Raw genomic sequence first — 115,343 nt, forward strand, 5'->3', positions numbered from 1 at the left:
GATCGCTGTGGCGCCGGTTCTGATTTATCTGCTGGGACGGGATCACGGCTGGTTTGCCGCCGCTTTTGGCACATTTGCGCTGGTGTCGATGTTCCGCCGCCCGTTGTTGCACGTGCTGTCGCGCCTGCGCCGAGCCCCGGCGCCGGAGGTGAAGGAATGACGCTGTCGCTCATCCTTGCCTGTCTTTGGGTGGTGGCGGCCAATGTGTTGGCGATGGTGCCCAGCCGCGACAATCACTGGTCGCGCGCCTATCTGCTGATCGCGGCAGGTATCCCGCTCGTCGGCTATGTGACTTATGAAAACGGCCCCTGGTGGGGGCTGGGTGTGCTGTTTGCAGGCATGTCGATGCTGCGTTGGCCGGTGATCTATCTGGGCCGCTGGCTGCGCAGTCGGCTGAGCCGCGGCTGAAGCCCGCCGATTCTTTCGCTCTTGCAATCTTCCTTTGGCACCTGGCATCGGGTTGGGCCATTGTGTGCCCGACCCAAACCAGAGTAAACGCAGGTCTGATCCGGCGTGCATGAGTCTTTTTCTGCGTCCGGGTGGCCATAATGGCGCCAGTGCGTATTGGTGCGACAGGCAGGGGCAGGGCATATGAATATCGACGGGCTGCGTGGCAAGCTTCATCCCAATCGCGATCTATCCGGGTTGACCTGGCTGCAGGTTGGCGGCCCGGCGGATTATCTGTTTCAGCCTGCCGATATCGAGGATCTGAGCCATATGCTGCGCAGTCTCGACCCAGAGGTGTCGGTGTTTCCGATGGGGGTCGGCTCAAACCTGATCGTGCGGGACGGTGGTATGCGGGCGCTGGTGATCCGGTTGGGGCGCGGGTTCAATTCGATTGAGATTGAGGGCGACACGGTTGTGGCGGGGGCTGCCGCGCTGGATGGTCATGTGGCGCGCAAGGCGGCAGACGCGGGCATTGATCTGACATTTCTGCGCACCATCCCCGGCTCCATTGGCGGCGCTGTGCGGATGAATGCGGGCTGTTATGGCAGCTATGTCGCGGATGTGTTCCAGTCGGCCACCGTGGTGCTGCGCAGTGGTGATGTGGTGACGTTGAGCGGGGAAGACCTGAATTTCGCCTACCGCCAGAGCGATCTGCCTGAGGGGGCGGTGTTGGTATCGGCGACCCTGCGCGGTGGCAAGGGTGAGCCGGATGCGCTGCATGCGCGCATGGAGGAACAGCTGGCCAAGCGCGATGCGACACAGCCAACCAAGGACCGGTCTGCGGGATCCACCTTTCGCAATCCGGCGGGGTTTTCCTCCACCGGCCAGGCGGATGACGTTCATGATCTGAAGGCCTGGAAGGTCATTGATGATGCCGGAATGCGCGGCGCGCGGCGCGGGGCTGCGCAGATGAGCGAGAAGCATTCCAATTTCTTGATTAACACGGGTGGCGCATCTGCCGCAGATCTTGAGGGATTGGGGGAAGATGTCAGAAAAAAGGTTTACGCCAATTCTGGCATAACGCTAGAGTGGGAAATCATGCGGGTGGGGGATCCGCTTTCCAAATAGCCGACAAAGGCCATGTTTTTCAGGATGTTACTCCTGATCAGCAGGGCGCCGCTTTGGGAATCGCAGCGGCAGGCAAACTGGAAAAGCGCGATCTTGGTAAAGGCACTGTTAACGGGCCGGTAACGTTTATGACGTTAATGTGGTGACAGCGAACCACAAGGGTGCGCGCAGTGCGGGGAACACGCCTCGCAATATCAAAAAGGCAGGTCTTGACCTGCCGCATTTGCGGTCAATTTGGGATCGCACAACAAGGGGCGAAAAGCCCCGGAACATTTGAGGCGCTTGTCGTGAGTAAGTCGAGCAGGACACTCCCGAAAGTGGCGGTATTGATGGGTGGCCCCTCGGCTGAGCGCGAGGTGTCTTTGTCCACTGGGCGTGAATGCGCCACCGCACTGCGGGACGAGGGATATCAGGTTACGGAACTGGACGCGGGTCCGGATCTTGCCGCGCGTTTGCAGGCGGATCGCCCCGATGTGGTCTTCAATGCGCTGCATGGCCGCTGGGGCGAGGATGGCTGCGTTCAGGGTCTGCTGGAATGGCTTGGCATCCCCTACACCCATTCCGGAGTGTTGGCTTCGGCGTTGGCGATGGACAAGCAGCGCGCCAAATCAATCTACCGCGCCGCTGGCCTGCCGGTTGTTGAGAGCGGGATCTATTCCAAAGCCGAGGTGATGGCGGGGCATGTGATGGCGTCGCCCTATGTGGTGAAGCCCAACAACGAAGGCTCCAGCGTCGGTGTCTATCTGGTGAATGAGGTGGCCAATGGCCCGCCGCAGCTGTCGCAGGATATGCCGGACGAGGTGATGGTCGAGAGCTTTGCCCCCGGGCGTGAGCTGACCACCACGGTGCTGGGTGACCGGCCATTGACGGTAACGGATATCCTGACCGACGGCTGGTATGACTACGACGCGAAATACAAACCCGGCGGTTCGCGGCATGTGTTGCCGGCAGATGTTCCCGAAGAGATTTTTGCGCTTTGCCTTGACTACGCGGTGAAGGCCCATGATGCGCTGGGGTGCCGGGGCATCAGCCGGACCGATTTCCGCTGGGACGAGTCGCGCGGAGCCGAGGGGTTGATCCTGCTGGAAACCAACACCCAGCCCGGCATGACCCCGACCTCTCTGACACCGGAGCAGGCGGAGCATAGCGGTATGACCTTCGGGCAGCTTTGTTCCTGGCTGGTTGAGGATGCGACATGTCCTCGTTGATCGACCGTTTCCGCAAACCCCGCGAGGGGCGCCCTGATCCGGCTCCATCGCGGCTGACCTATCGCATCCAGCGCTGGATGCTGACGCCGGGCATCCGCTTTGGTGTGCGGTTTGGCATTCCCTTCTGTCTGGTTTTTGTCGCTGGGGCCGCCTTTATGGCGGATGACGCGCGGCGCGACCGGTTGCAGGTGATGATCAGCGACCTGCAGGCGTCGATCGAGGAGCGGCCTGAATTCATGGTCAATGTGATGGCCATTGATGGGGCCGGGCGCAGCGTTGCCGAAGATATCCGCGAAGTGGTGCCGATTGATTTCCCCATCAGTTCCTTCGATCTGGATCTGACGCAGATCCGCGATGAGATCACCGGGCTGGACCCGGTGCAGACGGCGGATGTGCGGATCCGCCCCGGTGGTGTGCTTCAGGTCACGGTGGAAGAACGCCAGCCCGCTGTTGTCTGGCGCAGTCGCGAAGGGTTGGCGCTGCTGGATGCAAATGGGGTGCATGTGGCTGAGCTGGGCGCACGCAATATGCACCCGGACCTGCCGCTGGTGGCCGGGCGCAGTGCGGATGATGCCATTGTGGAAGCGCTACGGCTGTTTGCCGTGGCCAAGCCGTTGGGGCCGCGGATGCGCGGGTTGGTGCGCATTGGCGAGCGGCGCTGGGATCTGGTGCTGGACCGTGGTCAGCGGATCATGTTGCCGGCCGAAAACCCTGTACCCGCACTGGAGCGGGTGATTGCCGTCAGCGAAGTGCGTGACCTTCTGGAGCGCGACGTGGCGGCGGTGGACATGCGCCTGGCGGCGCGTCCGACCGTAAGAATGACCGAAAACGCCGTCGAGGACTGGTGGCGGATCCGACAGTTGAACGCAGGCGGGCTATGACATGACCGATCTTTACCAATCCCAGCGCGCCATGCGGCAGATGCGACGTCAGGCGATGCAGCGCGGTGTTGTGGCCATTCTGGATGTGGGCAGCTCCAAGATCGCCTGTCTGGTGCTGCGCTTTGACGGCACCGGGCGGCTGAGCGAGGACAATTCCATCGGCTCGCTGGCGGGGCAGTCGGGATTTCGGGTGATCGGCGCGGCCACCACCCGCTCCCGCGGGGTGCAGTTTGGCGAGATCACCGCCATGCAGGAAACCGAGCGCGCCATCCGCACCGCTGTTCAGGCGGCGCAGAAAATGGCTGAGGTGCGGGTGGATCACGTGATCGCCTGTTTCTCCGGGGCCAACCCGCGCTCCTACGGGTTGGATGCACAGGTCGATCTGGAAGGCCAGGTGGTGACCGAGAATGAAATCGCCCGCGTGCTGGCCGCCTGCGAGGTGCCGGAATATGGCGCCGGGCGCGAGGTGCTGCATGCCCAACCGGTGAACTTTGCGCTGGATAACCGCTCCGGTCTGAACGATCCGCGCGGTCAGATGGGGCAGACGCTGGCGGCGGATATGCACATGCTGACGGTGGATGCGCTGACGGTGCAGAACCTCGTGCGCTGTATCCAGCGCTGTGATCTGGAACTGGCGGGAATTGCCTCCTCTGCCTATGCCTCCGGCTTTGCCGCGCTGGTTGAGGATGAGCAGGAACTGGGGGCGGCCTGCATCGATATGGGCGGCGGCTCGACCTCGATTTCGGTCTTCATGAAGAAACATATGATTTATGCCGATGCGGTGCGTATGGGTGGCGATCACATCACCAGCGATATCTCCATGGGTCTGGGGGTTCCGACCGCCAATGCGGAGCGGATCAAGACCTTCCATGGCGGGGTGCATGCCACCGGCGCGGATGACCGCGAGATGATCGACATCCATGCCGACACCGGCGATTGGGAGCATGATCGCCGCACAGTCAGCCGGGCCGAGTTGATCGGCATCATGCGCCCGCGTGTTGAGGAGATCCTTGAAGAGGTACGAGCCCGACTGGATGCGGCTGGGTTTGACAGTCTGCCCAGCCAGCAGATCGTGCTGACCGGTGGGTCCAGCCAGATCATGGGTCTGGACGGGTTGGCGAGCCGCGTTCTGGGCCAGCAGGTGCGGCTTGGCCGGCCTTTGCGCGTCCACGGCCTGCCGCAATCGGCGACCGGTCCCGGCTTTGCCTCCGCTGTTGGTCTCAGCCTGTTTGCCGCCCATCCGCAGGATGAGTGGTGGGATTTTGAAATGCCGGTGGATCGCAACGCCAGCGGCACGTTGAAGCGGGCGGTGAAATGGTTCCGCGACAACTGGTGAGCGGTGGTGTCCGGCAGGGCTGACAAGGGCCTGTCGTCACCTCGGGACCTGTGGTTGCAGGGCTTTCATTAATCAAATGTTAACGAAAAACTTCGCTGGCAAGGTGGTTTCGCAGGTGACAGCGAAATCCCGCCGCGTTAATATTCCGATAACGACCGCATCATGCGGCGCATGTAGGCCGAGCAGTGGCCACCAGTATCAGTGACGAGATGTGCTTTCGAGGGCTTTGGTTTTCGGGGGCTGACGTCATGTTGTGGTGTGTTGCGTGGCTTTCCACAGCATTTGCCAGAATCGGCGAAATGTCGCGAAATTAGACAATACTATGTCTATATTTTGTGGAAAATAGCGCTTTTTTGGATGACGCGACTCGTGCTGCGCGGTAGGATTGTCGCAAAGATGGACAGGAATAGGCCCTTGCGGGAGGGCTGATAAACACAGGCGGAACGAGCATGACCTTGAACCTTTCGATGCCCGGCCAGGAAGAGCTGAAGCCCCGGATTACCGTGTTTGGCGTCGGCGGGGCAGGCGGCAATGCCGTCAACAACATGATCGACAAACAGCTGGATGGCGTGGACTTTGTCGTCGCCAACACCGACGCGCAGGCGCTGCAGCAAAGCGCCTCCAAGAGCCGCGTCCAGCTGGGCATCAAGGTGACCGAAGGTCTGGGTGCGGGTGCGCGCCCCTCGGTTGGGTCTGCTGCCGCTGAAGAAAGCATCGAACAGATCGTGGATCACCTCGCGGGGGCGCATATGTGCTTCATCACCGCAGGTATGGGTGGCGGCACCGGCACCGGTGCGGCGCCGATCATCGCGCAGGCCGCCCGTGAACTGGGTGTGCTGACCGTGGGTGTTGTCACTAAGCCGTTCCAGTTCGAAGGCAACAAGCGGATGCGTCAGGCCGAGGAGGGCGTCGAAGCCCTGCAAAAGGTCGTCGACACACTGATCATCATTCCGAACCAGAACCTGTTCCGTCTGGCCAATGAAAAAACCACCTTCACCGAGGCGTTCTCCATGGCGGATGACGTTCTTTATCAGGGTGTTAAGGGTGTGACTGACCTGATGGTCCGCCCCGGCCTTATCAACCTCGACTTTGCGGATGTGCGTGCCGTAATGGACGAGATGGGCAAGGCAATGATGGGCACCGGCGAGGCCGAGGGCGAAGATCGCGCGGTGCAGGCTGCCGAGAAAGCCATTGCCAACCCGCTTCTCGATGAAATCAGCCTCAAAGGTGCGAAGGGTGTTCTGATCAACATCACGGGCGCCCATGACCTGACCCTGTTTGAACTGGACGAAGCGGCCAACCGCATTCGCGAAGAGGTCGACCCGAACGCAAACATCATCGTTGGCTCCACCCTCGACACTGAGATGGAAGGCAAGATGCGCGTCTCCGTGGTTGCCACCGGTATTGATGCGGTTGACGTCCACTCCGACATTCCGGTGCCGCGGCGTCCGATGTCTGCACCGCTGAAACAGACCGTAAGCGTTGAAGAAACCCGCAGCGCCGCGCCGCTGGAGCTGAATACCCCGGTCGAGCAGCCCATCGCCGCCACCGCTGAGCCGGTTGCCGCTGCGCAGGAAGAGCCGTCGCTGTTCTCGGAATTCGATGACGGTCAGGCCGCTGCAGAGGGCCACTACGAAGAGGTTCTGGAAGACGCAGGCGAACAGCTGGGCGCCGATGGTCTGCCTGCGCCGGCCTATCAGGGCACGCCTGCGCCGGAATTCCAGCCACAAGCGGATGTGGCCAGCACTCAGGCCGAAAGCTTTGTCGCGCCGAAGGCACCTGCGCCCGGCACCCCGTCGCCTGAGGCGATCGTGCGTCTTCAGGCCGCCGCACAGCGTGCGCAGCCTCAGCAGCCGATGCAACAGCAGGTCCAGCAGCCGCATATGCAGCAGCGCCCCTCGATTGATGCGGTTCAGCCGCGTGCGCCGCAGCCTCAGCAGGTGCAGCAGCACCAGCCTCAGCAGCAGCCCGCTGCAGCAGGTCAGGAACAGCGCCGGTTTGGCCTCAACTCCCTGATCCACCGCATGACTGGCAGCGCCGCTGAAGGCCAGCCTGCCAAGCCGCAGCAGCCGACGCGCCAGCAGCCGCCGGTGCAGCAGTCCCCGGTTCAACAGGCGCCGATGCATCAGCCCCAAGTTGCGCATCAGGGCCAGCAGGCCGCCCCGGCTGCCCAGCCGCAGCGTCAGGCCAACCCGGAGCAGGAGCGGATCGAAATTCCGGCATTCCTGCGCCGTCAAGCCAACTGAACTGATCACATATAAGATGAGAAGGTCGCCATCTGGCGGCCTTTTTTCATTTTGTATCAGAGGTTTATTGCCGGTTGGGCAGTGTTTTGCCTATCTGTTACAGGGATGTTTCATTCCGTTACAAAGATTGAGTTGAGCCTGACGGAGTGACACCTTACCTCTGTTCCGCAACAAGGGCCAAGACTGCGGCCCTCCCATACGGAATGAGGCCAACGTGCAGAATACGCTTAAAGCATCAGTGACATTTGACGGGGTGGGCCTCCACTCCGGCAAACCTGTTCGCATGATCCTGAAGCCTGCTGCGGCAGGGCACGGCATCTGCTTCCGGCGCACTGACATTGCCTTGGGCAACACTCTGGTCCCCGCGCTTTGGGACCGGGTCGAGCGGACGCCGCTCTGCACACGTTTGGTTAATGCCTCCGGCGTTGCGGTTTCCACGGTAGAGCACATCATGGCCGCGCTGGCGGGCTGTGGCATCCACAATGCGATGATTGACATCGACGGTCCCGAAGTGCCGATCATGGATGGGTCTTCGGCCTATTTTGTTCGCGGCATCATGCAGACCGGCATTCAGCGTCTCGCTGCACCTGTCACCGCCTATCAGATCCTGAAGCAAGTGAGTGTCAGCCACGACGGCGCAACAGCGACCCTGTTGCCGAGCAATCGTCTGACCATCGAATTCCACATCGATTTTGCTGAGGCGGCGATTGGCCGTCAAAGCAAAACACTGGATCTGCGCAATGGCGCCTTCGCGCGTGAGCTTTGTGACAGCCGCACCTTCTGCCGTCGTGTTGACGTTGAAAGCATGCAGGCCAATGGTCTGGCGCTGGGGGGTGTTCCTGGCGAAAACGCGGTGGTGTTTGACGGTCCCGAAGTCCAAAGCGGTCTGGGCCTGCGCCACGCGGATGAACCGGTGCGCCACAAGATGCTGGATGCGCTTGGTGATCTGTCGCTGGCCGGTGGTCCTGTGTTTGGCCATTACATTGGCGACCGTGCCGGTCATTCACTGACCAACACGTTGCTGCGGGCCGTGTTTGCAACGCCCGGCGCCGTGCGTCAGGTGACCTGCGATACCGCGATGACAGCGCGCCTGCCCGGGCAGGGGCTGGTCTGGGCGGAGATCCCGACCGACGCGCGCCGCGTTGCGTAACTGAATTGAGGCTATCGGGCGGGAACGTCGGCTGGGGGGCCTGACGTTCAATCTGGGTTCCCCCGGCAAACGGGGCGCACCCGGCGCCAACCGGACCGCGCGCTGCAACGACAGCACTTCGGTCATTTTCGGACAGGGCGAAGCAGCAGGCGTGCCGGGCACAGGCTGCACCTCAGTCCGCTTTTATACAGGCCCATGCGTTGGCGCAGCCCGACCGGAGCAGCTTGCGCCGGGGGCACCGGGGGGAGATCTTCGAGCCGTTCTTAGGCACAGACCCTTGAGGGGCGGGGCGGTTCGAAGATCACACCGGCACACGCGGCCGATGGCGGGCATGACATGCGGCTGTGCCGGGTCCGTTTCACCTGATTTTGACCGAGTAACAGGCCTTTGTTTTGCCGTGTCTTACTGCGACAGGGCAGGGGTCGGAGTGCTTCATACCCTTGACCCCGCCGCGCTTTCTCTGCCAAGTGGGCTGGAAATCGGTTAAAGACGTTTTGTGCGTCAATTGAATGTGCTAGACCGGGCAGAACCGGGGTTCACACCCGTAAGTAAATGACGGTGAGGTTAGGCGGACATGATCGGCATGGGGGCGGCAGCCAAAACCATCGGCGCGGTTCTACTCGTAGCTGCGCTTTCGGGATGCGGCGGAGATGGGGGCGCGGCCAAGAGTTCGCAACCGCTTGAAGGCTTTACGCCGGAGCAGATCTACGAACGTGGTGAGTTCGAGATGGAGCGCAACCGGACCGAGGATGCGGCCTTCTATTTCTCCGAGATTGAACGTCTCTACCCCTATTCGTCCTGGGCCAAACAGGCCCTGATCATGCAGGCCTACGCCTACCATCTGGGCCGGGACTATGAGGACAGCCGCGCCGCTGCGCAGCGCTATATCGACTTCTACCCGACCGAAGAAGACGCCGCTTATGCGCAGTATCTGCTGGCGCTGAGCTACTATGACCAGATCGACGAAGTGGGCCGCGATCAGGGGCTGACCTTTCAGGCGCTGCAATCGCTGCGCACTGTGATCGAAGTCTATCCCGACAGTGAATATGCAAGTTCAGCGATCCTGAAATTCGACCTCGCCTTTGACCATCTGGCGGGCAAAGAGATGGAGATCGGTCGCTACTACCTGCGCAAGGGGCATTACACCTCGGCGGTGAACCGGTTCCGCGTCGTGGTCGAGGATTTCCAGACCACCACCCATACCGCAGAGGCGCTGCACCGCTTGGTTGAGGCCTATCTGTCGCTGGGGCTGGTAAATGAGGCGCAGACCGCCGGTGCCATCCTGGGCCATAACTATCAATCGACCGAATGGTATGAGGACAGCTTCAAGCTGTTGACAGACAACGGGCTGAAAATGCGCGATGTCGGCAACAACTGGTTGAGCCAGATCTACCGTCAGTCCATCAAGGGGCAGTGGCTGTAATCGCCACGTCCGCAATGGGGCCGGGCCATGCTGCGCGCGCTTGATATCCGCGATATTCTGATTATCGACCATCTTGAGCTGAATTTTCAGCCGGGATTGAACGTGCTGACCGGGGAAACCGGCGCCGGTAAGTCCATCCTGCTGGATTCGCTTGGGTTTGTTCTGGGCTGGCGCGGGCGGGCCGAACTGGTGCGGCAGGGCGCCAAACAGGGCGAGGTTCTGGCAGAGTTCGACCTGACCCCGGACCATCCTGCCCATGCGGTGCTGGCGGAGGCCGGGTTGCCCGGTGGCGACACGCTGTTGTTGCGCCGGGTGAACACCGCTGAGGGGCGCAAGACCGCCTGGGTCAACGACCGGCGCTGTTCCGGTGAGGTGCTCAGGGCACTGTCCGACACATTGCTGGAGCTGCATGGCCAACATGACGACCGGGGGTTGCTGAACCCGCGCGGCCATCGCGCCATGCTGGATGAATTTGCGGGGCTGGGCGACATGTTGGCCACCGTGCGCGATCGCTGGGCAACGGCCAGCCGGGCACGAAAGGCTGTCGAGGAAACCCGTGTCGCGCTGGAGGCCATCCGCGCTGAGGAAGATTTTCTGCGTCATGCAGTGGCGGAGCTGGATGCGCTCGACCCGCAACCCGGCGAGGACGCAGCACTGGATCAGCGCCGCCGTGAGATGCAGTCTGCCGAACGTATTCGCGGTGATATCCAGCGCGCACAGGGCATTCTGGCAGATGGCGCCGAGGCGGCACTGGGCGATGCGCAGCGGTGGCTGGAAGGGGTCTCGGATCAGGCGAAAAATGCGCTGGATGCGCCAATTGCCGCGTTGCTCAGGGCGATGATTGAACTGGGCGAGGCGCAGGACGGTGTTGCCCGGGTGCTGGACGGGCTGGATTTCAACCCCGGTGAGCTGGAGGAGAGCGAAGAGCGCCTCTTTGCGATCCGGGCGCTGGCGCGCAAGCATGATGTGCTGCCGGATGATCTGGGTGGCTATGCCGAGACGCTGCGCCGGAAACTGGCGGCGGTTGACGCCGGTGATCAGGATCTGGCCAATCAGGAAGCCGCATTGGCCGAGGCTGAGGCCGCCTATGCAGGCGCTGCTGCGCAACTGTCAGCCGCGCGCCGCGAGACAGCTGCTGCGCTGGATACCGCAGTGATGGCGGAGCTGGCGCCGCTGAAGATGGAGCGGGCAGTGTTTGAAACACGGCTCATCGATGCGGAGCCGGGGCCGGAGGGCAAGGACGCCGTTGCCTTTACCGTGGCGACCAATCCGGGCGCGCCTGCGGGGCCACTGAACAAGATCGCCTCGGGCGGTGAGTTGAGCCGCTTCCTGTTGGCCCTGAAGGTGTGTCTGCGTGGTGAGACTGGCAATCAGACGATGATATTCGATGAGATCGACCGCGGTGTTGGCGGTGCCACCGCTGATGCTGTAGGGCGGCGGCTGAAATCGCTGGCTGAGGGCAGTCAGGTTCTGGTGGTGACCCATTCGCCGCAGGTCGCAGCGCAAGGTGCGCATCACTGGCGCGTGCAGAAACAGGTGATTGACGGGCAGACCCTGTCGCAGGTGGTGCCTCTGGATGAGGGCGAGCGCGTCGATGAGCTGGCGCGGATGGTTTCTGGTGATACAATCACCCCAGAGGCCCGCGCCGCTGCCAAGGCGCTGCTGGCGGGCTGATGTAAAACTGTCGCTCTGGCGGCCGTAAGCGGTTGAGTTTTCACGATGGTTTAACCACCCTGTCGATAGTCTGCCGCGAAAGAGACAAGAACGACACCGGGACAATCGGGTTCATGCCACAGACCATTCGCTCCGTTATTTCTGCCCAGTTCACTCAGGGCGTTGCCGGAGCGCGGGATGTCTGGCGGGTGTTGCGTCACCGGGGGCCAAGTCAGATTCAGTTCTGGTTCATTGCTCTGCTGATCGGGATTGCCGCTGGATTTGCCGCGCTGTTCTTCCGCAAGGGGATCACGGCATTTCAGGCCTGGGTCTACGGCACCGAGGACGTGAATTTTCTGCATAGTTTCGCTCAGGGCATGCCATGGTACTGGCTGGTGGCGATTCCGACGGTGGGCGGTCTGGTGGTGGGGGTGATCCTGCACCGGTTCACCCCTGACGCCCGCGTCCGCTCCGTTGCGGATGTGATCGAGGGGGCCGCACTGGGGGATGGCCGGGTTGAAATGCGCGCCGGGCTGGCGTCGGCCTGTGCGTCTTTCATCACGCTGAGCACGGGCGGGTCTACAGGGCGAGAAGGACCGGTGGTGCATATGGCCGGGGTGATCTCGACCTGGGTCAGCAACCGCATTCAGGCTGATGGGATCACCGGGCGGGATCTTCTGGGCTGCGCGGTGGCGGCGGCGGTCTCAGCCAGTTTCAACGCGCCCATCGCCGGAGCGCTGTTTGCGCTGGAGGTGGTGTTGAGGCATTTCGCGGTGCATGCCTTTGCGCCGATTGTGATTGCTTCGGTCGCCGGGACAGTGATCAACCGACTGGAATACGGTGATGTGACCGAATTCGATCTGATCACGCCGGGGGCGCTGCAGTTCTATGTCGAATTGCCGGCGTTTCTGATGCTTGGGCTGATCTGCGGGCTGGTGGCGGTGGTGCTGATGCGGTCGATCTTCTTTGCGGAGCAGATCGGCAATGCGCTGCAGGACCGGCTACAGCTGCCACGCTGGCTGCGCCCGGCGGCCTCTGGTCTACTGCTGGGGGTGATTGCGGTCTGGTTTCCCCATATTATCGGTGTCGGCTATGAGACCACGGTGCTGGCGCTGACAGGCGCGTTGGTGCTGCATCAGACAATCCTCTTTGCGATGGTCAAAACCGCGGCTGTGGCGATCACCATGGGCGGGCGCATGGGGGGTGGGGTGTTTTCTCCCTCGCTGATGGTCGGTGCGCTGACCGGATTGGCCTTTGGGCTGATTGCAACGGCGGTGCTGCCGGATGTCTCGGGGACACATACGCTTTATGCCTTTGCCGGAATGGGGGCCGTGGCCGCTGCTGTTCTGGGGGCACCGATTTCAACCACGCTGATCGTGTTTGAGCTGACCGGCGACTGGCAGATCGGGTTGGCGGTAATGGTTGCGGTGTCGATGTCCACGGCGCTGGCTTCGCGCATTGTGGATCGGTCGTTCTTTCTCACACAGCTGGAGCGGCGCAATATCCACTGTGCGGCAGGCCCGCAGGCCTATCTGCTGTCGATGCTGCGTGCGGGCGCGGTGATGCGGCCGATGGGAGATCCTCGCTGTGCCAGCGCCGAAGATTGCGCGGCGCTGATTGAACAGGGGTTGTCGATCCGTGCTTCTGCTTCGCTGGAGGCGGCGATGCCGATCTTTGATCGGGCGGAGCTGGCGTATCTCCCGGTTCTGGCGGAAGCGGAGGGTGGCGATAATCCGCCGAATCTCATCGGGGCCCTTTACCACATTGATTCGCTCAAGGCTTACAACCGCGCATTGGCCGCAGCGGCTGCCGAAGAGCATAGCTGACGGCTGAAGACTGCGGCAACTCAGCGCCGGTTTGCGACATTTCCGACAATGGAGTCGCTCAAAGACATGTTTACCCGCAAAAGACGATCTCGAATATGTGATATTTCTGAAACGGGTGTTCGCTTTTTTCCTTAAGTAATTTTAACCTTTGTCGGCGGAGCCACTTAATTATGGTTAACATAACGATAATGGTGATCATTCTTCGGAAGTGAAAACATGCAACACAATAAAATCAGCCCGACAGAGGCTGAACACGTGGCGAAGGCAGTAGAGCAGGAAAACGAGCGCGCTTCTTATGAGGCGTTGATCGACTATGTTGTTCAAAGCGCACGGGATGCGCAGATGTTCTGCACAGGTGAATCTGTAGAGGCGGCGCGCGAGCATCTGTGCCAAACGATCCTCAGCTGACCGTCACGGTGTTTCAGTCGGCCTATATTGGTGTGTTAATTGGTATTGTTTCTATTTCTCCAGATCCGCTTCAAAGGATCTCATAAATGGCCTTGGTAATGCGCAGTATATAACGATCAAATTGATCGTTATACGTGCGCTTTGCTTTGGAGGGCTTTGTAGATGTGTTTGGCCCGTGCCTGCACTGCCTGTGGTTCTGGGTCGTTTTTCGACCAAACTTGCGCTGTGCCGTCCTGAGGTTCCCTGATCTGTCATGGTCTGACAAAGACCCGGAGTCCCCTGGTGTGTGAGGCTCCTGACCGCCCGTAGATCTGGGCGAAAGCTTGCTTATCCATAAATAAGGCGCCCCGATATGGGACGCCTCGGAAGTGTAGCCAGCGTATTCTTGCCGATGAGTTTCTGACCTCAGATCTGTTCGACCTTTACCGACTCGCCGGTGACAAAGGCGAGGTGGTCCTTGATCTCGGCGACGGCGTCGAGCGGAGCTTCATAGCTCCAGACGGCGTTTTCGGTCACCGAGGATTTGTTCACGATGGAATAGTAGCTGGCGTCGCCCTTGCCTGCGCAATGGCTGGTCTTGTCACTGCGGTCCAGGAAGGCGGTTGCGATGTCGCCGCGAGGAAAATAGATGACGGGCGCCAGATCGCCCTCGCTCAGCTCAAGCGCGTTGCTGCTCTCGCCAAGCACTGCGCCACCGGAGCGCACCACCCAGGTGCCTGCTGCCTTGCGAATTTGGATCTTTGTCATGGTCTTTTCCTTCACGTCGTTCGTCACGGATCAATATCGTCTTTGGTTGTAACACTGCGGTATCACAGCGGTGCCGTAGCGGCATCCAGCCAGCGTCGCGCCTCGGCTGTTACGTTGGGTCCAATCTTGTCGGCCACAGCCGCATGATAGGTGTTCAACCAGTCCCGCTCTGCCGTTGTGAGCATGTCTGCGACGATCAGTCGCCGGTCCAGCGGGGCGTAGGTCAGGGTGCGCCAGCTCAGCATCTCACGGTCTGCGTCAGCACTGTCCAGCTCAGGCGCTGGTTCTACCACCAACAGGTTTTCAATGCGAATACCAAAAGCGCCTTCGCGGTAATATCCCGGCTCATTTGAGAGGATCATGCCGGGGTCCAAGGGAACGGTGCCAGCGCGGCTGAGCCGCTGGGGGCCTTCGTGGACACTGAGGAAGGCACCGACCCCATGGCCAAGCCCGTGGTTGAAGTCCTGCCCGGCGAGCCAGAGCGGCATTCGGCCCACCGCCTCGATGTCACGACCGGCAAGCCCTTTGGGCCAGCGCAGCCGGGACATGGCAATCATGCCCTGAAGGACGCGGGTATAGGCATCCCGGGCGTCCTGCGGTGGGGTGCCGATGGCGAGGGTGCGGGTGATGTCGGTGGTGCCGTCCAGATATTGCCCGCCGCTGTCCAGCACCAGAAGGTGGCCGTCGTTCAGCGTGGCATTGCTGTCCTCGCTGACGCGGTAGTGAATGATTGCGCCGTTGGGGCCGGTGCCGGATATGGTCTCAAAGCTGATGTCGCGCAGTTTGGGGTCCTTGCGGCGCTCCGCTTCGAGGTGTTTGACCACGTCGATTTCGGTGACCGTACCGGCGGGCTGCGCATCGAGCCAGGCGAGGGTTTCGACCACCGCCGCCCCATCGCGCAGATGAGCGGCGGCGCTGCCCTCGACCTCGGCGGCGCATTTGCGGGCCTTGGGCAAGGCGCAGGGATCACCGGCTGCGACCAGCGCATCGCCGAGCTGATCGGCGACGATCTGGGGCAGGGTGGTCAGGTCAGCGGCGACGGCGGCATTCCGGGCCTGAGCCAGATCCGCCACCGCCGGGAGGAAGGCCTCGGGCGCCTGCACGGACACATCCGGGCCGAGATGTGCGGTGACGTCAGTCAGTTTCTCCGCGGCCATGAACAGATCCACACGCGCGTCGGCGTGCAGAATGGCAAAGCCGTGGGCAACCGGGTTGTGGGCGATATCGCTGCCACGGATGTTCAACAGCCACATGATGCTGTCAGGCAGGGTGATCACCGCCGCGCTCTGACCCGCGTTGCGCAACCCCTCGGCCAGAGAGCTGATCTTGGCGGCGGCGGTTGTGCCTGCGTAGTCAACAGGATGGGCGATGACGGGTTGCATGGGCGGGGCGGGCTGATCGGGCCAGATGCGGTCCACCAGATTGTCGCATTGGACGAAGTCAAAACCATGGTCGCCCAGTGAGGCTGTCAGCGCCTGGATCTGGCTCGCGGAATGCAGCCAGGCGTCATAGCCGATGCGTCCGCCCTCTGGCAGCTGTTCTTTCAGCCAGTCGGCGAGCTGCACCTCCGGCCAATGGACCGGGGTGTAGACCTCTGCCACCTGCTGTTTCACCTGCGTGCGATAACGCCCGTCGATGAAGACGCCTGCGATGTCGCGCAACACGGCGCAGAAACCGGCCGAACCGGTGAAGCCAGTGAGCCAGGCCAGCCGCTCATCGCCGGGGGCAACATACTCGCCCTGATGGGCATCGGCGCGGGGCACCAGAAAGCCGTCCAGCGCCTCCTTTTGCATCTCCGCGCGCAGCGCGTTGAGCCGGGGCGGGCCTTGGTCCGGGCGGGTCGCTACGTCAAAGGTCTGGAACATCGGCTCCCTCCATCTGTTTCGGGTGGTCCGCGACGGTCGGTCAGAGCGCAGCGACCGGCCCTTCTGGGAGGGTGTTGCGCGACGTCGGCAGGAACAAGGAAATGACGCGGCAGTCATGGCGCGCTCTGTCGCGAACACTTGTTCCAAATCCGGCGGCTTCCCGCAACCCCTGTAACACAAAGCCCCGCACCGAAGCGGCGCGAGGCTTTGACCAGAGCAGTGCGGCTGAGGTGCTCAGCTGGCGCGTTTGATGCCCATGACGCGGGCACGGGCGCGCGGATCACTGTCAAACAGCGCGGCGAGCTGTTCTGTCATGGCACCTGCCAGCTGTTCAACATCGGTGATGGTGACGGCGCGGTCATAGTAGCGGGTCACGTCATGGCCGATGCCGATGGCCAGCAGTTCGACCTGTTTGCGCCGCTCCACCATGGCGATTACATCGCGCAGGTGTTTTTCCAAGTAGTTGGCCGGGTTCACCGACAGGGTGCTGTCATCCACCGGTGCGCCATCGGAAATCACCATCAGGATTTTGCGCGCCTCTTGCCGCGCGATCATACGGCGGTGCGCCCATTCCAGTGCCTCACCGTCGATGTTTTCCTTCAGGAGGCCCTCTTTCATCATCAGGCCGAGGTTGTCACGGGTCCGGCGCATCGGCGCATCGGCGCCTTTGTAGATGATGTGGCGTAGGTCGTTGAGGCGGCCGGGCAATTGCGGACGACCCTCATTGAGCCAGGCCTCGCGGGCCAGGCCACCTTTCCAGGCGCGGGTGGTAAAGCCGAGGATTTCGACCTTCACGTTGCAGCGTTCCAGGGTGCGGGCCAGAACATCGGCGCAGATCGCGGCGATGGAGATCGGGCGCCCCCGCATGGAGCCGGAGTTATCGAGGAGCAATGTCACCACGGTGTCGCGGAATTCGGTGTCTTTCTCGCGTTTGAACGACAAGGGCGTGGTGGGGTTGGCGACCACACGGGCCAGACGACCGGCATCCAGAATGCCCTCTTCCAGATCAAACTCCCAGGAGCGGTTCTGCTGCGCCTGAAGGCGGCGCTGCAATTTATTGGCCAGCCGTGACACAGCGCCTTTCAGCGGTTCCAGCTGTTGGTCGAGATAGGCACGAAGACGTTCCAGCTCGGCAGGTTCGGCGAGGTCCTCGGCGGCGATTTCCTCGTCATGGGCATCGTTGAACACCTTATAGTCGGGATCCGCCTCCGACACAGCTGGCGGCGGGGGTGGGTCCAGCGGTGCCTCACCATCGGGCATTTCGGTGTCTTCGGCGAATTCATCATCCGCCATTTCATCCATGGAGACCTGCGCCTGACTCTCGTCCTGCTGCTGTTCCTGAGCCTGCTCGGGATTGGCGTCGGCTTCTTCTTCGTCGGAATCGTCCTGACCGTTGCTGTCGGGGTCCTGCTGCTCCTCAGCGTCCTCTTCAGCGTCGTTTTCCTGCTCATCGTCGAGCTGGTCCGGATCCTCACCCAGCTGATCGCCATAGCCCAGATCGGTGATCACCTGCCGCGCGAATTTGGCAAAGGTCGCCTGATCCTCGATAGTGTCGTCAAGGTTCGCCAGTGTTTCACCGGCCTGTTGTTCAATGAACCCGCGCCAGAGTTCCATGACATTGGCAGCAGCTTCGGGCATGGGGCGGCCAGTGGCCAGATGGCGGATCAGATAGCCGGCCGAGACCGCCAACGGCGCCTCGGTTGCGGATTTGATCTGGTCATAGCCCTTGCGCAGGGCCTCGTTCTGGATCTTCACATCAATATTGGAGGCGGTGCCGGGCATGTGCCGCGCGCCCATCGCCTCGCAGCGGGCGGACTCCAGCGCCTCATAGAGGTCCCGCGCCATATCGCCGGGTGGGGCGTAGCGGGCATGGGTGGCGGCGTCGTGGAATTTGTGGCGCAGCGCCAGCGCATCGGCGGTGCCACGGGCCAGCAGCACTTCCTCCCGGCTCATCCGGCGGGAGACCTGCGGCAGCCGCATGCTGTCCCCGGACATTCCAGCCGGGTCAACGGAATAGGACACGCTCAATTCCGGGTCGTCGGCCATCACCTTGGTGGCTTCGGCCAGCGCCTTCTTGAACGGATCGGCGGGGTTATCGTTGGGCTTTTTCATGCTTCAAGCTTTCTTAAGCTTCCAGAATAGTAGTCCCACCCTTCAGTTTGCAGCTTGCCGTTGCAATGTTCGAGTGAGGCCTTCGCGTCGGCCTGTCGTTTGTTGAATTCGACCCAGCCCCAAGCTGAAAAGCCTGCTTGAAATAGTCCAAGAGCTATTAGCAACGCAGGCCGTTCAAAGCCAACTAGCACGGCGACGCTTACCAAACCAATGAAAGCCGCAAACAAACACAAGTGGGCGACTTCTTGTCTGCCTAAAAAAAATCCACCCATCTGGCGTTCGATCATAAACATCTGGTACGCTTTCTTCCGCACCTCCAACGGGATGTTGTCATCGAGCAACCATTCTGGAATGGTCTTTGTAGGCATGGTTTACCCCAAGCTCACGCTGGCGGCGCTTTCGGGCAGCTCTTCGTCAAAGCAGCGCTGGTAGAACTCGGCGACGGTCTGGCGTTCCAGCTCGTCGCATTTGTTGAGGAACGACAGGCGGAAGGCATAGCCCACATCGCGGAAAATCTCGACGTTCTGTGCCCAGTTGATGACGGTCCGGGGCGACATAACTGTGGAGAGGTCGCCGTTCATAAAGGCGGTCCGGGTGAGGTCGGCGACAGTCACCATCTGGGAGATGGTCTTGCGACCCTCGGCGGTGTTGTAATGCGGCGCCTTGGACAGCACGATGGCCGCTTCGGCATCATGGCTGAGGTAGTTCAGTGTCGCCACCAGCGACCAGCGGTCCATCTGGGCCTGGTTGATCTGCTGGGTGCCGTGGTAGAGTCCGGTGGTGTCCCCAAGGCCCACGGTGTTGGCGGTGGCAAACAGGCGGAAGTAGGGGTTCGGGGTGATGATCTCGTTCTGGTCCAGCAGCGTCAGCTTGCCGTCATGCTCCAGCACCCGCTGGATCACGAACATCACGTCAGCGCGGCCGGCATCATATTCGTCAAACACGATGGCAACCGGATTGCGCAGCGCCCAGGGCAGGATGCCTTCGTGGAATTCGGTGACCTGCTTGCCGTCGCGCAGCTTGATCGCGTCCTTACCAATGAGGTCGATCCGGGAGATGTGACTGTCGAGGTTCACCCGCACAGAGGGCCAGTTCAGCCGGGCGGCGACCTGTTCAATGTGGGTCGATTTGCCGGTGCCGTGGTAGCCTTGGATCATCACACGGCGGTTGTGGCTGAACCCTGCAAGAATGGCCAGTGTGGTTTCGGGATCGAATTTATAGGTGGGGTCCAGAGCCGGAACCCGGTCAGAGCCTTCGGCGAAGCCCTTGACGGTCATATCCGTATCAATTCCGAACACATCGCGCACCGAAAAGGTCTCGGTGGGTTTCGCGTTCATATCCAGCAAACCGTCGGTCATCGCAGTCGATCCTTATCCTCATCCGCGCAGCGTCCGTTGGCTGCGGGCAATCCGCTGGATTGGTGCCTGATCTTGTCTGCAATCGCAAGGGGCCATGGCCGGGTTTGACCAGCTGTCGTGACGTTTGGATCAAAACTGGCCTTATGGGGGCTGTCCCCGCTACCGGATGCGCTATGTTCTCTCCGCCTAACGCGTGTTGTGCCGGGAGGTCGGCGACGCGGGGGGATGTCGCAGCAAACGCATAGCGGGGTTGCGTCTGCGGGCGGTCTGCGGCGCCCTGATGGGCAAATGAACCCTGTACAACAGGGGGCAAAGCCGATATCAGCGCGCACTTGGATGATGCCATCCGCGTTCCTGCGCAGTCGGGGACATTCCCGATATCGGCGTGCCCTCTGGCGGCGCGCCCCGCAGCAAGCGAAATGAAATCTTGAAAACAGCACTCGAACAAGCGCTTCAGGCGCGCGGCTACGAGCATTTGACACCCGTGCAAGAGGCCGTCACCGCAGCCGAGCTGGATCAGTCCGACCTTCTGGTGTCGGCACAGACCGGATCCGGCAAAACCGTAGGCTTTGGCCTGGCGATGGCCCCCACATTGTTGGGCGACGCCGAGAAACTGGACCGTGCCGATCTGCCGTTGGCGCTGGTCATTGCGCCGACCCGCGAACTGGCGTTGCAGGTCAAACGCGAACTTGGCTGGCTTTATGCCGAAGCGGGCGCGCATGTCGTCTCCACCGTTGGCGGTATGGATATGCGCGATGAGCGGCGCGCGCTGGAACGTGGCGCCCATATTGTCGTGGCAACGCCCGGGCGTCTGCGCGACCACATTATGCGCGGCTCCATCAACCTGTCGCAGGTCCGCGCCGTGGTGCTGGACGAAGCCGATGAGATGCTCGATCTGGGCTTCCGCGAGGATCTGGAGTTCATTCTGGGCGAGTCCCCGGAAGAGCGCCGGACCCTGATGTTCTCGGCCACCGTGCCTGCGGGCATTGCGCGGCTGGCGGAGACCTATCTGAAGGATCACCAGCGCATCAAAACCGTGGCGGAAGCCTCGCAGCATGCTGACATTGAATATCAGATGCTGGCCGTGGCGCAGCGGGATGTCGAAAACGCCGTTATCAACGTGCTTCGCTTCCACGAGTCGCCCAATGCCATCGTGTTCTGCAACACCCGCGCGGTGGTGAATCGGATGACCACACGGCTGAGCAATCGCGGATTTTCCGTGGTTGCCCTATCCGGTGAGCTGTCCCAGGCGGAGCGGTCCAACGCTCTGCAGTCCCTGCGGGACGGGCGCGCGCGGGTCTGCGTGGCAACGGATGTGGCGGCGCGCGGGATCGACCTGCCGAAGCTGGATCTGGTCATTCACGCGGATCTGCCATCCAGCCATGAGACGCTGTTGCACCGGTCGGGCCGTACTGGCCGTGCCGGGCGTCAGGGCGTGTCCGCGCTGATCGTGCCACCAAAGGCAAAGGGCAAGGCCCTGCGCCTGCTGCGGTCGGCCAAGATCACGGCAGAGACCAGCCCGGCCCCCAGTGCCGATGATGTCCGCACCCGCGACTTTGAACGCCTTCTGGGCGACAAGGCCTGGAGCGAACCGGTCAGCGAAAACGAGACCGCCCCTGTGGCGGAGTTGGTTGAGCGGTTCTCGCCCGAGCAGCTGGCCGCCGCCTATTTGCGTCTGTTCCACGATCGCCACAGCGCGCCTGAGGAGCTGAGCGATCCGCAGCACGACAAACGTGAGCGCCAAGAGCGCGCGCCCTTTGGTCCGTCCGTGTGGTTTGCCGTCAGCGGTGGTCGCAAGGCTGGTGCCGAGCCACGCCGACTGCTGCCTGCGCTGTGCAATGCCGGTGGGTTGACCAAGGATGATATCGGCGCGATCCGGGTTCAGTTTGATCAAAGCTACGTGGAAGTGCGCGAAGCCAGCGCCGAAAGCTTCTGGGGCGCAGTGAAACATGACGGTCTGGAAGAGGGGGCAAATGTCACCCGTCTGGACAAGGCGCCGGATCTGCCCAAATCTCCACGCCCGCAGGGGCGTGAAGGCGGTGGTTTCCGCGATGACAAGCGCGGCCATCGTGGGCAGGATCGCGGTGGCGAACGGGGGGAGCGTAAGCCCTATGGCGACAAGCCCCGCTATGACAAACCGCGCGGCGACAAGCCTGCTTATGGTGACAAGCCACGTGGTGACAAGCCACGTGGTGAAAAACCATATGGTGACAAGCCTCGTGCCAGCAAACCCTATGGCGATAAACCGCGCGGTGACAAACCGGCCTATGGCGACAAACCCCGTTTCGATAAGCCCAAGCGCACAGGTGAGGGCGGCAAAGCCACGGTGACCGCACGCGGGTCGTCGGACCGGGGGGCAACGCCGTCGGCGCCTGCCAAACCTGCGGTTCCGGGCAAGCCCAAGGGCGATTGGTCCAATCCGGGGAAATCCGGTCGCAAGGGGCCGCCACCGCCGAAGGGCAAGCCCAACAGCAAGAAGAACAAGGCGCGTGCAGCCGTTTCCGGAAAGCCCGGCGGCAACGCGCGACCGCAGCGCAAGGGCAGCTGAGCCGCCTAGCAGCGTAAAATGAAGAAGCCACGGTGCCAATGTGCCGTGGCTTTTTTGTATTGTTGTGTCTGCAAATCGTATTGGGAAATCTATCGACTGGTCTTTGGATTTCCCGATTTGGCCAAGATCGCTCCAAAAACCAGCGGAGCGGCTCTCGCAAGCACACGATATTCGGACATTCCTCGACCGGTTCAATGACCTGACCCTGACCCTGGCGCCGGTCGAAGACGCCAGAAGTGAGCGCGACCCCGCTGCGGTTTTCAACGAGAGCCCGGCGGATCGGCGAAAAGCTGGGAGAGGCGACGCATTGGGCAAATAAAAAGCGCCGCTTGCGCGCCGCTTTCTGGTGTTTTCAAAACGGCAAAGACACCGTTGAGACGAACCTGCTTTAGGTGCTGCGGTTCACTTGAAGCTGCGGCTGTCCTTGATCTGGTCCCAGGCCCAGACCACCTCTTGCAGCTGTTCTTCCTGGCTGCGGTCGCCCCCATTCATATCGGGGTGCAGCACTTTGATCAGCTTTTTGTAGGCCTTGCGGATGTCGGCCTTGCTCCAGTCATCCTTGGCCTCCAGCACCTCAAGCGCGCGGCGTTCGGTCGGCGGCAGACGGCGCCCGGCAGGGGCGGAGCGTCCGGGATTGCGGGTGGCGTTCTGACCCAGTACCTGATGCGGATCCTCAATACCAAGCCGCGCCCAGGCCCGTGCCTCCGGGTCGCCCATGGGTTTGGTCTGGCGTTCCCAGACCTTGTCCTTGGACTGCTGGGCGTTCATCTCAGCCTCAGTGGTGCCTTCAAAGAAGTTCCACTTGTTGTTGTATTCGCGCACGTGCTCCTGGCAGAACCAGTAGAAATCATCCAGCACATCTGGCGCCTTGGGCGCGCGGAATTTGCCGGGTTCATTGCAACCGTCCTTGTCGCAGACGCGTTGGGAGGTCTCGGACGCGCCGGTGGCGGCCCGCCGCCCGCGGGGGTTCTTTTTCTTCGCTGACCGGATGGACATATCGAAACCAAAGGGATCTGACTTGGTCATGGGGCGCACCTTCTAGACGCAACTGTTCGACTCGGAGGCAGCAGTTTAGTCTAAGGGGCGGCAGATTGAAGGGGGCTGGGAAAATTAATACGGGGATTTTTATGCAGGACACGGCAGAATGAGCATTCGTGATGAGATTGAGGCGCGCCTGCGCGCAGAATTTGCGCCAAGCGTGCTGCGGGTCGAGGATGAGAGCGATCAACACATCGGCCATGCAGGCCACGACGGGCGCGGCGAGAGCCATTTCAACGTGCATATCCGGGCCGCGGCCTTTGCGGATATGAGCCGCGTCGCGCAGCATCGTGCGGTGCATAAGGCGTTGGGCGACATTGTGCCGCGCATCCACGCGCTGGCGCTGGATATTGGCGCCTAGCGCGGCAAGTCAGGCAAAGCCCCGCCTATGTGACCATGCGGCAACGTCGGCGGGGAATTCGGGTAAGGGGCTGGTCAACTCCCTGCCGGATCTTTGGAGGGGTCTTGCGCCTTTGTCAGCTTTGGCTCGGCCTTTGCGGCAGGTTTGGCTGCGGCGCCTTTCGGCGTTGCGGCGAGGGTGGCGCGGGCCTTCAGTGCGGCGGTTACGCCGGACACGGGGCTGAGTTCCTCCACGCCATCATCAGCCATCATCGCACGTGCACCCCGACCGGGGACGGCGATGGCGCCCGCCGGGGCCTCCGGATCACCGGCAATGGCGGTGGGCGGCACGATGGCGGTGGTGGTCGCCGGACCAAGGGTCGGCACAGTGGTGGTTTCCGGGCGGCTGGTGGCCGCGGGCTCCGCGGTGGCGGCTGCGGCGTCTTTGGTGTCCGGATCTGCCGACTCGCTGATGGCCGGACCCGTGGTCTGAGTGGCGATCTGGGCGCTGAGCTGTGCGGCCAGCTGGGCGATGGCCGTGGACTGCGAGTCCTCAGCCGCTGCTGGTAGGGCGCGGCGGAAAATCAGCACATTGCGCCAATTGGTGGTCGAGCCGGTCAGCCCGCTGCGTTCTTCTGAGGGCAGAAGCTCCGCGCGCTGATACTCCCAGCCCTCTGCTGCCATCTCATTAAGCAGAATATCGATGGAATTGGCGAACCGGGCTTCGGCTGTTTTGACCCCCTTGGCCTTGGTGCCCTTGGCGGGGGCGGGAACAACCTTGTACTCAAAAGCTTGCATAAACGTCTCCTGTGTCGGCGGCAGGTTTAGCGCAAGCGTGCGGGGGGTCAAGCGTCCGCGTTCCCCATGGGCGGGGACCTGTCGATGGGCAAGTCGATCTGCAGTATAACCAAATTCCGCGGCGGAATTCCAGTTTGATGACGGGGGCTTGCGCTGTGATGTCAGCACAAAAAGGACACAAGCGGGTGAGTTGCAGCCTGCGCAGGTACCAAAAAGGGCGCCACCGGGGCGCCCTTGATCAATCTGCAATTGGGTCTGATCTGCGATCGGCGGGTTGCGCTCACTCGCCCAGTTTCTTGGCCACCAGCTCATTCACTGCCTTGGGGTTGGCCTTGCCGCCGGTGGCTTTCATCACCTGGCCGACGAACCAGCCTGCGAGCTTGGGGTTCACCTTGGCCTTCTCCACCTGTGCGGGGTTGGCTGCGATGATCTCGTCCAGCGCGGCCTCGATGGCGCCGGTATCTGTCACCTGCTTCATGCCGCGCTCTTCGACGATCTGCGCCGGGTCGCCACCTTCGGTATAGACGATCTCGAACAGGTCCTTGGCGATTTTGCCGGAAATCGCATCGGAAGAAATCAGGTCAATGATGCCGCCGAGCTGCGCCGGGGAGACCGGGCTGTCGGTGATCTGTTTGTCCTCGTCCTTCTTCAGGCGGCCGAACAGCTCGTTGATCACCCAGTTGGCGGCCAGTTTGCCGCTGCGGCCCTTAGCGGTTTCCTCAAAGAAGGTGGCCGATTCCACGTCGGCGGTCAGCACCGATGCGTCATAGTCGGACAGACCGAAATCCTTGATGAAACGTGCCTTTTTCTCGTCCGGCAGTTCCGGCAGGTTGGCGGCGATATCATCGACCCAAGCCTGTTCGATTTCCAGCGGCAGCAGATCCGGGTCGGGGAAATAGCGGTAGTCATGCGCTTCTTCCTTGGAGCGCATGGAACGGGTTTCGCCCTTGTCCGGATCGTACAGGCGGGTTTCCTGGTCGATGGTGCCGCCCGCCTCGATGATGGCGATCTGGCGGCGGGCCTCGACGTCGATGGCCTGCTGGATGAAGCGCATGGAGTTCATGTTCTTGATCTCGCAGCGGGTGCCGAGGTGGGAGAAGTCCTGGGTTTCCTGATACTTCTCATACTGGCCCGGACGGCAGACAGAGACGTTCACGTCGGCGCGCAGGTTGCCGTTTTGCATATTGCCGTCGCAGGTGCCCAGATACTGCATGATCTGGCGCAGCTTGGCGATATAGGCGGCCGCTTCCTCGGGCCCGCGGATGTCGGGGCGGGAGACGATCTCCATCAGGCAGACGCCGGTGCGGTTGAGGTCGACGAAGGACATGTTGGGGTCCATGTCGTGGATCGACTTGCCCGCGTCCTGTTCCATATGGATCCGCTCAACCCGTACCATGCGCGCGGTGCCGTCGCCCAGTTCCACCAGCACTTCGCCCTCGCCCACGATGGGGTGATAGAGCTGCGAAATCTGGTAGCCCTGCGGCAGGTCGGGGTAGAAATAATTCTTGCGGTCAAAGGCGGACCACAGGTTGATATCGGCCTTCAGCCCCAGCCCGGTGCGCACCGCCTGTTCAACGCAGTAGTCGTTGATCACCGGCAGCATGCCGGGCATGGCGGCATCAACAAATGCCACGTTGGAGTTTGGCTCGGCCCCGAACTTGGTGGAGGCGCCGGAGAACAGCTTGGCATTGGAGCTGACCTGGGCATGCACCTCCATGCCGATGACCAGTTCCCAGTCATGCTTGGCGCCCGCGATCACTTTGGGCTTGGGGAGTTCATATGTCAGGTCGAGCATGGTTTTCCGCCGTATCCGAATGTCTATAGTTGGCAAGCGTTCTAGGCCTCTGCGCGGGCAGGGGCAAGAGGGCAATGGCGGCGCGGGATTGCCGGGGGGGTATTTGCCCTCTTGGCGGGGTCAGGGCGTGCAGATAGAACTGGCAGCCCGAGCAGTTCAACAGGAGGCCGCCTTGGACACACCCGCCCGCATCAGCCAGACCATTGCCACGGAAATCGGCGCTGCCGCGAAACAGGTGAGCGCCGCTGTCGCGCTGCTGGACGAAGGCGCCACCGTGCCCTTTGTCGCGCGCTACCGGAAAGAGGCGACCGGGGGTCTGGACGACACCCAGCTGCGCCGGCTGGCGGAACGGCTGGAGTATCTGCGTGAGCTGGAAAAGCGGCGGGCGGCGATCCTTGAGTCGGTGAAATCGCAGGACAAACTGACCGATGCGCTGGCATCCTCAATCGCTAGGGCTGAGACCAAGGCGCAGCTGGAAGATATCTACCTGCCCTATAAGCCAAAGCGGCGCACCAAGGCGATGATTGCCCGCGAAAACGGGTTGGACCCACTGGCAGAGGCCATTCTGGCCGACCGCCGCATAGACCCGGAAAAGCTGGCGGAAGGGTACATTACCGAGGCGGTGGAAACGGTGAAGGATGCGCTGAACGGCGCGCGCGATATCCTGACCGAGCGGTTGACGGAAAATGCAGCCCTATTGGGGCGGTTGCGGGGGTTCCTGCAAAAGGAAGCGGTGGTTACCGCCAAGGTGATCGAGGGCAAGGAGCAGGAGGGCGCCAAGTTCTCGGACTATTTCGCGCATTCCGAGCGTTGGGCCGATGTGCCCTCGCACCGGGCGCTGGCGATGCTGCGTGGGTCAAACGAGGGTGTGCTGACGCTGGACGTGGGGCCGGAGCCGGAAGAAGGTGCCGCGCGGGCCGAAGGCATGGTTGCGGCGGAGCTGGGCGCGGGCGGCAACGGGCCGGGGGATATCTGGCTGCGCAAGGTCGCGGGCTGGGCCTGGCGGGTGAAGCTGTCGCTGTCGATGATGCTGGAGCTGATGGGAGACCTGCGCGGCCGCGCGCAGGAAGACGCCATCCAGGTTTTTGCCCGCAACTTGAAAGACCTGCTGTTTGCAGCGCCAGCCGGTGCGCGGCCGACCCTCGGGCTGGACCCGGGCATTCGCACCGGCGTCAAGGCGGCGGTGGTTGACGCCACCGGGAAACTGGTGGCCACCGAAACGCTGTATCCCTTCCAGCCGAAGAACGATCTGCGCGGGGCGCAGGTGTCGATTGTGAAACTGATCGCCGAGCATGGCGTCGAGTTGATTGCCATCGGCAATGGCACCGCCAGCCGCGAGACTGAGCGGATGGTGGCGGAGGTGCTGAAGCACCTGCCTGCCAAGGTGAAGGCGCCGACCAAGGTGGTGGTGTCCGAGGCCGGCGCCTCGGTCTATTCCGCATCCGAACTGGCGGCGCGGGAATTCCCGGATCTGGATGTGTCCCTGCGTGGGGCGGTGTCGATCGCCCGCCGCCTGCAGGACCCGCTGGCGGAGCTGGTGAAGATCGAACCCAAGAGCATCGGTGTTGGCCAGTATCAGCACGATGTAGACCAGCACAAACTATCAAAATCGCTGGAGGCGGTGATCGAGGATGTGGTGAACGCGGTGGGTGTGGATCTCAACATGGCATCGGCGCCGCTCTTGAGCCATGTCTCGGGGCTTGGCCCCGGTCTGGCAGAGGCGATTGTCGCCCATCGCGATGTGAACGGGGCGTTTGCCTCGCGCCGCGAGCTGCTGAAGGTGGCGCGGCTTGGCCCCAAAGCCTATGAACAATGCGCGGGGTTTCTGCGCATCCGGGATGGCAAGGAGCCGCTGGATGCGTCCTCGGTTCACCCCGAAAGCTATGCTGTGGCGCGCAAGATTGTGGCTGCCTGCGGGCGCGATATTCGTCAGATCATGGGCGACGGGGCAGCGCTGAAGTCTCTGCGGGCGGAGGAGTTTGTTGGCGGCGAGGTCGGACTGCCGACTGTGCGCGACATTTTCGAGGAATTGGAAAAGCCGGGCCGCGATCCGCGTCCGTCCTTTGTGACGGCCTCGTTCAAGGATGGGGTTGAGACGATTACCGATCTTAAGCCCGGTATGGTGCTGGAGGGCACGGTGACCAATGTTGCCGCCTTTGGCGCCTTTGTGGACATTGGCGTGCATCAGGACGGGCTGGTGCATGTCAGCCAGCTGGCGGACCGGTTTGTGAAAGACCCCCATGAGGTGGTGAAGACTGGCCAGGTGGTCAAGGTCACCGTCACGGAGGTGGATGTGCCGCGCAAGCGGATCGCGCTGACCATGAAGAAAGACGGCGGAGCCTCTGCCAAAGAGGAGCGTAACGCACGCGGACCGGCCAAGGGGGCAGGCCCGCGACAGGGCGGCAAGCCTGCGTCAGCTCATGGCAGGCATAAGGGTCCGGGGCAGAAGCAGGGCAAAACTCAAAGCGGGCGTCAAAACTCCGGTCAGAAGACTGATCAGAATACCGGCGCGTTGGGGGCCGCTCTGATGGATGCCTTCAAGAAGCGATAGCAGGACACCGGATGGAGCGTGAAAGTGGCGCAGGCGTGCGAGGCGCCTGTGCTAGATTGAGGTAACCCGCAGGCCGCTGGCGGAGAATTCCACCCTCTGGCCTGCCTCGATCTCATTGCGGAACAGTTTCGCGATAAATGCCAGTGCATCCTTGCGTCCGTGATCGGCAAAGCGGCGCGGCGAGGCGATGCGCAGGTTGTTGTCAAACCGCTGGGCTGCATGGGCCCAGATCAGGGGGTGAATTTCGCGCAGGTGATCGCGGATCAGCCATTCTGCGGCCTCCACGATTTCGGCGCGCTGCGGGGGGCCTTTGGTGGCGGCTTCCTCGCCGTAGCGCAGGGCCACAGCGCAATAGGAGGCGAGAAGGTTGATCATTTCCTGATCAGGGCGACGGGCCACGATATCGCGCAGACCGTCCATGAAGAAGTCGATATCGACGCGGGCGCAGGCCTCCGGGTCCAGTGCAATGGCGTCGAAATAAACCCAGGCATAGGCGCCGTGGCCCCAAGTGGCCTCGGTGCGGGCGGCGGTGCGGCGGGCCTCCAGTTCGAGCGCGGTATAGTCGCCGAACCAGCGCGGCAGCATATGGGTGCCCAGACTGCGCATGTGGCGGTGGTTGTCGGGATCAAGATCAATGAGTGCTGCAAAGTCATCGGCGACCTGCGTGGTGCTGGCAGAGCGTTGCCCGGCCAGAAGAGCGGTTTTGGCGGCGGCTATGAAGGGGCTGTCGAGCGCAATGCCATCCAGCGGGTGCAACAGCGCGGCGGCCCTGTCGAAATGGGCTGCACAACGCTGACCGTTGGCGACGGTGATCGACAAGACGTCGGAATACCCCCGCCAGATCCACGCCACATCAATATGGGCCAGGGCGACCAAGGTGCGCAGATAGGGATCGTCGCGATGTTCGACGCACATGGCCTCCAGCCCCATGACACCTTCGATCATCTTGCGCCGGTCTGCGGCGTGGCCGAGGCTCAGCGCGTGTTCGACGGCATTGACCACATCGCCGCGGGCACCATGGGCCAGCAGTTCGGCGACGGGAAGGCCATGCGGCGTGTTGCGTCGCGCCCTATCAGCCTCTGCGATCCGGGCGGAGAGGTCAGCCCAGCGATCCTGACGGGCGAGGAACTGCCCCTGATCCTGCAGCGCCGCGCAGTCACTGCCTGAGTGCGCAGGATCGCAGATTGGCACGATCAGTTGCTCGGTTGATTGAGTTATGGCGCTGCTGTGGCTGCGCGGCTCGGAGGTGCTGTCCTGAACCGTTGTTGGTTTTGGCAAGCGGACGGGGTGACCATCGGCGGTCTGGACAGTCGGTGCGCGCCCGTCGCCGGGCAGAAATGTCGCAAAAACCTGTTTGAAAAGATCGCGCGCTGGGGTGTTTTTGTTGAGCATATCGATGTCCGCGTGCTGGCAGCTTAAATCACTGAAAACAAACTGACCCGGCTTTGGGGCGCAATCATGGCGCGCGCGCGCCATTGCAGAGGACGATTGGGATATTCCAGTGGCAGGTTAACGGGCGTTAAGAGTAGGGTTTGCGGCGGAGGCGCCGCTCAGACCGCTAGAAGATCTGAAAATGATGTCGCTCAACCCGCAGATTGGCGGCAATCAGTGCCTGCTCAAAGCGCTGATGCGGCGGCAGGCAATCCGGCGGGATAAGCAGGCGGTTGCCGCTGTCTGTGAAAACGGTGGCGCGATGTGAGAAATCCCAGCGCCTGTCGAGCCGGATGTGGCTGATCCGATCCAGGGGGATATCTGTGCTGCCGGAGGCCGCGTTGCACCAGCTAAGGCCCTTGCTGTCCACCGCCAGCATTGCAGTAGGGTTGCGCCATAGCTCCCACAGGCCGGGGAGCAGGGGCAGCGCCAGCACCACAGCAATCCAGACGGTTGCAGAGAAATAAAGCGATATGATCAGAATGCCGACCGCCCAGAGGCCGAGCGCCACGGTGAGGCGCGGTGTGCGGGCGGTCCGGCTGTAGCGATACGCCGTGGAGGAGACACCGCCGTCAGACACCCGTCAGACCTACGGCACGGTGGGTGTCACCGAGATCCGGCTGACGGCAAAGCTGCACCGTTTCCAGATCTACAGAGGGGAACGGGCAGTCAGGCTGCCCGCTCTTTCTGCGTGTGGTGGGCATCACCCCTGCAGGATCCGGCTGACCATCTCATGGGTGTCACGGCTGAGACCCTCTGTGGCGAGGATGCGTTCCAGCTCAACCCGGATCAGGGTCTGTCGCGCACTGTCGTAGCGTTTCCAGGTCTGGAAGGCCGCACACATCCGCGCGGTGGTCTGGGGGTTCAGACTGTCCAGCGCGATCAGGTTCTTCGCCAGCAGCTGATAGCCCGCGCCACTGACATGGTGGAAGCCCGCGTGATTGCCCGCCAGCGCGCCCATCACGGCGCGGAAGCGGTTGGGGTTCTTCATGTCAAAGAGCGCGTGACCGGTGAGGTCAGACGCAACCCCGGCTGCCGCATCGGGGGCGGCACAGGCCACCTGCAGGGCGAACCATTTGTCCATCACCAGACGGTCATCCCGCCACTGGTCGAAGAACGCCTGACTTTGGCTCTCGCCATTTTCCGCCTTCATCAGTGATGCCAGCGCCGCATATTGCTGGGTCATATTGTCAGCGGCCTGATACTGGCGTGCCGCCTGTTCGCCGCCATCCAGCCGGGTCAGCAGGGACAGGATACGACCGTTCAGCGCCCGCAGACCGGCACCATGGGCATCGGGCTGATAGGGGCCATCTACAGTAGTCGCGGCATAGAGCCGGGGCAGGCTGGTCTCCAGCTGTTGCGCCAGCGTCTGAGCGAAGGTCTCCGCCGCATCGTAGATCTTCTGCGGATCGGGGGTGACACCTCGGTTGTGCAGAGATTGGGCAATCTCGGACTGGCTGGGCGGCGACAACACCAGCGCGCGGAAGGCTGGATCAAGCGTGTCATCGCGCACCAGTTTCTCCAGCGCATCCAGATAGGCCCCGTCGGGCGCGGCGCCCTCGCTCACCATGCTGACGCGGGTTTCGGTGGCCAGAGCGTTGCCCGCCTCCCAGCGGTTGAAGGGATCAGTGTCATGGGCCAGCAGGAAGGCGCGTTCTGCGTTTGTGGTTTCGCGCTCCAGGATCACCGGGGCTGAAAACTCGCGCAGGATGGAGGGCACGGGTTTCGCAGCGAGGCCATCAAAGGTGAAGCTCTGCTTGGCTTCGGTCAGCTCCAGCACCTCCGTTGCCCGCACTTCATCGCCGTTAGGAGAGAGAAGTCCCACCGCGACTGGAATAACGCGAGGGGCCTTGTCGGGCTGGCCGGGGGTGGGTGGTGTCGATTGCTCGAACGTGAGGGTATAGCGACCGTCGGCATAGTCCTCAGAGACCTGCACCCGTGGGGTGCCCGCCTGACTGTACCAGAGTTTGAATTGGCTGAGGTCACGCCCGGTGGCATCCTCAAACACCTTCAACCAGTCTTCGATCGTACAGGCCTGGCCGTCGTGCCGGTCAAAATAGAGATCCAGCGCCGCTGCGTAATTCTCATCGCCCACAAGGCGCTTCAGCATTCCAATGACCTCAGCGCCTTTTTCATAGACGGTGGCGGTGTAGAAGTTGTTGATCTCTTGGAATTGTTCCGGGCGCGGCGGATGGGCGAGGGGGCCGTTGTCCTCCGGGAACTGGCGCGAGCGGAGCGCAATCACATCCTCAATCCGCTTCACCGGCTCTGACCGCATATCAGCGGTGAACTGGGCGTCGCGGAAGACGGTCAGGCCTTCCTTCAGGCAAAGCTGGAACCAGTCGCGGCAGGTGATGCGATTGCCGGTCCAGTTGTGGAAATACTCATGGGCGATGATCGCCTCAATCCGTTCGAAATTGGCATCCGTTGAGGTCTCGGGCGAGGCGAGAACGCAGGAGGAGTTGAAGATGTTCAGCCCCTTATTCTCCATCGCGCCCATGTTGAAATCATCTACTGCCACGATGTTGAAGATATCCAGATCGTATTCGCGGCCGTAGACATCCTCGTCCCATTTCATCGACTTCTTCAGCGCTTCCATGCCAAAGGCGCATTTGCCCTCGTCTCCCGGACGGACCCAGATGTTGAGTTCGACATCCTTGCCGGACCGGGTGGTGAAGCTGTCGGGATGGTTCACCAAATCACCGGCCACAAGCGCAAAGAGATAGGCCGGTTTCGGCCATGGGTCGTGCCACTCCGCCCAACCGTCGCCTGACCCGGTGGGATTGCCATTGGATAGAAGGACCTTTTCATTCCCTTCGATACGGACCGAGAAGGTCGACATCACGTCAGGGCGGTCAGGGTAATAGGTGATTTTGCGAAACCCCTCGGCCTCACATTGGGTGCAATACATGCCGCTGGACATATAAAGCCCCTCCAGCGCGGTGTTGGCGGCGGGGTCGATTTCCACCTCCGCTTCCCAGGTGAAGGGGGTGTCAGGTGTGTCGCAGATGAGGCCACCCGCGATCAGCTCGGGCGTCACAGACTTGCCGTCGATCTTGGCGGAGATGAGTTTCAGCGCTTCCCCGTGCAGGAAAAACCGCGGATCGGCGGCGTTTTCCTTGGGGGCAAAGCGGATCTTGCTCAGCACGCGGGTCGAATTCGGCGCCAGTTTGAATGTCAGCTCTACCGCCTCCACCTCAAATCCGAAAGGTTTGTAATCCTTCAGATAAAATGTCTCCGGTGCGGTGGTGGGCGCAGCATCTTTCATGGTTTTTTCCTGTTCCGTGGAACCCGGGCGGGTCGGTCAGCGTATCTATTACAAGCCTGTGTACCAGCGGCTGCGGCCCCGCGCCAGCAACCGCGCAAACTTGTAGACAAAGGAGCGGCCCATGTCGGCACCTGACACCAATGTTGAACGCGAAGAGAAGCTGCACAAACCGGCCCTGCTGGGGATCCGGGGCGTCGTGGTGGCTGTGCTGCTGATGTTTGCCGTCTTCCTGCTTTGGGTTTTCAACAAAGGCGGCGAGCAAGACGTCGTCGAAACACCGCAGACGGCTGCCGAAGTTCAAGCGACCATCGCGGACAACTGACCCAATCCTCCGACGACTTGAAATTCCTCCCCGACTGGACCCGGCATCGCTCTGCCGGGTTTTTTCGTGCCGGGATGGTGGAGCGGAGCATAGGTGATGGGCGACATCTATAGAGAATATTTGAAGCTGCTTCGCGATAATTGGTAAACTAATATTACCACCAACGTTGCTGATAGGAAACTTTTGATGTATCCGGGTCGGTAATACGCGCATTTTATAGGAGGATCACCCCATGAGCGGGATGCAGGAACGTCATGATATGCAGGTGGCTGACACGCTGGTGTCCTTCATCGAAGACAAGGCTTTGCCCGGCACTGGTGTGACAGCGGATGCGTTCTGGGCCGGTCTGTCCGGGCTGGTCAACGGGATGGGCGATGAGAACCGCGCCCTTCTGGCCAAACGTGCGGATCTGCAGGGGCAGATTGACGCCTGGCATATCGAACGAAAAGGGCAGGCCCATGACGCCGCCGCCTATGAGGCGTTTCTGCGCGATATCGGCTATCTGCTGCCTGAGGGCGACGATTTCGAGATCGAGACGCAGAACGTCGACGATGAAATCGCCAATGTTCCGGGGCCGCAGCTGGTGGTGCCGATCACCAATGCGCGCTTTGCTCTGAATGCGGCCAATGCGCGTTGGGGCAGCCTCTATGATGCGCTCTATGGCACTGATGCCATGGGTGATCTGCCTGAGGGCAAAGGCTATGATGCCGGGCGCGGTGCGCGGGTGATCGCCTGGGGTCGCGGGTTCCTTGATCAGACCTTCCCGCTGGCTGAGGGGTCGTGGAACGACTGCACCGGTTTGTCTGTGGAAGGCGGCGCGCTGGTGCCAACGCTCAAGGATGCCGCGCAGTTTGCAGGTTATGCAGGCGATGCGGCCACGCCGGACAAAATCCTGTTGAAGAACAATGGCCTGCACGCAGTGATCGTGGTGGATGCCAACGGGAACATCGGCACGGGCGATCAGGCCGGGATCAATGATATTGTCCTGGAGTCGGCGCTCTCTACCATTATGGACTGCGAAGATTCCGTGGCCTGCGTCGATGGTGAGGACAAGGTCACGGCCTATTCGAACTGGCTTGGGCTGATGAAGCGCGACCTGGCTGAAGAGGTGACGAAGGGTGGTGAAACCTTCACCCGTGTGCTGAACGACGACCAGACGTTCACCGCACCGGATGGCTCGGATCTGGTGCTGAAAGGGCGCTCACTCCTGTTGGTTCGCAACGTCGGCCATCTGATGACCAACCCTGCCGTCCGTGACAGCGCTGGGCGCGAGGCAGGCGAGGGCTTCATTGATGCGATGACCACCGTCCTATGTGCGATGCATGATCTTCAGGCGGAGGGCGGCAACTCGCTGCATGGGTCCGTCTACGTGGTGAAGCCGAAGATGCACGGGCCGGAGGAGGTTGCTTTCACCGACCGGATTTTCACCCATGTCGAAGACGCGCTGGGCTTGCCGCGTCACACCGTCAAGATCGGCATCATGGATGAAGAGCGTCGCACCTCGGTGAACCTCAAATCCTGTATCCGGGCCGCAAAACATCGGGTTGCCTTCATCAACACAGGCTTCCTTGATCGGACCGGTGACGAGATCCACACCTCGATGGATGCGGGGCCAATGATGCGCAAGGGCGAGATGAAAGCGACGCCCTGGATTGCCTCCTATGAGGATCGCAACGTCGATATCGGTCTGGCCTGCGGCCTGAAAGGGCGGGCCCAGATCGGCAAGGGTATGTGGGCCATGCCGGATCGCATGGGCGAGATGCTGGAGGCCAAGATCGGTCATCCGAAGTCCGGCGCGACCTGCGCTTGGGTGCCGTCGCCAACCGCCGCGACGTTGCATGCCACGCATTACCACCGCGTGAACGTTCATCAGGTGCAGGACCAGCTGAAAGCGGGCGGCGCGCGGGGCACGTTGGATGATCTGCTGACCATCCCAGTGATGCAGGGCGAAAACCTGTCAGAGGCCGAAATCGCGCAGGAGATCGAAAACAACGCGCAGGGTATTCTGGGCTATGTGGTGCGCTGGGTCGATCAGGGCGTGGGGTGCTCCAAGGTGCCCGACATTCACAATGTGGGCCTGATGGAAGACCGTGCAACCTGCCGGATTTCCAGCCAGGCACTGGCCAACTGGCTCCATCACGGCATTGTGGATGAGGCGCAGGTCATGGCCGCGATGCAGAAAATGGCCGCAGTCGTGGACGGACAGAACGCGGGCGACGCCAGCTACACGCCTATGGCACCGGGATTTGATGGAATTGCCTTTCAGGCGGCCTGCGATCTGGTGTTCCGTGGGCGGATTCAGCCCTCCGGCTATACCGAGCCGGTGCTGCATGCGCGTCGCCTTGAGCTGAAGGCGCAGGGCTAAGAGAACAGATGGGGTCGGGCGCGGTGCCCGGCCTCTTTTTTTGCGAACATACCAGAGCATATCAAGGACACCGAAATGACCCTTACATTGGATCAGGCCCGCAGCATCATTGACCATACTCGGGCGAAGGGGCGCGAGATGGCGCTCAAGCCGCTATCAGTCGTCGTACTGGACGCGGGCGGTCACGTTCTGGCGTTTGAACGTGAAGATGGTGCCGCTCCGGGGCGTTTTGCCATCGCGCATGGCAAGGCATACGGCGCGGTGATGTTGGGCATGGCGGGCACAGCCCAGATGGTGCGGGCTGAGCAACAGGCCTATTTCATGGCGGCCGTGAACGGTGTCTATGGTGGGCAGGTTGTGCCTGTTCCGGGCGGCGTTCTGCTACGCAGTGAGGCGGGGGTCGTGATCGGTGCGGTTGGGGTCACTGGGGATACCTCCGACAATGACGCGGAGGCCGCGATGGCGGGCATTCGGGCCACCGGTCTGAACGGCGAGGCGTGATTGGTTTGCCCGACATCATGCGAGGTCGGGCAGGCAAACAGGCCGCAGACGACATGACCAATGTGAAAGCTGCGGCGCATATGCAGCTTTTTACGGGCTGACGGCGGGTCCCGCCCTTAAGGGGAATTGCCACTCGCCGCAGCGTGGCTGTAGGATTGTCCTGATCCGGTCGTGCCGCCCGTAAGGGCGCATGACCGATGCCCAAACCGCTGAGGACAGAATGACACGCCCCAAAGTCGGCATTATTGGCAACTCCTATCTGATCAACGATGAATACCCGGCCCATGCCGGGGGGACCATGAACTCCGAGGCGGTGGCCGAGGTGGCGGGCTGCATGCCGCTGCTGATCCCCTCCGATCCCCGGTTCCTCTCGGTTGAGGAGCTGCTGGAGAGTTTCGACGGTTTCCTGCTGACCGGCGGGCGGCCGAACGTGCATCCAAATGAATATGGTGAGGCGGAAACCGATGCGCATGGCGCCTTTGACCGGGCGCGCGATGCCATCGCGTTGCCGCTGGTGCGGGCCTGTGTGGAGCGGGGGCAGCCGTTCCTTGGCATTTGCCGGGGGTTTCAGGAGGTGAATGTGGCCATGGGTGGCACGCTATACCCGGAGATCCGTGACCTGCCGGGGCGCATGAACCATCGGATGCCGCCCGATGGTACGCTGGAAGAGAAATTCGCCATGCGCCATATCGTGGAGCTGAGCGAGGGCGGTGTGTTCCACCGATTGTTCGGTGCGCCTGAGGTGATGACCAATTCGCTGCATGGGCAGGGGATCAAGGCACCGGGCAACCGGATTGTGGTTGACGGAACTGCGCCTGATGGCACGCCTGAGGCCATTTATGTGAAAGACGCGCCCGGCTTTACCCTTGCGGTGCAATGGCACCCGGAATGGGACGCCGCCAATGATCCGGTGTCGCGGCCATTGTTCACCGCTTTCGGCGACGCGGTGCGGGATTGGGCGGATGGGACAGGAGCGCGGGGCCATCGTCAAAGCGCCTGATGCGAGGCATCTGACGGCGCTGTTTCGACTTGCGTTTGTATCAACAGGCACCGCGATGACGGTGCCTGTTGTCGTGTCAGGGAAGCCTTCTCAGACCAGAAGGTCAAACTCATGCATCAGCGGCAATTGCCGTGCGCGCTTGCCCGTGAGGTCAAAGAGAGCATTCGCCAGCGCAGGCGCGGCAGGCGGGGTGCCCGGTTCACCGGCTCCGCCCATTCGGGGCTGATTTTCCAGCAGGGTCACCTCAACCCGGGGCATCGTGTGCATGCGCAGCGCGTCATAGTCGGGGAAGTTCTCCTGCTCGACCGCGCCGCCATCAATGGTGATCTCCCCAAAACAGGCGGCTGACAAGCCGTAGACCATGCCGCCAAACATTTGCGCCCGGGTGTTCTTCGGGTCGATGACACGCCCCAGATCGGCAGCAATCCAGGCGTTGGTCATGCGAATCTGGCCCTCCTCATCGGCCACTTCGATCACCTGAGCGACCGGGGTGCCAAAGCTGTAGGCCATGGCGACCCCGCGGCCGATGCCGTCGGGTGTCTTGCCGGTCCAGCCGGACATGTCACGGACGGTCTCCAGCACCTTGGCGGCGGGGTCCCATTCGGCGCGGGCCAATTCCAGCCGGAACTCCAGCGGATCGCGGCCCGCCGCATGGGCCATTTCGTCAATAATACTGTCGGAGAAGAACCCGTTGAACGACGCCCCGACCGAGCGCCAGAAACCAACCGGGAGCATGGGCGTGGCCAGATAGCCCTCAACCCGGAAGTTTGGGATGGCCAGCGGCTGGTTGAAGGCCGCGTCGACATGCCCCTTGTCCGGGCCGCTCATCGGCAGGCCCAGCATCCGGCCTGCGCCCTCAACCGTGGCGGATTGGGCGGCGATCTTGCCATGGACCATCACGGCCTTGCCATCTTTCACCGCCGCGCGGTAGCGGGCAACGGCACCGGGGCGGTAGACGTCGTGCGTCATGTCCTCCTCGCGGCTCCATGTCAGCTGCACCGGGGTATCGGGCATTTGCAGGGCGATCTGCACTGCACGGTCCGTGTAGTCGGTTTCGATACGCCGCCCGAAGCCGCCCCCTAGATAGGTGGTATTCACCTTCACCGCGTCGGTGTCGAGCCCTGCCAAGGCTGCGGCGTTTTTCTGCACAATGGTTGGACCCTGATTGGGGGCCCAGATCTGCAAGCTGTCTCCGGAATAGAGCGCGGTGGCATTCATCGGCTCCATCGTGGCGTGGGCGAGGTAAGGCAACCGGTATTCAGCCTCGATCACGGTCGCGCCCTCTGGCAGAGCGTCCACATCGCCGTCATCACGCATGGTGGAATTTGGCGCGGCGTCAAAGCTGCGGTTGATTTCGTCAAAAATCGCCTCAGTCGTCTCTGGGTAGGGGGCTTTTTCCCAGGTGACATCAATCGCGTCCACGGCCTGCTGGGCAAGCCATGTATTGCTGGCCACGACTGCAACCGCATCGCCAAGGTCGAGGATCTTATCGACACCGGCCATCCCCTCGGCAGCGCTGGCGTCAAAGGCGGTTTTGCCGACGCCGAAATGCGGGCTTTGCCGGATGGCCGCAAATTTCATGCCGGGCAGGCGGACGTCGACGCCAAACTCTGCAGTACCGGTGGATTTGGCGACCATGTCGATGCGCGGCACGTCTTTGCCGATCAGACGCCATTCAGACGCCGGGCGCAGATCTGCTTCGATCGGCGCAAGGGAGGCAGCGGCATCTGCAAGCGCGCTATAGGGCAGGCGGGCGCCGTCGGGAGCAATAACATGGCCGTCCTCGGTCGTGAGCTGATCGCGGGTGATACTCAGTTGATCGGCGGCGGCCTGTTTCAGGGTTTCGCGGGCGCTTGCGCCAGCATGGCGCATCCGTTCAAACCCGTCCCGCATGGAGGAGGAGCCGCCGGTGACCTGCAGATCAAGAAACTTCGACATGTGGCCGACGATTTCGCCCAGAGAGTGCTGGAAATCGGAGGCATCATAACCGCGACCGGGCAGCGCCTCGGACATCATGGCGCTGTTGTAATAGGCCTTGGCGGCCGGGCCATGCAGTACGGTGACTTTGGCGGGATCGACGTCCAACTCCTCGGCAATCAGGCTGGCCCATGCGGATTTCACACCCTGTCCCATTTCGGCCCGAGGCGCGATCAGCGTGACGCCGGACTGATCGACAAAGACAAAGGGGTTGAGCACCGCGCGCCCGTCCTCCTGTGCCAGCGGGTTGGGGGCGGGCTGGTGGTATTTATAGGTGCCGAAGGCCACACCGCCGACGATCGCGGCAGAGCCGATGAGAAAGCTGCGGCGGGCGATTTTCTTGAGGCTGGCCATGACTCAGGCCTCCTTCATCATGCTGGCGGCGTCGTGAATGGCGGCGCGTATGCGCGGGTAGGTGCCGCAGCGGCAGAGGTTGCCCTGCATGGCCTCGTCGATTTCGGCGTCACTGGGGGAGGGGTTTTCCGCCAACAGACTGGCGGCCTGCATGATCTGGCCGGACTGGCAGTAGCCACATTGGGCCACCTGATTGGCGACCCATGCCTTTTGCACAACGGCCATTGTGTCGGGTGTTCCGACCCCTTCGATTGTGGTGACATCACCCCAGACGTCGGAGAGCGCCACCTGACAGGAGCGCACGGCCTCGCCATCGATATGCACCGTGCAGGCGCCGCAGGCCGCGACGCCGCAGCCGAATTTTGTGCCGGTAAGGCCAATCTCATCCCGCAGCACCCACAGCAGGGGCACGTCGTCCGGCAGATCGACCTGATGAGAGGTTCCATTGATGCGAAGGGTGGTGGACATGGCGGGCTCTTTCTCGATTGGCTGACGTGGTGACATAATTGGCTTATTTTGTCAGGATGTCAATTGACATAATTGAGGCGAAGTGTCAGAAGCGATTTCATGATCAAATCTTCCAGCGATCCGAAACAACGCGCCATTCTTGAAGCGGCCTGGGGGGGATTTGCGACCTACGGGTATCGCAAAACCTCAATGGACGACATTGCCAGGCGGGCGGGCATGTCGCGACCCGCGGTCTATCTGCACTTCAGAAACAAGGAAGCGATCCTGGAGGCGTTGATTGATGCGCATTATGCGGAGACTGCTGACCGGCTCCGTGCGGCGCTGACGTCGCAAGGCACAGCAGCGGCGCAACTGCTTGCGGCCTTTGAGGCGCAGGGCGGTGAGGCGATGGAAGCGATGTTGAACACGCCCCATGGGATGGAAGTGCTGGAAGCCAGCATGAGCAGCGCGGGGGATCGTATTGATGCAGGCGAGGCGCTCTTGCGGGATGTTTACGCGGCATGGCTGGCTGAGATGGCTGCGACGGGCACCATTCGTTTGACAGGCACGACCGAAGAGGTCGCACGGACATTTTGCAGCGCGATGAAGGGCGTGAAACACACCTCTGCGGATTACGCCAGCTATCGCGCAGGTGTGCGTCAGCTGGCGCAGCTGTTTGCGGCGGGGCTGTCCCCGCGGTGAGGCAGACTTAGCAGGCCTGCCTCAGGGAGTGGCGCGTCAGAGCACGGTGCGCAGGTGCCAGAGTTCCGGGAACAGTTCCACCTCCAGCATCCGTTTCAGGTAGCTGACACCACCAGTGCCGCCGGTGCCACGCTTGAAACCGATGACGCGCTCGACCGTGGTCACGTGATTGAAGCGCCAGCGGCGGAAGTAATCCTCAAAATCCACCAGCTTTTCTGCCAGCTCATAGAGGTCCCAATGCGCCTCAGTGTTGCGGTAGACCTCGCACCAGGCAGCCTCGACCGCGGGATGGGGCGTGTAGGCCTCTGACAGGTCGCGCTTCAGCACCTCATCCGGCAGGTCGAAGCGCTGGCCAAGCGTCCGTAGCGCCACATCATAGAGCGAGGGCTGGCTCAGCTCTTCCTCCAGCAAGGCCAGAATGTCGGGCCGGTGGGCGTGGGGGCGCAGCATCGCCTTGTTGCGATTGCCGAGCATGAATTCGATCTGACGGTACTGGTGCGACTGAAAGCCCGAGCTTTGCCCCAGCTCATCACGAAAGGCGGTGTAATCGGAGGGTGTCATGGTGCGCAGCACATCCCAGGCGGAATTCAGTTGTTCAAAGATGCGGGCGACACGGGCAAGCATCTTGAAGGCCTCATGCGGCTTGTCATCCAGCAAGCGCGCGCGGGCGGCGGTCAGCTCGTGGATGGCGAGGCGCATCCACAGTTCCGAGGTCTGATGCTGGATGATGAACAGCATCTCGTCATGGGTGTTGGTCCAGGTCTTCTGCGCGGTCAGCAGCGTGTCGAGCGACAGGTAGTCGCCATAGGACATACGTCCGTCAAACGACATCTGCGCGCCTTCTTTGGCGGGGTCATAGGGGGTGGACATGGAAAGGCTCCTTGGTGTTCCGGAAGTGTATCAGATTGCGGAAACAGGAGCCTTTCTCGAATTGAGCGTGCCGCATTGGGCCAGCCGCCGCCACAGGGCGACCCAGCCAGCCGGACGGCACAGTGGCACGCGATATGCGGGCAGAGCCATCATCAGGTGACGGCGTTGCGGGTCTTGTATTCGGCACTGTCCCACAGCGCGTTGGTCATCACATCCTCGATGATATCGACGGCGGCCCGCACATCGCCCTCGTCAATGTAGAGCGGAGTAAAGCCGAAGCGCATGATATCAGGCGCGCGGAAGTCACCGACCACGCCACGGGCAATGAGCGCCTGCATGGCGGCGTAACCCTCATGGAAGCGGAACGAGACCTGACTGCCACGGCCAGCGCCATCGCGAGGGGAGGCAAGGGTGAGATCGGGGCAGCGGGCTTCGACCTCAGCGATGAACAGATCGCAAAGTTCAATCGACTTGGCGCGCACATCCGCCATATCGGCCATGTCCCAGATGTCCATCGACGCCTCAAGCGCGGCGAGTTGCAACACAGGGGGCGTGCCGACCCGCATCCGTTCGATGCCGTTGCCGGGTTTGTAGTTCAGGTCAAAATCAAACGGCGCGGCGTGCCCCAGCCAGCCGGACAGGGCCGGGCGGGCGGCATCTGCGTGGCGGGGGGCGACGTAGATGAAAGCGGGACCACCGGGGCCGCTGTTGAGGTATTTATAGGTGCAGCCGACCGCGAAATCCGCCTTGCAGCCAGCCAGATCCACCGGCAGCGCGCCTGCGGAATGGGCCAGATCCCAGACCGTTACAACCCCAGCGGCATGGGCCTGTTCTGTCAGCGCCTTCATGTCGTGTTTGCGCCCTGTGCGATAGTCCACTTCGGTCAGCATCAGCACCGCAATGTCATCGGTGATATGGGCGCTGACCTCTTCCGGCGCGACAACGCGCAGGGCATAGTCCGGGCCCAGCGATTTCACCAGCCCCTCAACCATATAGAGGTCGGAAGGGAAGTTGCCGCTATCGGACAGTACCACCTTGCGGGTTGGGTTCAGCTCCAATGCCGAAGCGACGGCCTGATAGACCTTGATCGACAGGGTGTCTCCCATCACCACGTGGCCCGGTTCGGCGCCGATCAAACGCGCAATCCGGTCGCCGATGGCGGTGGGTTTCTGCATCCAACCGGCCTTGTTCCAGCCGGTGATAAGCATCTCGCCCCATTCGTCCTCAATCGTGCTGCGCACCCGTTCTGCGGTGGCGCGGGGCATTGGCCCGAGAGAGTTGCCATCGAGGTAGATCATCCCTTCCGGCAGGGAGAACATGGCCTTGGTCGCGGCAAAATCGGTCATCTGAACCTCGTGAGCATGGGTGATCTGGCGGTCAACATATTTTATTTTATGCTTAAAGTTTCTGGAGTGCTATCGCATCGTGCCGCCCCTGTCCAGAGATTAGGATCCAGGATCCCCGCTCTGGGCGCCACCCGGCTGCGGCTCGGGGATGCCCAGCTCGGTGCGTTTGCGCTTGGACAGGCCTGCGGTGACGAGACGATAGGACAGGCTGATCTGCTCTTTCAGTTCCGTGTCGCTCAGGCCGGGGTCCTTGAAATGCTGCAGCCATTTCATCCCGCGCGACGCCAGATAGGGCGCCGGGCGGACGCCCGGACGCTCTTGCAGGACCTCAAAGGCGATATCGCCGGTCTTGAAGGTAAAGGCGTCCTTGCCATCAGCCCAGCCGCAGATGGCAAAAACCTTGCCCCCTGCCTTCCACACGTCGGCATTGCCCCATTGGACCACATGGGACGTGGCGGCAAAGCTGGCGCAGAACGCGTTGAACTCTTCCCGTGTCATCAGGTTTGCCCGCCGGCAATCTCAATTGTCTGCCCGTTGATCGACTGCGAGCCGGGACCGCAAAGCCACAGCAGCGCTGCGGCCACCTCATCGGGCAGAATCAGGCGTTTGTGACGATTGGCGGAGACCATGATCTTCAGTGCGTCTTCCTCACTGACGCCCGCGCGCTGAGAGATCGAGGTCACGTTCCGGTCGATGATCGGGGTATCGACGTAGCCGGGGCAGAGGGCGTTGAAGGTATAAGGCGTGCCCAGATAATCCTCGCTCAGCGAGCGTGTCAGGCCGATAAGCCCATGTTTGCTGGCCGAATAGCAGGGCGCGCCTTGCAGGCCACGCAGGCCCGCGATGGAGGAGACGGTGACGACGCGGCCCCAGTCGGTCTGGCGCATGGATTTCATGGATTCGCGGATCGTCAAAAAGGCGCCGTCCAGATTTGTGGCCATCATATTGCGCCAGAACTCCATCGACATCTTGTGCAGGGCCTTGCCCTCAGCGATGCCAGCGTTGGGCACGCAGATCTGTATCGGCCCGCGGGCGGCAGTGGCGGTGTCGATCTTGGCGATGACATCAGCTTCGTCACGCACATCCATCGCCAACGGGTGAAGCACGTCGGTTGCGACCTCCTCCAGAACCTCTTGGCGACGGCCGGTGATGGTGACCTCTGCACCTTCTGCGGCCAGCGCCTGTGCCATTGCCAGGCCAATGCCGGTACCGCCGCCGGTGATCAACGCGTGTTTTCCCTTGAGTGTCATGGCCTTGCTCCGCTGTTGGGTGTTGGTGTTCTTTGCCGGGATATCTCCCGGTTGTGAGAAGAGCCTAACCGCCGCGCGAAGGCAGGCAAGATCTCCGTTCCGTCACTTTGTCGGGCATTTCAGGGGTAGGGGAATTTTGCCGTCTTGGATCACCTCCGAGAGGTTGTTTACATAAATATTCCAATGTATGAATGTCATTCCAAAGGTGGCGACAGGCCCCCGTTGCAGATGGAGGATGACATGAAAACTCTCGCCTTTGGCCTGGTGGTCACGCTGATATCGCCCGCAGCTGCGCTGGCGAGCGAAGATATCGCCGACCAATACCCCCAGTCCGAGCTCTACGCCAAACCCGTTGAAGTGATTCCGCAGGTGTTTTCCGCTATCGGGGCGACCGCACCGCCAACCTATGAAAACGCAGGTCACAACAATAATCTCAGTTTTGTCGTGACGGATCAGGGCGTTGTCGTCATCAATGCGGGCGCGTCGGACGCGCTGGCGGCTGCGCTGCATGCGGAGATCAAAGCGCTGACCGATCAGCCGGTGGTGCTGGTGATCAATGAAAATGGTCAGGGCCATGCGATGCTGGGCAATGGCTATTGGCGCGATCAGGGCGTGGATGTTCTGGCCCATATGGAGGCCACGGCAGAGGTCAAAGAGAGCGGCCATTTCATCCTGCAAGGCATGCAGAGCTACAATAAGGACCGCGCGGGCGCGACACGGATTGAGCCTGCCAACCTCAGCTTTGAGGATCGCTATGATCTGTCGCTGGGGGGCGTCGATTTTCAGATCCTGCATCTGGGCCCGGCCCATGATCCTGGCGATACTCAGGTCTGGATTCCGCAGTGGGGAATGTTGATCGCCGGGGATATCGCGTTTCACGAGCGGATGCTGCCGATTTTTGAACATACCTGCACCAGCTGCTGGATTGAGACCTGGCAGGAAAAGTTGGAACCGCTCGATCCAACCTATGTGATCCCCGGTCACGGCCATCCGACCAATTTCGATCAGGTGCGGCGCTACACGCTGGACTACCTCGTGGATCTGCGCAGCAAGATTGGTGCCCATATCGAAGAGGGCGGGGATCTGGCGTCGGCTTATTACGTGGATCAGGCCCGCTGGCAGCAGCTCGATACCTTTGAGGAATTGGCGACCAAGAATGCCGGTCGCGTCTATGAGGAAATGGAGTGGGAATAGCCGCAGGAGGGCTGTCGCTTTGGCCATTAACGCTCTTGTGACCGGTGATTGGCGCCGTCTGCGCTGATCACCCGTTTGGGCATGCCAAAGTATACGTGGCTATCCACAACAATTTGTGCAGGATCATGCCGCAAATGGAACGGATTCGCCGTTTCACGACCATTCAGGGCAATTTGTCCTTATCCTTCGGAGGAGCGCTCCGAAGGGTGGACCTTCTGGCCTCATGAGGGAAAACTGCCGCTGATGCGCATCAAATCGGACAAGGATCACCCGGAGTGTCGCCTGCAATGAAATGGATCGACGTGCCTCCGGTGTGGCTGTTGGGCTTTGCGGTGCTGGCCTGGTGCCAGGCCCGATTTCTGCCGTTGGGGCTTGAATTCTCGGGGGGCGCAATCGGCGCGTTTGTGGGGTTTCTCAGCGGTGTGCTGATCGGCGGAGGGATCGTTTTGATGCTGCTGGCCGTGACGGAATTGCGGCGCCAGAAGACAACGCTTCACCCGCATGGGCAGCCCAGCCAGCTGGTGCAATCCGGCATTTTCAAACGCAGTCGCAATCCGATTTATCTCGGTGATTGCCTGTTGCTGCTGGGGCTGATCCTGCGGTTCGATGCGGTGCTGTCGCTGGCGCTGCTGCCAATTTTTGTTTGGGTGCTGGAGCGGCGGTTCATTCTGCCGGAAGAAAACCGGTTGCGCAGGCAGTTCCGCGCGGACTGGGCGCGGTATGAACAGAAGACACGGCGATGGCTGTGATGGATTTGCGGCACCGCGGCAATCCGTTGCGGCGACGCAGCGAAACTGTTGCGCAAAAATGTTGCGCAATGTAGTCAAAATATTTGCGATACGTGCTCAGTAAGTCTGGCGCGGGGACAATGAGGGGGACCGACAAGGTGAAAATAGGCACGCCAAAAGAAGTATTTGACGGCGAGGCGCGGGTTGCGATGACCCCGGACTCTGCGGTTCAACTGCAAAAGCTGGGCTATACCTGTGCGATCGAGACCGGCGCAGGTGCTGCGGCTGGGTTTGCAGATGCCACATATGAGGCTGTTGGCGTTGAGATCGTCAAAACACCGGCCGCCCTGTGGAAAGCGGCAGATATCGTGGCCAAGGTGCGCCAGCCGACTGAAACGGAACTGAAGCGGATGACAGCGGGCAAGACGCTGATTTCCTTCTTCAATCCGGGCGGCAATGAGGCCGGTATGGAGCTTGCACGCTCCAAGGGCGCCAATGTGATCGCGATGGAAATGGTGCCGCGGATTTCCCGCGCGCAGAAGATGGACGCATTGTCCTCCATGGCCAATATCGCGGGCTATCGCGCGGTGATCGAGGCGGGCAACAATTTCGGCCGGTTCTTCACCGGTCAGATCACGGCGGCAGGCAAGGTGCCGCCCGCCAAGGTTCTGGTGGTGGGCGCCGGTGTTGCCGGTCTGGCGGCCATCGGGGCATCCACCAGCCTTGGCGCGATCACCTATGCCTTTGACGTGCGCCCTGAAGTGGCCGAGCAGGTCGAAAGCATGGGCGCAGAGTTCGTTTACCTTGATTTTGAGGAAAGCCAGCAGGACGGTGCGGCAACCGGCGGTTACGCAGCTGTCTCCAGCCCCGAATTCCGTGAGGCCCAACTGGCCAAGTTCCGCGAATTGGCCCCTGATGTTGATATCGTCATCACCACCGCGCTGATCCCCAACCGCGAAGCCCCCAAGCTGTGGCTTGAGGATATGGTCGCGGCGATGAAACCGGGTTCTGTCATCATTGACCTTGCAGCTGAAAAAGGCGGCAATGTCGAAGGAACGGTGATGGACGAGAAGGTCGTCACCGAAAACGGCGTAACCATCGTCGGCTATACCGATTTCCCCAGCCGCATGGCGGCGCAGGCTTCGACGCTTTATGCCACCAACATTCGTCACATGATGACTGACCTGACGCCCGAGAAAGACGGTCAGATCAATCACAACATGGAAGATGATGTGATCCGTGGCGCGACGGTGACCTTCGAGAAAGAAATCACCTTCCCGCCGCCACCGCCCAAGGTGCAGGCCATCGCGGCCCAGCCGAAGAAAGAGGTGAAGGAGCTGACGCCCGAAGAGAAGCGGGCGCAGGAAGTCGAGGCTTTCAAGCAGCAGACCAAAAATCAGGTCACTCTGTTGGCCGTTGGCGGGGCCTTGGTGCTGCTGGTGGGGCTGTTTGCGCCCGCCAGCTTCATGCAGCATTTCATCGTGTTTGCGTTGGCCTGTTTTGTGGGCTTCCAGGTGATCTGGGGTGTTGCCCACTCGCTGCATACGCCGCTGATGGCTGTCACCAATGCGATTTCCTCGATCATCATTCTTGGGGCGCTGATGCAGATCGGATCGGGATCATTCCTGGTGATCTTCCTCGCGGCAGTGTCGGTATTCATGGCCGGGATCAATATCTTCGGCGGTTTCCTCGTCACCCGGCGCATGCTTGCCATGTTCCAGAAATCTTAAGGAGGCCGGGATTATGGACTTTGGCTTTACAACTGCCGCCTATGTGGTTGCGGCTGTTCTCTTCATCCTGTCGCTGGGCGGCCTGAGCGGGCAGGAAAGCGCAAAACGCGCCGTCTGGTACGGCATTGCGGGTATGGCGCTGGCGGTGCTGGCAACCCTGATTGGGCCGGGTGCTGGTCTGTGGCTGTTGTCGATCGTCTTGATCGCCGCAGGCGGCCTCATCGGCTACTATGTCGCCAAACGCGTGCAGATGACCGAAATGCCCCAACTGGTGGCGGCGATGCACTCGCTGGTGGGTCTTGCAGCGGTTTTTGTGGGCTTCATCGCCCATATTGAGCTGGGTCGCGTTCTGGCGATGGATGACACCGCCAAGAAGGCGCTTGAGGGTTTTGGCGCGCTGCTGGCCAAGAAAGACGGTGTTGAGATCGCGATCCTGCGGGTTGAGCTGTTTCTTGGTGTCTTCATCGGGGCTGTGACCTTTACCGGGTCGGTGATTGCCTATGGCAAGCTGGCGGGCAAAGTGTCTTCGGCGGCCACCAAGCTGCCCGGTGGGCATATGCTGAACGCCGGTGCGGCTGGGCTCTCGCTGATCTGCCTGATCTGGTATTTCAACACCGGCGGCCTCTTCCCGCTGTTCCTGATGACGCTGGCGGCACTGTTCATCGGCTACCATCTGATTATGGGCATCGGCGGCGCCGATATGCCGGTGGTTGTCTCGATGCTGAACAGCTACTCCGGCTGGGCGGCGGCAGCGATTGGTTTCTCGCTCGGCAATGATCTGTTGATCGTGGTTGGCGCGCTGGTGGGCTCCTCCGGTGCGATCCTCAGCTACATCATGTGTAAGGCGATGAACCGCAGCTTTATCTCGGTGATCCTTGGTGGCTTTGGTGGCACTGCAGGCCCGGCGATGGAAATCGACGGTGAGCAGATCGCAATCGAGGCAGATGGCGTGGCAACCGCGCTGGATGAGGCTGACTCTGTGGTGATCATCCCCGGCTATGGCATGGCAGTGGCTCAGGCCCAGCAGAATGTGGCGGAACTGACCCGCCGCCTGCGGGCCAAGGGCAAAAACGTCCGCTTTGCGATCCACCCGGTTGCAGGACGTCTGCCCGGTCACATGAACGTGCTGCTGGCGGAAGCGAAGGTGCCTTATGACATCGTGCTGGAAATGGACGAGATCAACGAGGACTTCCCGGAGACCGATGTGGCGATTGTCATTGGCTCCAACGACATCGTGAACCCGGCGGCACAGGAAGACCCCAATTCGCCGATCGCTGGCATGCCGGTGCTGGAATGCTGGAAAGCGAAACAAGTCTTTGTCTCCAAACGCGGTCAGGGCACTGGCTACTCGGGGATCGAGAACCCGCTGTTCTTCAAGGAAAACACGCGGATGTTCTATGGCGATGCGAAGGCCAGCCTCGACAAGCTGCTGACCATGATCAGCTGATTGTTCGGCTCATCGCTGCACACACTGAAAGAGCGCTCCCGACGGGGCGCTCTTTTTTATTGGCCAATGCGGACTGGGGCCTGTGCTATCATAGGGCAGCCGAGGAGGATGATATGGAAAAGGCCCAAGGCATAGGTGGCGTGTTCTTCCGCGCCAAAGACCCAGAAGCGCTCAGCCGATGGTACAATGACCATCTGGGAATTGACCCCGTTGGGGGGACACCCTGGATGCAGGGAGGCGGCTATACTGTCTTCGCCCCGTTTGCTGAGGACACCGACTATTTCGGAGACACAAGCAAACAGTGGATGATCAATTTCCGGGTAACGGATCTGGCGGCGATGATCGCGCAGTTGCAGGCGGCGGATATCTCGGTGGAGACACGGCCGGAGTGGGACGGTGAGATCGGCTATTTCGCGCGGTTGCACGACCCGGAGGGCAATCCAATAGAATTGTGGCAACCTATTGGGCGGGCTGCAGATACCGCTTGAGCTGGAGTGTACTCCAACCGTTAGGGTGTCCCGACTCACCCATGGTGGGTGGGCAGCAAGAGAGACGTGCATGAAGATTTCAGACGTGGCGATGGCCACTGGCCTGAGCGTGGATACCCTGCGCTTTTACGAGAAGATCGGGCTGATAGACCCGCCCGCGCGGGATGCCGCCGGGCGGCGGGTCTATGACCGCGATATCCTCGGCTGGATCCGTTTTCTGGGGCAGTTGAACGCCACAGGAATGAAGCAGGCGGACCGCGTCCGCTATGCCAGATTACGGGCAAAGGGGCGGGAAACACTGGCCGAACGGCGCGAAATGCTGGAAGCCCACCGCGAGGTGATCCGCCGGCAGCTGGCGCAGCTTCATGACACGCTTGCCCTATTGGATCGCAAGGTGGCGATCTACCATGACCTGGAAAAGGACAGCGCAGATGTCTGACGCATTGACCCATGGCCGCAAGCTGCTGGCAGAGATGAACCCGAATCTGGAAGCGATCCTGGCAGAGCGCTACGACGCACATTTGCCGGGAATGGCAGAGAGCCTGGTGGAGTGGGCCTATGGGCGCCATTACGCGCGCGAGGGCCTGGACCTGCGCACACGGCAGCTCTGTACAATTGCCGCGCTGACGGCGCTTGGCGGTCAGACCACTCCGCAGTTGAAGATAAATATCGCTCATACCCGTGCGGCGGGCGCAAGTGAGGCAGAGATTCTGGAGGTGATCTGGCAGATGGCGGTTTATGGCGGGATGCCTGCGGCCATCAATGGTTTGAATGCGGCGATTGAGGTGTTTGAGGCGGCATAATGCCCTCGTCTGGCGTCGGGCTTGCCTCGATTGTATACGGTTGTATCCAGTTAAGACGTTGAAATAACGTAATTCTTTACAGGTCAATTGGCCTCCGCTAACCTGTGGTCTGCCGCTCAGGGAGACCACAGATGCCGCCAATTCAAGACCACCCGCTGCGTTACCAGCTGGCAAATGAGCTGCACGCCCGCCCGTTCCCGACGATGAGCAATCCGTCGACGGTGATCTATCTTGCGATCAAGCAGCCGCAGGAGGCGGTGCACCGCGATCGCAGCCGGGATCTTGCCCATCTCATCGAGCTACTGGACCGGCACGGGGTGCCGCATCCGAAACCGGGTGCGACACATCATTCCGCGCAGCTGGGGCGCCATACCCTGAAATGGGAACAGCATACCGAGTTCGTGTCTTACACGCTGTATTTCGATGGCATCAGCGAGCGGCCCTACGATCCTGCGGATTTCGATGTGTTCCCGTCTGATTGGCTGTCCGAAGCGCCGGGGCAGCGCATCACCTCGCTGATGCTGCGGGTCCTGCCGCGCGGCGAGGTTGCGGATGTACGCCGCGCGCTGACCGATTGGTTTGTGCCTGAGAGCCTGGCCGTTGCGCGGGTGCTGGATGACAGCTGTGTGGTGGCTGGGGATTTCCGGATCGACCCGGCAGGCCACATGCGGTTCGCCGTTTTTCCGAACACGGAGACGGGCGCCCAGCGGATTGGCCGGGTGGTGCAGCGTCTTTGCGAGATCGAAACCTATCGCGCCATGTCGATGCTGGGATTTTCGCGGGCGCGTGGCCTCAGCCCCACCATCGGGGTGCTGGATACCCATCTGAGTGAGATGATGGTGGAGATGACCGGCGACCGCATGCCTGCCGAACAGACGCTGTCACAGCTGTTGATCGTCTCGGCTGAGTTGGAAGCGATGGCGGCGCAGGCGGCGTTCCGCTTTGGGGCGACAGGGGCCTATGATGCGCTGGTCAACCAGCGCATTGCCCTGCTGCGGGAGGCGCGATTTGAAGGGTATCAAACCTTTGCCGAGTTCATGCTGCGCCGGTTCGAACCGGCTATGCGGACCGTAAAATCAACGGAAGGACGGCTGGCCACATTGGCGGATCGCGCGCGGCGGGCAGGGGAGCTGTTGCGAACTCGCGTCGATGTAGAACGCTCCGCACAGAACCAGGCGCTACTGGAAAGCATGGACCGCCGCGCGGATATGGCACTGCGGCTGCAACATACGGTGGAGGGGCTGTCTGTGGTGGCGATCAGCTACTATGCGGTGTCACTGGCATCCTATGCGCTCTACCCCCTTGCCGTGGTTCTGGGCCTCAGCAAGGGGATGATGACGGCAGCACTTACTCTGCCGGTTGTACTGATGGTGTGGCTCGCTGTGCGCCAGATCCGGAAGCGGCTGCATTGAGCCAGGCATTTGCGGCCAGGCCACCTGCGGCAATCGACGCCAGTGCCAGCACCGCAGCCAAGCTGAGTGTCGGAATACCAGCGAGGCCTGCGCCAACGGTGCACCCGCCTGCCAGAACTCCGCCAACGCCCATCAGCACAGCGCCGCTGAGGTAGCGGCCGGTCTGGCGCGGGCTCTCAAAGCTCTGCCACTGAAAACTGCCACTCAGCAGTGCGGCGACCAGCGCGCCGATTAGCACGCCACCGACCAGACCCGTACCAAAACCAGCCGGTACGGCGCTGGAGGCCAGCGTGTAGAACAGGGTCTCGGCTGATGGCGCGGTGAAGGAGAGGCTCTCCATCGCGATGGGGTCAAATTCGTCGAACAGCACATAGCCAGTGCCCACCCAGGCAAGGGGCACGAGTGCGCCGATCAGTGCCCCACCAAGAAGGGGCAGAGCGCGGTTCCCGGATTTGAGGGCGACAGCGACAGCGGCAAGGGCGATCAGCACAGCCACGACCAGTGGTCCTCCGGCCAAGGCCGCAAGAGAGGCGTAGTCGCCTATGGGGACCGTCACGCCGCCAATCCAAGTGCGGAGCGGAGCCAGCACGCCCTTAAGTGTCGCATGGGCGACAATGGCGAAGGTCACGATCACCACCAGGGCGCGCAGATTGCCGCTACCGGTCAGCACCATCAGCCGGGAGACACAGCCGCGTGTCAGCACCATGCCGGCACCGAACATCAACCCGCCAAGGACCACCGCTGCCACGGGCAGATCGGCCACCATCAGGCGGTGTTCACCAAAGCTGATCCAGCCAAGCGCCACAGCGGCTTGGGTGCCCAGAACCGCAACCGCGAGCGCCATTGCCCAGACGCCAGCGGCTTGACGGCGATCCGCACCGACTACAGCACGGCGAAAACAAAACCGGGTCAGCTGCGCCAGCCCGCCAAAGAGGATCCCGACACCCAGGGCAAACAGGACCGAAACCGCACGGGCGGTGGTGTCTTCAAAGCCAAGTGTTTCGAACATATGCGGTCTCCGTGACTGCGATAGGGAGGGGCGACGGGATCCATCGCTTTTGGAATATTTTCCCGAAATGGCCGTTTTTTCGGCAGGCAGCAAGCTTTGAGGCCAGATGGCATGGCGTATTGTGCAGGAAATTATTCTGTCCGAAGTGATCTCTCTGGATCAGACGTCCCGCCGCGCTTGCAGTGGGCAAAAACAAATCGGCCACTCAGAGGGAGTGGCCGATTGATATGTTTTTATTTGAATGTGTAGGGGTGTTATGCCCCGTACTGCGTCTTCGGTATCAGCGCCCCCGGATCCGAGGGTCCAGCGCGTCGCGCAGGCCGTCGCCGAGGTAGTTGACGCTCAGCACGGTGAGAGAGATCGCCATGCCGGGCCAGAACACCCGCTCAGGATACTGCTGGAGATAATCCGTCGCATCATAAAGCAGCCGTCCCCAAGTCGGGAAATCCGGCGGGAAGCCGAGGCCGAGGAAGGACAAGGCCGACTCGGTGATGATCGCGGTCGCAATGCCCAGTGTGGCCGACACCATGATCGGTGACAGCACGTTGGGCAGGATGTGGCGCGAAATCAGCTTGCTGTTGGTGGTCCCGATGGAGCGCGCCGCCAACACGAATTCCCGTTCCTTGATCGCCAGAACATCGCCCCGCACAATCCGTGCGGTGGGCATCCAACTGGTGATGCCGATGGAAGCCACGATCAGGATGAAGATGCCCTGTTCCGGCCCGAAGGTCGCGTTCAGCGGCTCGCGGAACAGCAGCATCATCACCAGGAGGAGCGGCAGCAAAGGCAGCGCCAGAAACAGATCTGTCAGTCGCATCAGCGGCCCGTCGAGGCGCTTGAAGAACCCCGCCAATACGCCCACCAGCGAGCCGAGGAACAGCGCCAGCAGCATTGCGGTCAGACCAACGGAAACGGAAGTCGCCCCCCCTGCCATCATCCGGGCCAGCATGTCGCGGCCCAGCTGATCGGTCCCAAAGGGATGTGCCCAGCTGGGGCCCTGGTTGCGGGCGCGGATGTCGATGCGGGTGGCATCGATATCCCAGAAAAACGGGCCAAGATAGACCGTCAGCACGATTAGCAGAAACAGCGCACCGCCAAGCATGGCACCTTTGTGCGATTTGAACTGATCCCACACATCCAGCCACTGGCTGCGGGGCGGTTGGTCCAGCTCTTCCATCACACCTGCGGCGGGCAGGGCGGTGGAGGCGGGGGCAATCCCTTCGTCGGGAACCAGACGGTCCTTATCAGTCATAGCGGATCCTCGGGTCTAGAATGCCATAGAGCACATCTGCGATCAGGTTGAACAACACGATGAGCACAGCAAAGATAAAGGTCAGCGTTTGCACCATCGGCAGATCGTTGGCCTCAATCGCGCCGATCAGCAGCTGGCCGATGCCGTTCACCTTGAACACCTGTTCAGTGATGATCGCACCGCCGAAGATGGCCGGAATACCAAGCGCAATAACAGTAACCACGGGGATCATCGAGTTGCGCAGCACATGGACCATCACAACCACATATTCGCTCAGGCCTTTGGCACGGGCGGTGCGGACATAATCCTGATTGAGGTTGTCCAGCATCGAGGCGCGCATGAAGCGGCTGAGCTGTGCGGTAATTTGCAACGCCAGCACCATGACCGGCATGACCATCTGTTGCAGCTGTTTGACGAAGGAGTCCCAACTGTTCACCACATGCGTGGTGTCATAGATCGAGGGGAACCAACCAAGCTGAACCGAGAAAATCACGATCACCAACACGCCGGAGAAAAACGGCGGCACAGAGAAGCCGACCATCGACACGAAGGTGCCGACCTGATCGAACCAGCTATACTGGCGGTAGGCCGAATAAATGCCGATAGGCAGGGCGATGGCGATCGCCACCAGATAGGCCGTGCCCACAACCCAGAGGGTCTGCGGCATGCGCTGTACGACGATATCCATCACCGGCGAGCGGGTCTGCCAGGAGATTACGCGCAGGTCACCGGCTGAAAAGCTGGTGCCTAAATAATGGTCGATCAGAACCTGAGGTTCGATCCAGAAGAACTGTACGATCCATTTCCAGAATCGGATATGCGCGGGTTGGCCAAGGCCAAGTGCCTCGCGCATCTTTTCTTTGACTTCGGGGGGGACGGTCAGAGGAACCTGAGCCATCGGATCACCGGGCGCGAGTTCAAGCAGCAAAAAGATAACAAGGCTGATGAACAGAAGCGTCGGAACCGACAGAACAAGGCGTCTGATTGTAAAGGTCAGCATCCAGTAGGCGCCTTTGCAATTGGAAGAATGGGGTGGAACTGGGCGGTCTTTTGCCTGAGATCCATTTCTGGCCGATGCAATGACGTCATTCGGACGTAAATGGCAAGAGGCCCCGGCGCATTACCGGGGCCACTGCAGGCGTTAGACGCTTACTCGGTGCGGTGCCAGTCAGCTGCGTTCCACAGCTCGGTGTCCCAGACGTTCAGATCCACGCCACCCAGGGTGTTGGAGCGCGCGGACAGACGACCACGGTGAACCAGCGGAATCATGCCACCTTTTTCGACGATGATATCGTTCAGGCGCTTGGCGATTTCCGCGCGCGCTTCCAGACCAGCCGTTTGGGACAGTTCGGCGTGCAGCTTGTCGAATTCCTCATCGCAGAAGCGGGAGATGTTCTCACCCTGCCACTGGCTGTCAGGACGCGGTGCCTTGTCGCACAGACCGTTGCCCAGATAGGACTGCGGGTCGGTGCCGTTGAAGGTGTTTGCGTACATTTCGACGTCAGCATAGAACTTCTGGAAGGTGTCGGGGGAACCCGGATCACCACCGAAGAAGACCGAAGAGTTGATGTTGCGCAGCTCGGTCTCAATGCCGATTTCGCTCCACCACTGTTTGATCAGCGCCTGGAAATCCTGACGCACGGCGTTGGTCGATGTCTGGTACAGGATCTTCATCGGCTTGCCGTCGGGTGTTTCCCGCACGCCATCACCGTTGGTGTCCTTGTAGCCGGCTTCGTCCAGCATCGCGTTAGCGGCGGCGAGATCCTGAGTGGAGCAGTCGAACGTATCCGACGCAAAGGCTGCAGGGGCAGGAACCCAGTTACAGCCGACTTTGCCTGCCTTGCCATAGCCGATTTCCACCAGCAGCGGACGGTCGATGGCCAGTGACATGGCTTTGTAGACCGCCGGATCGCTGAGGAACGGATGCGGGCGGATCACCGAACGCTCATCCGGGCCAAGCGCCGGATCGGGGTTGGTGTTGTTCAGCATGATACGCTCAACCAGAGGACCAAAGCCCGCGACCGGCACGCCTTTGCCGCCAGTTTCCATCTGCGCGATGACTTCGGGGGCCAGCTGGAGATTCCAAGCGTAGTCGAACTCGCCGGTTTCCATAACGGCACGACCTGCTGCGGTTGCGTCGCCGCCACCTTTGAACAGAACCTTGGCAAAGGCAGGCTTCGCCGGGTCACGGTAGTTGGTGTTGGCCGACATGGTGATCACGTCGTTAGGCTTGAACTCATCGACGACAAACGGGCCGGTGCCGATGGGCGCAAAGTTGGCGGTGGTGCATTCGGGTGCCTTGGCACCGACGCAATCAGCAAACTGCGCAGCCTGGATGATCGGGCTCTCGCCGCCGACAAAGGGGCCATAGGGGAAGGGGGTCGGCTTGTCGAAAGTGACCTTGACGGTCAGATCGTCGACCGCTTCGACGCTGGTGACGCCTTCGAATTTGGTGACCTGCGCGCAGCCGCCTTCAGGGTGCATACAGTAGTCAGCGGTGAATTTCACATCCTTGGAGGTGAAAGGCGTGCCATCCGACCAAAGAAGGCCCGGCTTGATCTTCCAGGTGATCGAGGTGAGATCTTCGCTCACGCCGCCATTGTCGACAGTCGGGATCTCTTCAACCAGATAGGGAACCATTTCGCCCTGTGGGTCGTAGCGTGCCAGCGGTTCGATCACCAGTGACGCCGATTCCACATCCTTGGTGCCGCCCGACAGGAACGGGTTCAGGATGGAGGGGGCTTGCCAATAAATAATGTTAACCTGGCCGTCCGATCCCCGTTCGGCAAAGGCTGCGGGGGCAAGCGCGGCTGACGCAATTGCACCCAGCAAAAGGGTCTTAATTTTCATAATTCACTCCTTGTCGGACACGTAAGTGCCTTCTTTTGACCGGGTCTGTTGCACCCCGGAGATTTGCCACATCGCTGTGGTCTGTGCGGTTGAGCACGCAATCTCTGCCGGGTTGTGGCTGCGATCACGTTACCGCGATCAGGGCTTGCAACCGGAGGCAGGCGTGGCTGCACTGCGGGTATCGAATACAGACTTCTGCCAAATTGCAAGACTTGCAGCCGAGAAAAAATTGCGCAGGCTCTGGCCGCGGGTTTGACGGGGTCAGCGCAGGTGCGTACACCTTTCTGTTAACGCCATCGAAAAAAGAAGAATACGAAGGGGACGTCACGGTGCTGGATCAACCAATCGCGCAAATCAAAGGGCTCCGGGTGGAGTTTCAGACCAAAGACGGCCCGGTGGTGGGCGTCAAGGATGTCTCCTTTGATGTTAATCCCGGCGAAACCGTTTGCATTGTTGGCGAATCCGGGTCTGGCAAATCGGTGTCCTCGCTGTCGCTGATGCGTCTGGTTGAGTTTGGTGGCGGCGATATTACGTCAGGGCAGCTGCTGTTTGACCGCCGCGACGGAGGTGAGGTGGATCTCGGCAAAACCGATCAGGCGCTGATGAAACAGATTCGCGGCAATGAGATCGGGATGATCTTTCAGGAGCCGATGACCGCGCTGAACCCGGTGTTCACCGTCGGGCGTCAGCTGACAGAAGGGCTGCGGATCCACAAAAACCTCAGCAAGAAAGATGCCGAAGCACGCGCGCTGGAACTGCTGCGTGAGGTTCGCATCCCAGAGCCGGAACGCCGCCTGAAACAGTATCCGCATGAATTGTCGGGCGGGATGCGTCAGCGGGTGGTGATCGCGATGGCGATGGCCTGCGAGCCGCGTCTGCTGATCGCGGATGAGCCGACGACTGCGTTGGATGTGACTATTCAAGCTGAAATCCTTGCGCTGATGGACCGGTTGAAGCGGGAAACCGGCACAGCCGTGATGTTCATCACCCACGATATGGCGGTGGTCGCGCAGATGGCAGACCGTGTGGTCGTCATGTTCCGTGGCAATAAGGTCGAGGAAGGCACCGTCACGGAGATCTTCGAGAACCCGCAGCATGACTACACCAAAGCCCTATTGGCGGCGGTTCCCAAGCTGGGCGAGATGCGCGGCAAGGACTACCCTGAGCCGATGAAGCTGATGGGTGTGGAGCAGCAGGAAATCGCACCGATCACGGGCAGCGATGAGGTGCTGCTGGACGTTCGCAACTTGGTGACTCGTTTCCCGGTGAAGGGGGGCATCCTGCGCCGTACCGTGGCCAATGTGCATGCGGTTGAAGATGTGTCTTTCAAGGTGTTCAAGGGGCAGACCCTGTCGCTGGTTGGTGAATCCGGTTGCGGCAAATCCTCCGCCGGTCGGTCTCTCCTGCGCTTGGTGGAGCCGCAATCCGGGGCGGTGGAATTCGAAGGCCGCGATATCCTTGGCCTGAACCAGAGCGAGCTGCACAAGGCGCGGCTTGATATGCAGATGATCTTTCAGGATCCTTTTGCCTCTCTCAATCCGCAGATGCAGCTGCTGGACCAGGTGGCGGAACCGATGCGCAACTACGGTCTGGCTTCTGGTTCAGAACTGCAGGACCGCGTCGCCACGCTGTTTGATCGGGTGCATCTGCCGCGCAGCTTCATGCGCCGCTATCCGCATGAAATGTCCGGTGGTCAGCGTCAGCGCATCGCCATTGCCCGCGCCCTTGCACTCAATCCGAAACTGATTGTTGCAGATGAGGCGGTGTCGGCGCTGGACGTGTCGGTGCAGGCGCAGGTGCTTAATCTGATGATGGAGCTTCAGGCCGAACTGGGGCTGTCGTTCCTGTTTATCAGCCATGATATGGCCGTTGTTGAACGGGTCAGCCATCAGGTTGGCGTGATGTATCTGGGCCGCATTGTCGAACTCGGACCGCGGGCGCGCGTGTTTGAGAACCCACAACACGCCTATACGCAGGCGCTGATGAAGGCGGTGCCGATTGCGGATCCGAACCAGCGCAAATCGGAGAAGGATCTGAACTTCAAACCGATCCCGTCGCCGATCCACGATCTGAACTACGAGCCCGAACCCTCGCAGTACATTGAGGTGGAACCGGGGCATTTTGTTCTGACCACTGATAGCGGTTACTAAGAAGATGGCAGAGCAGCTCACCCCGCTGGAGATCATGAGCAAGCTGATCTCTTTTCCTACCGTCAGCAGCGAAACCAACCTGCCGCTGGTGGAATGGGTTGAGGGCTATCTGGCCAGTCACGGCATCACCGCGCACCGCTGGGTAGATCCCGATCAGCCGCATAAGGCGGCGGTTTTTTCCCATGTCGGCCCCGAGGTCGAAGGGGCCGTGGTGCTGTCAGGGCATACGGATGTTGTGCCGATTGAGGGGCAGCCCTGGGACAGCGATCCCTTCACCGTGGTTGAGCGCGACGGCAAGTATTTTGGTCGCGGCACCTGCGACATGAAAGGTTTTGACGCCCTGGCGATCTGGGCATTGGTTGCGGCGCACCACCGAGGTGTCTCGCGGCCTTTGCAGCTTGCGCTCAGCTTTGATGAGGAGGTTGGCTGCACCGGCGCGCCGCCGATGATTGCCGCGATGCAGGAGGTTCTGCCCAAGGGATCCTGTGTCATCGTTGGGGAACCTTCGGTGATGCGCCCGGTGACCGGGCACAAGGGTGGTATTGGCTACAGCACCCATCTGGTGGGTTTTGAGGTGCACAGCTCTCTCATGCACACGGGTGTCAGCGCCATCATGCAGGGGGCCCGGCTGATTGATTGGGCCAATGCGCGCAATATTGAGAATATGGCCAAGACGCCGGATGACGTCGCATCTCTGTTCACGCCGCCCTTCACCACCTGCCACGTCGGTATGATCAATGGCGGCACGGCCCATAACATCACGGCAAAAGATTGCCGTTTCGTGATGGATTTCCGGGTTGTTCCCGGCGAATCTGCGGCCGAGTGGGAAGCGGCCTATCTGGCGAAGCTGCGCGACATCGAGGCAGAGATGCAGGCGGTCCATCCCGACACCCGCATTGATGTCAGCAAGAAGTTCAACGTGCCAGGCCTGGTTCCCGAGGTCGAAGGCGAAGCCGAAACTCTGGTGCGTGCGCTCACCGGCGACAATGGCACCCATGTGGTCAGCTATGGGACCGAGGCGGGGCAGTTTCAGGAAGCGGGCTATTCCGCTGTGATCTGCGGGCCTGGTGATATCGCGCAGGCGCATCAGCCAAATGAGTATATCGAGGTATCGCAGTTCAACGCGGGCCATCGGTTTATGCAGCAACTGGTTGACCGGCTCGCTGCCTGACGACTGGCCTGCGCCGGTTTCGGGGCTCTGCTTGGGCTGATCATGGCCGACGGCGATCTGCTTGCACCTCATTACTTGATAAGGCAAGTTTTCTGAAAGAGAGTGGCTGCAGACCTTACCGTTGATGCGGCTATCCGCCTGCTCGCGCCATTGGAAACAGTGTTTTCGTTGCTTGGCAGCCAGCGATGCAGCTGGGACAGCGGACCAATATTAGGGAGATGCCCATGCCGATCAAGAATCGCCTGTCTGAAATGCACGCTGAGATCACCGGTTGGCGGCGTCACCTGCATCAGATGCCGGAACTGCTCTATGAGGTGCATAAGACCGCCGCTTTTGTCGAGGAGAAGCTGCGCAGCTTTGGCATCACAGACATCACCACCGGTGTTGGCCAAACCGGGGTCGTCGCCGTCATCGAGGGCAAGACCAACACCTCGGGCCGCGCTATCGGCCTGCGTGCCGATATGGATGCGTTGCCAATCACCGAGGCGACCGGGCTCGATTACGCCTCCCAGACGCCGGGGCTGATGCATGCCTGTGGCCATGATGGCCACACCTCGATCCTGCTCGGCACTGCGAAATACCTGGCCGAGACCCGCAATTTTGACGGCAAGGCAGTGCTGATCTTTCAGCCGGCAGAAGAAGGCGGTGCCGGAGGCAAGGCGATGTGCGATGACGGCATGATGGCGCGTTGGGGTATTCAAGAGGTCTATGGCCTTCATAATGCGCCGGGCATTCCGGTTGGGGAATTCGCCATTCGCTCCGGTCCCATTATGGCGTCCTCCGATGAATTCGAGATCACCGTGACCGGGCTAGGGGGGCACGCGGCTACCCCGCATGAGGCGATTGATACCACGCTTGTGGCTGCACAGATTGTGGTGTCTTTGCAGTCGATTGTGGCGCGCAATATCGACCCGCTGAAGCGTGTGGTGCTGACTGTTGGCACCTTTGAAACCGACAGCACCGCCTCCAATGTGATCGCCCATACGGCTCGGCTGCAGGGCACCGTGCGGACGTTGGATAAGGAATGTCGCAGCCTGGCCGAGACCCGCGTGCGCCGCATTGCGGAGGATATCGCCTCGGCCTACGGCGCGCAGGCTGAGGTCAATTGGATGCCGGGCTATCCGGTGACCGTGAATACCAAAGCTGAGACCGGCTATGCGGTGGAGGCGGCGCGCGCCGTGTCGCCCAAGGTGAGTGACAACACGGATCCGATCATGCCATCGGAAGACTTCTCCTACATGCTGGAAGAGCGCCCGGGCGCCTATATCTTCCTTGGCAATGGTGACACCGCCATGTGCCACCATCCGGCCTATGATTTCGACGATGAGGCGATCCCGCTGGGCTGCAGCTGGTTCGCCGAGCTGGTCGAACGACGTATGCCCGCAGCCTGAGGATGACCCGATGCCCGTGAAGAACCGCTTTGCTGAAATGCACGCCGAAATCACCGCCTGGCGTCGGGATATCCACCAGCACCCGGAAATCCTCTACGAGACACATCGCACCAGCGCACTGGTGGCCGAGAAGCTGCGTGCCTTCGGCTGTGACGAGGTGGTGACCGGGATCGGCCGGACCGGCGTTGTCGGGGTGATCCGGGGCCGCAGCGATACGCAGAACCGGGCGATTGGTCTGCGTGCCGATATGGATGCGCTTCCTATGGCAGAAGACATCGGCCTGCCGCATGCCTCGCAGATTGAGGGCGCGATGCACGCCTGCGGCCACGACGGCCATACCGCGATGCTCCTGGGAGCGGCCAAATACCTCGCAGAGACGCGCAATTTCGATGGCACTGCCGTGGTGATTTTTCAGCCCGCCGAAGAGGGCGGCAATGGTGCCGAGGCCATGTGCAAGGATGGCTTGATGGACCGCTTTGGTATTGATGAGGTCTATGCCATCCACAATTCGCCGGGGCTTGAACTGGGCAAATTCGCCCTGCGCCCGGGGCCGATCCTGGCCTCCGTTGATGAGTTCATCATTCGTCTGCAAGGACGCGGTGGCCATGCGGCCAAACCGCAGGAAACCGCCGATACCACGGTGATGATGTGCCAGCTGATCACAGCCCTGCAGACTATCGTGTCGCGCAATGTCGATCCCGTGATGCAGGGGGTTTTGTCGATCACCTCGGCTGAGACATCGTCAAAGGCGTATAACGTCATCCCGGACCGGGCGGAGGTGAAAGGCACCATTCGCACCCATTCACCAGAAGTCCGGGCACAGATCCCAGAGCGGCTGCGTGCTGTCACTGCCGGAATAGCTCAGAGTTTTGGCGGCTCTGCGGAGGTGGAGTTTGTGAACGGTGTCCCCGTGACCATCAATGACGCTGAGGCGACCACATACGCCCATGCGGCAGCGCTGGCGGTGGCGGGCGATTGTGAGGAGGTGGCACTGGCCATGGGCGGAGAGGACTTCTCCTTCATGCTGGAGGAGCGCCCCGGTGCCATGATCCGTGTTGGCAATGGACCCTCGGCTGGCCTGCATCACCCGGCTTATGATTTCAACGACGATGCCATCCCAGCCGGATGCAGCTGGTTCGTCACCCTGATCGAACAGCGGCTACCACTGCCCTGATGGGAAAGGGTCGTCTGCATCAACCGTCATTCAACTGAAAACAGCGCGGACCAAGATCGTCAGCGCATTGATAGAGAAAAAGGACCTTACCATGCCTGTGAAGAACCGTTTCGCCGAACTGCAAAGCGAAGTCACCGCTTGGCGACGTGATATCCATGAAAATCCTGAAATCCTGTTCGAGACCCATCGCACCAGCGCGCTGGTTGCAGAGAAGCTGAAAGAGTTCGGCTGCGATGAGATTGTCACCGGCATTGGCCGGACCGGTGTTGTGGGCGTGATCAAGGGCAAGTCTGACAGCTCCGGCAAGGTCATCGGCCTGCGCGCCGATATGGACGCATTGCCGATCCATGAACAGACCGGTCTGGAATATGCCTCCAAGACCGATGGCGCGATGCACGCCTGTGGCCATGACGGTCACACTGCGATGCTGCTGGGGGCGGCCAAATACCTGTCTGAGACCCGCAATTTCGACGGTACTGTTGTGGTGATTTTCCAGCCCGCCGAAGAAGGCGGTGGCGGCGGCAAGGAAATGTGCGACGACGGCATGATGGATCGCTGGAACATCCAGGAGGTCTACGGCATGCACAACTGGCCGGGCCGTCCTGTGGGCTCCTTCGCGATCCGTCCGGGTGCTTTCTTTGCAGCGACGGACCAGTTCGACATCACCTTCGAAGGGCGCGGCGGTCATGCGGCGAAGCCTCAGGAGACCATCGACACCACCGTGATGTCGGCGCAGGCCGTGCTGGCGCTGCAAACCATCGCCTCGCGCAACGCAGATCCCGTGCATCAGATCGTGGTTTCGGTAACCTCGTTTGAGACGTCCTCAAAGGCGTTCAACGTGATCCCGCAGAGTGTTCAGATCAAGGGAACTGTGCGGACCATGTCTGGCGAGATGCGCGATCTGGCGGAGAAGCGGATCAATGAGATTTGCGACGGCATTGCTGCGACCTTTGGCGGTACGGCGGCCGTGACCTACCACCGGGGGTATCCGGTGATGGTGAACCATGACGAACAGACCGAGTTTGCGGCGAAGGTGGCGCGGGATATCTCTGGCGGGTGCGAGGACGCGCCTCTTGTGATGGGCGGCGAAGATTTCGCCTTCATGCTGGAAGAGCGCCCCGGCGCTTATATTCTGGTTGGCAACGGCGACACCGCCGCCGTGCACCACCCCGAATATAACTTCAACGATGAGGCCATTCCGGCCGGGTGCAGCTGGTGGGCAGAGATTGTCGAACAGCGGATGCCCGCCGCCTGATCACTGAGGCAAAAGACAAGCTAAGAGGATCGCCTGTCCCGTTGTGGGCAGGCGATTTTTTTGGCGTTATCTAGGGGGCTTGAGAGGCTGCTCGCTTAACCTGCGGACCAGAGCTCTTGATAAACGGCGTCGATGCCATTTGCCTCCGCACGGGCGCTGAAGGCGTGGACTGCCAAATCGCGACCAGCTTGTCCGCGGCGTGACAGTTCTTCGGGTGCTGACAGCAACTGACCTGCGGCCTCTGCCGCGGCGTCGGCGGCCTCCAACGGCACCACGGTGCCGACGGTCCCTTGCGCCGAAAAGGCACGATAATATCCGGTGTCTGAACCGACAAAGGGCACAGCACTGGCCAACCCCTCCAGCGGAGCCATACCGTAGCCTTCGTAGCGGGGCAGCTGCATCACCAGCGACAGCGCGCGCATCACGCGCGGCAGATCGCTTGCCGGAATTTCGCCGGGAAACAGAATGCGTTCGCCAAGGCCCGCCGCTGCGATCTTTGCCTGCAAGCCCTTCAAAAAGCCCTGATGCTCTCGTGTGGCACGCCCGATCACCAGAGCGACAGCGCCGGGGTGGTCCGGCAAGAGTCGCAGCATAGCGTCAACAAACAGATCAGTGCCTTTCTCCGGGCGAATACGCCCGACGGTGGCAATCCCTTGCTGGCCGCCATAGCCAAGCGCGGCCCACGCCGAGCTGCGGTTTTCCGCCGGTGTGAAGACATCGGTGTCGACCCCATGCGGCACCACAGCACGCACATGGGGGACATAGGTTGCGGCGGCTTCGGTGGTGGCAATCACCGCATCCATGCGCGAGATCAGCCAGCGCGGAAACGCAGAATGCCGCCGTTGCGCCGCCGAGGTGAAAACGATCCGCACCGGCAGGCGCAGGACGTCGCGCGCCCAGATCGCGGCACGCATCTCGGTGTTGCGCCGGACGTGCCAGATCGCGAAGGATTTGCCGGGATCATGATGGCGTGAGGCCGCGCGGGCGGCGGCGATGCTAATCGGATCCGGGCAGCCGGGCAGGGCGCGTCCCACCAGCGCCATCTCGTATCGACCGGCCTGTTGGCGGACCACATTCGCAGCGGTCGCCGAGACGCCGGTGAAATTGCGATTGAAGTTGGTGACAAGCAGGTCGGCCATCTGGCGGTTCCGATCAGTTGCGTGTGTTGGGCGAAGGGAGCGCCAGATGGGTGATCAACAGGTCCACCACACCGTCAAGGGCTGCCGCCTGCGCCTCGACCACGCCGCGCGCAGCAGTGCGAGCCGTGTTAAGGGCGGTGTCATCCGTCAACCAATGCTGGACTGCGCCGGCCAACGTTGGGGCGTCGCTGACCTCAACCGCTCCACCGGCGTCGATCAGCGGTGGATAGGTCTCGGCAAAGTTGGAATAGCCCGGGCCGGTGATGACGGCGGCGCCGGCCTGTGCCACCTCAAACGGATTATGCCCGCCGATGGGGGCAAGGGAGCCACCCAGAAACACGATGGGCGACAGCGCATACCATGTGCCGACCTCACCCAGCGTATCCGCCAGATAGACCTGCGTGTCAGGGGTGAGGGCATCGCCTGCGCTGCGACGGGCAACGCTGAGGCCCGCCTTCTTGATCAGCGCGATCACCTCTGTTGCGCGCTCCGGGTGACGGGGCGCCAGCAACAGGCAGAGGTCGGGGGTCTCGGCCAGCAGTGCTTTATGCGCGGCGATCACAGTCTCCTCCTCTCCACGGTGGGTAGAGCTTGCGACCCAGAGCGGGCGCGCTCCCAGCTCGGCCTGAACAGAGGCAAGGGCGGTCTGATCAACGGGCAGCGGGGCGGACCCGGCTTTCAGGTTGCCGCTGGGATGGACGCGATCAGCCGGGGCGCCAAGGTCGATCAGGCTCTGGCCCATCTGCGGGTTCTGGCTGAGCAACACATCGAAATGCTGCATCACAAAGGCGGCGGTGGCCGGTTTGGATTTCCACCGCGCGATGGATCGGGCCGACAGTCGGGCATTGACCAATGCCAGCCGCACGCCGGAGCGTTTGGCCGCGTCCAGCGTTACCGGCCACAGCTCACTTTCGACAAAGAGCGCTGCGTCCGGCTGCCAATGCCGCAGAAAACGGCGCACGGGAGCCGTCGCATCCAGCGGCGCAAACTGGTGGCGACAATTGGCCGGCATACGCTTGGCCATCATCTCGGCAGAAGTTGCGGTGCCCGAAGTCAGTAGGAATTCCGCGCCGGGCAGGCGGGGGGCCAGTTTGTCGATCAGGCTCAGTGCGGCCAGGCTTTCGCCGACCGAGGCACCATGAAACCACAGCAACGGCGCATGGCGGCCATCGGGCGTTTGGGGTGTTGGGCGCGGCTCTGTTGGATAGCCCATCCGTTCGCGCTGGCGGGCAGCTGACACGCCGTGATCGGCGAGCTTGCCTGCGACTTTGCGATAGGCAAACGGCGCCAGCACCGCAGTGATCGCGCGGTAGAGGTGAAACAACAGCGGCGCTGCGCTGGTCTTGCGGCTGGTCATCTCAGCCGCCGGTATGGCTCATGTGGCGGGGCATTTGCCCGTCGAGCTTCTGCCGCGAATAGTCAAAGTCATGGCCTTTGGGTTTCAGGGTGATCGCGGCACGGATCGCATCTTCCAGCGCCTGATCATTCTCAGGATGATCGCGCAGCGGGGCACGCAGGTCTGCCATGTCTTCCTGACCCAGACACATGTACAGCTCCCCTGTGCAGGTCAGCCGCACGCGGTTGCAGCTTTCACAGAAATTATGCGACAGCGGCGTGATGAAGCCGATTTTCTGACCGGTTTCTTCCAACCGCACATAGCGCGCCGGCCCGCCTGTGCGCTCCGCCAGATCGGTGACGCTGTAGTGATCGTCGTAAGCGCGACGCACGTCTTTCAGCGACCAGTACTGACCCAGTCGGTTTTCGTTGCCGATATCGCCCATTGGCATGACCTCGATCCAGGTGAGGTCCATATCACGCTCCGCGCACCAGCGGGTGATGGCGGGCAGCTCGTCTTCGTTGAAGCCCTTGAGAGCGACCGCATTGATCTTGATCCTCAGCCCAGCCTTCTGTGCGGCGTCAATGCCGCGCAGCACCTGCGGCAGGCGGCCCCAGCGGGTAATCTCGGCAAATTTGCCCTCATCAATGGTATCAAGCGAAACATTCACGCGGCGCACACCCGCGTCGTAGAGGGCCTGCGCGTATTTCTCCAGCTGAGACCCATTGGTGGTCAGCGTCAGCTCCTTCAGCGCGCCACTTTCGAGATGGCGTGTCATGGAGCGGAAAAAGGTCATAATGCCCCGACGCACCAGCGGTTCGCCCCCGGTGATGCGCAGCTTCTCAACACCCAGATTGACGAAGGTCGAGCACATCCGGTCCAGTTCCTCCAGCGTTAGCAGCTCTTTCTTCGGCAGGAAGGTCATGTTCTCGGACATGCAGTAAACGCAGCGAAAATCGCAGCGGTCAGTGACCGAGACACGCAGATACGTGATGGCGCGGGCGAAGGGATCGATAAGCGGAGCAGTCATCCCTCTTAGGTAAAGCGGGGGCGGGCTTGCGGCAAGGGCTGAGTTTGGCCGAAACGGGGATTGCCGCTGGCAAAGCCGTGAGGTGAGAGCTAGTGTCGCGCTATGCGTTATTCTGTTTTGATCCTGTCTTCTGTCGTGCTGCTTGGGGCCTGTGGCCCGTTGCAGTGGAATTCCTCGATTCTGGGTGGGCGGACGTCCGCTGGCACGGCCGGGGAGTCGGCCGCCGATACTGCCGCCAATACCGTACCGCTGGCCCCGGGTGTCGAACAGGCACCCTTGGATGCGGCAGAAAGGCAGAGCGCCTCTTCCGGTGTGACCGCAGGCTACACCGGGCGCGCGTCGACCGTCGCCAGCTTGGGCGACCCCTCGCAATCGGGCCTGTGGATGGAGACGCCGCTGGTCGATAGCCCACAGACAGCCCGCGTGCGTTCGCCGCGCGGCACCGAGGTCACGCTGACCCTGCGGCCCATCGGCGGCGATACCGGAGCCGGAAGCCGCTTGTCCATTGATGCGATGCGCGCACTGGGGCTGCCATTGACCGAGCTGGTCGAGGTGCAGGTGTTGCCAGCGGGGTGATCTGACATCCTGAAGCGATGAAAAAGGGCGCGAGGGATGTCTCCCTAGCGCCTTTTCTTAGGGTATCGGACTATGCGTTGTCGCTGGTGGTTGTATCTGCGGTGGGTTCACCAGCGGGCCCTAGATATTTGGCCGCTTCTTTCCGGGCAAAGGGTTTCATCGCCGCGCCATGTTCGGCCAAAAACGCGCGGCTGCGGTCGGCATCATGTTTGCTGAGATCGCGCAGCCACCAGGCGATGGCTTTCTGAATGAACCAGTTGCGATCGGGCACGTAGCGTGCAGCCCAGCCTAGGATCCGTTCACGCGCGGCCAGCTCTTCAGGTTTTGGGTTGGGCAGTTTTGCCCAGGGCAGGGTTGAAACCAATGCGGCGCGGCGGGTCCACATGTGGACGCTGGACGTCCAGCCCTCAACTGTGTCCAGCCGCTCGGGCTGCGCCTGAAGCCGTTTCTGAATGGCTGAGGCGGCGTGGTCGGCAATGGCCCAGCTGTCAAAATCCGGCACCCAGCTTTGCAACAGATCCCAGACCGGCGCGTCCTCCTTGATCCGGGCTTGGGTGAGCAGCTTGCCCGCGGCAATCCGGGCTTCGAACACATTGCTGGCCCAAAGCTCCTGTGCCAGCTTGCAGCGGGCGGTAAGGCCGTCATCTTGCGCGCTGAGCGTCTTGCGCCACTCCTGGCTGAGGCTGTTGATCACCGGGTTCGGTATGCCTAGCACCCGGCGTTTTTGCTTGTGATAGCCCGCCATCTGGGTCGCGCGCGCAGGCTCTGCAGCAGCCTCCAGCGCGGCCAATGCCACTTCAATCGTCAGCATGTTCATTCCACGGTTACCGATTTGGCAAGGTTGCGCGGCTGGTCGACATCCGTGCCCTTGGCGATGGCGGTGTAATAGGCGATCTGCTGCGCAGGTACCGCATAGAGGATCGGCGCCAGCGTGTCGGGGACTTGCGGCATTACGATCACCTCATGGGTGCCATCGCCCGCGATTTTAGCCCCTTCCGCATCCGTCACAAGGATCACCTTGCCGCCGCGCGCCATCACCTCCTGCATGTTGGAGACGGTCTTGTCGAACAGCGCATCACGGGGGGCGAGGACTACCACCGGCACCTTTTCGTCGATGAGGGCGATAGGCCCGTGCTTCAGCTCGCCGCTGGCATAGCCTTCTGCATGAATATAGCTCAGCTCTTTCAGCTTTAGCGCGCCTTCCAAAGCCAACGGGTAAAGCTGCCCGCGTCCGAGGAAGATGATGTCCTGCGCCTTGGCCAACCCACGGGCTGAGGCGGTGATTTGCTTCTCTCCTGCCAGTGATTGGTGAATCAATCCGGGCAGGGCGCGCAGATCGGCAGGCATGCCATCCGGCAGTGGCAGACCGCGCTGCTCAGCCGCGCGCAGGGCCAGCAGCAGCAGAATAGACAGCTGGCAGGTGAAGGCCTTTGTCGAGGCGACGGAAATCTCAGGGCCCGCGTGCAGCGGCAGCACCACATCGCTTTCGCGTGCGATGGAGCTTTCGGGAACATTGACCAGCCCGACGATCTGCTGTGCCTTGCCGTCCATGTAACGCAGCGCCGCCAGCGTGTCGGCGGTCTCGCCCGACTGCGAGACAAACAGCGCCAGCGTCTTGTCCGACACCGGCGGCTCACGGTAGCGGAATTCGGAGGCGACATCGACCTCAACCGGCATCCGGGCGATTTGCTCAAACCAGTATTTCGCAACCATGCAGGCATAAAACGCGGTGCCGCAGGCCACCATGGTCAGTCGCTCGATCTTCGTGAAATCCAGTTCCTCAGGTAGCGCCAGCTGCCCGTTGTCGCCGAGATAGGCCTTCAGGGCGCGGTCAATGGCCACCGGCTGTTCGGCGATTTCCTTGGCCATGAAGTGCTTGTGCCCGTCTTTGTCGACGCGGGCATTTACGAGCTGGATCTGGCGTTTCTCGCGGTTGGCAATGGCGCCGCGCTGGTCCCGGATCTCCAGGCTGTTGCGCGTCAGGACGGCAAAGTCGCCTTCTTCCAGATAGGTGATCTGATCGGTGAAGGGCGCCAGCGCGATGGCGTCGGAGCCGACAAACATTTCGCCGTCACCATGGCCGATTGCCAGGGGCGATCCCTTGCGGGTGGCGATCATCAGATCCTCTTCGCCCTCAAAGAGGAAAGCCAGCGCAAAGGCCCCCTCCAGCCGCGCGACGGTTTCACGCGCGGCCTCAATGGGCGCGTGCCCCTCACGGATCAGGAATTCGCAGAGCAGAGCCACGGTTTCGGTGTCGGTCTCGGTTTGAAAGGTGATGCCTTTCTGAGCCAACGCGCCGCGCAGATCCTTGAAATTCTCGATGATGCCATTGTGGACAACCGCGACGCCACCGGCCCGGTGCGGATGGGCATTGCCAACAGTTGGGGCACCGTGGGTGGCCCAACGGGTGTGACCGATCCCGGATTTGCCGGGCAGCGGATCATGCACCAGTAGATCGGAGAGGTTCACCAGTTTTCCCACAGCGCGGCGGCGGTCCAGCGCGCCACCGTTGACAGTGGCGATGCCCGCGCTGTCATAGCCGCGATATTCAAGCCGCTTCAGCGCCTCGACCAGAATGGGGGCTGCTTCGTGATTGCCAAGAACGCCGACGATGCCACACATTAGTCGGCTCCTTTGCTCAGGCGGGCCTTCTTTGCGCGCAGCATGTCCATCAGCTTACGCGCGCGGCCCGGTTTGTTTTGTTGCTCAGCACGGGCAATCGCCAGCGCGCCGTCTTCAACCGATTTGGTGATGACCGCGCCGGTTGCGGTCATGGCTTCATTGCCAATGCGCACCGGGGCGACCAGCATGGTATTGGAGCCGATAAAGGCACCTGCGCCGATTTCGGTGCGATGCTTCATCACGCCGTCGTAGTTACAGGTAATGGTGCCCGCACCGATGTTGGTCGCCGCGCCCACGCTGGCATCGCCGATATAGCTCAGGTGATTGACCTTGGCGCCTTCGGCGATCTCGGCGTTTTTGATTTCAACGAAATTGCCGATGTGGGTGTTCTCGGCCAGTTCCGCACCGGGACGCAGGCGGGCGTAGGGGCCAACCTTGGAGCCGCGCGAGATGTGGCAGCCCTCAAAGTGGGAGAATGATCGGATAAATACACCGCTTTCCACCGTGACCTCAGGGCCAAACACGACATTGGGTTCGATGATCGTGTCGCGACCGATGACAGTGTCAAAGGCCAGATAGACGGTCTCAGGGTCCATCAGCGTGACACCATCTGCCATCAGATCGGCGCGTTTACGCTGCTGGAACACGCGATCCGCACGGGCCAGATCAGCGCGGGAGTTGATGCCAAGAGTCTCAACCTCATCACAGGACACGGCTGTGACCCGCAGCCCATCGGCGCGTGCCAGTTCGACCAGATCGGTGAGATAATATTCACCCGAGGCATTGGCGCTATCAACCCGGTCAATCAGCGCAAACATCTGCGCCGCATTGCCCGCCATCAGGCCTGAGTTGCAGAAATCAATCGCCCGCTCCGCCTCGGTTGCGTCTTTATATTCAACAATCCGCTCAAGGCTGTCGCCATCCATGACCAACCGGCCATAGCGCGCGGGATCAGCCGCGGTGAAGCCAAGCACCACCAGATCGGCGTTCTGTCTTGCGGCCAGCATCCGCTGCAATGTCTCAGCGCTGACAAAGGGTGTGTCGCCATAAAGCACGACGATATCGCCCTCGAAATCGGACAAGGCGCCACGGGTTTGCGCAACCGCATGGGCCGTTCCAAGCTGTTCTTCCTGAACAACAATATCAGCGTCTTCGTCGATGTCGGCCATCACGGCGCGCAAATAATCGGCCCCGTGGCCGGCCACAACAATTGTGCGTTCCGGGGTCAGCGCGCGCCCTGCGGACAGCGCGTGTTCCAGCATCGGGGCGTGGGCAATGGGATGCAAAACCTTGGGCAGGTCGGAGTTCATCCGGGTGCCTTTGCCTGCGGCCAGAATGACGAGGGCGGTGCTCATGTGGTGTTTTCTCTTTGTCTTTTCAGCGCCCCCGTTTTATCCGCTAACAGCAGGCGCGCAAGGCAAAGCGCCATCAAACAAGGTTGCGGGTTGCAACAAGCGGTGGCGAAAACGCGCCGAGAGGGGGCAGATATGCGAACGGTTATCTTCGATCTTGACGGCACTTTGGCGGATACATCTGGCGATCTGCTGGCCGCCGCCAACGCCTGCTTTCGTCAGATGGGGCTGGGGGATCTGCTTTCCTTGCCGCGGGATGCAGGCGTAGCCCTGCGTGGCGGCAAGAGCATGCTGACGACCGGACTGAAGCGGGTTGATCACTATCACGAAGAAACCGTTGAAGAATATTACCCGTTGCTGTTGGAGCACTACCGCGATGCGATCGACCACCATACCGTGATGTATCCCGGTGCCATGGCGGCGGTTGAGCAATTAAAGGCGGACGGGTTTCGCGTTGGGATTTGCACCAATAAGCCTGAGGCGCTGGCAGAGAAGCTGACCCGCAGCCTGGGCGTGCGGGATGCGTTTCACTCGCTGGTTGGGGCGGATACCCTACCTGTGCGCAAACCTGATCCCGAACCCCTGCGCGAGGCCGCGCGCCGGGCAGGTGGGGACCCGGAGCGGACCATCCTGATTGGTGATACCGATACGGACCGCAAGACCTCCGCTGCTGCGGGTGTTGCCTCGGTGCTGGTCACCTTTGGTCCGTCTGGCGGCGACCTTGAGGCGCTGCGCCCGGAAGCGCTGTTGCAGCGGTTTGAGGATCTGCCCGCACTGGCCGCGCGTCTGCTGCCGCTCTAGTCGCAATATATGCCACTGGCCGGGCTTGACCTTGGGCAGTCGGGCGCAGACAAACGCAGTATGACAGAGATTTTCAGCGGCAGTTTTACCCAGCAGGAACCCATCCCGGAAGAGGCCATTGCCGCCGCCGTCGAGGTGATGCGGCACGGGCGTTTGCATCGCTACAACGTGGTTGAAGGCGAGGGAGGGGAAGTAACCCTACTGGAAGAGGAATTCGCAGCACAGATGGGCGCGCCTTATGCGCTTGCGGTGGCCTCCGGTGGCTATGCGCTGGCGACGGCGCTGCGTGCGGTCGGGGTGAAGCCGGGCGACAAGGTCCTCACCAACGCCTTCACCCTCGCGCCGGTGCCGGGGTCAATTGCGGCTGTGGGCGCAGATCCGGTCTATGTCGGCGTCACTGAGGCGCTGACGCTGGATCTGGAGGATCTGGAGCGGCAGCTTTCGGTCGACGGGCACCCGCGCGTCCTGATGCTGTCGCATATGCGCGGGCATCTGTGTGATATGGACCGGTTGATGGCGATCTGCGACGCTTCGGGTGTCACCGTGATTGAGGATTGCGCCCACACCATGGGGGCGCGCTGGAACGGGGTATTGTCTGGACGTCACGGTGCGGTTGGCTGCTATTCCTGCCAGACGTATAAGCATGTGAACTCAGGCGAGGGTGGTCTGCTGGTGACCTCGGACCCGGACATCGCCGCACGCGCGATCATGTTGTCTGGGTCGTATATGCTTTATGAGCGGCATCGCGCAGCTCCGGGACCAGAGGTGTTTGAGCGGATAAAATACGAAACCCCCAATATCTCCGGGCGGATGGACAATCTGCGTGCGGCCATACTACGCCCGCAGCTGCGGGATCTTGATCAGCAGGTGCAGCGCTGGAACGACAGATATCAGCAGATCGAGGCTGGTCTGCGCGACACCCCGGGTCTGAAGGTGGTCGAACGCCCGACCGAGGAACTTTATGTCGGCTCTTCCATCCAGTTTCTGCTGCTCGATTGGTCTGCTCAGAAGATTACCGAGGTGCTCAACCGTTGTGCCGCGCGGGGGGTTGAACTCAAGTGGTTTGGCGCGCCGGAACCCGTGGCCTTTACCTCTCGCTATGACAGCTGGCGCTATGCGGAGGCACCAGAGATGCCCGCAAGTGACCGGGTTCTGCACGGGGTTATAGATATGCGTGTTCCGCTGACATTCTCGCTGGAGGACTGCGCGCAGATTGCCCGCATCATCCGCGCGGAGGCGGCGGCGGTGTTCCAGGCAGGCCCTAACTAAGGGTCCAACACAGACAGATTTGGGTTGGTCCGGCGGTGTAGAGTTGCCGCTCAGATGGCATCCAGAGCGGCGCGATTGTTCTTGCTGATCCGCGCGACAAGCCGCTTTTGTCTGGCATGCGGCGGGATGGGTCTGGCGCTTGCGGTGCCGCCATGCTTTGTGCCGCAGATCAGATCGGGGAAAAGCAGTGTCAGCTCTTCTCGTGCGGCAGGCGACAAGGCGGCGAGCGATTGTTCGGTCACCAGCAGACTTTCACTCGGCGCGCCATTGGCAACTACGATCTCATGGTTGTCGAACAGCATGTGGTAGTAGGTTACAGCCGCGCTGTCTTCGTTGATGTAGATGCCGGGCAGGGCGGTCAGGCGAATTGCTGGGATCAGCACTTCAAATTGACCAAACATGCGCTGCGCCACGCGCGAGCGGATCAGCATGCGATGCTGGCGTGAGACCTGTAGCGGCTGACTTGGCAGTCCGGGGCCAAGCGCGCCTGCTTCGATCCGAACAGGGCAGAGCTTGGCGTTGTCTGCCATCTGTGCTGGCGACACGCTGCGCTTGCCGATCCAGCGCAACGGCCGTGGTCCATTTTCGGTCAGGATGACAGTCCCGGGCGTCAATGTCTCTATTGCGCGGGGGCCCTCAGCCGTTTCGATCAGCGTGCCATTGCAGAAGCAGACCATCAGCGAAATATTGTCGACGATGGCGCCCAGGCTGTTGTCGCTGCCCAGTTCTGTCAGGCGCAGGGTGTATTGGCCTGCAATGGGGAAATCCACATTCAGACTGGCCTGGGTGAAGCTGTTGGTGGTTGGCAGTACCGACATCGACGCGATAACGGCCCCGCCCGCGTCCAGAATTTCAACGGTGAACCCTTCGGTTCCGGCCTGGTTCAACGATGCTGTGCGTAGGGCGGCATCCAGTGTCAGCGCGGTCTGGATTGGATTGTTGACGGTGAAAGATTGCTCCATGACCGTGGTCTGGCCGGATTGTCCGTCCATCTCGGCAACGCGATTGGACGAGCCGTTCCCGAGATAGGCGTTCTCGGTGTAGCTGGTCTCAAGATCGGTGCCGCCCCAATTGGCAGATCCGCTGTCGAAGGTTCCATTTATGATCAAGTTCTGCATCTGGCCGGATCTCTATGTGCTTCGGTAAACTTTTTCCTAATGGCAGACTAAGGCGTCAGTGTGGCGACGGCCAGCGGTGCGCGGGCGGATGGGTGAATATTTCTGGCATCAACGTGACGCGTTATTGACTGAGGGGGAGGGATGTGGCAATTAATGAACAACTGTTCAATAACTGACTGGTTCAGGAGAAAACGATGTTCAACGCAAGCATGACTTTTGATCTGGGCGAAGACGTGAACGCCCTGCGCGACATGGTGCACCGCTGGGCGCAAGAGCGCGTCCGCCCGATGGCGCAGGAGATTGATCAGAAAAACGAATTTCCGGCAGAACTCTGGCAGGAGATGGGGGAGCTGGGTCTTCTCGGCATCACTGTGCCCGAGGAGTTCGGTGGCGCTGGCATGTCCTACCTGGCCCATACTGTTGCGGTTGAGGAGATCGCGCGGGCCAGTGCGTCGGTCTCGCTTTCCTATGGCGCGCATTCGAATCTCTGCGTCAATCAGATCAAGCTGAACGGAAATGCCGAGCAGAAAGCCAAATACCTGCCGCGCCTGGTGTCTGGTGAGCATGTTGGCGCGCTGGCCATGTCCGAGGCGGGCGCTGGCTCGGACGTCGTCTCGATGTCGTTGCGCGCGGAAAAGCGCAATGACCACTACCGCCTCAATGGCAATAAATACTGGATCACCAACGGTCCTGACGCTGACACGCTGGTGGTCTACGCCAAGACAGATCCGGATGCCGGGTCAAAAGGGATCACGGCCTTTCTGATCGAGAAAGAGATGAAAGGCTTCTCCACCTCGCAGCATTTCGACAAGCTGGGAATGCGTGGCTCCAACACCGCCGAGCTGGTTTTCGAAGATGTGGAAGTCCCCTTTGACAACGTGCTGGGCGAAGAGGGCAAGGGCGTGCGTGTCCTTATGTCCGGTCTAGACTATGAGCGCGTGGTGCTGGCCGGGATCGGCACCGGTATCATGGCGGCCTGCATGGATGAGATGATGCCTTACATGAAAGAGCGTAAGCAGTTCGGCCAGCCCATCGGGAACTTTCAACTGATGCAGGGCAAAATCGCGGATATGTACACTGCGATGAACACGGCCCGTTCCTATGTTTATGAGGTTGCGAAGGCCTGCGACAAGGGCACCGTAACCCGTCAGGATGCGGCAGCCTGCTGCCTTTATGCGTCCGAGGTCGCGATGACCCAGGCGCATCAGGCGGTGCAGGCTTTTGGTGGTGCGGGCTATCTCTCTGACAACCCGGTTGGCCGGATTTTCCGCGATGCCAAGCTGATGGAGATCGGTGCGGGCACGTCGGAAATTCGCCGCATGCTGATTGGCCGCGAATTGATGGGCCAGATGTAACCACGCTTGGGCCTTAGGGCGGTCGGTAGGACAGTTCGCGCTTATACTGCGCGGTTTCTTATCCGCAAAACGAGAAAGCGGCGCGCCATTCGGCACGCCGCCCCTCCCTGAAGCACTCGTCTCAGTCTGTTACTCGTCAAAAGGATCAAAAGCGGTGAACGTAGCCAAAGCCCACTGTGACCGGATCGATTTCGGCGGTGCCGATTTTGGCGCCGTTGAGGGTCACATCGGTTTCGATGTCCATATAGCGGACGTTCACCCGCAGTGCGCCGCGGTCAGAGATCTGCCAGTCCGCACCAAGGTTCAGCGCCAGCCCGACACTGTCATCAAGCGAGATCACGCCCGCGGGGGAGCTTTCCTCAAAAAAGGTGGTGTAGTTGATGCCGATGCCGACAAAGGGTTTGAACTGGGTTTGTGTCGGAAAGTGATAGTTGACCGACAGGGTCGGCGGCAGATGCTTGGTGGTCGCGGTGTAGGCGCCGTTCAAGGAGATATCATGTTCGAACGGGCTGGCGGCCAGAAGTTCGATACCGATGTTGTCGCGGATGAAATACTCCGCAGTGAAGGTGAGTGCAGTATCGTCGTCAATCGTCGCAGCCGCGCCCGCAACGGTGCCGTTGTCGGACTTTGGATTGACGTTGGCGATACCGACGCCAAGGGTCCAATCCCCTTGGGACTGGGCAAGGGCGGGGCCGGCCAGAGCTGCCAGTGCAGCGCTAAGAGCCAGGGCAGAAACCATACGGGTCATTGGGACTATCCCTCTTCTATCGTGATCGGGTCGTTTGTTTGCAAAGAACGTATGCGCCTCAGGCAGCGACAGAACACTGATCTGGATCAAGAAGCGGCGTGCTTTCCCTTTGGGAATGCAGGGAAAAACCGCATATCAGTTATGCGTTCTGCGAAGGGCTTGGGATGAGCGGCATGTCTGGACATACATCGTACCCGGGATTGCGCGCCGACGGTGGCTGGCAGTTTCCCGCCTGTCTGAACATGGCGGCGCAGGCGCTGGATCATCCGGACGAGCAGGTCGCCCTCATTGATCTCACCACCGGGGCGCGGCGCGATGTCCGCTACGGTGAGTTGCGGCACATGGTCGATGTGATGGCGCGCGATCTGATGCGGCGGGTGCAGCCCGGTGACCGTGTCGGTGTGTTGCTCAGCCAATCTGTCGATTGCGCCGTGGCACATCTCGCGATCTGGAAAATCGGCGCCATTTCCGTGCCGTTGTTCAAGCTGTTCCAGCACGATGCGCTGGCCTCGCGTATTGGCGATGCGGGGCTTGAGCTGGTGCTGACGGATGGCGCTGGCGCGGCGCAGCTGGGCGTGCTGGCGCAGCCGCTGCTGGTGACGGATATCCTATCGGCAAGCGCAGATCACGGCGGGCATCTCCTGCCTTATGCGGAAACCACGCCAGAGACCCCGGCCGTGCTCATCTACACGTCTGGCACCACTGGCAGCGCCAAGGGCGCGCTACATGGCCACCGGGTGCTCTCTGGTCATTTGCCGGGCGTGGCCATCAGTCATGATCATCTGGGACAGCCGGGCGATTGCCTTTGGACCCCTGCGGATTGGGCGTGGATCGGCGGCCTCTTCGATGTGCTGATGCCGGGTCTGGCGCTGGGCGTGCCGGTTGTCGCCGCCCGGCTGGACAAATTTACGCCGGAGGCCTGCGCCGAGATCATTCGTCAGGGCGATGTGCGCAATGTGTTTTTCCCGCCCACTGCGTTGCGCCTGCTGAAGGCGGTGGGGCAGGGGCTCGACGGTCTGCGCTCCGTGGCATCCGGAGGAGAGCCCCTGGGCGCAGAGATGCTCGCCTGGGGCCAGCGTCATCTGGGCGTGACCATCAATGAATTCTACGGCCAGACTGAATGCAACATGACGGTGTCCTCCTGTGCCGCTGATTTTCCGGTGCGGCCGGGCTGTATCGGCAAGCCGGTTCCGGGATGTGTGGTTGAGGTGATAGACACCGACGGCATCCCCACCAAAGGTGAAGGCGATGTCGCCGTGCGCCGGGGCGCTGCCTCGATGATGCTGGAATATTGGAACCGCCCTGACGCGACGGCGGAGAAATTTCGCGACGACTGGCTGGTAACGGGAGATCGCGGCATCTGGGAGGGGGACTATCTGCGCTTTGTCGGGCGTGAGGATGACGTCATCACCTCCGCCGGCTATCGCATCGGCCCGGCCGAGATCGAAGACTGCCTGATGACCCACCCGGCAGTGGCGACGGTGGGGGTTGTCGGCAAACCCGACGCGCTGCGCACCGAGATAGTGAAAGCCTATGTGGTGCTGAAACCGGGCCATTCTCCGGCGGAGAAAGATCTACAAGACTACGTCAAGCAGCGCCTCGCCCAATACTCCTATCCCCGCGAGGTGGAATTTCTGGATGCGTTACCGATGACCGTGACCGGCAAGGTCATCCGCAAGGACCTGAAGGCGCGGGCGGCGGAAGAAACCGAATGACTCAAGGTGTTGCACATCCGGCGTACGCTGCCCCAACTGAAATGAAAAATTTTTCCCGTATGGCGGGAAAGTGGGCGTGAGATCAGAATACTAAAGCCTGCCAATGAATTTGAGGATTTGGTGGGAGCAAGAGCGAGATGCATATGTCTAAGAGTGAGAATTCTACGTGGCAGGAAAATTACAAAGCGGCTTTGCAAGAGGCCAAGTGGCGGTACACGACCCACGGCCTTGATGCCTCCCAACGAGCCTACGAATACGGCAACTTAGTTGTAAAAAATGCATTCTGGGTAGCTGGAGGGGGGGTGTTCTTCATTCCAACTATGGTTGGTCTTTCAAAAACTGTTGATTTGGAGTTTGCATTCTACTCGGGGCTTTTGTTCGGAGCGGCTGTGCTTCTTGCGCTACTGGCGAACTACATTATCCACATCAACTGGTCCTTGCACGAAAGCGCGTGGGAAAAGTTCTACGACATAGAACGCATTGATATCCGGTTAGCTTTCAGGGTTTCTCATCAACGAGATGCAAAGGATAGAGAAACCGCTGAAAAAGCTCATGCTAATACAAACCGCTGGATCAACAGAACATTCTGGGCCCCACACGTTCTGGCATTTCTATATCTAGTAGTTTTATTCGGGGGCGTTTTCTTCCTGTACAAATCTTTTGGTATCGTTTGGGAGGCCAAGCAATGAAACTCACATCCAAGGCGATGCCTTCGTCCGAAGGCTTCAAACAAAACCGCGCGGTGCATCTGGATGCGCTGGCGCAGATCAGCGAGGCGGCAGAGGCCGCGCGCATGGGCGGCGGCGAGAAATCCCGCGCCCGGCACGAAAGCCGCGGCAAGATGCTGCCGCGCCGTCGGGTGGCTAACCTGTTGGACCCCGGCTCTCCGTTTCTGGAGATCGGTGCCACTGCAGCGCATGGTATGTATGATGGGGTTGCTCCTGCGGCGGGCGCGATCGCAGGTATCGGGCGGGTGCACGGCCAAGAGGTTATGGTGGTCTGCAACGACGCCACCGTGAAAGGTGGTACCTACTACCCGATGACGGTGAAGAAACACCTGCGCGCACAGGAGATTGCCGAGGAGAACCATCTGCCCTGCATCTATCTGGTCGACTCAGGTGGTGCCAACCTGCCCAATCAGGATGAGGTCTTTCCCGACCGCGACCATTTCGGGCGCATCTTCTACAATCAGGCCCGGATGTCGGCGAAAGGCATCCCGCAGATCGCGGTTGTCATGGGCTCCTGCACCGCAGGCGGCGCCTATGTGCCCGCCATGTCGGATGTGACGATCATCGTGAAGGAGCAGGGCACCATCTTCCTCGCAGGTCCCCCGCTGGTGAAGGCCGCCACGGGCGAGGTTGTCAGCGCCGAGGAGCTGGGCGGCGGTGATGTGCATACGCGCCTCTCCGGTGTCGCTGATTACCTCGCAGAGGATGACGCCCATGCCCTGGCGCTGGCGCGGCGCGCGGTGCAGTCGCTGAACATCACCAAGCCGCTGACGGTGAACTGGGCCAGTCCCGAAGAGCCTGCCTATGACCCTGAGGAAATTCTTGGCGTGGTGCCGGGTGATTTGCGCACGCCCTATGACATCCGCGAGGTGATTGCGCGTTTGGTGGACGGCTCGCGGTTCGACGAGTTCAAGCCGCGCTTCGGCGAAACACTGGTGACCGGTTTTGCCCATCTCAAGGGGTGCCCGATCGGCATCATCGCCAACAACGGCGTGCTGTTCTCCGAAGCGGCCCAGAAGGGTGCGCATTTCGTCGAACTGTGCAGCCAGCGCAAGATCCCGCTGGTGTTCCTACAGAACATCACCGGCTTCATGGTCGGGCGCAAATACGAAAACGAAGGCATCGCCCGTCACGGCGCCAAGATGGTGACGGCGGTGGCGACCACCAACGTACCGAAGGTGACCATGCTGGTCGGCGGCTCTTTTGGCGCGGGCAACTACGGCATGTCGGGCCGCGCCTATTCCCCGCGCTTCCTCTGGACCTGGCCGAATTCCCGCATTTCGGTGATGGGCGGTGAGCAGGCGGCGGGCGTGCTGGCAACGGTGAAACGCGATGCCATCGAACGTCAGGGCGGCAGCTGGAGCACGGAGGAGGAAGCCTCCTTCAAGCAGCCAACCATCGATATGTTCGAGGAGCAGAGCCACCCGCTTTATGCCTCCGCGCGGCTTTGGGATGATGGCATCATCGACCCGCGAAAGTCCCGCGACGTGCTGGCGCTCTCCCTAAGTGCGGCACTCAATGCCCCGATTGAAGACACGCGCTTCGGCGTCTTCCGGATGTGAGGATCCCCCATGTTTGATAAAATCCTGATTGCAAACCGCGGCGAAATCGCCTGCCGCGTGATGGAAACCGCCCGTGCCATGGGGGTGCGGACCGTGGCCGTTTATTCCGACGCTGATGCTGCAGCAAAACATGTGCAGATGGCGGATGAGGCCGTGCATATCGGCGGCCCGGCCCCGGCGGACAGCTATCTCAAGGGGGATGTGATCATCCGTGTGGCGCAGGAACGTGGCGCGCAGGCGATCCACCCCGGCTATGGCTTCCTGTCGGAAAACCCAGGGTTTGTGGACGCGGTCGAGGCCGCAGGCCTCACCTTTATCGGGCCGTCTGCGGATGCGATCCGCAAAATGGGTCTCAAGGATGCCGCCAAGGCGCTGATGGAAGAGGCCGGCGTGCCGGTGGTGCCGGGCTATCACGGTGCCAATCAGGATGCGCAGTTCCTGGCAGGTGAGGCGGAGAAGATCGGCTATCCGGTGCTGATCAAGGCGGTTGCCGGCGGCGGCGGCAAGGGGATGCGGCTGGTTGAACAGCCATCCGAATTTGCCGATGCCCTGAAAAGCGCGCAGGGCGAGGCGACCACGGCCTTCGGCAACCCGGATGTGCTGATTGAAAAATACATCCAGCAACCCCGCCATATCGAGGTGCAGGTCTTTGGCGACGGGACCCGCGCGGTGCATCTGTTCGAACGCGACTGTTCTCTGCAGCGTCGCCATCAGAAGGTGATCGAAGAGGCGCCCGCACCCGGCATGACCGCCGAGATGCGCGAGGCCATGGGGCAGGCGGGTGTGCGTGCGGCTGAGGCCATCGGTTACAAGGGGGCGGGTACTGTCGAATTCATCGTTGATGGGTCCGATGGGCTGCGCACGGATGGCTTCTGGTTCATGGAAATGAACACCCGCCTGCAGGTGGAGCATCCGGTGACGGAACTGATCACCGGCGTCGACCTGGTGGACTGGCAGCTACGCGTTGCCTCCGGCGAGAGCCTGCCTGCCCAGCAAGACGACCTCACGATCACTGGCCATGCGTTTGAGGCACGGCTGTATGCCGAGGACGTACCGAAGGGCTTCCTGCCAGCAACCGGCACGCTGACGCATCTGTCCTTCCCGGCTGAGTGTCGCGCCGACAGCGGTGTGCGGGCAGGCGATACCATCAGCCCGTGGTATGACCCGATGATCTCCAAGGTGATCGTGCATGGCGCCACCCGTGAGGTGGCCCTCTCGAAGCTGCGCCGGGCGCTGGAACGGACAGAGGTTGCAGGGACCGTCACCAACCTTGCCTTTCTGGGGGCACTTGCTGCTCATGAGGGGTTTGGCCGGGGCGAGGTCGACACCGGCCTGATTGCCCGCGATCTTGAGGCGTTGACGGCAGTTGGTGAGGTTCCTGTGGCGCATTGGATTGCTGCCGCCCAGCGGGCGTTGGGCCTGCATCAGCCAGGTGAGGACAGCGGGTTTACCCTCTGGGCGCCGCTCCATCGGGCAGTACAACTCACCCATGGCGAGGCGTGTCTTGATATCTCGGTTGAGGTTCTCGGGCCGCAGACGCAACGCTGGCAGCTGGACGACAGCAGTCATGAGGTCACCTTTGATGGCGCGGTCTGGCGGCACAGCGGAGATCCCCTGCCAAATGTGGCTGAAGCGGATGGTCGGCTGACAGTGTTTGGCCGGATCAGCAGTATCTTTGATGCCATTGATCCGCTGGATCGGGCCGGGACTGCCGGTGGTGACACCAATGTTATCGAGGCGCCGATGCCCGGTTTGGTCAAGGCCGTGTTTGCGGAGGCGGGTGCCGAGGTCAAAGAAGGTGACAGACTGGCTATCCTTGAGGCGATGAAAATGGAACACTCTCTCCTAGCGGCGCGCGATGGCGTGGTGGCCGAGGTTTTGGCCTCTGCCGGTGATCAGGTCGAGGCCGGTGCCGCGCTGGTCCGTCTGGAAGAGGCGGACAGCTGAACAGCGATCAGATCGGGCCGTGCCACAGAGGTGCTGCCCCGTCTGCTACCGCAGCAACGTCTGTGGTTTGAGCGATGTCTGAGATTGCCTTGGGGAGAAGTGCATCATGAGCGAAAGCGTTGAAATTTTCGAAGTAGGTCCGCGCGACGGGCTACAGAATGAAAAGCGCGACATTCCCGTCGCTGAAAAGATTGCCCTCATTGACCGGCTGACCGATGCCGGGTTCCGCCGGATCGAGGTGGCGAGCTTTGTCTCCCCGAAATGGGTGCCGCAGATGGCGGGGTCGGGAGAGGTGCTCGCGGGGATCCGTCGCAGGTCTGATGTGCGCTATGCTGCGCTGACGCCCAACATGCGGGGCTACGAGGATGCCCTGACCGCAAAGGCGGATGAGATTGCGATTTTTGCCTCCGCCTCCGAGGGTTTCTCCAAGGCCAATATCAACGCGAGCGTGGCAGAATCGATTGAGCGTTTTACGCCAATCATCGAGGCGGCGCGCCATATCGATATGCCGGTCCGGGGCTATATTTCCTGCGTGACTGAGTGTCCCTTTGACGGGCCGACCGACCCGGACGCAGTTGCGGCGCTGGCGGATCGCCTGTTCTCCATGGGCTGCTATGAGATCTCGCTGGGCGATACCATCGGTCAGGCGACACCGGATTCCATCGCGCGTATGTTGCTGGCGGTGCGGGAGCGTGTGCCGGTTACCCGTCTGGCAGGCCATTACCACGACACGGCCGGGCGGGCGATTGACAATATTGATGCGTCTTTGTCGCTGGGTGTTCGGGTCTTTGATGCCGCTGTTGGCGGGCTGGGGGGCTGTCCCTATGCACCGGGCGCTGCGGGCAATGTGGCGACCGAGGCGGTGCATGAGCACCTGACGCGTCTGGGCTATGAAACCGGCCTTGATGGGGATGTGCTGACCGATGCCGCAGCTATGGCGCGGGCGATGCGCAGCGACGGCAGCTGAGCTGCGGCGGGCGTCTTCATCATCACACTACAGGCAGCCCGTGGCCTTCGGGCTGCAACTTCGACAGGCAGAAAGACCCGATATGTATCAGACCATCACGCTCACGACGGATGAGCGCGGCGTTGCCAAGTTGACGCTGAACCGACCGGAAAAACACAATGCGATGTCCGGTGAGATGTTGCAGGAGCTGAAAGCCGCAGCAGCCGCGCTGGCCAAGGATCGCACCGTTCGTGTTGTCGTCCTTACGGGGGCGGGCAAGAGTTTCTGTGCCGGTGGGGATCTGGGCTGGATGCAGGCGCAGATGGAGGCAGATGCCGAAACCCGCGGGCGCGAGGCGCGGGTGCTGGCGGAGATGCTGATGGCCATCAACACCCTGCCGCAGCCGGTGATTGGCGCGATCCAGGGCAATGCCTTTGGCGGCGGCGTCGGTATGGCCTCGGTCTGTGATGCAGCGATCGGCGCGGATCATATCAAGATGGGCCTCACTGAGACCCGGCTTGGCCTGATCCCGGCCACCATCGGCCCCTATGTGGTGGCCCGCATGGGCGAAGCGCGGGCGCGGCGTGTCTTTATGTCGGCGCGGCTGTTTGGCGCTGCGGAAGCGGTGGAGCTGGGGATTCTCGCTCGGGCGGTTCCTGCAGCAGATTTGGACGCTGCGATTGAAGCGGAAGTGATCCCATATCTCAGCTGTGCGCCCGAAGCGGTGGGTGCGGCTAAGGCATTGGTCCGTGATTTGGGACCCAAAATCGACGATGCGGTGATTGACCACACCATCGCCGCACTGGTGGACCGCTGGGAAGGCAGCGAGGCACCTGAGGGGATCGCCGCGTTTTTTGCCAAGGAAAAGCCCAGCTGGCAGCAGTAATTCCGTCAAAAATGTCGGATTTCATTCACCAGGGCGTGCCTTTTGCGAGGCGCGCCTTATCCTATGAAAACAATAGGGTTTACCTGCCGTGATGTTGATCTGCCGCGTCGGTTACAGAAGGTTTATCCATTAACGATGCGTTGGTTGACGGTGAGGGGGCAGGGGAGTAGACACAGCCCCAAGTCAACACGCCAATTGACGGCGCGCAGAAATCCGCGCGCACGGAAAGGAGCCACTCGTGGAAGAGATGTTGCGGGAATACCTCCCGATTCTGGTGTTTCTGGCCGTAGCGGTCGGGCTTGGAATTGTTCTTATTTTGGCGGCAGTTGTGCTGGCCGTCCGTAATCCGGACCCTGAAAAGGTCAGCGCTTACGAATGCGGGTTCAACGCATTCGACGACGCACGGATGAAGTTTGATGTCCGGTTTTACCTGGTGTCGATTCTGTTCATTATTTTTGATCTGGAAATTGCATTCCTGTTCCCCTGGGCCGTCGGCTTTAAGGATATGAGCGATGCGGGCTTCTGGTCGATGATGGTGTTCCTCGCTGTGCTGACCATTGGTTTTGCCTATGAGTGGAAGAAAGGGGCCCTGGAATGGGAGTGATGACCGGAGCCAACACGGCTGGCGTCGACAAGGAAGTTGTCACCCAGGCCCTGAATGCGGAACTGCAGGACAAAGGGTTTCTGTTGACGTCCGCCGAAGACATCATCAACTGGGCGCGCACCGGTTCGCTGCACTGGATGACCTTTGGTCTGGCGTGCTGCGCGGTTGAGATGATGCACACCTCGATGCCGCGCTATGATGCGGAACGTTTCGGCATTGCGCCACGCGCCTCCCCGCGTCAGTCGGATGTGATGATCGTGGCAGGCACGCTGACCAACAAGATGGCCCCCGCCCTGCGCAAGGTCTATGACCAGATGCCCGAGCCGCGCTATGTGATCTCTATGGGGTCCTGCGCCAACGGCGGTGGGTATTATCACTACAGCTACTCTGTGGTGCGTGGCTGTGACCGGGTTGTGCCTGTGGATGTCTATGTGCCCGGCTGCCCGCCCACGGCAGAGGCGCTGCTTTATGGTCTGATGCAATTGCAGCGCAAAATCCGCCGCACCGGCACTCTTGTGCGCTAAGTGGCTTTGGTTGGAGAGACAAAAATGACTGAAGCCCTGAACGAACTCGGCACCCAGATCGCGGCCAAGCGCCCGGATTGCGTTATCGGCTGGGATGTCAACTTTGATGAGCTGAACGTGGATGTTGCGCCGTCAAATCTGGCGGGATTTGTTGAATTTTTGAAAGCGGACGCGACCTGCAAGTTCTCGTCGCTGGTCGATATCACCGCTGTAGACTACCCGGACCGCCCCAAGCGGTTCGACGTTGTCTACCATTTCCTGTCGATGTATCAGAACCAGCGGATCCGCCTGCGCGTGTCGATCCGCGAGGATGAGATGCTGCCGTCGATCGTTGGCATTCACCCCTCCGCCAACTGGTTCGAACGGGAGGTGTTCGACATGTTCGGCATCCTGTTCACCGGCCACCCGGATCTGCGCCGCATCCTGACCGACTATGGCTTCCGTGGCTATCCGCTGCGCAAGGATTTCCCGACCACTGGCTACACCGAAGTGCGCTACGACGAGGCGCAGAAGCGCGTGGTCTACGAACCGGTGAGCCTGGTGCAGGAATACCGCCAGTTTGACTTCATGAGCCCATGGGAGGGTGCCGAATACATCCTGCCCGGCGACGAGAAAGAGGGGGCGAAATGATGGACGGCTCCAAAATGGATGACGCCCTGACCGGCGAACAGAAGATCCGTAACTTTAACATCAACTTCGGCCCGCAACACCCTGCTGCACATGGTGTTTTGCGCTTGGTTTTGGAGCTGGACGGCGAGATCGTTGAGCGCTGCGACCCACATATCGGCCTGCTGCATCGTGGCACCGAGAAGCTGATGGAAAGCCGGACCTACCTGCAGAACCTGCCGTATTTCGACCGCCTTGATTATGTGGCGCCGATGAACCAGGAACATGCCTGGTGTCTAGCCATCGAAAAGCTGACTGGCGTGGAAGTGCCACGTCGCGCATCGTTGATCCGTGTGCTTTATTCTGAGATTGGCCGTATCCTCAACCACCTGCTGAACGTGACGACGCAGGCGATGGACGTTGGCGCGCTGACCCCGCCGCTCTGGGGCTTTGAAGAGCGCGAAAAGCTGATGATCTTCTACGAACGGGCTTGTGGCGCGCGCTTGCACGCGGCCTATTTCCGCCCCGGTGGTGTTCATCAGGACCTGCCAGATGCGCTGATCGACGATATTGAGGCGTGGACCCATACCTTCCCGGCGGTGATGGACGATATCGACGGGCTGTTGACCGAAAACCGGATTTTCAAGCAGCGTAACGCGGATATCGGTGTCGTGACTGAGGAAGATATCCTCAACTACGGCTTTTCTGGCGTCATGGTGCGTGGCTCTGGTCTGGCATGGGATCTGCGTCGTTCGCAGCCCTATGAATGCTATGATGAATTCGATTTCCAGATCCCGGTCGGCAAGAACGGTGACTGCTATGATCGCTATCTTGTCCGTATGGAAGAGATGCGCCAGTCGCTGTCGATCATCCGTCAGTGTATCGGCAAGCTGCGCGAGACACCCGGTGACATTCTGGCCCGCGGTAAACTGACCCCGCCCAAGCGCGGCGACATGAAAACCTCCATGGAGAGCCTGATCCACCACTTCAAGCTCTACACCGAGGGCTTCCACGTCCCCGCTGGTGAGGTCTACGCCGCTGTTGAGGCGCCCAAGGGGGAATTCGGGGTCTATCTGGTTGCAGATGGCACCAACAAACCCTACCGCGCCAAGCTGCGCGCGCCCGGCTTCCTGCATTTGCAGGCTATGGATTATGTGGCCAAGGGCCACCAACTCGCCGACGTCGCTGCCATCATCGGCACCATGGACGTCGTATTTGGAGAGATTGACCGCTAATGCTTCGTCGTCTGCATTCCGAACAACCCGATAGCTTTGCCTTCACGTCTGAAAATCAGACATGGGCCGAGGCGCAGATCACCAAATTCCCCGATGGCCGTCAGGCCAGCGCGATCATTCCGCTGCTGTGGCGCGCCCAGGAGCAAGAAGGCTGGCTGAGCAAGCCTGCGATTGAATATGTCGCGGACATGCTGGGCATGGCCTATATCCGCGCCCTTGAAGTGGCGTCTTTCTACTTCATGTTTCAGCTGCAACCGACTGGTTCGATTGCACATGTTCAGATTTGTGGCACCACCTCCTGCATGATTTGCGGTGCGGAGGATCTGATCGCGGTCTGTCAGGATAAGATCGCGAACAAGCCCTTCACCCTGTCCGCAGATGGCAAGTTCACTTGGGAAGAGGTGGAGTGCCTTGGCGCTTGCACCAATGCGCCCATGGCTCAGATCGGTAAGGACTACTACGAAGACCTGACCGCTGAAGGCTTTGCGAAACTGCTCGATGATCTGGCCGCTGGTCAGGTGCCGCTGCCGGGTCCGCAGAACGGACGCTATGCGGCAGAGCCGAAGTCTGGCCTCACCTCGCTCACCGAATATGAGAGCGGGAAGACGCAGTATAATGCCTCCGTCCAGCTGGCGGCTGATATTGGCGATACAGTTAAGCGTATCGACGGGACCGAGGTTCCGATCCTGACGCCTTGGATTGGTAAGGATGGTAAGGTTGCCGGACGCGACAGCGCCGATACCCCGCCGCCTGCGCCGAAAACACCGCTTCCCGCAGTGAAACAGGCAGAGGTTGCCAAGGCGAAACCCGCCGCGCCAAAGAAGGCTGCACCGAAAAAAGCGGGTGTTGGTGAACCGGCCTCTCCTGAGGGGGCCGCAACTGAGGCGGCTGCGGGTGTCGAGGAAAAGCCAGAGACGCTGACTGCAGCCCGCGATGGCGGTGCCGATGATCTGAAGATGTTGAAAGGTGTCGGCCCCAAGCTGGAGCAGACCCTGAACGATCTTGGTTTCTTCCACTTCGACCAGATCGCAGCCTGGACCGACGAGCAGGTCGCCTGGGTCGACAGCCGGTTGAAGTTCAAGGGACGCATCGTCCGCGATGGCTGGATCGAACAGTCCCGGCAGCTTGCGGCAGGTGAGGAAACGGACTTCGCCAAGAAGGCCAAGGCCGACGATCGCTACAAAGACGACTGAAACAAGATAACCGCCGCTGCCCATCGGGGCAGGGGCCAAAATTCAGGACCATATGAGCGTAGAACACGACAAAGCACTGGCAGCAAAGGGGCGGCACATCGCGTTGGTGATTGCCGCAACCATGCTTGGTTGGCTGGCGATGTCACTGTTCATCGGCCCCGCACTGGGGCTCGCCGGACGCTACGCTCTGCTGTTTGATTTCGCAGCCCTTGCAGGCTTCATCTATGCAGCGGTCAACATTTTTCAACTCTGGCGCATGCGCCAGGACAGCCAAAGGTAGGCAGACATGCTGAAGGACCAGGACCGGATCTTTACCAACCTTTACGGGATGCATGAGCGCACATTGGCGGGCGCAAAACAGCGGGGCCATTGGGATGGCACTGCGGGCATCATCGAAAAAGGGCGGGACTGGATCATCCAGAACATGAAGGATTCCGGCCTGCGCGGACGCGGTGGTGCGGGCTTCCCGACCGGCCTGAAATGGTCTTTCATGCCGAAGGAGAGCGACGGTCGCCCCTCCTATCTGGTGATCAATGCCGATGAATCGGAACCGGGCACCTGTAAAGACCGCGAGATCATGCGTCATGATCCGCATACGCTGATCGAGGGCGCTCTGATCGCGTCCTTCGCGATGAATGCGCATACCTGCTACATCTACCTGCGCGGCGAATACATCCGTGAGCGCGAGGCGCTGCAGGCCGCGATTGACGAATGTTATGACCAGGGTCTGCTGGGGCGTAATGCCGCCGGATCCGGCTGGGATTTCGACGTCTTTCTGCACCATGGGGCGGGCGCTTACATCTGTGGCGAAGAAACTGCCCTGATCGAAAGCCTCGAGGGCAAGAAGGGCATGCCGCGTATGAAGCCGCCGTTCCCGGCGGGTGCCGGTCTTTATGGCTGCCCGACCACGGTGAACAACGTGGAATCCATCGCCGTTGTGCCGACCATTCTGCGCCGTGGCCCGGATTGGTTTGCAGGCTTTGGCCGTCAGAACAACGCGGGCACCAAGCTCTTTGCCATTTCTGGCCACGTCAACAACCCCTGTGTCGTCGAGGAGGCCATGAGCATCTCCTTTGAGGAGTTGATCGAGAAGCATTGCGGCGGCATTCGCGGCGGCTGGGACAACTTGCTGGCGGTCATCCCCGGTGGATCCTCTGTTCCCTGCGTGCGCGGCGAGAAGATGAAAGACGCCATCATGGACTTTGACTATCTGCGCGGCGAACTGGGCTCCGGCCTTGGCACCGCAGCGGTTATCGTGATGGATAAACAGACCGACATCATCAAGGCGATCTGGCGTCTGTCCAAGTTCTACAAACACGAGAGCTGCGGTCAGTGTACGCCCTGTCGTGAAGGCACCGGCTGGATGATGCGCGTGATGGATCGTCTGGTGAAGGGCGAGGCCGAGCTGGAAGAGATTGACATGCTGTGGGATGTGACCAAGCAGGTTGAGGGCCACACCATCTGTGCGCTTGGCGATGCGGCAGCCTGGCCAATCCAGGGTCTGATCCGCAACTTCCGCGAGGAAATTGAGGACCGTATCAAGGCACAGAAGTCCGGGCGCATGGGCGCCATGGCGGCTGAATAAGGTCCGGGGGAGCAGTTGATGATCACGGGTGTGAGCAAAACCATGGCTGTGCTGGCCCTCTGCGGCGGGGTGCTGGCGGGGTGTGACGGGATCGTCAACGACCGTCCAACCTATGCAGGCGTTCCGTTCAAGGCGAAGTCTAAGCCGGTGAACAAGAAAGAGACGCTGGCGGTGTTTACCACCGCGGTATCCAAGGCGCCGCGTTCGCTTGAGGGCGCGCGGCTGGCTGCGCATCACGAAGGCACCCGCTACTGCATCGAGAATTTCGGATCCTCGCGCATCGCGTGGCAGGTGAACCCGCTTGATACGGGTGTTGCGGTCCCATTGGATGGCGACACGGCGGTCTATGGTGGAACCTGCACCCCGTGAGCATGACGCCTGCATATCCTGTGGCTGCGCATGATGCGCCAGCGGCGGTGTTATTGCATAACGCCGCTGTCTGCGCGCGTGCTGAACGCTTTCCCACCAAGGAGCGTTCAACCATGCGAACCCTGATTGCAACCTGTGCCACCTGCCTGATGTTACTGCCTTCTATGGCGGCAGCGAAGCCATCTCTGCGCGACGTGCAAGAGATTGAAGACCCGCTATTTGCGGTCGCGCTGGCGAAGGAAGTGTCGGACCACTGCGCCAGCATATCCGCGCGTTATTTCAAGGGGCTGACAGAGCTGCGTCGCCTGCGCGCGCGCGCCAATGCCCTCGGCTATACGGATAGTGAAATCCGCGCCTATATCGGCTCGGACACGGAAAAAGCCCGGATGCGGGCCAAGGGAGAACGCTTCCTGGCTCAAAACGGGGTCTCTTACGAGAAAACGGAAACATTCTGTGCGTTTGGTCGTGCGGAAATCAAGAAAAACAGCGCGATCGGCGTTTTATTGAGGGCGAAATAGACCATGTCTGACCTCCGCAAGATCAACATTGACGGAACCGAGATTGAGGTGGATGGGGCAATGACCCTGATCCAGGCCTGTGAAGAGGCCGGGGTGGAAATTCCCCGGTTCTGCTATCACGAACGCCTGTCCATCGCCGGCAATTGCCGCATGTGCCTGGTTGAGGTTGTTGGCGGCCCGCCGAAACCTGCAGCGTCTTGCGCCATGCAGGTCCGCGATCTGCGCCCCGGCCCTGAGGGGCAGGCACCGCAGGTGAAGACCAATTCGCCCATGGTGAAAAAGGCGCGCGAAGGCGTGATGGAGTTCCTGCTGATCAACCACCCGCTGGATTGCCCGATCTGCGATCAGGGCGGCGAGTGTGATCTTCAGGATCAGGCGATGGCCTATGGCGTGGACTTCTCACGCTTCCGCGAAGCCAAGCGCGCGGTTGATGATCTGGATCTGGGGCCGCTGGTCGGCACCGCAATGACCCGCTGCATTTCCTGCACCCGCTGCGTCCGCTTCACCACCGAGGTGGCAGGCATCACCCAGATGGGCCAGACCGGCCGGGGTGAGGACAGCGAGATTACATCGTATCTGAATGAGACGCTGGATTCGAACCTTCAGGGCAATATTATTGATCTTTGCCCGGTTGGGGCGCTGACGTCGAAACCCTACGCCTTCACCGCGCGTCCGTGGGAACTGACCAAGACCGAAACCATCGACGTGATGGACGCGCTTGGCTCCAACATCCGCGTGGATACCAAGGGCCGCGAAGTGATGCGGATCCTGCCGCGCAACCATGACGGCGTGAACGAGGAATGGATCAGCGACAAGACCCGCTTTGTCTGGGACGGTTTGCGTCGCCAGCGTCTGGACCGCCCGTACGTGCGTGTTGATGGCAAGTTGAAGCCCGCCACCTGGCCGGAAGCGCTGGAGGCGGCTGCCACCGCGATGAAGGGCAAGAAAATCGCCGGTCTGATCGGGGATCTGGTCCCGGTTGAGGCGGCGTTTGCTCTGAAGCAGCTGGTCGAAGGGCAGGGCGGCAAAGTGGAATGTCGGACCGACAAGGCCCGTTTGCCCATCGGCAACCGCGCGGCCTATGTTGGCACTGCAACCATCGAAGACATCGACAGCGCCAAGGCGATCATGCTGATCGGTACCGACCCGCGCAACGAGGCACCGGTGCTGAACGCGCGCCTGCGCAAAGCCTGGATCAATGGCGCCAACATCGGCCTGATCGGCGAGCCGGTCGATCTCACCTATGACTATGCGCATCTCGGCACCGACCGTGCAGCGCTTGAGGCGCTGCTCAATGGCGAGACCGCAGGTGCGCTTGGCAAGGAGACGCTGGTTATTGTGGGGCAGGGTGCCCTGCGTGAGGCCGACGGTCTGGCGGTGCTGGCGCACGCGCAGAAATATGCGGCGCTGACCGAAAGCAAACTGATGGTGCTGCACACCGCTGCGGCCCGTGTTGGCGCAATGGACGTGAACGCCGTCACCGAGGGCGGCGTCGAAGCGGCCATTGACGGGGCTGAGGTGATTTACAACCTTGGCGCGGATGAGGTCGAAATCGATGCGGGCACGACGGTGATCTACCAGGGCTCCCACGGGGATCGCGGAGCGCATCGCGCTGACATCATCCTTCCCGGGGCTGCCTATACCGAAGAAAACGGCCTGTTTGTGAACACTGAGGGCCGCCCGCAACTGGCTATGCGCGCGAGCTTCGCGCCGGGTGAGGCGAAGGAAAACTGGGCGATCCTGCGGGCGCTGAGCGCAGAATTGGACGCCAAGCTTCCCTATGACTCACTGGCACAACTGCGCACCGCGCTGGTCGCAGAGGTGCCGCATCTGGCCCGCATCGACGACGTGGCGGACAACGAGGGTCCGGCGCTTGAGGTTAAGGCGATGGGCAAGGCGGCGTTCCTGCCGGCGGTCAAGGATTTCTATCTGACCAACCCGATTGCGCGGGCCTCGCAGCTTATGGCGGAACTGTCGGCGGGTGCAAAGGCGCGCGGCGCTGAGAAGATCGCTGCGGAGTGATCCGGGCGGGCATCATATCGCCCTTGCTGCTGGCGGCCTGCGTGCAGGTCCCACAGACATCGCAGGCGCCGTTCACCCCCGATTACCAAGGGGTGGAAACGCGGCTGTTGGACGGCGATCTGGTGCAGTTCCACGTTGCCATGATCGGCGCCAGAAACAGCGCCGATCTGGATAATTATGCTGAATGCGCAGCGGCGCAATATGCGCTGATCCGCGGTTATGGATTTGCACGTCACGTGCGCACAAAAATGAAACAAGAGGGTGGCGTTCAGACGGCAGATGCTGTCTACACCATCTCGCCTTCCCTCCCGCGCGGACTGCGCACCATCGACGCTGAAGTCGTGGTCGCGGATTGCGAGGCTAACGGAATACCCACGGTGTGAGGACCTATGGCTGAATTCTTTAACACCCCAGGCGGCATCGCTGTACTGATCCTGGCGCAAGTGCTTGCAGTTGTTGCCTTTGTCATGATTTCGCTTCTGTTCCTCGTTTACGGGGACCGCAAGATCTGGGCGGCTGTCCAGATGCGCAGGGGCCCCAATGTTGTGGGCGTCTACGGCCTGCTGCAATCGGTGGCGGACGCGCTCAAATATGTGGTTAAGGAAGTCGTGATCCCGGCCGGTTCCGACCGGGCGGTCTTCATTCTGGCCCCACTGACCAGTTTTGTTCTGGCGATGATCGCCTGGGCGGTGATCCCTTTCAACGACGGCTGGGTGCTCTCGGATATCAACGTCGCTATTCTCTACGTGTTCGCGGTGTCCTCGCTTGAGGTTTATGGCGTGATCATGGGCGGCTGGGCGTCGAACTCGAAATATCCGTTCCTCGGCTCCCTGCGCTCTGCGGCACAGATGATCTCTTACGAGGTCTCCATCGGCCTGATCATCGTTGGCGTGATCATCTCCACCGGTTCGATGAACTTCGGCGATATCGTGCGCGCGCAGGACGGTGATCTGGGGCTCTTGAACTGGTATTGGATCCCGCACTTCCCGATGGTGTTCCTGTTCTTCATCTCGGCGCTGGCAGAAACCAACCGCCCGCCGTTCGACCTGCCGGAAGCGGAATCTGAACTGGTTGCGGGCTATCAGGTGGAATACTCGGCGACGCCGTTCCTTCTGTTCATGGCCGGAGAATACATCGCCATCTTCCTGATGTGTGCGCTGACATCCCTGCTGTTCTTTGGCGGCTGGCTGTCCCCGATCCCGGGCCTGCCCGATGGCGTGTTGTGGATGGTTGCCAAGATGGCGTTCTTCTTCTTCCTCTTCGCAATGGTGAAGGCGATCACCCCCCGCTACCGCTACGATCAGCTGATGCGCCTTGGCTGGAAAGTGTTCCTGCCGTTCTCGCTGGCTTGGGTGGTCTTCGTGTCCTTTGCTGCAAAATTTGACTGGTTCTGGGGCATCTTCGCCCGCTGGACCGTGGGAGGCTAACTGATGGCGAACATCGACTACACCCGCGCCGCCAAATACTTCCTGCTGCAGGATTTTTGGGTCGGCTTCAAACTAGGGCTGAAGTATTTCTTTGCCCCCAAGGCAACCCTGAACTACCCGCATGAGAAGGGCCCGCTGTCGCCCCGTTTCCGCGGCGAACATGCGCTGCGCCGCTATCCCAACGGTGAGGAGCGCTGCATTGCCTGCAAGCTGTGCGAAGCGGTCTGCCCGGCGCAGGCGATCACCATCGACGCGGAACCGCGCGAGGACGGCAGCCGCCGCACCACGCGCTATGACATCGACATGACCAAATGCATCTACTGCGGTTTCTGTCAGGAAGCCTGCCCGGTGGATGCCATTGTCGAAGGTCCGAATTTCGAGTTCGCCACCGAAACCCGCGAAGAGCTGTTCTACGATAAGGACAAGCTGCTTTCGAACGGCGAACGCTGGGAAGCTGAGATTGCACGCAACCTCGAACTGGATGCGCCCTACCGATGAGCGACGCCAAAAACCCATTTGAGGCCATGATGGCCCAGGCTCAGGACATGGCCAAAGCCCTGAACCCCGCGTTGGAGAGCTTTTCTCCCACCGGAGCGTTCAAGGAGTTTGAGGCGCTGTGGCCGACGATGCCGAAGGACGTTATGGAAATGATGTTCGGCAATACAGTCAACACCGGCGGTCTGGATGCCAAAACCCGTCTGCTGCTGACGCTGGCTGGGCTGACAATGCAGGGCGCACAGGCCGATTCAGCCGTGCGCCAGACCGTGCGCCACGCCCTAGAGGCGGGCGCGAAGAAACAAGAGATCGTTGAAACGATCGGACAGATGTCGGTGTTTGCCGGCATCCCGGCCATGACCCGCGCGCTGGAGCTGGCGCAAGACGTCATGGACGCCAAAGGGGACGATGAAACATGAGCGTTTTTGCCTTTTACCTCTTTGCCATCAGCGCCATCACCGGCGGGCTGTTCACGGTGATCAGCCGTCAGCCGGTGCATTCGGTGCTGTGGCTGATCCTGGCCTTCATTTCCTCGGCCGGGCTGTTCGTCCTGCTGGGGGCTGAATTTGTCGCCATGCTGCTGATCATCGTCTATGTGGGCGCGGTTGCGGTGCTGTTCCTCTTTGTGGTGATGATGCTGGATGTGGACTTTGCCGAGCTGAAGGCCGAGATGGCGCGCTACATGCCGCTGGCGCTGCTCATCGGTCTGGTCATCCTGATGCAGTTCGTGATGGCCTTTGGCGTTTGGGAGACCGCACCGGCGGCCGCCACGCAGCTGGCTCAGCCGATCCCCGTCGACCAACATAACACCGAGGCGCTTGGCCTCATCATCTATGATCAATACTTCCTTCTGTTCCAACTCTCCGGCCTGATCCTGTTGGTAGCGATGATCGGCGCGATTGTGCTGACGCTGCGCCATCGTCAGGACGTGAAACGTCAGGACATCGTCGCGCAGATGATGCGTGACCCGGCGACTGCGATGGAACTCAAGGATGTGAAACCGGGGCAGGGGCTTTGAGACAATGATCACACTCGAGCATTATCTAACCGTCGCGGCGACGCTGTTCGTCATCGGCATCTTCGGGCTCTTCCTGAACCGCAAGAACGTCATCATCCTCCTGATGAGCATCGAACTGATGCTCTTGGCGGTGAATATCAATCTCGTGGCCTTCTCGTCGTTCCTCGGCGATCTGGTCGGGCAGGTGTTCACGCTGTTTGTGCTGACCGTGGCCGCCGCTGAGGCCGCCATTGGCCTTGCGATCCTGGTTTGCTTCTTCCGCAACCGCGGCACCATTGCCGTGGAAGACATCAACGTGATGAAGGGCTAAAGCGTCATGGAAACCATCCTTCTCTTTGCCCCTCTGGTCGGGGCCATCATCTGTGGCTTTGGCTGGAAATTCATCGGCGAAACCGCAGCGACGTGGACCGCAACCGGGCTTTTGTTCCTGTCGGCGCTTCTGTCGTGGATCATCTTCCTGACTTTTGACCCGTCCGCGCATGAAAACGGCTATTACACCGTCGAAATCCTGCGCTGGATCGAAAGCGGGTCGTTGTCGACCTCCTGGGCGATCCGTCTGGATCGGCTGACCGCGATCATGCTGATCGTGATCACCACAGTGTCCTCGCTGGTTCACCTCTATTCGTTCGGCTACATGGCCCATGATCCGCAGTGGAAAGACGGCGAGAGCTACAAGCCGCGCTTCTTTGCGTATCTGTCGTTCTTTACCTTTGCGATGCTGATGCTGGTGACCTCTGACAATCTGGTCCAGATGTTCTTCGGCTGGGAAGGCGTGGGCGTTGCCTCCTACCTGCTGATTGGCTTCTACTACCGCAAGCCCTCAGCCAACGCGGCAGCGATGAAAGCGTTCATCGTCAACCGTGTGGGTGACTTTGGCTTTTCGCTTGGTATCTTTGCACTGTTCTTCCTGACCGACAGCATCAACTTCGATGATATCTTCACAGCGGTGCCACAGCTGGCGGAAACCCAGCTGAGCTTTCTGTGGGGCGAATGGAATGCGGCCAACCTGATTGCCATCCTGCTGTTCATCGGTGCGATGGGTAAATCGGCACAGCTGATCCTGCACACATGGCTGCCGGACGCGATGGAAGGCCCGACCCCGGTGTCAGCCCTGATCCACGCCGCAACCATGGTGACCGCGGGTGTCTTCCTCGTTTGCCGGATGTCGCCGCTGATGGAAGTGGCGCCTCAGGCGACGACGTTCATCACCGTACTGGGTGCGACCACGGCGTTCTTCGCGGCGACTGTGGGTCTGGTTCAGACCGATATCAAGCGTGTGATTGCCTATTCGACCTGTTCTCAGCTGGGCTATATGTTCGTCGCCGCAGGCGTCGGCATGTATTCGGCAGCTATGTTCCACCTGTTCACGCACGCCTTCTTCAAGGCGATGCTGTTCCTTGGCGCGGGTTCGGTGATCCACGCGATGCACCACGAGCAGGACATGATGAACTATGGCGGCCTGCGTAAGAAAATTCCCTATACCTTCTGGGCGATGATGATCGGCACGCTGGCCATCACTGGTGTTGGTATTCCGCTTACCCATTTCGGCTTTGCTGGTTTCCTGTCGAAGGACGCCATCATCGAAAGCGCCTATGCCGGTGGATCCTCCTACGGGTTCTGGCTGCTGGTGGCGGCTGCCGCGATGACCTCGTTCTACAGCTGGCGTCTGATTTTCCTGACCTTCTACGGCAAGCCACGCGGCGACAAGCACACGCATGATCACGCGCATGAAAGCCCGATGGTTATGCTGATCCCGCTGGGTGTTCTGGCGCTTGGTGCGGTGTTCTCCGGTATGATCTGGTACAGCAGCTTCTTTGGCCACACCGATAAGGTCGGCAAATTCTATGGCATCCCCTATGCGGAAGCTTCGGCTGAGGGCCACGGTGATGCCGATGGGGACGATACGCATGGTGCAGACAGCCATGGCGAAGCCAAGGATGATCACGGTGAAGCGGCCACGGGCGAGCATCACTATGTGTTCACCGGCAAGCCGGGTGAGGGCGCGCTGTACGTCGGCCCCGAGAACACCGTGCTGGACGATGCCCACGCTGCCCCGAAATGGGTCAAGGTGTCGCCGTTCATCGCGATGCTGCTTGGTCTGGGTCTTGCGATCCTGTTCTACATCGTGAACCCAAGCCTGCCTGGCCGTCTCGCCAAGCAACAGCAGCCTTTGTATCTGTTCCTCAAGAACAAGTGGTACTTCGATGAGCTTTATGATGCGATTTTTGTCAAACCAGCGCTGATGATCGGCCGCTTCTTCTGGAAGCGCGGTGACGGCAAGACCATTGACGGTGCCCTGAACGGTATCGCCATGGGCATCATTCCCTTCTTCACCCGCCTCGCCGGTCGCGCACAGTCGGGTTACATCTTCACTTATGCTTTCTGGATGGTGCTGGGCATTGCTGCTCTGGTTACCTGGATGTCGATCGGCGGAGGAACGCACTGATGGACAATCTCCTTTCTATTGTCACCTTTATCCCGGCGCTTGCGGCGGCCATTCTGGCCCTGTTCCTGCGCGGCGAGGATGAGGCGGCGCAGCGCAACGCCAAATCTGTTGCGCTTTTTGCCACCACGATCACCTTCCTGGTCAGCCTTGGCATCTATTTTCAGTTCGACCCTTCCAACACGGGCTTTCAGTTCGTCGAAGAGGCGGAGTGGATTTTTGGCCTGAAATACAAGATGGGCGTGGATGGCATTTCGGTGCTCTTCGTGATGCTCACCACATTTGTGATGCCACTGACCATTCTGGCCAGCTGGGGCGTCAGCACGCGTGTGAAGGAATATATGATCGCCTTCCTGATGCTGGAGACGCTGATGCTTGGCGTCTTCATGGCGCTGGATCTGGTACTGTTCTATCTGTTCTTCGAGGCTGGCCTGATCCCGATGTTCCTGATCATTGGCATCTGGGGGGGCAAGGAACGGATCTACGCGTCGTTCAAATTCTTCCTTTATACTTTCCTGGGCTCCGTGCTGATGCTGGTTGCGATGGTGGCAATGTTTGCAGATGCCGGACACACCTGTATTGCAGCATGCCAGGAAGGGCAGGTTGGGTTGCTGAACCACACCTTTGCGTCTGAAAGCTTCAGCTTGCTGGGGGTTCAGATTGTCGGTGGTGCCCAGACTCTGATGTTCCTTGCATTCTTTGCCAGCTTTGCGGTGAAAATGCCGATGTGGCCAGTGCACACATGGTTGCCGGACGCACACGTGCAGGCCCCGACGGCGGGTTCCGTTGTGCTGGCAGCGATCCTGCTGAAGATGGGCGGTTATGGCTTCCTACGCTTCAGTCTGCCGATGTTCCCGGTTGGCGCCGATGTAATGACCGACGTGATCCTGTGGATGTCGGCAATCGCGGTGGTCTACACCTCGCTTGTGGCGCTGGTGCAGTCGGATATGAAAAAGCTGATCGCTTATTCCTCCGTGGCGCATATGGGTTTTGTGACGATGGGGATCTTTGCCGCGAACCAGCAGGGTATTGACGGCGCGATTTTCCAGATGCTGAGCCACGGTTTCATCTCGGCGGCGCTGTTCCTCTGCGTGGGCGTGATCTATGACCGGATGCACACCCGTGACATCGACGCCTACGGCGGTCTTGTCATCCGTATGCCTGCTTATGCGCTGGTCTTCATGTTCTTCACTATGGGCAATGTCGGCCTGCCGGGCACGTCTGGCTTTATCGGTGAATTCCTGACCCTGATGGGGACCTTCCAGAAAAACACCTGGGTGGCAGCCGTTGCTGCGACCGGCGTCATTTTCTCTGCGGGATATGCGCTGTGGCTGTATCGCCGCGTGGTGTTTGGCGACCTCATCAAAGGCAGCCTGAAAACCATCAAGGATATGACTGCGCGTGAACGGTTTATCTTTGCACCGCTTGTCGTGATGACCATCCTTCTGGGGGTCTACCCGGCGGTTGTCACCGATATCATCAGTCCGTCGACCGAGGCGCTGATTGCTAACTTCAACCAATCTCTGGCCGCTGCGGATCTGTCCCCGGCGACCCAGATGGCTTCGCACTAAGGGGGCGTGGGCGATGATCCCAGCTGATCTCACCGTTATCTTGCCAGAGATTGTTCTGGCGCTCAGCGCAATGGTGGCGCTCCTCATGGGTGTCTACACGGGCAAGGACAAACTGGCCCCGGCTCTGATCTGGCTGATGGCCGGGCTGATGTCGGCGCTGGCGATCTGGATCGGGACAGGCGCGTCGGGTAGCCGCGAGGCGTTCAACGGCATGTTTGTCGATGACGGGTTCGCCCGCTTTGCCAAGGTTGCCATTCTGCTATCGGCGTCGGCGGTTCTGGTTATGGGCCAGGACTACATGTCGCGCCGGGGCATGCTGCGGTTTGAATATCCCATCCTTGTCGCGCTCAGCGCGGTGGGCATGATGGTGATGGTCTCCGCCGGCAACCTGATGTCGCTTTACATGGGCCTCGAACTGCAGTCGCTGGCGCTTTATGTCGTGGCTTCGCTGCGTCGTGACAGCGTGAAATCGACCGAAGCCGGCCTGAAGTATTTCGTGCTTGGCGCGCTGTCCTCCGGTTTGCTTCTGTATGGCGCGTCGTTGGTCTATGGCTTTGCCGGTACGACCGATTTTGCGGGCATCTACGCCGTTGCCAAGCACGGCGACGTGTCTGTCGGCCTGCTGTTTGGTCTGGTCTTCCTGATCTCCGGCATGGCGTTCAAAGTCTCGGCGGTTCCGTTCCACATGTGGACCCCGGACGTCTACGAAGGTGCGCCGACACCGGTCACAGCCTTCTTCGCCTCGGCACCGAAGGTCGCGGCAATGGGTCTGTTTGCGCGCGTACTGCATGATGCCTTTGGCCATGCGGTGCAGGACTGGAGCCAGGTCATTGCGCTGCTGTCGCTGCTCTCCATGTTTGTCGGCGCTGTCGCGGCGATTGGTCAGCGCGATATCAAACGTCTGATGGCCTATTCCTCCATTGCCCACATGGGCTACGCGTTGATGGGTCTTGCAGCAGGTACGGCCTATGGTGTGCAGGCGTTGCTGGTCTATATGGCGATCTACGTCTCCATGAACATCGGCACCTTTGCCTTCATCCTTATGATGGAGAAAGACGGCAAACCAATCACCGATATCCGCGCGCTGAACCTCTATTCCCGTCGTGAGCCGGGCAAGGCGCTGGCCATGCTGATCCTGCTGTTTTCACTAGCGGGCGTGCCGCCGATGCTGGGGTTCTTTGGCAAGCTATACGTGCTGAACGCGGCCTATCAGGCCGGCCTTGCGTGGCTGGCGGTTGCTGGTGTGATTGCCTCGGTCATCGGGGCCTTCTACTACCTGCGCATCGTCTACTACATGTACTTCGGTGACGAAGGCGAGGAGCTGGAGACCAACCGCTCGCCAATCCTCTGGGGGTTCCTGATGGCGTCGGCTGCGGTGATGCTTCTGGGTATTATCAACATGTTCGGCATCGAGGGTGCAGCGGCATCAGCGGCTGCCACGCTGGTCAACTGATCGCTCTGACACAGAACACACAAAGGCCTGGTCTGCGGACTGGGCCTTTTTGCCTTGAAGGGACAGGATCATGAGTGAGTGGCCAGAGGGATACGGGCGCAGCCTGCTAGAGGAGGTGGACAGCACCCTGGATGAGGCCGCGCGCCGCGCGCCGACGCTGACCGGCCCGGAATGGATCATGGCCAAGCGCCAGACCAAGGGGCGCGGCCGCAGAGGGCGGGCCTGGAAGGAACCGAAGGGCAATTTTGCAGCAACTCTGGTGATGCGGCCAGATGGTGCGCCGGAGCAGGTGGCGCTGCGCAGCTTCGTGGCGGCCCTTGCCTTGCATGAGGCTTGCGTCGCACTCTGCGGGGAGACCGCGGGACTGGCGCTGAAATGGCCCAATGACGTGCTTTTGAACGGTGGTAAGCTGGCGGGCATTCTTCTGGAGAGCGCAGGGGCCGCAGGCGGCGTCACTTATCTGTCGATTGGGATCGGGGTCAATCTGATTGAGACGCCGATGCAGGAATGGCTGGAGCCGGGTGCGGTCTGGCCGGTGTCACTGCTGTCGGAGACGGGCATCCACATCACGCCTGAGGATTTCCTGACCGAGCTGGCGGCCGCCTATGCCCGCTGCGAACGGCAGTTTGTCACCTATGGCTTCGAACCGATCCGCACCGCCTGGCTGGCCCGTGCAGCCCGTCTGGGTGAGGTGATCATCGCGCGAACCTCCAATTCTGAAACCGAGGGCACGTTTGAGACGGTGGACGGCAGCGGTAACCTTGTCCTCAAGACCGCCAAGGGCCGCGTCAGCATCCCTGCGGCGGATATCTTTTTCTAGGAAGAGGAGCAGGGCAGGTCATGCTTCTGGCGGTGGATTGCGGCAATACCAACACGGTGTTTTCAATCTGGGACGGGGAGAATTTCATCGGTACCTGGCGGACTGCCACCGATTGGCGGCGCACGGCAGATCAGTATTATGTCTGGCTCAACACGCTGATGCGGCTGCAGGGGATCGAGGCAGATATCACCGATATGATCATCTCCTCCACGGTGCCACGTGTGGTGTTCAATCTGCGGGTCCTGGCGGATCGCTACTACAACACGCGCCCCCTTGTGGTCGGCAAGCCGGATTGCCTTCTGCCGGTTTCGGTGCGGGTGGATCAGGGAACGAATGTGGGCCCCGATCGTTTGGTCAATACGGTTTCCGGGTTTGATCAATATGGTGGCAATCTGATCGTGGTCGATTTTGGCACAGCAACAACCTTTGATGTGGTGGCCGAGGATGGCGCCTATATCGGCGGGGTCATTGCGCCGGGCGTGAATCTCAGCCTTGAGGCGCTGCATCAGGCCGCCGCCGCCTTGCCCCATGTAGATATCTCCAAACCCCAGTCCGTCATCGGCACCAATACGGTTGCATGTATGCAGTCAGGTGTGTTCTGGGGGTACGTAGGACTGGTGCGTGAAATCTGCGCCCGCATCAAGGCGGAGCGTGACGTGCCGATGAAAGTAATCTCGACAGGCGGGCTGGCGCCTTTGTTCCAGCAGACAGCCGATCTGTTTGACGCATTTGAGGATGATCTCACGATGCACGGGCTACAGATCATACACAAATACAACAAGGATAACGGTCTCGAGGATGAGCACTGAACGTTTAATCTACCTGCCCCTGGGTGGGGCGGGCGAAATTGGCATGAACGCCTATGTCTATGGCTACGGCAAACCGGGCAAGGAACGCCTGATCCTGGTGGATCTGGGTGTCACCTTCCCAGATATGGACAGCAGCCCCGGCGTCGATCTGATCATGCCGGACATCCGTTGGCTGAAAGAGCGGGCCGACCAGCTGGAGGGTGTGTTCATCACCCACGCGCATGAGGACCACATCGGCGCGGTCGCGCATCTTTACCGCGATCTGAACGTGCCGATCTATGCCCGTGCCTTCACCGCCAATCTGGCGCGCCGCAAGATGGATGAGGCTGGTCTCGGCAGTGAAGAGGTGAAAACCGTTTCCGCGTGGCCCGAGGTGACAAAGCTTGGTCCCTTCACCGTCGGTGTCGCTCCGATCTCGCATTCCATCCCGGAGAGTGGCGGTCTGGTGATCGATACACCTGCGGGCCGTACCGTCCACACCGGCGATTTCAAAACTGATCCGACTCCCATCGTGGGCGAAGCCTTCGACCCGGAAATGTGGGCGGAGATCGCCAAGGATGGCGTCAAGGCGCTGGTCTGCGATTCCACGAATGTGTTTTCGCTGAACCCCGGCCGGTCTGAGGTCGAAGTCGGCCCGGAGATCACCCGTCTGGTGGGCGAGGCTGAGGGCATGGTTGTTGCAACCACATTTGCCTCTAACGTGGCGCGGGTAAAAACCCTGGCCGAGGCAGGCCATGCCGCGGGCCGTTCCGTTGTCCTTCTTGGCCGGGCGATGCAGCGCATGGTCGAGGCTGCGACCGAAACAGGCGTTCTGAAGAACTTCCCAAAGGTGGTCAGCGTTGAGGCGGCTCAGGAGCTGCCGCGCGAAAACCTGATGTTGGTTGTGACCGGCAGCCAGGGGGAGCGCCGCGCGGCCTCTGCCCAATTGGCACGCGGCAAATACCGCGGCATCGAGGTGAAGGAGGGCGACCTGTTCCTGTTCTCCTCCAAGACGATCCCTGGCAATGAACGCGGTGTCATTCGCATCATCAACCAGTTCTCCGAAAAAGGCGTGGATGTGGTGGATGACAGCTCCGGTCTTTACCATGTGTCCGGCCATGCCAACCGCCCCGATCTTGAGCGGATGCATGACATCATCAAACCGCAGATTCTGATTCCGATGCATGGCGAACACCGCCATCTGCGCCAGCACGCCCGTCTGGGCGAGGCGAAGGGCATCGCCAGTGCTGTGGCCGTGAACGGCATGATGATGGATCTGACAGGTGACGCGCCGAAGGTGGTGGATTACGTCGACACCGGGCGCACCTATCTGGATGGGTCGGTCAAATATGGCGCGCTCGATGGCGTTGTCCGCGACCGGATCCGCATGGCGCTCAACGGTCATGTGGTCGTCACCGTCATCTTGGATGAAGAAGACGAACCACTCGGCGAACCCTGGTGCGATATTAAGGGGCTGGCGGAAACCGGTCGCTCTAATGCCGCGCTGGTTGAGGTAATGGAAGAGGATCTGAACCAGTTTATCATGCGTGCCGGTGCCAAGACCCTGCGCGACGATGACAAGCTGGAAGAGAACCTTCGCCGTGTCGCCCGCCAGACCGCGCAGAATGAGATCGGCAAGAAACCCGAGGTGACCGTGGTGGTCAGCCGGATGCGCTGAGCCAGACCGCTTTGACCTGATTTAAGGGCCCGCCGCACCTGATGTGGCGGGCCTTTTTTGATCCGTTTTTTCAGTCGTATGCCTACAATCGATGGGCTGGAACGAAAAAGCCCCGGCAGCGTGCCGGGGCTTTCATCTGTGGTAGGGGATTGACCTTACCGTCTGCTCTCAGCTGCCTGCGCGCAGGCGTCGGATCAGGCGTGACGGGGGCGCGAGATCAGCGCGGCCAACTTCCCCGGCAGGCTGGCAATGCCCCGGCCAAGGCTGCGCAGGAAAGCGGCCATTGCCTCGGCACGCAGCTCATGCGCGCGGGCTTCGATGGCGCGGATTTCGTCGGCGGTCACGGTTGGAAACTCCAGATTGTTCATGGCAGGCCTCTTGGGTGTCTTATGTCTTGTTGACCCTCAGATAGGCTTTCCGGGGTCGGGCGACATCTGCAAAAATGGGCAATCCCGCCATGCTGCAAGTGCAAAGCTCAGAGGCGTTTGGCCGACAACTGGCGCATGGCTCCTGTTGGTCCGGTGACCCGGCGCAATGAAAAAGGGCTGCCTCGAGAGGCAGCCCTGATGATTTCAGCAATCGCCGAGAATATTACCCGGCGCGGCGCTCGGCAAAGCTGAGGGCGATAAAGCTGGGCATGTGGTCGCCCATGCCAACCACATTGCGATCATTGCCACGGTCGTTGCCGCCACGGCCACGACCGGATTTCTGGTTGCCCTTCTGCCCAGATTTCTGCCCGGAGGATTTGTTCTCGGCAGATTTGCCACGGCCAGACGCGCGCTTTTCCTGCTCAGGGGCCTTCTGCTCCTGTGCTGTTGCCTCGACCTCAGCGGTCGCAGCATCATTTGCCTGCTGGGCGTCTGCCGCCTCGTTCACATCCTTGGCAGCGGAGCTGCGGGAAGAGGAGCGGCGGCTGCGGGTCTTGCGTTCAGGCGCCTCGCCGCTTGCATCGTCCTTGCTGTCTTTTGCCTTTGGCTCGGCCTTGGCTTTCTTCAGCGGGTTCTCGATGCGCGGGATCTCGTTCTGGACCAGACGTTCGATGTCTTCGAGGTTCTTTTCGTCCTTGGGCACGCAGATCATCATCGCGGTGCCGTCGCGTCCCGCACGACCAGTCCGACCGATGCGGTGGACATAGTCCTCTGCATGGCTCGGCACGTCGAAGTTGAACACATGGCTGACGCTGGGCACATCAAGGCCGCGTGCGGCCACATCGGAGGCAACGAGGAACCGCAAGGAGCCTTCGCGGAATCCTTCCAGCGTTTTTGTGCGCTGGCTTTGATCCAGGTCACCGTGGATCGGGGCCGCGTCATAGCCATATTTCTTCAGAGATTTGGCGACGATATCCACATCCGTCTTACGATTGCAGAAGATGATCGCATTGGAGCATTTCTCGCCTTCCTGATCAATCAGGTGGCGCAGCAACTTACGTTTCTCGCTGCCCTCACGGTCCCGGCGGGAGGCTTTGAACAGCACCACGCCTTGGGTGATGTTCTCAGACGTCGTTGCCTGACGGGCCACTTCCACGCGCTCAGGCGCGGAGAGGAACGTATTGGTGATCCGCTCAATCTCTGGCGCCATAGTGGCGGAGAAGAACAGTGTTTGGCGGGTAAAGGGCGTCAGGCCGAAGATGCGTTCGATATCGGGAATGAACCCCATGTCGAGCATCCGGTCGGCTTCGTCCACCACCATCACCTTGACGTCAGAGAGGATCAGCTTGCCACGCTCGAAATGGTCGAGCAGACGACCAGGCGTGGCGATCAGCACGTCCACCCCTTTGTCGATCAGCGTGTCCTGCTCCTTGAACGAAACACCGCCAATCAGCAGCGCCTTCGTCAGTTTCAGGTGTTTGGTGTAGGTGTCGAAATTCTCCGCCACCTGGGCTGCCAGCTCGCGCGTGGGGCAGAGCACTAGGCTGCGCGGCATGCGCGCCCGGGCGCGACCGCGCGCCAGCAGGGTGATCATCGGCAGGGTGAACGATGCTGTCTTGCCGGTGCCGGTCTGTGCGATTCCCAATACATCACGCCCCTCCAAAGCAGGCGGAATTGCCCCTGCCTGAATGGGAGTGGGGGATTCGTAACCCGCTTCCTCAATCGCTTTGAGAACTTTGGGGTTCAGGTTCAGATCTGAAAATTTTGTCATATGCGTCCGTTTTTGCGGACACTGACCTGGCCCGCGCGTGTATGTCAGGGCCGATTCCGCATGGTCTTGCGTCCTGTCTTGATCGGCTTGCGGCGGGGCATAGCAAAATCCGCTGCAATCGTCAAACGAAGCCGGGTTTTCGCAGGTTATTGATCCTGTAACGGGTAAACCCGAAACAGTTTAGTCAAATTGCGGGAAATGTTGACGTCGCTTGGCCGCCAAATCCAGTGGGCAATGATGGATCATACCCCGCAGGCGTAGCGCATCATAGACCTCAGGCAGCTCCGCATTGATTTCGCCGAAGAAGCGTCGCAACCCGTCTATACCGTGGTCCTGTTCGATCATGGTCAGCAGCTCATGCTTGTTCAATCCGCCGAAACGCGCCGGAAATCCTGCACCCAGACCCGGCCGGTAGGAGCCACGCGCCAGTCGGAATCGGTAGCTGCCTTGCCAGTCATCCCAGCTGGCGGCGTGGCGATGACAGATCCGCAATCCCTCCTGCTCGGTCTCGCGGGTGTTTTTCTCACCATGCTGGAACAAGTTATGGATTCGGTACTGAATATCGGGGAGGCCGGTGCGGGCAAACAGCTTACCTGCCGTGTGGCTGAGAAAGCCGCCTTTGAGGAAAACGCCGAATTCGGGATAGATCGCCGTGACCTCATGCTCCCGTTCAGCACCAGAGGGAACCATCGCCTTGTAGTGATCCGCATGCCCGGCCAGCGCCTCCAGCGGGCGCATCCGCAGCACATCCGTCTCAGCAGGCAGCGCGGCTAGCGTTTCTGTGATCGCCCGGCTTTGGTCTGAGGCTGCAACATGAGGCCAGAGAAACTCATCCACATCGATATGGGCGATCCAGTCGGTCTGGATCCGCTCGTAGGCGTGGGTCGCGTTCATCGTCTGGCGGGGCTGGTGCATCTTTGGACGCGGCGCCTTGTGCTGCTTCCAATAGCGATCGTCGCAGGTGATCACCCGAATTTTCGGATGCGCCTTTAGATGTGGGTAGACGTCGGGATTTTCTGCATCAAGGTACAGATGTAACCGGTGGGCACCCAGATCCAGGTGGTAGGCGGCAAAATCCAGGATAGATTTGGCGTCGGCCTTGATGGTGCTGACAATACCCCATTTCGGTTGGCTCGGCGTGGTCATGACCTGCGATGCGTCTTGTAGCGCTGAATGCGTCCGAAAATGCTGCGGGGATCTTCCATCACCATGCGCAGCATCCTGATGGCGAGTGGCCGCAGCACCAAGTCCCGTTCGCCATACCGCCACAGCCGCGCCAGCATTTGTCGATCCAGATCGCCATGGGGCAGGTGGTAAGGTGTCATGCCAAGGCCGATGTCATCCAGATCCTTGCCCTTTACACGGGGAAGGCCGCTGTCGGTGGGTCGCCCTGACAATCTCCGTTCACTGTCGTGCAGTTTGATCATATGGAACAGCAACTGCAGCCCTTGTCCGCCAAGCCGCTGATCAATCGTGTCCCCATGATCCGCAAAGGTGGTTGCCGCTGAGATCAGCCAGCGCGTCGGCAAACCCGCCGCCAATGCGCCGCCATGCTCCGCCCAGATCCGCAAGAACAACGCCCGCGCATCCGGTGGCGCATCCCGGCGGCGCAAGATCGCAATACAGAGCGCATGGACCGCCCAGATTTCAGGTTCGCCTGCAAACTCTTCCCGCAGGGACTGCCATTTATGCGCGATATGATGGATCGGCAGATCCTTCTGCCTCGCGGGCTTGGGGCCGGGATCTGTCAGCGGGCCAATGAGAGCGGTCAAATCGGCATCGGCCGCCGGCAAGGCCGACAGCGGCTCCACAAACGGCACCTCTTTCTTTTCGAGCTGCCGCAGCAGCTTATAGAACCCGCCAGGATAGTTTTCGTTGTCGATATCCATGGCGGGGCTGGTGTCACCGATGATCTGGGAGACTGGTCTTAGACCATCATCTCCTTGGTCGCGGTCAGTTTCAAGTCCGGATAGTCGCGCTCAACCCGGTCGATGTCCCACTGAAGGCGCGTCAGATAGACCACATCGCCATCATGATCATGGGCAATGTGCTGCTTGTTGGTGTTGATGAACTTGTCGAGCGCGGTCTTGTCGCCGCTGACCCAGCGGGCAGAGGTGAACTGCGAGGCCTCAAACCGGACGGGCAGGCCGTATTCCATCTCGATACGGCTGGCGAGCACTTCAAATTGCAACTGCCCCACCACGCCAACAATGAACCCGGAGCCGATGGAGGGTTTGAACACTTTGGCGGCCCCTTCTTCGGCGAATTGCATCAGCGCCTTTTCCAGATGCTTGGCCTTCATCGGATCGCCCGCACGCACGCCTTGCAAGAGTTCCGGTGCAAAGGACGGAATACCACTCACGCGGAGCGCTTCACCCTCGGTCAGCGTATCGCCGATGCGCAGCTGGCCGTGGTTCGGAATACCGATGATATCGCCGGCCCAGGCTTCCTCTGCCAATTCGCGATCCGACGCCAGAAACAGCACCGGGTTGGAGATCGCCATCGGTTTCTTGGACCGCACATGTGTCAGCTTCATGCCGCGTTTGAAATGGCCCGACGCCAGCCGGACAAAGGCCACGCGGTCGCGGTGCTTGGGATCCATATTGGCCTGCACCTTAAATACAAAACCGGCGACTTTCTTTTCATCCGGCGCAATCTGGCGCGGTTGGGCGGTCTGCGGCTGCGGCTCCGGCCCGTAGGTGCTGATGCCGTCCATCAACTCCTTCACCCCAAAGGAGTTGATCGCGGAGCCGAACCAGATCGGGGTCATGTGACCTTCCAGAACCGACTGCGGATCAAGTGTCGGCAGCAGCTCACGGGCCATTTCGACCTCCTCAAGCAGCTTTTCCAGCAGGTGTTCCGGTACGTGCTCGGCCAGTTGGGGATCGTCCAGACCGTTGATCTCAATGCTCTCGGCGATTTTGTTGCGATCCGCGCGGTCCATCAGTTCCAGCCGGTCGCGCAGCATGTCGTAACAGCCGATGAAATCGCGACCGACGCCGATAGGCCAGCTGGCAGGTGTCACGTCAATCGCGAGGTTCTGCTGAATCTCATCAATGATCTCAAACGTGTCGCGGCTTTCGCGGTCCATCTTGTTACAGAAGGTCAGGATCGGCAGATCCCGCAGGCGGCAGACCTCAAAAAGTTTCTGGGTCTGGCTTTCCACACCTTTGGCACCGTCGATGACCATGACGGCCGCATCCACCGCTGTCAGCGTGCGATAGGTATCTTCCGAAAAGTCGGAGTGACCGGGCGTGTCCACCAGGTTGAAGCGGTAGTTGGCGTAGTCAAACGACATCGCGGAGGCCGAAACGGAAATGCCGCGATCCTTCTCCATCTGCATGAAGTCTGAGCGCGTACGCCGGGCCTCACCCTTGGCGCGCACCTGACCGGCCATCTGAATAGCACCACCATAAAGCAGGAACTTCTCAGTCAGCGTGGTTTTACCGGCATCCGGATGCGAGATGATCGCAAAGGTGCGGCGCCGGGCGATTTCAGCCGGCAGGTCGGGGCGGTTTGGGACGGTATCGAGCATGAGCGCGCGTATATCAGGATGGCGCGCTGAGGCAAGAAAAACAGGGGGCAAGCCCCCTTTGCATTGCAGACAATCGGGGCTGGTGTTTCAATCCCAGATCAGGGCCTGCCCGGCGAGACAGGCTGGCATTGCATCTGCGGGCAGTTGCCCCAGCTGCTCAAAGAAGGCGAAGGCGTCAAACCGGGACGTCAGTTCGGCGATCTTGTCGCCTTCAAAACGAATCATCATGATCCCTTCAGCATGAACAGGTGTGATCCCGTCCGGGCCATCGGATGTCAGCAGGTAGCGCGTAGAGGTCCAGTCGCCATCTTCCATGTAATGCAGTATCTGCACCCGCAACTCACCCGCCAGCTTGTGAACAACCTCAATCAGGATAGGATAGTCCTTGCGCGGGTTGGTCAGCCCATCCAGCAGTTCCGTATTCTCGAGTGAGGGGGCAAGCATCTCGGCAAATGTGGACATGTCGCGATTTTCCCAAACCTCGGAAAACCAGCGCTGCACAAGGTCTCGTTTCGTCATAGTCAGGCAAAGTTCCATAAATTCCACATCGGGGCGTTTGGCCCATGTGTTGGAATTATCACGGGGACTTCCATCAAAAATCGTAAATTCTCGCCCCCGCGTGCTGAATTTTTCAGCATCTGTTGAGGCCATGCGCATTCGCCGTTGGGCCGGTGGCCTCCTACAGATCGCGCAAATTGGAAGCGGGCGGTCACATGACGCGGCGCTTCAACCCGGCTACGGCCTGACCGCGTTCCATCAGCGCCGGTCGGATATCAAGGCCAGAGGCCACCCGCTGATGGCCCAGCAACAGGCCCGGCGTCCGGCTCAGGTTTTCCTGCGGCAGCGCGGCACGCGTCAAGGGGTTGAGCAGGAGGCTTTCAGCGGCGATCCCTTCGGCGAATACGATTTGATGGCGATCGAATAACAGCTGGAAGTAATCCACAAAGCCGCCACTTTGTTCAAAGATATCAATCCCGTTCACCAGCTCTCGCGCCCGAACCAGATGATCAGGGCGGCCCCTGCGGCGGATGTCGCGGCGGGGATGCACCAACAATCGGTGGTCCGGGCTGACCAGGAGATCATTTTCATTGTTGAGCGCGCCGGCCCGGATCAGGATCGGGGCCATTTCACCGACAGCGCGGCTTGTGCATTGGCCGATCCAGCGCACGTCTTGGGCACCGTCATCGCGCGTCAGAACCCGGTCACCGACCACAAGGTCCTCAATCGGCCGCTGGGCGCCAGTGTCCAGGGTAATATGGGTGCCGCGCGTGAAGGAGACGCAGGCCAGCTGCGCGAGCCGCTGACGTGTGCCCTCGCGTGTCTTGCGCACCAGCGTATAGCCGGTCTGCTGACGCAGTGGCGCAAGCGGCAGCAAATAGATCGCTGCGATCAACCCATCTTCGTCAACCTCGACTATGACCAGAGCCTCAACATTGGCGCCAATATCGGGCATTAGTGTCAGCAGGCAATCAAGATGCAGGCGCGCACCCGGGGTGCCGGTTGCGGTCCCCTCATCCAGGGCAAGCCGCCCATCCGGGCGCGCTGTCAAACCAATCTGGCGAGGTGGGGTGTTGCGGGTCAGCTGATAGACATCATCCAGTTGCAGATCGTCGTAGACCCCCAGGCTGTCGCCCATATTGGCCCCAATTTCGACGCAGAAATCAGCCGCCGCGAACACCGGTAGCGTTTGGGCAGCGACGGGGGTCTGATGCAGCTGTGTCAGCATGGATAACCTAACCAATAGCGGCGCGCGTCCTGCGCGTGTGATCTCCCATTTTGTCGGGAAATGTGGCGAGATGCGGACCAGACGGGGGTGGTTTTGCGAAGCCAGCAGAACCGAAAGACGGCCACGCGCAGGGCGCAGACCGTTTCGCGGCAGCATCGGCACCTGCGATTGGTGTTTGGGCTGGCCAATACCGGGACAAGGGTGCAAGCTCCGCCGCGACAAAAACGGTGTATGATCCCGGCCTGTAAACTGCATGGCCGGAGCACGATATCGCGGCGCAACAGGGAGATATATCATGGATTTGGGATTGGCGGGAAAGCGGGCATTGGTCTGCGCCAGCAGCAAGGGACTGGGTCTCGGCTGTGCGGAGGCCCTGGCTGAGGCCGGGGTGGATCTGGTGATGAACGCGCGGGGGGCGGAGGCGCTGCTGGCCTCGGCTCAGTCAATCCGGGATGCTCATGGCGTCAATGTGGAAACCATCGCGGCTGATGTCACAACCGAGGCGGGGCAGGCCAAGGTCATCGCTGCCGCCGAGGGCGTGGATATTCTGGTGACCAACGCAGGCGGTCCGCCGCCGGGGCTGTGGTCCGATTGGGGGCGCGAAGATTTTATCAAGGCGCTGGATGCCAACATGCTGACGCCCATCGCGCTGATCAAGGCGCTGGTTCCCGGCATGATGGAGCGCGGCTGGGGCCGGGTGGTCAATATCACGTCCCAATCGGTGAAGGCTCCAATCCCGGTTCTGGGCCTCTCGAATGCGGCACGTACCGGGCTTACCGGCTATGTAGCAGGCACTTCCCGTCAGGTCGCGGCGCAGGGCGTGACCATCAACAACTTGCTGCCCGGCATCCACGCCACGGATCGAGCGGTCTCGCTGGATACCGGTGTGGCCCAGCAGCAGGGGATTTCCCTTGAACAGGCCGCTGAGCAGCGCGCCGCGAGCATTCCTGCCGGTCGCTACGGTACGCGGCAGGAGTTTGGGGCCACTTGCGCCTTCCTCTGCTCACAGCATGCGGGTTTCATTATTGGTCAGAACATCCTGCTGGATGGCGGTGCCACCAATATGACCATTTGACGGGGTGGGCAGATGGCATCCGGTTTCTCGTTGAAGGATCAACTGTTTAATCAGGAGAAGACCCGTTATCTGGCTGGCCTTTTCGCGGCGGCGGATTCCGGATTTGACGCTGCGGGCTTTGAGGCTGAGGTGATGGCTCGGCTTCCGGATCTGGAGCTGAAGGAGCGCATCAGCCTGATTGCAGAGGTGCTGGCCGGTCATCTGCCTGCTGATCTGGAGACCGCTGCACCCGTTTTGCGGCGAGCGCTGCCGCCGCCACTGGATCCCAGCCTGTCGGATGATGATTTCGGCGATTTCATCTTTGCGCCGCTGGGGGCGTTTGTGGTTCTGCGGGGGCTGGAGGCCGCACCGGACCTGTCGCTACAGCTGCTGTCGGAGATCACCCAGCGGTTTTCCATGGAATGGGCCATCCGGCCGTTCCTCTCCCATTGGACCGATCAGACATTGTCCGTGATGCGGCGCTGGGCCACCAGTGAGAACTATCACGTTCGGCGGCTGGTCAGCGAAGGCACCCGGCCAAGGCTGCCTTGGGGCCAATCGGTTCCGCTCTCATTGGCGCAGCCCTTGCCGCTGCTGGATCAGCTCCACGCTGACCCGACCCGCTATGTGACACGTTCAGTGGCCAATCACCTCAACGATATCTCGAAAAAGGATCCGGAGCTGGTCCTGGATCGGCTGCGCAGCTGGCAGGCGGCAGATCAGCAG

General features: G+C 60.9%; 103 protein-coding genes (2 of these 103 running past the window's edge). 67 read left to right on the forward strand and 36 right to left on the reverse strand.

Annotation, left to right across the window (positions count from 1 at the left end; translation table 11 throughout):
* From D1820_RS00580 to D1820_RS00635, 12 genes are all read left to right on the forward strand, one after another.
* Positions 1–160: the 3' portion of a DUF2484 family protein gene (locus tag D1820_RS00580; RefSeq protein ID WP_024097913.1), read on the forward strand. The gene continues 95 nt to the left of window position 1, outside the view; 160 of the gene's 255 nt are visible here — the last part of the coding sequence; the start codon falls outside the window, past its left edge; its stop codon occupies positions 158–160.
* On the forward strand, positions 157–408 hold the full coding sequence (locus D1820_RS00585) for a DUF2484 family protein (protein WP_040174185.1): 252 nt from the start codon (positions 157–159) through the stop codon (positions 406–408). Before D1820_RS00580 ends, D1820_RS00585 begins: the two co-directional genes overlap by 4 nt.
* Before the next feature lie 183 nt (positions 409–591).
* The gene (gene murB, locus D1820_RS00590; RefSeq protein WP_118067528.1) at positions 592–1,515 is read left to right on the forward strand and encodes a UDP-N-acetylmuramate dehydrogenase; all 924 of its coding nucleotides are present in this window, start codon (positions 592–594) and stop codon (positions 1,513–1,515) included.
* A gap of 287 nt (positions 1,516–1,802) precedes the next feature.
* The gene (locus D1820_RS00595) at positions 1,803–2,723 is read left to right on the forward strand and encodes a D-alanine--D-alanine ligase (RefSeq protein WP_118069941.1); all 921 of its coding nucleotides are present in this window, start codon (positions 1,803–1,805) and stop codon (positions 2,721–2,723) included.
* Positions 2,711–3,604: a cell division protein FtsQ/DivIB gene (locus tag D1820_RS00600; RefSeq protein WP_118067529.1), complete on the forward strand. Its 894-nt coding sequence runs from the start codon at positions 2,711–2,713 to the stop codon at positions 3,602–3,604. Before D1820_RS00595 ends, D1820_RS00600 begins: the two co-directional genes overlap by 13 nt.
* 1 nt (position 3,605) lies before the next feature.
* Positions 3,606–4,940 carry a cell division protein FtsA gene (gene ftsA / locus D1820_RS00605; RefSeq protein WP_014874087.1) on the forward strand — a complete coding sequence of 445 codons (1,335 nt, stop codon included), beginning with the start codon at positions 3,606–3,608 and terminating at the stop codon, positions 4,938–4,940.
* Positions 4,941–5,389: 449 nt separating this feature from the next.
* The gene (ftsZ, locus tag D1820_RS00610) at positions 5,390–7,186 is read left to right on the forward strand and encodes a cell division protein FtsZ (RefSeq protein WP_118067530.1); all 1,797 of its coding nucleotides are present in this window, start codon (positions 5,390–5,392) and stop codon (positions 7,184–7,186) included.
* 214 nt (positions 7,187–7,400) lie between these two features.
* Positions 7,401–8,336, forward strand: a complete 936-nt coding sequence (gene lpxC / locus D1820_RS00615; protein WP_118067531.1) for a UDP-3-O-acyl-N-acetylglucosamine deacetylase — start codon at positions 7,401–7,403, stop codon at positions 8,334–8,336.
* A gap of 574 nt (positions 8,337–8,910) precedes the next feature.
* A complete protein-coding gene (locus D1820_RS00620; protein ID WP_024097905.1) occupies positions 8,911–9,759 on the forward strand; it encodes an outer membrane protein assembly factor BamD in 849 nt (282 codons plus the stop codon).
* 27 nt (positions 9,760–9,786) lie between these two features.
* On the forward strand, positions 9,787–11,433 hold the full coding sequence (gene recN, locus D1820_RS00625) for a DNA repair protein RecN (RefSeq protein ID WP_118067532.1): 1,647 nt from the start codon (positions 9,787–9,789) through the stop codon (positions 11,431–11,433).
* Between the two features lie 113 nt (positions 11,434–11,546).
* Positions 11,547–13,238 (forward strand): chloride channel protein, encoded by a 1,692-nt coding sequence (locus D1820_RS00630; RefSeq protein ID WP_027247678.1) that lies wholly within the window; start codon positions 11,547–11,549, stop codon positions 13,236–13,238.
* Between the two features lie 216 nt (positions 13,239–13,454).
* Positions 13,455–13,646 (forward strand): hypothetical protein, encoded by a 192-nt coding sequence (locus D1820_RS00635; RefSeq protein ID WP_014879533.1) that lies wholly within the window; start codon positions 13,455–13,457, stop codon positions 13,644–13,646.
* Between the two features lie 405 nt (positions 13,647–14,051).
* On the opposite strand, the gene D1820_RS00640 is transcribed toward D1820_RS00635, so the two are convergent.
* From D1820_RS00640 to cobS, 5 genes are all read right to left on the reverse strand, one after another.
* Positions 14,052–14,393, reverse strand: a complete 342-nt coding sequence (locus tag D1820_RS00640; protein WP_014874093.1) for a DUF427 domain-containing protein — start codon at positions 14,391–14,393, stop codon at positions 14,052–14,054.
* Positions 14,394–14,455: 62 nt separating this feature from the next.
* Positions 14,456–16,258 (reverse strand): aminopeptidase P family protein, encoded by a 1,803-nt coding sequence (locus tag D1820_RS00645; RefSeq protein WP_118067533.1) that lies wholly within the window; start codon positions 16,256–16,258, stop codon positions 14,456–14,458.
* A 234-nt stretch (positions 16,259–16,492) separates the two neighbouring features.
* A complete protein-coding gene (gene cobT, locus D1820_RS00650; protein WP_118067534.1) occupies positions 16,493–18,370 on the reverse strand; it encodes a cobaltochelatase subunit CobT in 1,878 nt (625 codons plus the stop codon).
* A complete protein-coding gene (locus D1820_RS00655) occupies positions 18,367–18,738 on the reverse strand; it encodes a hypothetical protein (RefSeq protein WP_118067535.1) in 372 nt (123 codons plus the stop codon). Before D1820_RS00655 ends, cobT begins: the two co-directional genes overlap by 4 nt.
* A gap of 3 nt (positions 18,739–18,741) precedes the next feature.
* Positions 18,742–19,728, reverse strand: a complete 987-nt coding sequence (cobS, locus tag D1820_RS00660; protein ID WP_014879537.1) for a cobaltochelatase subunit CobS — start codon at positions 19,726–19,728, stop codon at positions 18,742–18,744.
* Between the two features lie 427 nt (positions 19,729–20,155).
* On the opposite strand from cobS, the gene D1820_RS00665 reads away from it, so the two are divergent.
* Positions 20,156–22,276: a DEAD/DEAH box helicase gene (locus tag D1820_RS00665; RefSeq protein WP_254683340.1), complete on the forward strand. Its 2,121-nt coding sequence runs from the start codon at positions 20,156–20,158 to the stop codon at positions 22,274–22,276.
* A 402-nt stretch (positions 22,277–22,678) separates the two neighbouring features.
* Here the strand turns inward: D1820_RS00665 and D1820_RS00670 are convergent, their stop codons facing one another.
* Positions 22,679–23,302, reverse strand: coding sequence for a DnaJ domain-containing protein (locus D1820_RS00670; protein WP_040174166.1), 624 nt, complete (start codon positions 23,300–23,302; stop codon positions 22,679–22,681).
* 118 nt (positions 23,303–23,420) lie between these two features.
* Here D1820_RS00670 and D1820_RS00675 point away from each other — a divergent pair, with 118 nt between their 5' ends.
* Positions 23,421–23,675, forward strand: coding sequence for a BolA family transcriptional regulator (locus D1820_RS00675; protein WP_096788868.1), 255 nt, complete (start codon positions 23,421–23,423; stop codon positions 23,673–23,675).
* 74 nt (positions 23,676–23,749) lie between these two features.
* On the opposite strand, the gene D1820_RS00680 is transcribed toward D1820_RS00675, so the two are convergent.
* The gene (locus tag D1820_RS00680; RefSeq protein WP_118067537.1) at positions 23,750–24,451 is read right to left on the reverse strand and encodes a DUF4177 domain-containing protein; all 702 of its coding nucleotides are present in this window, start codon (positions 24,449–24,451) and stop codon (positions 23,750–23,752) included.
* Positions 24,452–24,731: 280 nt separating this feature from the next.
* Complete coding sequence (gene gatB, locus D1820_RS00685) at positions 24,732–26,246, reverse strand: Asp-tRNA(Asn)/Glu-tRNA(Gln) amidotransferase subunit GatB (RefSeq protein ID WP_118067538.1); 1,515 nt, start codon at positions 26,244–26,246, stop codon at positions 24,732–24,734.
* A gap of 172 nt (positions 26,247–26,418) precedes the next feature.
* Here gatB and D1820_RS00690 point away from each other — a divergent pair, with 172 nt between their 5' ends.
* On the forward strand, positions 26,419–28,797 hold the full coding sequence (locus D1820_RS00690) for a Tex family protein (protein ID WP_118067539.1): 2,379 nt from the start codon (positions 26,419–26,421) through the stop codon (positions 28,795–28,797).
* Positions 28,798–28,848: 51 nt separating this feature from the next.
* On the opposite strand, the gene D1820_RS00695 is transcribed toward D1820_RS00690, so the two are convergent.
* The 3 genes from D1820_RS00695 to pepN form a co-directional block, all read right to left on the reverse strand.
* A complete protein-coding gene (locus D1820_RS00695; RefSeq protein ID WP_118069943.1) occupies positions 28,849–30,189 on the reverse strand; it encodes a hypothetical protein in 1,341 nt (446 codons plus the stop codon).
* Between the two features lie 166 nt (positions 30,190–30,355).
* Positions 30,356–30,808 (reverse strand): hypothetical protein, encoded by a 453-nt coding sequence (locus tag D1820_RS00700; RefSeq protein WP_118067540.1) that lies wholly within the window; start codon positions 30,806–30,808, stop codon positions 30,356–30,358.
* Positions 30,809–30,931: 123 nt separating this feature from the next.
* On the reverse strand, positions 30,932–33,496 hold the full coding sequence (pepN, locus tag D1820_RS00705) for an aminopeptidase N (protein WP_118067541.1): 2,565 nt from the start codon (positions 33,494–33,496) through the stop codon (positions 30,932–30,934).
* A 121-nt stretch (positions 33,497–33,617) separates the two neighbouring features.
* Here pepN and D1820_RS00710 point away from each other — a divergent pair, with 121 nt between their 5' ends.
* The 4 genes from D1820_RS00710 to D1820_RS00725 all read left to right on the forward strand — a co-directional run bounded on the left by D1820_RS00710 (position 33,618) and on the right by D1820_RS00725 (position 37,684).
* Entirely contained in the window at positions 33,618–33,818 is a 201-nt protein-coding gene (locus D1820_RS00710) for a hypothetical protein (RefSeq protein WP_014874107.1), read from the forward strand.
* A 232-nt stretch (positions 33,819–34,050) separates the two neighbouring features.
* Positions 34,051–36,183 (forward strand): malate synthase G, encoded by a 2,133-nt coding sequence (locus tag D1820_RS00715; RefSeq protein WP_118067542.1) that lies wholly within the window; start codon positions 34,051–34,053, stop codon positions 36,181–36,183.
* Between the two features lie 75 nt (positions 36,184–36,258).
* On the forward strand, positions 36,259–36,684 hold the full coding sequence (locus D1820_RS00720; protein ID WP_118067543.1) for a heme-binding protein: 426 nt from the start codon (positions 36,259–36,261) through the stop codon (positions 36,682–36,684).
* A 220-nt stretch (positions 36,685–36,904) separates the two neighbouring features.
* Complete coding sequence (locus tag D1820_RS00725; protein WP_040174153.1) at positions 36,905–37,684, forward strand: gamma-glutamyl-gamma-aminobutyrate hydrolase family protein; 780 nt, start codon at positions 36,905–36,907, stop codon at positions 37,682–37,684.
* 90 nt (positions 37,685–37,774) lie between these two features.
* Here D1820_RS00725 and D1820_RS00730 read toward each other — a convergent pair whose 3' ends face one another.
* Positions 37,775–40,015 (reverse strand): xanthine dehydrogenase family protein molybdopterin-binding subunit, encoded by a 2,241-nt coding sequence (locus D1820_RS00730; protein ID WP_118067544.1) that lies wholly within the window; start codon positions 40,013–40,015, stop codon positions 37,775–37,777.
* A 3-nt stretch (positions 40,016–40,018) separates the two neighbouring features.
* On the reverse strand, positions 40,019–40,483 hold the full coding sequence (locus D1820_RS00735) for a (2Fe-2S)-binding protein (protein ID WP_102898245.1): 465 nt from the start codon (positions 40,481–40,483) through the stop codon (positions 40,019–40,021).
* A 99-nt stretch (positions 40,484–40,582) separates the two neighbouring features.
* Here D1820_RS00735 and D1820_RS00740 point away from each other — a divergent pair, with 99 nt between their 5' ends.
* Positions 40,583–41,164 (forward strand): TetR/AcrR family transcriptional regulator, encoded by a 582-nt coding sequence (locus D1820_RS00740; RefSeq protein ID WP_118067545.1) that lies wholly within the window; start codon positions 40,583–40,585, stop codon positions 41,162–41,164.
* A gap of 36 nt (positions 41,165–41,200) precedes the next feature.
* Here D1820_RS00740 and kynA read toward each other — a convergent pair whose 3' ends face one another.
* The 4 genes from kynA to D1820_RS00760 form a co-directional block, all read right to left on the reverse strand.
* Complete coding sequence (gene kynA, locus D1820_RS00745) at positions 41,201–42,034, reverse strand: tryptophan 2,3-dioxygenase (RefSeq protein ID WP_118067546.1); 834 nt, start codon at positions 42,032–42,034, stop codon at positions 41,201–41,203.
* A 152-nt stretch (positions 42,035–42,186) separates the two neighbouring features.
* On the reverse strand, positions 42,187–43,380 hold the full coding sequence (gene kynU, locus D1820_RS00750; protein WP_096868501.1) for a kynureninase: 1,194 nt from the start codon (positions 43,378–43,380) through the stop codon (positions 42,187–42,189).
* Positions 43,381–43,479: 99 nt separating this feature from the next.
* On the reverse strand, positions 43,480–43,878 hold the full coding sequence (locus D1820_RS00755) for an MmcQ/YjbR family DNA-binding protein (protein WP_040174142.1): 399 nt from the start codon (positions 43,876–43,878) through the stop codon (positions 43,480–43,482).
* Positions 43,878–44,630, reverse strand: a complete 753-nt coding sequence (locus D1820_RS00760; RefSeq protein ID WP_118067547.1) for an SDR family NAD(P)-dependent oxidoreductase — start codon at positions 44,628–44,630, stop codon at positions 43,878–43,880. Before D1820_RS00760 ends, D1820_RS00755 begins: the two co-directional genes overlap by 1 nt.
* A gap of 240 nt (positions 44,631–44,870) precedes the next feature.
* Here D1820_RS00760 and D1820_RS00765 point away from each other — a divergent pair, with 240 nt between their 5' ends.
* From D1820_RS00765 to D1820_RS00800, 8 genes are all read left to right on the forward strand, one after another.
* Positions 44,871–45,824, forward strand: a complete 954-nt coding sequence (locus D1820_RS00765; RefSeq protein WP_118069944.1) for an MBL fold metallo-hydrolase — start codon at positions 44,871–44,873, stop codon at positions 45,822–45,824.
* A 287-nt stretch (positions 45,825–46,111) separates the two neighbouring features.
* Positions 46,112–46,573: an isoprenylcysteine carboxylmethyltransferase family protein gene (locus D1820_RS00770; RefSeq protein WP_040174139.1), complete on the forward strand. Its 462-nt coding sequence runs from the start codon at positions 46,112–46,114 to the stop codon at positions 46,571–46,573.
* Between the two features lie 137 nt (positions 46,574–46,710).
* Positions 46,711–48,282, forward strand: coding sequence for a Re/Si-specific NAD(P)(+) transhydrogenase subunit alpha (locus D1820_RS00775; RefSeq protein WP_118069946.1), 1,572 nt, complete (start codon positions 46,711–46,713; stop codon positions 48,280–48,282).
* Positions 48,283–48,295: 13 nt separating this feature from the next.
* On the forward strand, positions 48,296–49,729 hold the full coding sequence (locus D1820_RS00780) for an NAD(P)(+) transhydrogenase (Re/Si-specific) subunit beta (RefSeq protein WP_118067548.1): 1,434 nt from the start codon (positions 48,296–48,298) through the stop codon (positions 49,727–49,729).
* Positions 49,730–49,842: 113 nt separating this feature from the next.
* A complete protein-coding gene (locus D1820_RS00785; protein ID WP_096788883.1) occupies positions 49,843–50,217 on the forward strand; it encodes a VOC family protein in 375 nt (124 codons plus the stop codon).
* 70 nt (positions 50,218–50,287) lie between these two features.
* Positions 50,288–50,656, forward strand: a complete 369-nt coding sequence (locus tag D1820_RS00790) for a MerR family transcriptional regulator (RefSeq protein ID WP_096870946.1) — start codon at positions 50,288–50,290, stop codon at positions 50,654–50,656.
* A complete protein-coding gene (locus tag D1820_RS00795; RefSeq protein WP_118067549.1) occupies positions 50,649–51,020 on the forward strand; it encodes a carboxymuconolactone decarboxylase family protein in 372 nt (123 codons plus the stop codon). Before D1820_RS00790 ends, D1820_RS00795 begins: the two co-directional genes overlap by 8 nt.
* A 131-nt stretch (positions 51,021–51,151) precedes the next feature.
* Positions 51,152–52,432: a DUF3422 family protein gene (locus tag D1820_RS00800; protein ID WP_118067550.1), complete on the forward strand. Its 1,281-nt coding sequence runs from the start codon at positions 51,152–51,154 to the stop codon at positions 52,430–52,432.
* Here D1820_RS00800 and D1820_RS00805 read toward each other — a convergent pair.
* From D1820_RS00805 to D1820_RS00820, 4 genes are all read right to left on the reverse strand, one after another.
* Positions 52,368–53,441 carry a YeeE/YedE family protein gene (locus D1820_RS00805; protein WP_118067551.1) on the reverse strand — a complete coding sequence of 358 codons (1,074 nt, stop codon included), beginning with the start codon at positions 53,439–53,441 and terminating at the stop codon, positions 52,368–52,370. The genes D1820_RS00800 and D1820_RS00805 overlap by 65 nt on opposite strands.
* 280 nt (positions 53,442–53,721) lie before the next feature.
* Positions 53,722–54,693: an ABC transporter permease gene (locus D1820_RS00810; RefSeq protein WP_096870949.1), complete on the reverse strand. Its 972-nt coding sequence runs from the start codon at positions 54,691–54,693 to the stop codon at positions 53,722–53,724.
* Complete coding sequence (locus tag D1820_RS00815; RefSeq protein WP_040172757.1) at positions 54,686–55,693, reverse strand: ABC transporter permease; 1,008 nt, start codon at positions 55,691–55,693, stop codon at positions 54,686–54,688. Before D1820_RS00815 ends, D1820_RS00810 begins: the two co-directional genes overlap by 8 nt.
* Before the next feature lie 149 nt (positions 55,694–55,842).
* On the reverse strand, positions 55,843–57,543 hold the full coding sequence (locus D1820_RS00820) for a peptide ABC transporter substrate-binding protein (protein WP_096870950.1): 1,701 nt from the start codon (positions 57,541–57,543) through the stop codon (positions 55,843–55,845).
* A gap of 329 nt (positions 57,544–57,872) precedes the next feature.
* Between D1820_RS00820 and D1820_RS00825 the strand changes: the two genes are divergently transcribed.
* From D1820_RS00825 to D1820_RS00845, 5 genes are all read left to right on the forward strand, one after another.
* The gene (locus D1820_RS00825) at positions 57,873–59,693 is read left to right on the forward strand and encodes an ABC transporter ATP-binding protein (RefSeq protein ID WP_096873102.1); all 1,821 of its coding nucleotides are present in this window, start codon (positions 57,873–57,875) and stop codon (positions 59,691–59,693) included.
* A gap of 4 nt (positions 59,694–59,697) precedes the next feature.
* Entirely contained in the window at positions 59,698–60,864 is a 1,167-nt protein-coding gene (gene argE / locus D1820_RS00830; protein ID WP_118067552.1) for an acetylornithine deacetylase, read from the forward strand.
* A gap of 224 nt (positions 60,865–61,088) precedes the next feature.
* Positions 61,089–62,255 carry a M20 aminoacylase family protein gene (locus D1820_RS00835; protein WP_118067553.1) on the forward strand — a complete coding sequence of 389 codons (1,167 nt, stop codon included), beginning with the start codon at positions 61,089–61,091 and terminating at the stop codon, positions 62,253–62,255.
* 10 nt (positions 62,256–62,265) lie between these two features.
* The gene (locus D1820_RS00840; protein ID WP_118067554.1) at positions 62,266–63,429 is read left to right on the forward strand and encodes a M20 aminoacylase family protein; all 1,164 of its coding nucleotides are present in this window, start codon (positions 62,266–62,268) and stop codon (positions 63,427–63,429) included.
* Positions 63,430–63,520: 91 nt separating this feature from the next.
* Positions 63,521–64,684 carry a M20 aminoacylase family protein gene (locus tag D1820_RS00845; protein WP_118067555.1) on the forward strand — a complete coding sequence of 388 codons (1,164 nt, stop codon included), beginning with the start codon at positions 63,521–63,523 and terminating at the stop codon, positions 64,682–64,684.
* A 95-nt stretch (positions 64,685–64,779) separates the two neighbouring features.
* Here D1820_RS00845 and D1820_RS00850 read toward each other — a convergent pair whose 3' ends face one another.
* Genes D1820_RS00850 through moaA form a run of 3 tightly spaced genes read right to left on the reverse strand, consistent with a single transcriptional unit; the run spans position 64,780 to position 68,189 of the window.
* Complete coding sequence (locus D1820_RS00850; protein ID WP_118067556.1) at positions 64,780–65,823, reverse strand: glycosyltransferase family 4 protein; 1,044 nt, start codon at positions 65,821–65,823, stop codon at positions 64,780–64,782.
* A 13-nt stretch (positions 65,824–65,836) separates the two neighbouring features.
* Positions 65,837–67,180 (reverse strand): 3-deoxy-D-manno-octulosonic acid transferase, encoded by a 1,344-nt coding sequence (locus D1820_RS00855; RefSeq protein WP_118067557.1) that lies wholly within the window; start codon positions 67,178–67,180, stop codon positions 65,837–65,839.
* Position 67,181: 1 nt separating this feature from the next.
* Entirely contained in the window at positions 67,182–68,189 is a 1,008-nt protein-coding gene (moaA, locus tag D1820_RS00860; protein WP_118067558.1) for a GTP 3',8-cyclase MoaA, read from the reverse strand.
* A 102-nt stretch (positions 68,190–68,291) separates the two neighbouring features.
* Here moaA and D1820_RS00865 point away from each other — a divergent pair, with 102 nt between their 5' ends.
* Complete coding sequence (locus D1820_RS00865; RefSeq protein WP_118067559.1) at positions 68,292–68,765, forward strand: hypothetical protein; 474 nt, start codon at positions 68,292–68,294, stop codon at positions 68,763–68,765.
* Positions 68,766–68,835: 70 nt separating this feature from the next.
* Here D1820_RS00865 and D1820_RS00870 read toward each other — a convergent pair whose 3' ends face one another.
* From D1820_RS00870 to glmU, 3 genes are read right to left on the reverse strand one after another with little or no spacing between them, the layout of a single operon-like run.
* Positions 68,836–69,582, reverse strand: coding sequence for a DNA alkylation repair protein (locus D1820_RS00870; RefSeq protein ID WP_118067560.1), 747 nt, complete (start codon positions 69,580–69,582; stop codon positions 68,836–68,838).
* Positions 69,579–71,387 carry a glutamine--fructose-6-phosphate transaminase (isomerizing) gene (glmS, locus tag D1820_RS00875; protein ID WP_118067561.1) on the reverse strand — a complete coding sequence of 603 codons (1,809 nt, stop codon included), beginning with the start codon at positions 71,385–71,387 and terminating at the stop codon, positions 69,579–69,581. The genes D1820_RS00870 and glmS overlap by 4 nt, the downstream gene beginning before the upstream one ends.
* Complete coding sequence (glmU, locus tag D1820_RS00880) at positions 71,387–72,742, reverse strand: bifunctional UDP-N-acetylglucosamine diphosphorylase/glucosamine-1-phosphate N-acetyltransferase GlmU (RefSeq protein WP_118067562.1); 1,356 nt, start codon at positions 72,740–72,742, stop codon at positions 71,387–71,389. The genes glmS and glmU overlap by 1 nt, the downstream gene beginning before the upstream one ends.
* A gap of 132 nt (positions 72,743–72,874) precedes the next feature.
* On the opposite strand from glmU, the gene D1820_RS00885 reads away from it, so the two are divergent.
* Both D1820_RS00885 and D1820_RS00890 read left to right on the forward strand, forming a co-directional pair.
* Positions 72,875–73,540: an HAD-IA family hydrolase gene (locus tag D1820_RS00885; protein ID WP_096873103.1), complete on the forward strand. Its 666-nt coding sequence runs from the start codon at positions 72,875–72,877 to the stop codon at positions 73,538–73,540.
* A gap of 60 nt (positions 73,541–73,600) precedes the next feature.
* The gene (locus D1820_RS00890) at positions 73,601–74,809 is read left to right on the forward strand and encodes a DegT/DnrJ/EryC1/StrS aminotransferase family protein (protein ID WP_118069948.1); all 1,209 of its coding nucleotides are present in this window, start codon (positions 73,601–73,603) and stop codon (positions 74,807–74,809) included.
* Positions 74,810–74,859: 50 nt separating this feature from the next.
* Here D1820_RS00890 and D1820_RS00895 read toward each other — a convergent pair whose 3' ends face one another.
* Positions 74,860–75,927: a Hint domain-containing protein gene (locus D1820_RS00895; protein ID WP_118067563.1), complete on the reverse strand. Its 1,068-nt coding sequence runs from the start codon at positions 75,925–75,927 to the stop codon at positions 74,860–74,862.
* Between the two features lie 194 nt (positions 75,928–76,121).
* Between D1820_RS00895 and D1820_RS00900 the strand changes: the two genes are divergently transcribed.
* Entirely contained in the window at positions 76,122–77,282 is a 1,161-nt protein-coding gene (locus D1820_RS00900) for an isovaleryl-CoA dehydrogenase (RefSeq protein ID WP_096870962.1), read from the forward strand.
* A 145-nt stretch (positions 77,283–77,427) separates the two neighbouring features.
* Here the strand turns inward: D1820_RS00900 and D1820_RS00905 are convergent, their stop codons facing one another.
* A complete protein-coding gene (locus D1820_RS00905; protein ID WP_040172784.1) occupies positions 77,428–78,030 on the reverse strand; it encodes an OmpW family protein in 603 nt (200 codons plus the stop codon).
* Positions 78,031–78,194: 164 nt separating this feature from the next.
* Here D1820_RS00905 and D1820_RS00910 point away from each other — a divergent pair, with 164 nt between their 5' ends.
* The 28 genes from D1820_RS00910 to D1820_RS01045 all read left to right on the forward strand — a co-directional run bounded on the left by D1820_RS00910 (position 78,195) and on the right by D1820_RS01045 (position 106,163).
* Entirely contained in the window at positions 78,195–79,745 is a 1,551-nt protein-coding gene (locus D1820_RS00910) for an AMP-binding protein (protein ID WP_118067564.1), read from the forward strand.
* Positions 79,746–79,888: 143 nt separating this feature from the next.
* The gene (locus D1820_RS00915) at positions 79,889–80,434 is read left to right on the forward strand and encodes a hypothetical protein (RefSeq protein ID WP_162894044.1); all 546 of its coding nucleotides are present in this window, start codon (positions 79,889–79,891) and stop codon (positions 80,432–80,434) included.
* Positions 80,431–82,035: a carboxyl transferase domain-containing protein gene (locus tag D1820_RS00920; protein WP_118067566.1), complete on the forward strand. Its 1,605-nt coding sequence runs from the start codon at positions 80,431–80,433 to the stop codon at positions 82,033–82,035. Before D1820_RS00915 ends, D1820_RS00920 begins: the two co-directional genes overlap by 4 nt.
* A 9-nt stretch (positions 82,036–82,044) precedes the next feature.
* The gene (locus D1820_RS00925) at positions 82,045–83,982 is read left to right on the forward strand and encodes an acetyl/propionyl/methylcrotonyl-CoA carboxylase subunit alpha (RefSeq protein ID WP_118067567.1); all 1,938 of its coding nucleotides are present in this window, start codon (positions 82,045–82,047) and stop codon (positions 83,980–83,982) included.
* 106 nt (positions 83,983–84,088) lie between these two features.
* Positions 84,089–84,949 (forward strand): hydroxymethylglutaryl-CoA lyase, encoded by an 861-nt coding sequence (locus D1820_RS00930; protein WP_096788904.1) that lies wholly within the window; start codon positions 84,089–84,091, stop codon positions 84,947–84,949.
* A gap of 82 nt (positions 84,950–85,031) precedes the next feature.
* Positions 85,032–85,814 carry a crotonase/enoyl-CoA hydratase family protein gene (locus tag D1820_RS00935; protein WP_118067568.1) on the forward strand — a complete coding sequence of 261 codons (783 nt, stop codon included), beginning with the start codon at positions 85,032–85,034 and terminating at the stop codon, positions 85,812–85,814.
* 238 nt (positions 85,815–86,052) lie between these two features.
* A complete protein-coding gene (locus D1820_RS00940) occupies positions 86,053–86,418 on the forward strand; it encodes an NADH-quinone oxidoreductase subunit A (RefSeq protein ID WP_014874151.1) in 366 nt (121 codons plus the stop codon).
* Positions 86,409–86,942: an NADH-quinone oxidoreductase subunit B family protein gene (locus D1820_RS00945; protein WP_014874152.1), complete on the forward strand. Its 534-nt coding sequence runs from the start codon at positions 86,409–86,411 to the stop codon at positions 86,940–86,942. The genes D1820_RS00940 and D1820_RS00945 overlap by 10 nt, the downstream gene beginning before the upstream one ends.
* Before the next feature lie 24 nt (positions 86,943–86,966).
* Positions 86,967–87,572 (forward strand): NADH-quinone oxidoreductase subunit C, encoded by a 606-nt coding sequence (locus tag D1820_RS00950; protein ID WP_118067569.1) that lies wholly within the window; start codon positions 86,967–86,969, stop codon positions 87,570–87,572.
* On the forward strand, positions 87,572–88,783 hold the full coding sequence (locus D1820_RS00955; protein ID WP_040172804.1) for an NADH-quinone oxidoreductase subunit D: 1,212 nt from the start codon (positions 87,572–87,574) through the stop codon (positions 88,781–88,783). Before D1820_RS00950 ends, D1820_RS00955 begins: the two co-directional genes overlap by 1 nt.
* Positions 88,783–89,976 (forward strand): NADH-quinone oxidoreductase subunit E, encoded by a 1,194-nt coding sequence (locus D1820_RS00960; protein ID WP_118067570.1) that lies wholly within the window; start codon positions 88,783–88,785, stop codon positions 89,974–89,976. The genes D1820_RS00955 and D1820_RS00960 overlap by 1 nt, the downstream gene beginning before the upstream one ends.
* 52 nt (positions 89,977–90,028) lie before the next feature.
* The gene (locus D1820_RS00965) at positions 90,029–90,256 is read left to right on the forward strand and encodes a DUF5337 domain-containing protein (protein WP_014874156.1); all 228 of its coding nucleotides are present in this window, start codon (positions 90,029–90,031) and stop codon (positions 90,254–90,256) included.
* A 6-nt stretch (positions 90,257–90,262) separates the two neighbouring features.
* Positions 90,263–91,561: an NADH-quinone oxidoreductase subunit NuoF gene (nuoF, locus tag D1820_RS00970; RefSeq protein ID WP_040172812.1), complete on the forward strand. Its 1,299-nt coding sequence runs from the start codon at positions 90,263–90,265 to the stop codon at positions 91,559–91,561.
* An 18-nt stretch (positions 91,562–91,579) separates the two neighbouring features.
* Positions 91,580–91,930, forward strand: coding sequence for a hypothetical protein (locus D1820_RS00975; RefSeq protein ID WP_118067571.1), 351 nt, complete (start codon positions 91,580–91,582; stop codon positions 91,928–91,930).
* Positions 91,931–92,043: 113 nt separating this feature from the next.
* A complete protein-coding gene (locus D1820_RS00980) occupies positions 92,044–92,448 on the forward strand; it encodes a DUF5333 domain-containing protein (RefSeq protein ID WP_118069950.1) in 405 nt (134 codons plus the stop codon).
* Between the two features lie 3 nt (positions 92,449–92,451).
* Entirely contained in the window at positions 92,452–94,470 is a 2,019-nt protein-coding gene (gene nuoG / locus D1820_RS00985) for an NADH-quinone oxidoreductase subunit NuoG (RefSeq protein ID WP_118067572.1), read from the forward strand.
* Entirely contained in the window at positions 94,467–94,853 is a 387-nt protein-coding gene (locus D1820_RS00990; protein WP_118067573.1) for a hypothetical protein, read from the forward strand. The genes nuoG and D1820_RS00990 overlap by 4 nt, the downstream gene beginning before the upstream one ends.
* A gap of 6 nt (positions 94,854–94,859) precedes the next feature.
* Positions 94,860–95,897: an NADH-quinone oxidoreductase subunit NuoH gene (gene nuoH / locus D1820_RS00995; RefSeq protein ID WP_096870972.1), complete on the forward strand. Its 1,038-nt coding sequence runs from the start codon at positions 94,860–94,862 to the stop codon at positions 95,895–95,897.
* 3 nt (positions 95,898–95,900) lie between these two features.
* Positions 95,901–96,395, forward strand: coding sequence for an NADH-quinone oxidoreductase subunit NuoI (nuoI, locus tag D1820_RS01000; protein WP_014879596.1), 495 nt, complete (start codon positions 95,901–95,903; stop codon positions 96,393–96,395).
* On the forward strand, positions 96,392–96,811 hold the full coding sequence (locus D1820_RS01005; protein WP_102897313.1) for a carboxymuconolactone decarboxylase family protein: 420 nt from the start codon (positions 96,392–96,394) through the stop codon (positions 96,809–96,811). Before nuoI ends, D1820_RS01005 begins: the two co-directional genes overlap by 4 nt.
* On the forward strand, positions 96,808–97,410 hold the full coding sequence (locus D1820_RS01010; RefSeq protein WP_102897312.1) for an NADH-quinone oxidoreductase subunit J: 603 nt from the start codon (positions 96,808–96,810) through the stop codon (positions 97,408–97,410). The genes D1820_RS01005 and D1820_RS01010 overlap by 4 nt, the downstream gene beginning before the upstream one ends.
* A 4-nt stretch (positions 97,411–97,414) precedes the next feature.
* Positions 97,415–97,720, forward strand: a complete 306-nt coding sequence (nuoK, locus tag D1820_RS01015) for an NADH-quinone oxidoreductase subunit NuoK (RefSeq protein ID WP_014874166.1) — start codon at positions 97,415–97,417, stop codon at positions 97,718–97,720.
* A 6-nt stretch (positions 97,721–97,726) separates the two neighbouring features.
* Positions 97,727–99,856 carry an NADH-quinone oxidoreductase subunit L gene (gene nuoL, locus D1820_RS01020; RefSeq protein ID WP_096870974.1) on the forward strand — a complete coding sequence of 710 codons (2,130 nt, stop codon included), beginning with the start codon at positions 97,727–97,729 and terminating at the stop codon, positions 99,854–99,856.
* Positions 99,856–101,424 (forward strand): NADH-quinone oxidoreductase subunit M, encoded by a 1,569-nt coding sequence (locus D1820_RS01025; RefSeq protein WP_118067574.1) that lies wholly within the window; start codon positions 99,856–99,858, stop codon positions 101,422–101,424. Before nuoL ends, D1820_RS01025 begins: the two co-directional genes overlap by 1 nt.
* A 13-nt stretch (positions 101,425–101,437) precedes the next feature.
* Entirely contained in the window at positions 101,438–102,877 is a 1,440-nt protein-coding gene (gene nuoN, locus D1820_RS01030) for an NADH-quinone oxidoreductase subunit NuoN (protein WP_118067575.1), read from the forward strand.
* 70 nt (positions 102,878–102,947) lie between these two features.
* Positions 102,948–103,697: a biotin--[acetyl-CoA-carboxylase] ligase gene (locus tag D1820_RS01035; protein ID WP_118067576.1), complete on the forward strand. Its 750-nt coding sequence runs from the start codon at positions 102,948–102,950 to the stop codon at positions 103,695–103,697.
* 20 nt (positions 103,698–103,717) lie between these two features.
* On the forward strand, positions 103,718–104,506 hold the full coding sequence (locus tag D1820_RS01040) for a type III pantothenate kinase (protein ID WP_102897309.1): 789 nt from the start codon (positions 103,718–103,720) through the stop codon (positions 104,504–104,506).
* Positions 104,496–106,163, forward strand: coding sequence for a ribonuclease J (locus tag D1820_RS01045; protein ID WP_118067577.1), 1,668 nt, complete (start codon positions 104,496–104,498; stop codon positions 106,161–106,163). The genes D1820_RS01040 and D1820_RS01045 overlap by 11 nt, the downstream gene beginning before the upstream one ends.
* Positions 106,164–106,357: 194 nt before the next feature.
* On the opposite strand, the gene D1820_RS19005 is transcribed toward D1820_RS01045, so the two are convergent.
* From D1820_RS19005 to D1820_RS01075, 7 genes are all read right to left on the reverse strand, one after another.
* Positions 106,358–106,531, reverse strand: coding sequence for an RSP_7527 family protein (locus D1820_RS19005; protein WP_162894045.1), 174 nt, complete (start codon positions 106,529–106,531; stop codon positions 106,358–106,360).
* Between the two features lie 223 nt (positions 106,532–106,754).
* Entirely contained in the window at positions 106,755–108,302 is a 1,548-nt protein-coding gene (locus D1820_RS01050) for a DEAD/DEAH box helicase (protein WP_118067578.1), read from the reverse strand.
* A 180-nt stretch (positions 108,303–108,482) separates the two neighbouring features.
* Complete coding sequence (locus D1820_RS01055) at positions 108,483–109,448, reverse strand: glycosyltransferase family 2 protein (RefSeq protein ID WP_118067579.1); 966 nt, start codon at positions 109,446–109,448, stop codon at positions 108,483–108,485.
* Entirely contained in the window at positions 109,445–110,191 is a 747-nt protein-coding gene (locus D1820_RS01060) for a hypothetical protein (RefSeq protein WP_118067580.1), read from the reverse strand. The genes D1820_RS01055 and D1820_RS01060 overlap by 4 nt, the downstream gene beginning before the upstream one ends.
* Before the next feature lie 38 nt (positions 110,192–110,229).
* The gene (locus D1820_RS01065; RefSeq protein WP_118067581.1) at positions 110,230–111,837 is read right to left on the reverse strand and encodes a peptide chain release factor 3; all 1,608 of its coding nucleotides are present in this window, start codon (positions 111,835–111,837) and stop codon (positions 110,230–110,232) included.
* Between the two features lie 87 nt (positions 111,838–111,924).
* Positions 111,925–112,356 carry an ester cyclase gene (locus D1820_RS01070; protein ID WP_118069952.1) on the reverse strand — a complete coding sequence of 144 codons (432 nt, stop codon included), beginning with the start codon at positions 112,354–112,356 and terminating at the stop codon, positions 111,925–111,927.
* Positions 112,357–112,546: 190 nt separating this feature from the next.
* Positions 112,547–113,563 (reverse strand): Hint domain-containing protein, encoded by a 1,017-nt coding sequence (locus tag D1820_RS01075; protein ID WP_014874179.1) that lies wholly within the window; start codon positions 113,561–113,563, stop codon positions 112,547–112,549.
* 295 nt (positions 113,564–113,858) lie between these two features.
* Between D1820_RS01075 and D1820_RS01080 the strand changes: the two genes are divergently transcribed.
* Together D1820_RS01080 and D1820_RS01085 are read left to right on the forward strand one after the other, a co-directional pair.
* On the forward strand, positions 113,859–114,638 hold the full coding sequence (locus D1820_RS01080) for an SDR family oxidoreductase (RefSeq protein ID WP_102848869.1): 780 nt from the start codon (positions 113,859–113,861) through the stop codon (positions 114,636–114,638).
* A gap of 12 nt (positions 114,639–114,650) precedes the next feature.
* On the forward strand, positions 114,651–115,343 hold the 5' portion of the coding sequence (locus tag D1820_RS01085) for a DNA alkylation repair protein (protein WP_118067583.1). Its footprint extends 432 nt past the window's final position; only the first 693 of its 1,125 coding nucleotides appear in the window; the start codon lies at positions 114,651–114,653; its stop codon lies beyond the right edge, outside the window.

Origin of the sequence: Phaeobacter sp. LSS9 (assembly GCF_003443595.1) — a bacterium.
Classification (GTDB): domain Bacteria; phylum Pseudomonadota; class Alphaproteobacteria; order Rhodobacterales; family Rhodobacteraceae; genus Phaeobacter; species Phaeobacter piscinae.

Bases quoted from the DNA above. Each gene is read 5' to 3' on its own strand.
- D1820_RS19005 (WP_162894045.1), bottom strand. From the start codon at position 106,531: ATGAACAATCTGGAGTTTCCAACCGTGACCGCCGACGAAATCCGCGCC.
- D1820_RS00810 (WP_096870949.1), bottom strand. From the start codon at position 54,693: ATGACTGATAAGGACCGTCTGGTTCCCGACGAAGGGATTGCCCCCGCC.
- argE (WP_118067552.1), top strand. From the start codon at position 59,698: ATGGCAGAGCAGCTCACCCCGCTGGAGATCATGAGCAAGCTGATCTCT.
- D1820_RS00620 (WP_024097905.1), top strand. From the start codon at position 8,911: ATGATCGGCATGGGGGCGGCAGCCAAAACCATCGGCGCGGTTCTACTC.
- D1820_RS00920 (WP_118067566.1), top strand. From the start codon at position 80,431: ATGAAACTCACATCCAAGGCGATGCCTTCGTCCGAAGGCTTCAAACAA.
- D1820_RS01070 (WP_118069952.1), bottom strand. From the start codon at position 112,356: ATGACGAAACGAGACCTTGTGCAGCGCTGGTTTTCCGAGGTTTGGGAA.
- D1820_RS00950 (WP_118067569.1), top strand. From the start codon at position 86,967: ATGACTGAAGCCCTGAACGAACTCGGCACCCAGATCGCGGCCAAGCGC.
- D1820_RS00910 (WP_118067564.1), top strand. From the start codon at position 78,195: ATGAGCGGCATGTCTGGACATACATCGTACCCGGGATTGCGCGCCGAC.
- D1820_RS00725 (WP_040174153.1), top strand. From the start codon at position 36,905: ATGACACGCCCCAAAGTCGGCATTATTGGCAACTCCTATCTGATCAAC.
- nuoF (WP_040172812.1), top strand. From the start codon at position 90,263: ATGCTGAAGGACCAGGACCGGATCTTTACCAACCTTTACGGGATGCAT.
- D1820_RS00785 (WP_096788883.1), top strand. From the start codon at position 49,843: ATGGAAAAGGCCCAAGGCATAGGTGGCGTGTTCTTCCGCGCCAAAGAC.
- D1820_RS00720 (WP_118067543.1), top strand. From the start codon at position 36,259: ATGACCCTTACATTGGATCAGGCCCGCAGCATCATTGACCATACTCGG.
- D1820_RS00680 (WP_118067537.1), bottom strand. From the start codon at position 24,451: ATGCAAGCTTTTGAGTACAAGGTTGTTCCCGCCCCCGCCAAGGGCACC.
- nuoL (WP_096870974.1), top strand. From the start codon at position 97,727: ATGGAAACCATCCTTCTCTTTGCCCCTCTGGTCGGGGCCATCATCTGT.
- D1820_RS00675 (WP_096788868.1), top strand. From the start codon at position 23,421: ATGAGCATTCGTGATGAGATTGAGGCGCGCCTGCGCGCAGAATTTGCG.
- D1820_RS01055 (WP_118067579.1), bottom strand. From the start codon at position 109,448: ATGACCACGCCGAGCCAACCGAAATGGGGTATTGTCAGCACCATCAAG.
- D1820_RS00730 (WP_118067544.1), bottom strand. From the start codon at position 40,015: ATGGCCAGCCTCAAGAAAATCGCCCGCCGCAGCTTTCTCATCGGCTCT.
- ftsZ (WP_118067530.1), top strand. From the start codon at position 5,390: ATGACCTTGAACCTTTCGATGCCCGGCCAGGAAGAGCTGAAGCCCCGG.
- D1820_RS00925 (WP_118067567.1), top strand. From the start codon at position 82,045: ATGTTTGATAAAATCCTGATTGCAAACCGCGGCGAAATCGCCTGCCGC.
- D1820_RS00945 (WP_014874152.1), top strand. From the start codon at position 86,409: ATGGGAGTGATGACCGGAGCCAACACGGCTGGCGTCGACAAGGAAGTT.
- D1820_RS00885 (WP_096873103.1), top strand. From the start codon at position 72,875: ATGCGAACGGTTATCTTCGATCTTGACGGCACTTTGGCGGATACATCT.
- D1820_RS01065 (WP_118067581.1), bottom strand. From the start codon at position 111,837: ATGCTCGATACCGTCCCAAACCGCCCCGACCTGCCGGCTGAAATCGCC.
- ftsA (WP_014874087.1), top strand. From the start codon at position 3,606: ATGACCGATCTTTACCAATCCCAGCGCGCCATGCGGCAGATGCGACGT.
- cobS (WP_014879537.1), bottom strand. From the start codon at position 19,728: ATGACCGACGGTTTGCTGGATATGAACGCGAAACCCACCGAGACCTTT.
- D1820_RS00855 (WP_118067557.1), bottom strand. From the start codon at position 67,180: ATGACCAGCCGCAAGACCAGCGCAGCGCCGCTGTTGTTTCACCTCTAC.
- D1820_RS01010 (WP_102897312.1), top strand. From the start codon at position 96,808: ATGAGCGTTTTTGCCTTTTACCTCTTTGCCATCAGCGCCATCACCGGC.
- D1820_RS00955 (WP_040172804.1), top strand. From the start codon at position 87,572: ATGGACGGCTCCAAAATGGATGACGCCCTGACCGGCGAACAGAAGATC.
- D1820_RS00630 (WP_027247678.1), top strand. From the start codon at position 11,547: ATGCCACAGACCATTCGCTCCGTTATTTCTGCCCAGTTCACTCAGGGC.
- D1820_RS01050 (WP_118067578.1), bottom strand. From the start codon at position 108,302: ATGACAAAATTTTCAGATCTGAACCTGAACCCCAAAGTTCTCAAAGCG.
- recN (WP_118067532.1), top strand. From the start codon at position 9,787: ATGCTGCGCGCGCTTGATATCCGCGATATTCTGATTATCGACCATCTT.
- D1820_RS01060 (WP_118067580.1), bottom strand. From the start codon at position 110,191: ATGGATATCGACAACGAAAACTATCCTGGCGGGTTCTATAAGCTGCTG.
- D1820_RS00975 (WP_118067571.1), top strand. From the start codon at position 91,580: ATGATCACGGGTGTGAGCAAAACCATGGCTGTGCTGGCCCTCTGCGGC.
- D1820_RS00965 (WP_014874156.1), top strand. From the start codon at position 90,029: ATGAGCGTAGAACACGACAAAGCACTGGCAGCAAAGGGGCGGCACATC.
- D1820_RS00770 (WP_040174139.1), top strand. From the start codon at position 46,112: ATGAAATGGATCGACGTGCCTCCGGTGTGGCTGTTGGGCTTTGCGGTG.
- D1820_RS00820 (WP_096870950.1), bottom strand. From the start codon at position 57,543: ATGAAAATTAAGACCCTTTTGCTGGGTGCAATTGCGTCAGCCGCGCTT.
- D1820_RS00715 (WP_118067542.1), top strand. From the start codon at position 34,051: ATGAGCGGGATGCAGGAACGTCATGATATGCAGGTGGCTGACACGCTG.
- D1820_RS00905 (WP_040172784.1), bottom strand. From the start codon at position 78,030: ATGACCCGTATGGTTTCTGCCCTGGCTCTTAGCGCTGCACTGGCAGCT.
- D1820_RS00765 (WP_118069944.1), top strand. From the start codon at position 44,871: ATGAAAACTCTCGCCTTTGGCCTGGTGGTCACGCTGATATCGCCCGCA.
- D1820_RS00840 (WP_118067554.1), top strand. From the start codon at position 62,266: ATGCCCGTGAAGAACCGCTTTGCTGAAATGCACGCCGAAATCACCGCC.
- kynU (WP_096868501.1), bottom strand. From the start codon at position 43,380: ATGACCGATTTTGCCGCGACCAAGGCCATGTTCTCCCTGCCGGAAGGG.
- D1820_RS00645 (WP_118067533.1), bottom strand. From the start codon at position 16,258: ATGTTCCAGACCTTTGACGTAGCGACCCGCCCGGACCAAGGCCCGCCC.
- nuoK (WP_014874166.1), top strand. From the start codon at position 97,415: ATGATCACACTCGAGCATTATCTAACCGTCGCGGCGACGCTGTTCGTC.
- D1820_RS00760 (WP_118067547.1), bottom strand. From the start codon at position 44,630: ATGACACTCAAGGGAAAACACGCGTTGATCACCGGCGGCGGTACCGGC.
- nuoN (WP_118067575.1), top strand. From the start codon at position 101,438: ATGATCCCAGCTGATCTCACCGTTATCTTGCCAGAGATTGTTCTGGCG.
- D1820_RS00850 (WP_118067556.1), bottom strand. From the start codon at position 65,823: ATGGCCGACCTGCTTGTCACCAACTTCAATCGCAATTTCACCGGCGTC.
- D1820_RS00835 (WP_118067553.1), top strand. From the start codon at position 61,089: ATGCCGATCAAGAATCGCCTGTCTGAAATGCACGCTGAGATCACCGGT.
- D1820_RS01080 (WP_102848869.1), top strand. From the start codon at position 113,859: ATGGATTTGGGATTGGCGGGAAAGCGGGCATTGGTCTGCGCCAGCAGC.
- D1820_RS00815 (WP_040172757.1), bottom strand. From the start codon at position 55,693: ATGCTGACCTTTACAATCAGACGCCTTGTTCTGTCGGTTCCGACGCTT.
- D1820_RS00845 (WP_118067555.1), top strand. From the start codon at position 63,521: ATGCCTGTGAAGAACCGTTTCGCCGAACTGCAAAGCGAAGTCACCGCT.
- D1820_RS00585 (WP_040174185.1), top strand. From the start codon at position 157: ATGACGCTGTCGCTCATCCTTGCCTGTCTTTGGGTGGTGGCGGCCAAT.
- D1820_RS00800 (WP_118067550.1), top strand. From the start codon at position 51,152: ATGCCGCCAATTCAAGACCACCCGCTGCGTTACCAGCTGGCAAATGAG.
- D1820_RS01025 (WP_118067574.1), top strand. From the start codon at position 99,856: ATGGACAATCTCCTTTCTATTGTCACCTTTATCCCGGCGCTTGCGGCG.
- D1820_RS01075 (WP_014874179.1), bottom strand. From the start codon at position 113,563: ATGCTGACACAGCTGCATCAGACCCCCGTCGCTGCCCAAACGCTACCG.
- D1820_RS00670 (WP_040174166.1), bottom strand. From the start codon at position 23,302: ATGACCAAGTCAGATCCCTTTGGTTTCGATATGTCCATCCGGTCAGCG.
- D1820_RS00735 (WP_102898245.1), bottom strand. From the start codon at position 40,483: ATGTCCACCACCCTTCGCATCAATGGAACCTCTCATCAGGTCGATCTG.
- D1820_RS00960 (WP_118067570.1), top strand. From the start codon at position 88,783: ATGCTTCGTCGTCTGCATTCCGAACAACCCGATAGCTTTGCCTTCACG.
- D1820_RS00930 (WP_096788904.1), top strand. From the start codon at position 84,089: ATGAGCGAAAGCGTTGAAATTTTCGAAGTAGGTCCGCGCGACGGGCTA.
- D1820_RS00780 (WP_118067548.1), top strand. From the start codon at position 48,296: ATGGACTTTGGCTTTACAACTGCCGCCTATGTGGTTGCGGCTGTTCTC.
- D1820_RS00895 (WP_118067563.1), bottom strand. From the start codon at position 75,927: ATGCAGAACTTGATCATAAATGGAACCTTCGACAGCGGATCTGCCAAT.
- D1820_RS00980 (WP_118069950.1), top strand. From the start codon at position 92,044: ATGCGAACCCTGATTGCAACCTGTGCCACCTGCCTGATGTTACTGCCT.
- D1820_RS00600 (WP_118067529.1), top strand. From the start codon at position 2,711: ATGTCCTCGTTGATCGACCGTTTCCGCAAACCCCGCGAGGGGCGCCCT.
- D1820_RS00935 (WP_118067568.1), top strand. From the start codon at position 85,032: ATGTATCAGACCATCACGCTCACGACGGATGAGCGCGGCGTTGCCAAG.
- glmU (WP_118067562.1), bottom strand. From the start codon at position 72,742: ATGAGCACCGCCCTCGTCATTCTGGCCGCAGGCAAAGGCACCCGGATG.
- D1820_RS00640 (WP_014874093.1), bottom strand. From the start codon at position 14,393: ATGACAAAGATCCAAATTCGCAAGGCAGCAGGCACCTGGGTGGTGCGC.
- glmS (WP_118067561.1), bottom strand. From the start codon at position 71,387: ATGTGTGGCATCGTCGGCGTTCTTGGCAATCACGAAGCAGCCCCCATT.
- D1820_RS00890 (WP_118069948.1), top strand. From the start codon at position 73,601: ATGACAGAGATTTTCAGCGGCAGTTTTACCCAGCAGGAACCCATCCCG.
- D1820_RS00915 (WP_162894044.1), top strand. From the start codon at position 79,889: ATGTCTAAGAGTGAGAATTCTACGTGGCAGGAAAATTACAAAGCGGCT.
- D1820_RS00865 (WP_118067559.1), top strand. From the start codon at position 68,292: ATGCGTTATTCTGTTTTGATCCTGTCTTCTGTCGTGCTGCTTGGGGCC.
- D1820_RS00790 (WP_096870946.1), top strand. From the start codon at position 50,288: ATGAAGATTTCAGACGTGGCGATGGCCACTGGCCTGAGCGTGGATACC.
- D1820_RS00655 (WP_118067535.1), bottom strand. From the start codon at position 18,738: ATGCCTACAAAGACCATTCCAGAATGGTTGCTCGATGACAACATCCCG.
- D1820_RS01035 (WP_118067576.1), top strand. From the start codon at position 102,948: ATGAGTGAGTGGCCAGAGGGATACGGGCGCAGCCTGCTAGAGGAGGTG.
- pepN (WP_118067541.1), bottom strand. From the start codon at position 33,496: ATGAAAGATGCTGCGCCCACCACCGCACCGGAGACATTTTATCTGAAG.
- nuoI (WP_014879596.1), top strand. From the start codon at position 95,901: ATGGCGAACATCGACTACACCCGCGCCGCCAAATACTTCCTGCTGCAG.
- D1820_RS00795 (WP_118067549.1), top strand. From the start codon at position 50,649: ATGTCTGACGCATTGACCCATGGCCGCAAGCTGCTGGCAGAGATGAAC.
- D1820_RS00740 (WP_118067545.1), top strand. From the start codon at position 40,583: ATGATCAAATCTTCCAGCGATCCGAAACAACGCGCCATTCTTGAAGCG.
- D1820_RS00635 (WP_014879533.1), top strand. From the start codon at position 13,455: ATGCAACACAATAAAATCAGCCCGACAGAGGCTGAACACGTGGCGAAG.
- D1820_RS01045 (WP_118067577.1), top strand. From the start codon at position 104,496: ATGAGCACTGAACGTTTAATCTACCTGCCCCTGGGTGGGGCGGGCGAA.
- D1820_RS00870 (WP_118067560.1), bottom strand. From the start codon at position 69,582: ATGAACATGCTGACGATTGAAGTGGCATTGGCCGCGCTGGAGGCTGCT.
- D1820_RS01040 (WP_102897309.1), top strand. From the start codon at position 103,718: ATGCTTCTGGCGGTGGATTGCGGCAATACCAACACGGTGTTTTCAATC.
- D1820_RS00755 (WP_040174142.1), bottom strand. From the start codon at position 43,878: ATGACACGGGAAGAGTTCAACGCGTTCTGCGCCAGCTTTGCCGCCACG.
- nuoH (WP_096870972.1), top strand. From the start codon at position 94,860: ATGGCTGAATTCTTTAACACCCCAGGCGGCATCGCTGTACTGATCCTG.
- D1820_RS00900 (WP_096870962.1), top strand. From the start codon at position 76,122: ATGTTCAACGCAAGCATGACTTTTGATCTGGGCGAAGACGTGAACGCC.
- D1820_RS00710 (WP_014874107.1), top strand. From the start codon at position 33,618: ATGTCGGCACCTGACACCAATGTTGAACGCGAAGAGAAGCTGCACAAA.
- D1820_RS01005 (WP_102897313.1), top strand. From the start codon at position 96,392: ATGAGCGACGCCAAAAACCCATTTGAGGCCATGATGGCCCAGGCTCAG.
- moaA (WP_118067558.1), bottom strand. From the start codon at position 68,189: ATGACTGCTCCGCTTATCGATCCCTTCGCCCGCGCCATCACGTATCTG.
- cobT (WP_118067534.1), bottom strand. From the start codon at position 18,370: ATGAAAAAGCCCAACGATAACCCCGCCGATCCGTTCAAGAAGGCGCTG.
- kynA (WP_118067546.1), bottom strand. From the start codon at position 42,034: ATGTCCACCCCCTATGACCCCGCCAAAGAAGGCGCGCAGATGTCGTTT.
- D1820_RS00695 (WP_118069943.1), bottom strand. From the start codon at position 30,189: ATGCTCAACAAAAACACCCCAGCGCGCGATCTTTTCAAACAGGTTTTT.
- D1820_RS00805 (WP_118067551.1), bottom strand. From the start codon at position 53,441: ATGTTCGAAACACTTGGCTTTGAAGACACCACCGCCCGTGCGGTTTCG.
- nuoG (WP_118067572.1), top strand. From the start codon at position 92,452: ATGTCTGACCTCCGCAAGATCAACATTGACGGAACCGAGATTGAGGTG.
- gatB (WP_118067538.1), bottom strand. From the start codon at position 26,246: ATGCTCGACCTGACATATGAACTCCCCAAGCCCAAAGTGATCGCGGGC.
- murB (WP_118067528.1), top strand. From the start codon at position 592: ATGAATATCGACGGGCTGCGTGGCAAGCTTCATCCCAATCGCGATCTA.